The sequence below is a fragment of the Rhodococcus sp. UYP9 genome (genome assembly GCF_040547235.1).
In the GTDB taxonomy this organism is placed as follows: Bacteria; Actinomycetota; Actinomycetes; order Mycobacteriales; family Mycobacteriaceae; genus Rhodococcoides.
In genome coordinates, this window is the sequence record NZ_JBEPPH010000002.1 from 57,281 (window position 1) to 169,552 (window position 112,272).

Sequence of the window (112,272 nt, forward strand, 5' to 3'; positions counted from 1 at the left end):
AGAGGGTCGCTAGCCGTCCATACCGGCGTCTAGGACACGCGCTAGATGTGCCGATACTTTGCTATGGCGGTTGTTATCTTGACCCCATGGACCCCGTGCGTAATCCCTACGCTCCGGGCGCAGGCCAGCGCCCACCCGAACTTGCAGGCCGCGAGAAGCAACTCGACGCGTTCGACGTCGTGCTCGAGCGGATCACTCGCGGTAAACCGGAGCGAAGTGTGGTCCTGACGGGGTTGCGCGGCGTGGGCAAGACCGTTCTGCTCAATCATCTTCGCTCGGCCGCGGTCGCACGCGGTTGGGGAACCGGCAAGATCGAGGCAAGGCCGGATCAAGAATTGCGTCGACCGCTCTCGTCTGCGCTGCACATGGCTGTTCGCGGCATTGCTGCCGCGCATCGCGATCCGGAGAGGGTCGACGAATTCCTCGGTGTACTCAAAGCCTTCGCCTTGCGTGCCTCCGCCGACAAGGGGATGCGTGAACGTTGGCAGCCCGGTATCGATGTTCCCGCGCTCAGCGGCCGGGCGGATTCCGGGGACATCGAGATCGATTTGGTGGAACTGCTGCTCGACGCGTCGGTGCTGGCCGGTGACGTCGGCGTCGGCATCTCGATATTCATCGACGAAATGCAGGATCTGGGGCCGGCCGACATCTCGGCGCTGTGCGCGGCCTGCCATGAGCTCAGTCAAGATGCGGCGCCGCTCATCATCGTCGGAGCAGGTCTTCCGCACCTCCCCGCTGTGTTGTCGGCGTCGAAGAGCTACTCCGAAAGACTGTTCAGCTACCACCGGATCGGGCGGCTCGAGCGGAAGGCTGCTGATCTCGCGTTGATCGCTCCTGCTGATCGCGAGGACGTGGAATTCACGACCGAGGCACTCGACGCGCTCTACGAGGCGGCGGATGGATACCCGTACTTCGTTCAGGCCTACGGCAAGGCGACATGGGATCTGGCGCCCGAGAGTCCGATCACGGCAGAGGACGTGCGGGTTGCAGCCCCGACGGCCGAGGAGGAACTTGCCGTCGGATTCTTCGGGTCTCGCTACGAGCGCGCCACCCCTGCCGAGCGTGAGTACATGCGAGCTATGGCCGATCTGTCCAGCGACGACACCTCGGTACCGACGTCTGCGGTGGCGACGGAGTTGAAGCGCAAGCCGGCATCGTTGTCGCCTGCTCGTGACGGACTGATCAAGAAGGGTCTGATCTACTCCGCCGAGCGCGGGACCATCGCGTTCACCGTCCCGCACTTCGGGCGGTATCTGCGGGCTCAGACCGACGAGTAGCGGGTCAGCTGTTGATCCGGGACATGTCCCCGTCGTAGAAGTCGATCAATCTCTGATCCATCACTTTTCGCCACAGTGGCGGGATCAATGCGCAGAAGATCATCACCGCGTAACCGGCTGGGAGCTGGGGGGATTCGTCGACGGTCCGAAGGGATTGGTAGCGGCGGGTCGGGTGAGCGTGGTGATCGCTGTGCCGCTGGAGGTGGTACAGAAAAAGATTGCTCCAGAGATGGTCGCTGTTCCAGCTGTGCCGGTGATCGGTTCGTTCGTACTTGCCGTTGCTCTTCTTCTGCCGCAGCAAGCCGTAGTGCTCGAGGTAGTTGGCGGCCTCGAACAGAACGATGGCGATTACTGCCTGTATCAGGAGGTACGGCGCAACCTGCCAGCCGAAGACCCCGATGAGGACCGCGAACAACACGAGTGAGATCGCGGCGGCATTGAACAGGTCGTTGTGGGCGGACCATTTCGCGGAACCGACCCGGTGCAGACGACGTTGCTCGAGGCTCCAGGCCGAGGTGAGGCCGCCGACTATGCTGCGAGGCAGAAATTTCCAGAAACTTTCTCCGTAACGCGCCGACGCAGGGTCTTCGGGGGTGGCGACGCGAACATGGTGGCCGTGATTGTGCTCGACGTAGAAGTGTCCGTAAAACGCCTGTGCGAGTGTGACCTTGGACAACCACCGTTCGACGTTTTCGCGCTTGTGTCCGAGTTCGTGAGCAGCGTTGATGCCCACACCGCCAACGATCCCGATGGTGACGGCGAGTGCCAACCGCTCGGGAACTCCGAGTGGCCCGTAGGCCCAGAGATAGCATGCGGCAACCAAACCCGCGTATTGAAGCGGTATCAGTAGGTACAGGCACCAGCGGTAGTACTTGTCGTTCTCGAGGGCTCGCGCAGCCTCGAGTGGTGGGTTGGTCCGGTCGACCCCGGCGAAGACGTCGATCAGTGGGATGACGATTCCCATGATCAACAGGCCGAGGAGCCAAAAGGCGCCTGGGCCCAGCACTGTGACCAGTCCCCAGGCCAGAAACGGGCTCAACGGAATGACCAGACCGAGCGGCCAGAGGTAGCGCTTGGGGTCTCGCCACCGCGCACCGGGCAGCGCCTCGGAAGGAGCATTCATAGAGAGTGGAGCACGCCCTTTCGCTACATCAACCAAAACTTCCGAGCAACCTACGATAAAACGGTAACAGCAAATTGTCAGCAAACCTCACGTCAGCCGATCCCCTGCAATTCGGCACCACCTCGTGATCGGATGGGGACGCCGTCTTTCTCCGAGAAGAAGACCGCCTTTCAGATCGCTGAAGTTCAGCGTCGTAGACAAGGAGAGATACACGTGAAACGCACCGAGGCATCGTTCAGTGGCGTGCATGGAACCAAGATCGTGTACGACGTCTGGACGCCCGAAGATCTCCAGCCGTCGGCGATCCTGGTGCTCTCACATGGGCTCGGTGAACACGCGGGCCGCTACCACCACGTCATCGAACGTCTCGGTACGCTCGGTCTCGTCGTCTATGCGCCCGATCATCGTGGGCACGGAAGATCCGGTGGCAAGCGGCTCGAACTGAAGAAGTGGTCGGACTTCGTCGACGACCTGCACGAGGTCTTTCGAATCGCCGGTGCGGCTTACCCCGGTACTCGGAGTTTTCTGCTCGGTCACAGCATGGGTGGTGCGATCGCCCTGTCGTACGCCCTCGAGTACCAAGACGAGCTCGATGCGCTGATGCTGTCCGCCCCCGCGGTCGTCCTCGGTGACAGCACTCCGAAAATTCTGATTCCAATCGGCAAGATACTGGGCAAGATCGCGCCGAGCTTGCCGGTTCAGGAACTCGACTCGGCGGCGGTGTCGCGTGATCCGGCCGTCGTGGCCGCGTACAACGCCGACCCTCTCGTCTACCACGGCAAAATTCCAGCCGGGCTGGCCAGCGGATTGGTCGGCGCCATGGAGAGTTATCCCGCGCGGCTGCATACCCTCACGCTCCCGGTTCTTCTGCAGCACGGCAGCGCGGACAAACTTGCCGACATATCGGGCAGTCGCTCGATCGCCGAATCCGCCGGATCGACCGACCTGACCCTCGAGGTGTACGACGGGCTCTACCACGAGATCTTCAACGAACCCGAGCACGATCGGGTCCTCGACGACCTGATCGCCTGGCTGTCGCCGAGAGTCGCGTGAGCCGGTAGGTTCTACCCAGGCTACGAAAGACGAGGGTTGCACGTTGCGTACAGCATTGGTTCTCGGCGGTGGAGGGGTTGCCGGCATCGCCTGGCAGACCGGTTTGTTGCACGGTATGGCCTGCGAGGGTGTCGACGTGACGGCCCCGGGGTGGTCCGACATGGTCCTCGGCACGTCAGCTGGATCGACCGTGGCAGCTCAGGTGACCAGCGGTACTTCGCTCGGCGATCTCTACGCGCGGCAGATCGATCCGGCCCTGCAGGTAGACGAGCTGAGGGCGGACGGTTCCTTGACGGACGTCCTCGACCTGTTCGCTCGGGCAACCGAGCGGGCAGGGGGGAACGAGCAGGAGTTCGCGCGGCTGGTCGGTGCCGCTGCGATCGCTGCTCGAACCGTTCCAGAGGCCGAACGACGCGCCGTCATCGCGCAACGGCTCCCCTCACACCGATGGCCCGACCGCGATCTTCGTGTGGTTGCTGTCGACGCCGTGACCGGACGCCATCGAGTGTTGGATCGAGGCTCGGGAGTTCAACTGGTCGACGCCGTGGCCGCGAGTTGCGCGATCCCCGGGATGTGGCCGCCGGTCACCATCGGTGATCACCGCTATGTCGACGGCGGGGTCCGATCCGATGAAAATGTGGATCTGGCAGTCGGTTTCGCACGTGTACTGGTGCTGAAGGTCGGTCTCGTCGAACCCTCGGGCGGAAAGTTCGAGCGTGAGCGTGCACTTCTGATCGCGCGCGGATCCGCTGTGGAACTCGTGCAACCCGACGAAAACGCTATCGCGGCAATCGGCCCCGACCCGACGGATCCGGCCAGGCGAGCCGACACCGCCGAAGCGGGGTTTGCCCAGGGTGGCCGGATAGCCGATGCGATAAGCGCATTCGAAATGAGCTGAGCCTTTCCCTACAGGAACAGGCTCGCTCCGTTTCGGTAGCACACGTCCGAGACCCACTCGTCTCCCAGATCGAGGCGAGCCACCGCGGTCAGTGCGTCCAGATACGGATACGGGATGTTGGGGAAGTCGCTCCCGAACAGTATGCGGCCCTGAAGATCTATCAGTTTCGGTCGTCCGGATTTCGGGAACGGCCAAGACGCTTCCGAGAAATCGGTGAACGCCATGGTCGTATCGAGTCGCACGTTCGGATACTGCAACGCCATCTCGAGAAACTGAAGATACTCGGGCATTCCCATGTGCGCGATGATCAGCGGAAGTCGTGGAAAGCGTTGCAGTAGCGTGGCAATCGATTCCGGACCGGTGTGTGGTCCGGAAGCCGGCCCCGAACCGCAATGGATCACGACGGGGATCGCCGCGTCCTCGATGATCCCCCACACGCCGTCGAGCAGTGGATCGTTCGGCGGGTAGTTCCCGACCTGTATGTGTGACTTGAAAATTCGGGTGCCGGACGCCACCGCAGATTCGACGTACTGCGTGGCACCTTCCTCGGGGTAGAACGTGGCGGTGTGCACGCAATCGGGCACCCGCTGCGCGAACTGTGTGCCCCACGAGTTCAGCCACTCCGCCATGCCTGGCTTGTGCGGGTAGATCATCGAGGTGAACCCCCGTACACCGAACTCGCGCATCATCTCGATACGCGTGTCCTCGTCCTCCCGGTAGGTGATCGGCCAGGCCATTCCGGTGAGGGGGCCCGCGGAGTCGAAGTACGTCCAGACCTTGTCCATGACGTTCTTCGGCATGAAGTGGGTGTGGACATCGAAAAGTCCGGGCAATCCGAGGTCCGCCCAGAAGGACCGGATCTGCTCGGTTTCAGTGGGCGACATGGCCGTCGAACCATTCGAGTGTCTTCGTCCAGGCGTCGGCTGCGGCCTCGGGATTGTAGACCGCGGGACGGTCGTTGCAGTTGAATCCATGCTCGCCCTGGGCGTATCGGGTGATGCCGATCGACACTGGTGACGTCGCTACCGCGGTGCGCAATTGTTCGACCTCGTCGATGGGAATTCCCTTGTCCAGGTCGCCGAAGAACCCGTGCCAGGGCGTCTGCAACGCATCGGCGACCGACAACATTGCCGGATATCCGAAGCGTCCCTTCGAGATTCCGCCACCATAGAACGTCGCGGCGGCGCCGACAGAGCGTCGTACAGCGGTCTGGAAGGTGACCGATCCGCCCATGCAGAATCCGACGATCGCAGTCTGCTGTGGCTCGAATCCGAGTTCGGCCAAAGCCGAGAATCCGGCGTCGACATCGGAATCGACCTCGCTTGCCTTCAGTGCGCCGATGGCTGCCATGGCCGGGTCCATATCGTCGTACGCGATGATCTGGGTTTGTTGTCGATGGAACAGATGGGGCGCGGTGGCGACCCAGCCGGCGTCGGCGAATCGTTGGCAGATATCGACGATGTGGTCGGTGACGCCGAAGGCCTCCTGAACTACGACGACACCGCCGCGAGGGGTTCCGGAAGGCGTAACAGTGGTGAGGGGGGTGGACATACCTCGATTGGACCACCTCGGCCGATCCATCTCCGCCCCGGCCTCCCCCGGCCGGGTCCGCGCTCCTCACGCCGGTTTTGTACCGTGGGTCACACGGCGCTTCGCGCCCTGATCGAAAAGGGATCTTTTCCCAACGAGAGGACAGTTCATGCGTGCGGTGCACATCACGAAGCTGGATGGACCGGATTCGGTCGAGATCGTCGACGTCGACGAACCGGCCGACGACGGGAAGTCCGTGCTGATCGACGTACACGCCGCCGGGGTCGCCTTCCCGGACGCTCTGCTGACTCGCGGGCTCTACCAGTACAAGCCCTCGTTGCCGTTCGTGCCGGGCAGTGAGATAGCGGGCGTCGTTCGGTCGGCACCCGAGGGATCCGGGTTCACCGCAGGTGATCGCGTCGCCGCCTTGACCGGACTGTCCGACGGTATGGCCTCGGTCGCCGCCGTGGCCCCGGAGACCGTCTTCGCGCTCCCGGACGCCGTCTCGTTGACGGCAGGCGCCGGACTGTTGTTCAACGATCTGACGGTGCATTTCGCGCTACGTGAGCGCGGACGTCTCACCGAGGGCGAAACGGTTCTCGTGCACGGCGCCGCGGGAGGCATCGGTACCTCCGCGCTGCGGATGGCTCCGGTTCTGGGCGCTGCACGGGTTATTGCCGTCGTCAGCTCGGAAGCGAAGGCCGAGATCGCGCGGGCCGCGGGCGCCACCGACGTCGTGCTCGTGGACGGATGGAAGGACGCGGTGAAGGCACTCACCGGAGGCAAAGGCGTCGACATCGTCGTCGATCCCGTCGGCGGTGACCGGTTCACCGACAGCATTCGCAGTCTTGCGCCGTCGGGTCGGATCCTGGTGATCGGGTTCACCGGCGGTGAGATCCCGACGGTCAAGGTCAACCGACTGCTGCTCAACAACGTCGACGTCGTGGGAGTGGGCTGGGGCGCATGGTGGATGACGCGTCCGGGCTACCTGAAGCAGCAGTGGGCCGAGGTCGAACCATTGCTCGCCTCGGGCAAGCTGACTGCACCCGAGCCGTCGGTGTTCCCGCTCGAGAAGGCGGGTGAGGCAATTGCTTCTCTCGAAAATCGAACCGCCGCAGGCAAAGTCGTCCTGACGCTCAGCTAGTCCGGCCGATCGACCTCGCGGGTGTGCGCCGACGCGGCCACCTCCGCGGGGAAGACGTTCTCGAAGACGGACGGATCGGTTCCCAGCCCTGAGGAGTACGACATTCCACGTAGGAAAGCACGCGCTGCAGGCCTGCTCTTCGCCTTCGCCTCGCTGCAATATCTGCTGCTCGAGGCGTTGACCGCCTCACGATCCGAGGGCTACCGGTACGCCTATGACACCGTCAGCGATCTCGGCGTGCCGACAACATCGGACACCTCGTGGCTGATGAACGTCGCATTCTGCGTGTCCGCGATCTCGGTGCTGGCTGCGGGCATCTGTTCGGCATCGCTGCTCGGACGTCGGCGATGGGTGTATCTCGGAGCAATAGCCGCCTACTCCCTCGGCAGCGTGCTCGTTGCCGTCGTACATGCCGGTGACGGAAATACACACATTATCGGTGCGGTTCTGGCGATCGGCGCCGGAAACATCATTGCCCTGCTCGTCGGCACGGGTGTTCCAACCTGCCCGCGTTGGTACTCGAGGGGCAGTGTCGGATTGGGGGTGCTCGGTTTCGTTGCTTCCGGTCTGCTGATCGCCGGTGTCGGCCCAGTGGGTGTGATGGAGCGCGCGTCGATCTACACGTTCACCGGCTGGGAGCTGCTCACCGCGGCAGCGCTCGGGTTGGTTGTTGCGCGCACGAGGCATTAGCGGTTCGTTTTACACCGTTCCCCGAGCGAACCACGCGCGGGCTTCCACCGTGAAGGGCTGCTCCGGGCGGTCGAAGGTGTTCAGGCAGGCCAATCGAAGGGCTTCGCGGCCACTGTCGTCGAGTGTCTCGAGGTAGGCACCGTGCGGGCCGATACCGAGGGTGAACGGCTCCCACCAGTCGTCGAAGTCAGCGTACGAGCCGCGGGCCGTGAGCGCGCCGTCCTCGACATCGGTGAGGCCGGCCTCGCGGAACACCGCAGCAATCTCCCCTGCGGTGTCGCCGGTCAGCTTCATCCTGTCGTTGACAGTGGGGTCTGCGGCGACCATGAACTGGCCGAGGATCCGCATAGCGGGCATCCCGGCGCGGTCCCATTGACACGCTGCCACCGTCCCGCCAGGCCTGGTGACGCGGGCCATTTCGCGCACACCGGCCACCGGGTCGCGCATGAACCCTATGACGAGACTCGCCAGCGCAGCATCGAACGAGTCCGTGTCGAAGGGCAGGCGCTCGGCGAAGCCCCCGCGGACATCGACGCCCGGATTGCGGGCTCGACAAGCCTCGACGAAAGGTGCAGAAGGATCGATCGCCGAGACCCCTGACGCGCCGACCCGCGACACCAGCTCACGCGTCAAACCGCCAGGGCCACAGCCGATGTCGACGACGTGCATGCCCGTCGTGACGGGGACTGCATCGGCGAATGTCGGTGCCAAGGTACGCAGATAGCGTCCGATCAACCGGTCGTAGCCCGCTGCCGGCGCTGCGAACATCCGAGAAGTCTCATCGTTCATGGCTCTCATCCTCCGCCCGAGCGCGTCGTAAGGGCAATCATATCGGCTGCTGAGTCGGTGGTTGACCTGGTGATTGGGCGATCCGCTCCGAGGCATGTAGTGTTGGTTTCACACCGACGCGGGGTGGAGCAGCTCGGTAGCTCGCTGGGCTCATAACCCAGAGGTCGCAGGTTCAAATCCTGTCCCCGCTACCAATGTCAGAAAAGAACCAGTACCTTCGGGTACTGGTTCTTTTTTTGTGTCTGTTTGCGCCGTTCAGCTCAATCTGAACTTGACGATATCGGTGACGTTGTCGACAGAGTCGACGAGTACCCGTAGCCGTTCGGACGGGCCGGGTGCCTCCAGGACGTCCTGACGGTCGGCCTGCCCCATCGGTACCTGCGCGGCAAGGGTGAATAAGCGTTCACCTGCCTCGGCAGGAAGAGCGGAGAAACTCGGATCAGGCGGTGGCGCAGCACCTTCGGCCCGTGCCAGGTTGCCGATCAATGCGTACAGCTGAGAAATCTTATCCTGCAGTGACTCGAACTCGGATTCGAGCGGCGGAGCGTCCGCGTTCTCGTCGGCCCACACACGAAGATCAGCGCGCGGGTAGGGGTCGTCCTCCAGCCACGCGTCGATTCGAAGTCTTTCGTTCCCTACACATTCCACGTAATGCCTGCCGTCACCGACCTCTTCGTGGGCGACGATGTGAGCAGCCGTTGCAATATGGTGGCGCACATCTCCGCCCCCGGACTCTTTCCCTCGCGCAATCAGCACCACCCCGAAACTGGGGTCCTCCATGGTGAGACAAGCGGCCAAGAGTTCCTGGTAACGCGGCTCGAAGATGTGCAGAGGAAGACGCTCCCCTGGCAGCAACACGCTGCCGAGTGGAAACATTGGCCACAGCGACATTGTCAGTCCGACACTGCAGTTGTCGGTGCTGCCTCGACCGGGGAGTTCGCGGTGAGAAATTCGTCGAGAACGCGGAAGAAAAGATCCGGCTCGTCCAGCTGCGGGAAATGTCCTGCGTCGGAGAAGATCTCGACACGGCTATTGGGCACTTCCCGCCTGATGTTGTCGGCATGGGAAGCCGGAATCATGCGGTCCTTGCCACCCCAGATCAGTAGCGATGGGATCGATTCGAATTTCTCGAAGTGCTGCTTGGCGCTGACCGTCTGTCCACGCGGGCCGACGACTGCGCGCGTGGAGGCAAGGAAAGCTTCGCGGGTCTGTCGGTCGGACACCGACTTGAACGAGCGCCACGTTTCCGCCATGCTCGCACCCGGCCGTACCGGAAGCCCCCATTTGTGCAACTGCCCCATGACGCTCTCGGCATTCTTGCGTACCCAGTCGGACGCCAAAACCGGAAGAACGAGCTCACTGCCGGGCAAGGTGGCGGCCTTGAGAAGCAGGCTCACTTCGGTGCCGAGACCGCCGCTGCTGACGAGCACCAACCGCTCGACCAACCCCGGGAACAGGTAGACGGCCTGCATGACGATCCCGCCGCCCAGCGAATGGCCGACCATCGACGCGGACTTGATGTTCAGATGTTCGAGCAGATCGCGGATCGTCGCAGCATGCGAGCTGAGTGAATAGTCTCCGGACGGCTTGTCGGATCGGCCGTGGCCGAACAGATCGGGCGCGATGACACGGTGCCGCGCCGACAGGCGTTCGATTTGCCCTGCCCAGGACTCGTTCGATCCCAGCAGACCATGCACCAGCACGATGGGTGGACCATCGCCGACGTCGACATAGCGAAGTACGTCTTTGTGCAGTTCGACCGAGGCCATTGGGTAACGCGGTGAGTCCATGTTCATGGGTCGAGAGCCTCCCGGCTGCGTTGCTACAGCATCGAAAACCAACGTACGCGTATCGGGGGACCGAGGACAGCTCATCGAGTCCTGCGTCACGTTACAAGGCTGCATCGAGGACTGGTGGCCATCACGATGAGTGGCGATGGACGTCATCAGCGGTCTGCGGCTTCGCCGCCGTTCTATCGAGTCGGTCATCTGTGATCTGTCCGTTCCCGCCGCCTGCGCCTGTGCAGTGCGTCGTCGATGATGTCGGCGACTCTGGCGACGATGGGCTCGCGAACCATGTCGATGTGATTGCCAGGAACTTCTCTGATGACGAGATTGCCCGTCGCCAGCGTTTCCCAGGAGCGTCGATCGGAGGTGTTCTCGCCCGTGACGACAACAGTGACCGGGCCGCTCCATGGCTTCGGTCGATGAGCGTCGAGTGCTCTGTGACCGATGATGCCGAATGCCAGCCAGCGCTCGGTGGTCGGAAACCGGACCAACCCCGCCAGTGCGACGGACACCGCCCGGCGAGCGAGCGCGGGAAGGCAGGGTTTGCGGAGCGGTGCTCTGTCGGGGGCCGCTTCGAGATCGGTGTTGCGCTCCGACAGCTTGTCCAACATCGTTCGGTACAGGCGAGGGTCGAGCAGAATCAGCTCGGCGACTATGTCACCGTCCGATTCGAGGATACGAGCCATCTCGAGGGCAATCCATGCTCCGAGTGAATGGCCGACGAGCAGATACGGTCCCTGTGGCTGGATCCGGCGGATCTCGCGGACATATCGACGCGCGGCTTTGCCGATGCTGCGGTCCGGAAGTGCCTTTTTCCCAAGCCCTTTGGCTTGTATCGCATATACGGGACGGTCGTGGTCCAGGTGATTGGCCAGAGGGATGAGTCCGACTGCTGGTACGCCCGCTCCCGCGATGACGAAGAGGGGAGCCGCGGAACCTTCGCTCCGCAGCGGAACCATGACTCCGTCGTGTGACGACCTTGCGGTGTCCAGATCGGCATCGGCGAGCTTGGCATCGACGGTCCGGGCCAAGCTACGGATGTTCATCGCCTGCGCAAGTTCCTCGGTGGAGATCTCGACGTGGAAGGACTGTCGCACTCCCACCACGATCGTGGTCAAAGCAAGTGAGGTGGCACCCAGCGCAGCAAAATCCGCGTCGCGGGCGATGTCGTCCAGCCCTAGTTCTTGTTGAACTATATTGCCTATCCACCTTTCGGTGGGTCCATCGAAAGCGTTGTCGGACAGCGCCTCCGGCAACGGTTCGGAGTCGAAGAGTTTCGAACGATCGACCTTGCCTCGTTCGTTCCGGTCGATCCTGTCCACCCGGGTGATATGTGCGGGAACCGTCCATTCCGGCAAGTCTCTGCGCAGTGCATCGCGCACTGCGGCGACAGAAGATCGATCGGAGACGAAGTATGCGACGAGTTCCTTGCCCGATTCGACATCGCGTGCAACGACCGTGGCATCGTCCACACCGTCGATAGTACGAAGTGCTGCTTCGACTTCCGTGGGCTCTACCAGGTAGCCGGACACTTTGATCACATCATCGACTCGACCCACGAGGTGCAGAACCCCGAACCGATCGATGCGACCTACATCTCCGGTGAGGTAGCGGTGAGTTGCGTCGTGAGTACTGAAACGCGAGCGCGTCAACTCTTCCAGCCCGAGATATCCATCGGCCGACAAGGGCGCCGAGATTCGAATTTCGCCGATCTCACCCAACTTTCGCGTCCGACCGCCTACTCCGACGATCTCCACGATCTTTCCGTGTGGGCTGTACCCGGCAGGAATGAACCCGTGGGGAAGAGGCTGGTCCGCGCTGTATGAATTGTAGGCGACTACACCGGATTCGGTTGTGGCGTACCAATTGACGAAGGTTGCATCACTACCGAGCACGGATCGAAAAAAGCGTACGTCGGAAGAGTGAAGTGCTTCTCCGTACGTGGTGACGACGCGAAGTGACGGGATTGTGTTCGCAGGTACCGCGCCTACGAGAGAAGGCGGCACGTTCGAGGTGGCTAGCGTCGTGCGAACGCTACTCACCAGCGAAGGTGAGCAATGCAAAGTCGTGATGGAGCACCGCTCGATCCATGCTGCCAACTGATCCAGGTGGACCGCTCGCGGATCGCGGCAATGCACCTGTGCGCCACTGAGAAGACCTGCGAACAGGGTGTTGACGCCGGCACCGAAGCTCACTGGAAGCACATTCCCCACGCGGTCACGTGGCCTGAGCGCCAGGGCCGAGCTGACTTCGTACGCTTTGCTCAGGCACATCCGGTGACTGAGCAGAACCCCCTTGGGGACGCCTGTCGATCCGGAAGTGAACGCGATCATCGCAACTTGATCCCCGGTTACCGTCGGGAGCGGCGCAGCCGAGTCTTCGGCGTCGGAGATGTCGGCAGTGTTCATCCGCAGCGCGGCTGCCTGCTCGACGATGTGCCGGCGTCGAGTCTCGGGCAGGTTCGAGTCGAGAGGTATCAAAGAGTGCCCGGACGCGATGACCGCAAGCATCAACGTGATCGACTCGGTCGTGTTGCGCCCGTCCACCGCGATGGGACTTCGATCGACCTGGGTCAGGTGCGCAATCTTGCGGGCCACTGCATACGTCCGGTGCAGAAGCTGGTCGAAGGTGAGTACGCCGTCGTCCGCGACCAGAGCCGTCGCGTCGGGTAGCGCGTGGGCGACCTCGCACAACCGATCCAGCAGCGTGTCCCGCAGATCGGGTTTGCACATCGGCGCGAGGTCGGAGTGTGGGGACGTGTCGGTCGGATGAAGCGACATGCCCCCCCCTTGCAGTGCCACAGCCCATTCGGGTCTTGACTAGAAACCGTCTTCGAGTCTGTTTACGCGCTACAAGGTAACCCCAGGGTCGTTTTATGTGCAACCCTTACGACATTGTTACATAGCCCAAGAGGGCGGGCCTCCACGATCAGGCGTCGGCAATGGCCTCCAACGGGCGCGTGCGCGCTGCTCTGGCGGCAGGCCAGAGAGCTGCTCCGACTCCGACGATTGCCGACCCGATCAGCATCCCGATGACCTGCCCCCACGGAACCGTCATGACCCCGAGTCCTTCGTCGCGAAGCGTCCGCACGAAACCCCAGCCGAACACTATTCCGAGGACCAGTCCGACGATGGCACCGAACAGCGCTATCAAAAGGGACTCGAGATAGATGGTGCGACGCACCTGGGCACGCTGCATCCCCACGGCCCGCAACATCCCGATCTCTCGACGGCGCTCGACCACGGAGAGAGCGAGTGTGTTGATGATGCCGAGAATTGCGATCACGACTGCCAACGCGAGGAGTCCGTAGAGAACTGCGAGCAGAGTATCGATCTGTTGGCTCTGGCTGCCCTTGAACTGCTCGCGGTCCTGTACTTGTACGACGACGAACGGCTTCGTCGACGCCTCGAGGTCGCTGCGTAGGACATCGAGATCGGTACCTGCGGCCGCACCGACGAGAACCACGATGTCCGAACGCACGATGCTCGGTGTCACCTGCTCGTAGACGCTCTCGGATACGAGCCAGTCACCTACCAAAGGGCTGTCCTCGTAGATACTGGTCACGGTCACCGGGACGCGCACACCGTCGAACGAGTCCAAGTCCACCACGGTCCCCAGCTGCCAGTTCTTCTCGCTGGACGCCGACTGCGAGACAGCGATGCTGTCGCCGGAGAGTTCTGGATCGCCCTCGACAACTTTTCGATCGAACAAGCCGTCGGGACTTCCGTCGAGGGCAACCCCGAAGGTTGATTCACCGGAGATGTTCACCTGTACTGGGTGCAGTATCGCGACCTTGTCCACCCCGGGGGTGTTACGGGCGGCTTGTCCTGCCCCGACGGGAACACCGATGGCCTGAGGTCCGCTCAGGATGTAGTCCGCCTCGATTCCAGTGTCGACGAGAGCGTCCACACTGGCTTTCGCCGACGCACCGAGTACGCCGATCACGGAGACGAGCATCAGACCGAGCATCAGAGCGAAGGCAGTTGCTGCCGTGCGGCGGGGGTTGCGGACCGAGTTGGTCCGTGCGAGAGAACCGATCGCACCGAAGGGCCGAGTGAGCACCGATCCCAAGGCGCCGACGATCGGACGCGAGAGTGACGGCGCGGCCAGCGCGACGGCGATGATGACGGCGACGGCTCCGACTCCGACGGTGCCCGCAGCTGCTCCACCTGTCGATTGCGCGCCCACGAGAAGTGCAACCGCGCCGAGCGCGCCGATCACGATCCCGATGATCGTGCGCATACGAAGACTGTCACCCGCAGAGGCGAACTCTTCTCGCATGGCCGCGATCGGTGGGATCTTGGCGGCACGACGGGCCGGCGCGTAGGCGCTCAGTACCGTCACGACGATCCCGACGAGGAAGGCGACGAAAACGGTTCTCGGTTCGAGAGCGAGTGCGCCCGAGGGCAATCCGACGTCGAAGGCATTGAGCAGAGCACGCAGGCCGTAGGCGAGCCCTACGCCGCCGGCGAACCCCAGCGCGCTACCGATGATTCCGACGATGAGCGCTTCGAACACTACCGAGCGGCTGACCTGGCTGCGGCTTGCGCCGATGGCACGGAGCAATGCGAGTTCGCGGACTCGCTGCGCGACGATCATCGAGAAAGTGTTGTAGATGATGAACGTGCCGACGAGTAGGGCGATGCCGCCGAATGCCAGCAAGAAGTAGTTCACGAAGGACAACGCGGATTCGATCGCGTCCTGGGCTTCGGCGCGTACCTCGTCGGCTGTCTGCACCTTGGCATCCGGTAGCGCGGCGGCGATCTCCTCGCGTAGGTCGGCCTGGGTCATGCCCTTTGCTGCGAGATCATTACCAGCGACGTCGTAGTACTGGACATGCGAGCCGTCCGAGAACAGCTCGTTCGCTTGGCTCTGCAGGAACTGGACTCCGATATAACCGCCGGATTCGGTTGCGGTGTCGTAGATTCCGGTCACCGTGACATCGACCGTGCCCTTGGACGGAATGAGGACCTGCGTCGAGTCCCCGACGGTGAGGCCGGACCGCTCTGCGCCACCCTCGTTGATCGCGACTTCACCGGGGGCAGCGGGCGCAGCGCCGGAGAGGAAGTCTTCTTTTGCGCCGAGTCTCTGTTCATCGGGGATGTAGGCCTCCCCGATGGTGGGCGCACCACCGGACTGAACTGTCGCCCCGGACTTGTCGAGAACGACGATCTGTCCGCCGACGTAGGGCATCACTGCGGCCACGTTCGGTAGGGCCTCTATGGTCGCGGCATCCTGGGTGGGGACTCCGCTCGAGCCGGTTTCCTCCGCGCTGACTCGAACATCCGCACCTGCCGCGGTGTCGGAGAAGATCGAGGAGAACGTGCGCTGCAAGGTATCGGTGAACACGAACGAACCTGCGACGAAGGCTGTTCCGAGTACGACGGACAGGACGGTAAGTGCAAGACGAACTTTGTGTGCAGCAAGATTTCTCAGTGAAACCTTGCGCATGGGATTGGCGGCCATGATCAGACCGTCTCCAGCTGCTTCATGCGGTCGAGGACTGTCTCGGCTGTTGGATTCGCCAGTTGATCGATGACAGCGCCATCGGCCAGGAACACGACGCGGTCGGCGTAGCTTGCCGCGCGCGGATCGTGAGTGACGATCACTACCGTCTGATCGAAGTCGTCGGCCGCGGCGCGCAGAATACTCAACACCTCGCCGGAGGAACGCGAGTCCAAGTTGCCGGTCGGCTCGTCGCCGAAGACGATGTCGGGTCGGCCTGCGAGTGCTCGCGCGCAGGCTACGCGCTGCTGCTGTCCTCCGGACAGTTCGCTCGGGCGGTGATCGAGACGATCGCCGATCCCGAGCTTGCTCACCACGGTGTCCAACCATTCCTTGTCCGGCGTACGGCCGGCGATGTCGAGCGGAAGGGTGATGTTCTCCAGTGCCGTCAGGGTGGGGACGAGGTTGAACGACTGGAACACGAAACCGATGCGGTCTCTGCGCAATCCGGTCATCTGCTTGTCGGTCAGGTCGGTCAGTTCGGTGTCACCGATCGTCACGGTCCCCGACGTTGCCGAGTCCAGGCCCGCGAGGCAGTGCATCAGAGTGGATTTCCCCGAACCGGAGGGGCCCATGATTGCCGTGAACTCGCCGCGCGCGAACTCCACGCTCACCTCGCGCAGAGCGTGGACTTGGGTATCCCCGGAGCCGTAGGTTTTGGTCAGGGCGATCGCGCTGGCGGCGATATCAGTCATAGTGTTCAGTCTTTCAGTGTTCGGGAGTCTTCACTATCGGGGGACACCCTGAGGTGCGCCCACCTATCATGGATACATGCGTATCGGGGCACACGTCCGCGACTCCGCCGACCCCATCGGTTCCGCGGAGAGTTTCGGCGTCGATCTGGTTCAGCTTTTTCTGACCGATCCGCAGAAGTGGAACAAGCTCGAGCCCCACCCCCAGGGCGAGGACTTGAAAGCCGGCAACATCGACGTCGTGGTGCATTCGTCGTATGTCCTGAACGTGGCGAGTCTGAACAATCGGATCAGGATTCCTTCGCGTAAGGCTGTGATCGAGCAGTCCGCGGCCGCTGCCGGGATCGGCGCGATCGGTCTGGTCGTGCACGGCGGTCACGTGCGTGATGGCGAGGACACCACGAAGGGCGTCGAGAACTGGCGCAAGTTGTTCGAGCGCCAGGAGGATGTGGGGGGCTTCGGCGTGCCGATCTTCATCGAGAACACAGCGGGCGGAGATTTCGCCATGGCTCGCCACTTCGACGACATTGCGCGGCTGTGGGACGCCGTCGGCGAATTCGGTGCCGGTTTCTGTCTCGACACGTGCCACGCTTGGGCGGGAGGCGAAGAGCTCGTCGGCGTCGTGGATCGAATCAAAGCCATCACGGGTCGAATAGACCTGGTGCACCTCAATAATTCGCGCGACGAGTTCGGCTCTGCGCGCGACCGGCATGCCAACCTCGCCGACGGAACGATCGATGCCGACGTTTTGGTCGCGGTCGCCGAGGCAGCAGACGCTCCGGTGATCCTCGAAACGCCCGCCGACGGGCTGGCCGAGGACGTTCGATTTCTGAAGAGCCTCTAGAGGAACATCGAGATCGTCTTCTCCCAGAAGCGTTCGAAGTCGTCGACGTCCGCGCAGGTGAAGACTCGGCTGTTCCAGCGGAACTCGGTGTCCACCACGGTGACGCCTTCGATCTCGACGACGTCGCAGGTGACGGACAGGTTGTGGGTCAGCGGGGCACTGTCGTCGGGGACAGCACTACCGGTGCCGTACTCGAACGAAATCTGAGCGCCGGATCTTCGTGCCAGCACTGGAGGGCTCGAGACGTGCTTGGCGGTACCGAAGTCCAAGCCTTCGTTGGGGGCCGCGGCGACGCGGCGACGGACTTCGGAGGTGAGTACGTCGACTTGGCCGGTGGACGGAAGACGAACCGGGAAGAAACCACGATCCTCGGACGCTGCGTCGGGATTGCCGAATCGGCCGGCTTCGATGTCGACGAGCACTCCGGAGGTGCAATTGCGACAGCGATCGCTCTGCCACGAACCGACGGTGGCGGCGAGGACGGCAAGCAGGGTGGTGGCCGGTGGATGATACGCACCCGCCCATTGGGTACGCGAGGAAGTGACGACCGAGGAATCGATCGTGTCTATCCGGGGATCGGCGCGACGGCTTCCGAACGGCCGTTCTTCGGGAGTGAGAACTGCAACCCAGTAGGGAACCTGTGCCGCTGCGGACTGTGCTGTCACCGACTGCCTTCCGCTCAGTGTCGCCTAACCTAACAATTCTCACTGTAGCCAGATCGGGAACGATTGGCGAGAGGGGGTCAGCCCAGAAGACGAGGAGCCGAAGGCGACGGCGGAAGATCCCCGTCGTTGAGGCGGTCCAGAAGCTCTTGCGACCACACCAGAAGCCCGGCCACATCGAGTCCGTACGGCGGATCGACTTCGTAACCGCGGATGCGATCGTGGCCTTGTTCGAGCAGTGATCGAGCCCCCACGGCGTTACCACGTAGGAGGTGCGTCAGGCCTACGGCGAGCTGAGCGAGACCCTGCCAGAGCATCTGCTCCGGTTCCGGTGAGTCCTTCCACGTTCCTTCGAGAATTTCGTGAGCATGGAAGGGCATATCGGCATCGAGTAATTGTTGTGCTTTCGCGATGGACTCGTGCGGCGGAAGCCTGAGGTCCTCCGGTATCCGTTCGACACCGATTGCATCGCGCGCGAGCGGCCGTCCCAAACCGTCACGGGGGCGTGCATTCAGCGGTTTACCGTTGGCATCGCGTTCTCGTTCCGGCATGTGCGCTCACACCTTGCTGGTCGTCGTCACCGTGTGGGTCGTCGCGGTGTGGGTCGTCGAGGTCGGAGACTTCACAGTTACTGCAATCAACGCGAGAAGTGCAAACGCGGAGACACCGACCATCGTGACCGATACTGCCACGGCATCGTTGCCGAGAACACCGACTACCGGCGCGACTATGGCGCCGGAGCCGAACTGTGCAGCGCCGAGCAGCGCCGCAGCAGTTCCCGCGGCTTCACCGTGCCGAGACAGCGCCAGGGCAGGTGCGTTCGGCATGACGAATCCGACAGCTCCGAGGACGAACCACAGCGGGATCAGGAAGCCGAATATTCCGCCGATATCGCCGACGGCGAGGACGGTCATCACTGCGGCAGCGAGCACGCCCGCCGACAATGCGCTGATCACGATGCGTACCGGTGTGAAGTGGGCGAGGAGAACGACGTTGAGCTGTGAGGCACCGATCAGGGCGATCGCACCGAGCGCGAATACGACAGCGAACTGCTGTTCGTCGAGTTCGAATTGCTCTTGGAGGACGAACGACGAACCTGCGACGTAGGCGAAGAGGGCGGACATCGCGAGAGCGGCAACCAGCACGAGTACGACGAACTGTCCGTCGCGCAGGAGGCTGCCGTAGGTACGGACAACCGGCATGATGCCGCGACTACGACGCCGCTCCGGCGGCAGGGATTCACGAAGCGAGAACACAGCGAGGACCAGCAAAGCCACACCGAGCACGGCAAGGACACCGAACACCCAGCGCCACGAGCCGGCAAGAAGAACTGCCCCACCCAGCGACGGCGCCAGGACCGGTGCAACACCCATGACCAGCATCAGGCGGGACAGTACCGTTGCGGCGGCCCGACCGGTGAACAGATCGCGTACGACGGCCATTGCGACGACCGCAGCTGCCGCTGCGCCGAGGCCTTGTAGCCCACGAAAGAGACCGAGGACGGCGACATTGGGAGCGATGACGCACAGCAGTGATGCGGCGACGTGGACTGCTGTGCCGGCGATGAGTGGCAGTCGACGGCCGATGATGTCGGACAGTGGACCGATGACGAGCTGGCCGAGTGCCAATCCGATCAGTGTTCCGGTCAGCGTGAGCTGCACTGCGGCCGAGGACGAGTTCAGATCGTCGACGATTGCAGGCAGCGCGGGTAGATACATGTCGATGGTCAGCGGGCCCAGCGCGATGAGTGCACCGAGAACGAGAATGACCCTCAGTCGCTCGGACGATGTCGGCTCGACGACGGCCACTACGGGTGGGTCGACGGTGGCAGTTCGTTCCGGGGCTCGAGACACCCAAAGGTCAGCAATGAAGATGACCGATATGTTCCCGAGCGGGAAGCGTTGGGGCTAGAGTCCGCAATCGTGACCACGCCAGAGGACAGTCCGCGGCAGGCTATCGCCCGGGCGTACATCGACTCCTTGCTCTCCCACGATCCGAGCGCAGTGAAGTTCGCGCCCCACGCACGCCGCGTAGAAAACGGGTTGACCACAGGATTCTCGGGCCCTGGGTTGATCAAGGCCCTCGGCAACGCGTTCTACTACCGCGCGATCATTGCGATCCGGAACATCGCACTCACCGAATCCGGAGACACGGTGCACTCGGCCTTCCTTATCGATGCGGGATTGCGTGGCAGGCGGATGGTGACCGTCGCGGTCGAGGAAAGCTTCCTGATCCCCGACGGCACCATCCACCACATTCGCGCGAAACTTCGGATCCCCCTCAGGCGCGCACCCGCAACTGTCTGAAACTCAGGTGTCGAGCCCGCCTACGCGGAGACAGCAGCCGACGTCGCGTCGAGCCGTGCAAGCTCGGCGGGCGACAAGGTCAGCGTCGGGGCGGCCATCAGTGCAGGCAGCTGAGAGATCGTGCTCGCGCTCGCGATCGGCGCAGTGACAGTCGGCTGATGCAGCAGCCACGCGAGCGCGACGGTGGCGATTTCTTCCTCGTGAGCCTCAGCGATCTCGCTCAGCGCATCGACGACGTCGAGTCCATTGTCGGTGAAGTAACCCGTCGCCAGTAGTTTCCGAGTCTGGCCACCTTCGAGGTCCTTGCGCACGCGGTATTTGCCGGTCAGGAACCCTGACGCCAAAGAGAAGTACGGAAAGACCCCGAGGTTGTTATCGGCGGCGAGTGGGGCAAGGTCGGATTCGTACGCATGTCGAGTGACAAGGTTGTAGTGCGGCTGCAGAGCGATCGGTGCCGCGAAATTATTCTCGCGTGCGACCTTCAACCACTCCTCGACGCGATCGGCCGAGAAATTGGAGATCGCGACGTACCGAACCTTGCCGTCTTCGATCAGCGAATCGAACGCTGCGAGCGTGTCGACGAGTGGGGCATCGCCGGAGTCGGTATGGGCGAAGTAGATGTCGATGTGATCGCTCTGCAACCGCTTCAACGACGCCTCGGCCGCGGCCGCGATGTTCTTCGGTGTCAGACCCTTGAACTCGGGATGCTGGCTGACCTTGGTTGCGATGACGACGTCGTCACGGTTGCCGCGGGCAGCAGTCCAGCTTCCGATGATGGTTTCGGATTCGCCACCGGAGTTGCCGTCGACGAACGCGGAGTACGAGTCGGCCGTGTCGATGAAATTTCCGCCACCGGCGGTGAATGCGTCGAGAATCTCGAAGGAGGCGCTTGCATCACTGGTCCAGCCGAAAGTATTGCCACCGAGAGCCAGCGGAAAGATGTCGAGGTTCGAATGTCCGATTGCTACCACCGAGTACTCCTTCAGTCGTCCAGAACTAACCGTGACGGGCAACACCGTCTCGGTAACGGTTATTCCGCTTCGAGGGGGCCAGTGCGGGATCGGGTTGGGATCCGCTCGGGCAATTTACTCTCCGTGTTGGGATTCGAACCTCCTGCAGGGGGTTCGAATCCCAACAAGCGGAGCATTTGCGGTAGAGATGGGTTTCCAACGGCAAACGCGCCTACGGCTGCCTTCAGTGGCCGGTGTGATCCACCAGCGGCGTGCGGGGACCGAACTTCGGCTTGATGGCCTTGCCGCTCACTGCAAGAAGCCGAACTGCCCGAAATCTATGCGGCGCAAGAGGTTCGAGATACTCGACCATGGCCGCGTCGTCGAGAGGCCGTCCCAGCAGTGACCAGCCCACGACGGCAGCCAAGTGATAATCACCCACGGACAACGCGTCGGGATCTCCGAACGCACGTTGTGCGACTTCGGCGGCAGTCCAGACGCCGACCCCCGGGATCGCTCGCAGTCGACGCGTCGCATCCGCCGTAGACATCGTCGCAGTCTCTTCGAGCCTGCCGGCCGACTGCGCGCAGCGAACGATGGTCTTCGACCTGGCGGGATCGACATTCGCCAGATGAAACTCCCACGACGGGATCATCCGCCACACGTCCGCCGCGGGTGGCACGAACATCGGCTTGGGCGTCGGCCCGGGAGCGCGCTCACCGAACTTGGTGACGAGTCGGCGCCACGAAGCGAACGCGGAGACTCCATGCACACGCTGTTCCAGAATGGCAGGAACCAACGCCTCCATGACAAGGCCGGTACGGCCGAGCCGGAGGTGCGGAAACTCCCGATGGGCTTGAATCAGCGTCGGATGCTCGGGCGCGAAATCCGACGCATCGTCGGCGTTTCCCAGGAGCGCGGGCAGCATGCCCGTGAATTCAGCGGCGCCTGCTCCCCATGCCTCGCTTCGAACGCGGAACCGAGAAATCTGCGTCAATCGATACGTGAGAACGCCCGAAGGCAAACGTGAGGTTCGCCACACCGAGCCCGCTGAATCGCGCTCGAAAGTGGGGTCGCCCTTGCCTCGACGAAGCGGGGAGAGCGTCATCGCCACGTCCATCGGGTGCTCCGAAACGAACTCGGTCACGACCGAGTTCGAGGAGGCGTGGAGATCGGACGACAACATGTCCTTTCGAGCCTAGCGCTCAGAACCGACCGGCGACCGAAACGACGGTTCGACCGGTGATCCGACCTTCTCGGATCTTGTCGAGAGCGAGCTGGACGCCGGTAACGGGAATCTCCGTGGTGAGCGCAGCGAGGTGTCGCGGACGCATATCGGTCTCGAGTTGCTGCCAGATTGCCCGCCTATGCTCGATCGGCAACTGCACCGAGTCGATGCCGAGCAGTGCGATCCCTCGCAGGATGAACGGAAGCACAGTCGTCGGGAGTCGAGTTCCTCCGGTCAAACCGCTCGCAGCCACAGCGCCGCCGTAACACGTGGTGCTCAGGAGGTGGGCGAGCGTCGCGCCACCGACGCAGTCCACCCCTGCGGCCCACTCTGCACGCCCCAGCGGCCGCGGCTGCGCGTCCGGATCTTCCGGAATTCTCCCCATGACCGTGGACGCGCCGAGGCTGGTCAGCAATGCGGCCGCGTCTTTCTTTCCAGTCGATGCATGAACTTCGAATCCGGCTCCCGCCAACAGATCCACACTGACAGTCCCCACGCCGCCGCTTGCGCCGGTGACCAGAACCGGGCCGTCCGACGGCATGATGCCTCGATCGAGCAGGGCGCAGACGGACAAAGCTGCCGTGAATCCAGCTGTTCCGATCGCGGCCGCCTCACGGGTGGACAATGCGGTCAGGGGTACGACCCAATCTGCCGGTACGCGAGCGAATTCGGAGTAACCACCGTGTTGCGCGGTACCGATGTCGTAACCGTGAGCGACCACCGATTGCCCGACAGTGAAGTCGCTGCTCGTGGAATCGGCGACAGTTCCCGCGATATCGATTCCGGGGATGATCGGATATTCGCGTACGACGCCACCTTTCGGAGTGATCGCCAAAGCGTCCTTGAAGTTGACGGACGAATACTCCACAGCGATGGTGACAACACCCGATCGGTCGGCGTGCGTCGGTAGAAACGACTCGTTTACCTGTTCCGGAGCGAGAACTATCCCGTCGGATTCCCGGGCGACAAGAGCTTTGAACGACGAGGGCACGGAGCTGCTCACAAGAGATGATCCTTCCGGTTTCGGTTGCGTACCGACCATATCCAATCCAGCGCGGCGCCTGTTGTTTGTCGGAGGACCGAAGTAGGGTCCTGCTTCGTGATCATTGTGAGTACGGACGGCTCGTGTCTGCGTAATCCGGGAGGCGCAATCGGGTGGGCTTGGGTCGATCACACCGGTCCCAGCAACTCCGGCGGCGAGCCGTCGGGAACCAATCAGATCGCCGAGTTACGGGCTCTGCTCGAAGCAATTCTCGCCCATCCCGGCGACGAGCCGTTGTCCATCGAGTCGGACTCCCAGTACGCCATCAAGTGCGCATCCGAATGGCTTCCCGGGTGGAAGCGCAAAGGGTGGATAACCTCTTCCGGTTCCCCGGTCAGCAACATCGAACTGATCAAGAGCATCGATGCCGCGATCACCGAGCGCACCGGGCCGGTCCGGTTCCGTTGGGTACGCGGACACGTCGGGAATCATTTCAACGAAGCCGCCGACGCACTGGCCGGTGAAGCTGCGCGCGCCGTCGCCGCTTCCGGAGCAGTTGCGACGCCCGCGAAAGCTGTACCTGCGAAGGTCGCACCGAGTAAACCGGTTAGGAGTAGGCAAGCCAAGGCCGCACAGCCTGCTGACGAGGTCGCGACACTCTTCTAGTTCACTCGCGCTTCTGGTTCACTCCCGCTTCTGGTTCACATCACGGATGTCGACCTGCGCGAGTCTGAGTTTGGTGCACAGTCTTTCGAGAAGGGTCAGTTCTTCGTCGTCGAGTGCCTCGCCGACGTACCGCCGTATTCGGGCAGCGTGTTTGAGGCCGATAGAGCGTTGTACCGCACGCCCCTCGTCGGTGAGTGCGACGACAGTTCCGCGCTTGTCGTCCAGATCCTGCTGTTACCGGTAACCCTGCATATCAAGACTGGTCGTATTGCTGCCAGTCCGGAGCCAGTAACTGGACTACACACTCCACGGTCTTCAAATGTTTGCACTTAGAGTTGATCCTGTGACTGGAACCCGCAGACCTCAGTACGCGACCACCATTGGAGTACTGAATTAGCCGCCATGGACGAGACGTTGGCCTGTCACGCAAACAATCTGGATGGAGGACGGAGTGGAGACAGAATCTGTTCGTGGTTTGGCCGTAGCGCTGGCAGCGACCCTGTCGGCGCTGTCGATAACCGTCTACGTGACGGCATTCGTGACCAAGGGCCATCAGGAGCCGAATTGGGCTATCGGCATCAAGACTCGTGCGACGAAGTCGAGCAAAGAGGCTTGGGTAGCGGGGCACCGTGCGGCGTATCCATTCATGATGGCGGGCGCGACGCACTGCGCCGTATCCGCGGTATTGATAGCGGCGCTCCTGCTGATCGATCCATCACCTGGTACCGCGGTTCTGGTTCTCTCCGGCGCGCTTGCACTCGGGGCGGCCGTCATTCTTACGGTGAGTGGCATCAAGGCCGATCGAGAGGCCAGGAAACACGCACCAACCACCTAGCTTGAATCCCACTTCGGGTTCGTGATGTTGATGTTTCCGACGCGGATGCGAGTGTCCGATAACAGGACTGGTCGAGCGCATGCCCGGCGCTCGACGACACGTGACGGACGAAAAGTACTGCAACAGGGCAATATACAGACGTTCATTGGTAGCTCCGAATATGAGGAGTTGCCGTGCTCCCCGATTCTTGGCGGCCACCCGCACTAGTGCTGCGTCTCCGGCAGGGCCGCGCATTGACGCACCGCTACTTGCTTCCGCACCTGATGTCGGGTTGCGGTTTTCGGCTGTCCACGCGGCTGCGTCGGACTCTTGCTTAACACGCTAGCGGCAGCTACCTTGTTGAGCATGAGTGCTGTCGAGAGGCGAAGCCTGGTGCTTCGAGGGGTGTTGGACTTGTGCCTATTGGCGCTACTGAGGGAGCGGCCCGTCTATGGCTATGAACTGACCCAACGACTTGCCGAGCAGGACCTGCTCGTCGCAGGAGGGTCGGCGTACCCATTGCTTGCTCGCCTGGAAAAGACCGGGCTTGTCGTCTCCGAAAAAGCGCCGTCCCCATCTGGCCCGCCTCGAAAGTATTACTCGCTTAGCGCACTCGGAGCAGATGCGTTGGAGAGCGGTACGACCGAATGGATCGCCGTCTCCACGAGCGTCACCACTCTTCTTCGATCACCCGACTCAGCCAACAACAGAACGGTCGTGACATGAACTCCTCCATTACAGATGTCGAGAACGACACAACCCAAGATGTCCTGCGGGAGGCGAATCGTCTATGGAGACGTCGCAGTGTGCGAGGCGTCGACCGCGCCGAACTACTCGGCGAGTTGGAAGCCGAACTCGCGGGCGCGCACCGTGATGGACACGGACCGACTGTGGTCCTGGGCGACGACAAATCTGAGACGCTTCGGCAATGGGCGGACGAGCGACGAGTGTCCGGTCGCGCACTGCGGCTCGGTCTGGTTGTTCCAGCCGCTCTGGTCGGCATCGCTGTGGGCTTGGCGGTCGTCCTGCTTGCCCTCTTCGCAGGTTTCTCGAACCGCTGGTCATTCGATCCGGGCCCCTTCGTGCTTCCGCTTTATACTTCGGCAGGACTGCTGGCCTACCTGTGTGCACTCCTCTGCGTGTGGTTCACCCTTCGCCACGATCCGCATGCTCCGTCGACCGTCTGGTGGCTCGCTGCGCTTCTACCGATGGGTGCCGTTCTCGGCACGGGAGCAGGCGTCGCTGTTGCGTGGTGGAGAAACTTCAACACCAGTTCAACTATCTTTACCGTAGTTATTGGAGTGGTCGTAGTAGTGATCGGTGCGACGGTCGGACTGGCCCGGTATCAGGCAGTTCGATCGTCATCTGCGCGCTAGCTTCGCCACCGTGTCAGCAGCCGTGGTCTTCCATGCCGAGAGCACCCAACCAGGACATCAGTAGCTCAGAAAACTGTCGGGGACGACTGGTCATAACGCCGTCACGGCGTCTGCACGTGCGTGCAGTTAGCGTTGATCCGCTCCCGGCATCTTGGGTTGTGGTCATGACAACGCACGTATCAAGTTCTCCGGTGCCTGCAGCGGCAGGTAGCCGTCGGCGATGACGCGTCGGCACCCGTCCAGCTCCACCAGTACCTGCCTCTGATCCGTCGCCGCGCCCTCGACGTACACCGTGGAGGCGATTCGCGACGCCGTGTCAACACAGTCCGGTGCCAGGGTGAGCGAGGCGGTATCGAAACCGGATTCGACGTAGTCGGTCCCAACGAAGTTCGTACCTTCCGGTGTGATGTCGAAACGGCAGTAAATGTTGCCGACGGTGAGCACACCCGGGACGGTGGACCCTCCGCGCGGGGGTGCAAGGATCGGCGCGCAACTCGATAGTCTCAGACGGAGATTCAGCTCGTCCTGTGTGATGCGATATTCGATAGACGATGCCACCGTCATGTTGCCGATAGCCGAGAGCGCGGCGATGTTCGGCAAGCCGCATTCGTGGGAAGGAAAGGTCGGAGCTATTGCGCGGCCCTGTGCGTCGAGTAGCCACAAATCGGGCGTCGGCACAACACTGTAGCTCGGACATTTTCCGGCGAGAGGTGACCGGCGCGCCGTTGGTTCGTTCAGGAGCCGAACTACCTCCTTGAAATCGCCCTCATACCGCGTTTCGTCGTATCCGCGGCCGTTGTCCAGTTCGAGGGCTCCAGAAAAGTCGGTCGAACAGACCACCGCCGCGACCGGTACGAAGCCGACGGGAACTGTTCCCGATGTCGGACGGCTGGGTGGTGGCGGCCGGCCCGGCGGCAGGGTGTCGTCGCATCGAAACGACTCCGCTGACCCGATCTGCGCGACGACACGGGTTGGAGCGTTCGCTACCCAGACCGCGTAGCCGCCCCCGATTAGCAGTGCGAGCCCAGCGACCGCGAGCAGGGAGATCCACCGCCGCGTCATGCCGTCACAGTAGCCGCTGGAACAGTGTCGAGGCACTTACGTCAGCGTGAGCATCGGAACACATTCAACCGGTAGCTGCAGCCAGTTTGACTCATCCGATGCAACATGCAGTACTTCGGGCTACATAACCCATCTTTTCGAGCCGCTCGCACATCCGGCTCAGCGAGGGTTGGCTGAGCAGAATTTCGTGATTAAGATCGTGCAGTCGAAGACCCTATTCGGGGTACTTGCTCAACGTGAACAGGACGTCGTACTCGCGCAGGCTGATCGGATCCCAGATGTCGTCGGCGGTGAACCGACGCATCAGAGATGCCTGGGCGCGAAACAAGGCCTCCCAGGCATCGACTGCCCGCTCGGTACTAGACGGAGACACTGACGGCGTTCTTTTCCGCAAGCATCGCCGAGTGTGTCGGCGGGTTCTCCGGGATCCCTTCGGGGCGACGTGCAGCGAATTCCCTGCGCAGTGTCGGAACCACTTCCTCGCCGAGAAGGTCGAGCTGCTCGAGTACGGTCTTCATCGGCAGCCCAGCATGGTCCATCAGGAACAGCTGGCGTTGGTAGTCACCAAAGAAGTCGGCGAACTTCAACGTCTTCTCGATCACCTGCTGGGGCGAACCGACCGTCAGCGGTGTCTGCTCGGTGAACTCCTCCATGGTCGGACCGTGTCCGTAGTCCTCGTAGCGTTCGCGGTAGAGGTCGATGAGCGCAATATAGTGCTCCTTCGGCCAGAAAATGTTGTTCGCGAAGAATCTGTCTCCGTGGTACGCGGCGATCTCGGCGATCTCTGGGCTTCGAATCGAACCGTGCCAGACGAACGGCGGGATGTCGTCGAATGGCACCGAGTTGTCGAAACGAAAGTTCATGCGTTTGCATTGACTTCTAGTTCATCGACGTGCCAGGGAGAACTATTCCGCCGAAGCTTCTAGCTGTTCGTCAAAGACGCAGTTCCCGAAAGCGAACGAACGTCGTACGACTCCAGCGGGCCGTGGACATAGCGATCACCGGCCACGTTGCCGCGCGAGGTGAACAGCACCGCGAACGACGAAAACGCGACCGGCTCGTTCTCGATATTCACCCGAGGCACCACGACCAGTAGATGAGTGGAGTTGCCATCATGAACCTGCTCGACGATCGCCCGAATCTCCCACCCGAGATCCGACCTCGTCACAGCCGTCGATTCCAAAGTCACGCCGCTGAGAACGATCTGCGCGACGAGTACTCCCGCGACCGCCCCCGAATCGAGTGTCCCGGAGATGTCGTCGCCGTCGAAGGTGAAGTGATTCGCTGCTGTGAAAGGCATGCACCCAGGCTAGGGGCAGAGAAAAAGAAATTTCTGCCTTTGACCCATCCACCTTCCCACCTGCGGCGAATGAACAATGAGACACCCGCTGCTGCTGTCGCCCCCGACCGCCGTCAGCAGTGGGTGTCTCTCTTACTTTCTGCGGCCAGCTCGCTCAGTCTGCTCGAGGTCCGCGCTATATCGAGGCTGCTACATCCAGCTGTGAAGCTTGCCAGCGGGACCGTGGCATGAAATTGCGTCGGGACATCGGCGTCGTAGAGCACGTCGATCAGATTGCAGAAGCGCTGGACTGCATTGTCGTCTGCATCTTTCAGCGCCGGTATGTCGCGGACTGTCAGGGAGTCGAGTCCTTCGATCATCGCCAGATAGTCGCCCGTCGATCTGGGTTCGACACAGAGTTCGGTGAACGACCACCCGGACGACGCATCCACCATCGACCATGTGCCCTTGGAGAATCTGGTCGAGGAGATTCCTTCGGCTCGGTAATCGAGCGGTCCATCGACTGCGATTACCTGCATCCGAGATTCCAGCAGCGCGATCGTGGGCGCAAACGCCTCGTGGAACAGTGGATTGGGCAACAGGCCTGCGGGTGGGTAGTTCGACGTCGCCACCAACGTGACCCCGCGGGCGAACAGTTCGTCGAGCATGCGGGCGAGGAGCCTCGCGTCGCCGATATCGTGCACGTGCAATTCGTCGAAGCACAACACGGCGATGTCTCCGAGCAGTTCGTCCAGGGCGCGCGTCAGTGAGAATCCATGCCGAAAGTACGACGCGTGAAGGTCGCGAAAGAAGCTGTGGAAGTGCACTCGCTTCGTGGTGACACCGGTAACGGATTCGACATAGTGGTCGAGGAGCCAGGTCTTGCCGCGCCCGGCGGGTCCCCAGAGGTAGACGCCTCGCGAGTCGGAAGCCGCGAGCGCATCGGCGGCAGCAGCTTGGGCCTTGTCGAGTGTGAACGACGAGTCGAAGCCGGAACGGGGAACTCCAGGTCTCATGAACCGAGACTCTACATATGTAGAGTCTCGGTTATGGACCGTCGAACTGTGATTGCGGACGCAGCGATCTCGCTGATCGCACACTCTGGCGTGCGTGCGCTGACGCACCGAGCGATCGACTCGGCACTCGAATTGTCTCCCGGCTCGACCTCGTATTACTTCCGCACCAAGCAGGACCTGATCGATGCGGTGGTCGACCGAATCACGGAGTCGTCACGTGCAGCGTTCGAACAAGCGACCTCCGGCGATCCCGTGGAGGTGACGGTCGCCTATCTGGAAGATCTCCTGACCGAACGTGCGGATCAGCTGAGAGCACGGCACGCGCTGACCATCGATCCGACTGTCGAACCCGCGGCGCGCGAGCGCCTGGCTCGATGTCTGTTCTCAGCCGAGGGTGCCACTGAACTGCTCGGTGATGCGGGGCAAGGAAAGGGATTTCTTGCCCTGTGCGAAGGGCTCATCGCGGTTGCGTTGATGCGTGGGCACGACAATGCACTTGGTTACGAAGCTGCGTCACTACGTACCCCGGTTGCCAGGTATCTCAACGGCCCCGGGGCGTAGCGAGGACAGAAACTATTTGGTGAACGCCAACGATTGGACGATCTGCAGGCCGAGCGACTCGTCGCCGAGATACTCGATCCGGTCGAGCGCAGCGGAAGCGTCGATCCGGCCCCCACACAGGCGGGTGAAATCTCCGGTCGGAAGCGCGATCGTGACCGTCGCGGGGCCGGCCAGTTCTTCGACGACCTGTGCTCGCCCGGTGACGTCGACGTGCGCGCGGCGAGGCCGGCTACCGGTCAGGTCGAAGGTGATCGACGAGCCGTCGGGGGCGTTGCCTAGTTTGCCGACGATGTATCCGAGTCCTTGGACGATTTCGTCGACCGAGTAGTCGGCAGAGACACTGTCCATTCCTCCGGTCACCCCGATGGCGTCGCGGATGTCCTGCTCGTGCATCCAGCAGTCGAACACCCGGATACGCATGAATCGTCCGTACGTCGCTTTTCCTGCAGGGGTCCACGACGGCGCGGCGAAGTCCTCGTCCGACATCGCTTCGAGCGTCCGAGCACGATCGCCCGTTACCGTCCGGAACCGTTCGATCAACTCGGCAGGACTCAGTTGGCTGAACGCCTGTATCCACTTTTCGTTGAGCACGCCAATGTCGTTGTGTACGTGCGCGAGTGCGCTGACGTCGATGTCGGATTCCGGAGGCGTTTGCCCGGCGAGCGAGAGTTCGGTGCCGACGATATGCGCGATCACATTGTGGACGCTCCAGCCCGGGCAGGGCGTGGAAGCGGCCCACTGGTCTTCGTCCAGTTCGCGCACCAGCGCGTCGATGGATGCCCACTCCTCGATGAGTGCCTTTACGATGCTTTGCTTGTCGATCACTGTGTGCTCCCGTTCGTTCGAGATTGTCCGGTCGGCCGGCTGTCACGGTAGAAGTAATTGCTGCACAAGAGCGTTCAGCTACTTCCCGAAGTCGTACGTGATCCCGGTGAGTCTTTCACTTGCGTGCCAGAGCTTTTCGGCAAGCTCTGCGTCCTGAGCTTTGGACGACATTTTGGCCGGACCGGGGACGCCCCTGGCTTCGAACAACGAGGTAGGTCCGCTGTACGAGCCAGGCCCGCCGCTCTCGAGGGCGTACAGCGTAGGAAGAGCACCTGCGCGTGCGGACTGAGATATGAACTTGAGCCCTATCGAAGCAGCGAGGGAGGCGATCTTCGAACTCCCCAAACCGTCCGGGCTGGTGTAGAGCGCAGTCTCGGAAATACCTGGGTGCGCTGCATTGCTGGTGATCGGAATTCCCGCCCTGTCCAGCCTGCGTTGCAGTTCGAGAGCGAACAGTAGATTCGCGAGCTTCGAATTGGCATACATCCGCTGCGGTTGATAACCGTTGGCGGCTTGCAGGTCGTCGAAGTCCAACTTCGGTCCTTGCTTGTGCGCAACCGAGGAGACGGTCACGACCGTTGCGTGATCTGCTGCACGCAGATTCGGCAGCAGGTGGCCGGTCAATGCGAAGTGTCCCAGGTGGTTCGTTCCGAATTGGAGCTCGAAACCATCCTTGGTTTCCGCTCTCCTCGCCGGCATCATCACGCCCGCATTGTTGATCAGAACGTCGAGGGTCTTCGGGGCGGACTCGGCGAACTCGCGGACCGAACCGAGGTCGGCGAGGTCGAGGTGTGCGGTGTCGACAGTACCTTCGGGTGCCTCCGCGGCGATTTTCTCTGCTGCCCTGTTCGCCTTGTCCAAGTTCCGGCAGGCCAACGTGACGTGGTCGCCCTGCTTGACCAGTTCGAGTGCTGTGAAGTAACCGATACCGGTATTTCCGCCGGTGAGAATGACATTTCGCTGCTTGTTGTCTGGCACGGGCAAAGGTTACCTTCGGCGATTCGGATCTGCCTATGACCGAAATAGGCGCAGGGTCGACATACAGCCGGTCGATCTACCGCCCGCTAGTTCCAGAGCACCGCGACAATCACATTCACGATCGCCAGTCCACCGGCAGCATGGACCAAGTTCACTACTGGCTCGGAGCGCTTCTGCCGGGCGCGGGCGATCTCGGCACAGGCGACGACGGCCAATCCGACGACCAACTTCACGCCGATCTTCCCCATGTTGTAGTCCTTGCCCAGAGAATCCACGCTCTCGCCCAATCCGACGAGGACGATGCCGGCCAAGAACGCGATCCGCGCGCCCCACACCATCACCTCGGTGATCCGCGGCGCCTTGATTACTGTCAGATACCCGCCCACGATGGCGGCCATTGCGACAAGGTGCACCAGCACCACGACGTTGTATACGAATTCCATACCGCCACCCTATCGGTGGAGACCAGCAATAATGAGCAGTCGAGGTGAAGTCGGACCACGTGTTCCAATCCTGATGATCGGGCGTAAGAGCGAACTTGCCGGACGGTAACGGAGCCTGCGGCGGGCGAAACGTCGCTAGGCAGTGCGAAATTCATCTCGAGCGAAAGGCCGTGGCACCGTGGGGCAGACGACAACGAGCGTGCTGACAGCCTTGGTGGTCACGGTTCTGTCGGTCGCGCTGATAACGACGGTCGCTCGTCGCCTCGTAGGTCTCCGCGCAGGGCTGATGCGGTCGGTAGTGGCCGCAGTGCTGGCGCTGGGTGCCGAGGTGGGTTTCGAGTCTCAGGTGGTGTGGCAGCAAACCTCGAATCGGCTGGCTTTCATCCCGTTGCAAATCGGGATCGTCGTCCTGGTCGCGTTGCTGTCTTTGGTCCTCATGGAGCTACTCGTCCCACAGGGCAGCCTTGCCCGCCCGGATCAGATGGCGCGGGCATTCCGCAGACAGATTTCTATGACCCGGCGCGGCTTACAACTCGTCGTGGTGGCGTTCAGGCACGGCCTGCCCCGGATGGCGCGCGTACGAGGGGGGCCGTTCGGTGGAACACCTGAGCAGCGGCGATCGCGGGCAAAGGAACTGCGCTCTGCCATGGAAGAAGCAGGGGTGGGATTCGTAAAGTTCGGTCAGATGCTCTCTACCCGGGCGGATCTGTTGCCTCGCGAGTACCTCGACGAACTGTCCCGACTGCAGCAGCAGGCTTCCCCCGTCGAGTGGCAGGACATCGCCCAGATCTTGCGCGACGAGTTGGGGTGCGCTCCAGAACTCGCCTTCGCGCGGATCGATCGCGAGCCGATCGCTGCTGCGTCGATCGCGCAGGTGCACCGCGCACGTCTGCACACTGGCGTAGAGGTGGCGGTGAAAGTGCAAAGGCCTGGCATCGGACCGTTGGTCGAGCGTGACCTCCAGATCGCTACCAGAACTGGACGCAAACTCGAGGATTCGACATCGTGGGGGCGCTCCATCGGGGTTGCGGCGCTGACGGAGGGGTTTGCCGACGCGCTGCGTGAAGAACTGGACTTCCGGTTCGAGGCTCGAAACCTCGCCGCATTGCGTGCGGTTGTCAGTAATCACGAGTCGATACCAGAAATTGTTGTGCCCGAACCATTCTTGGACTTCTCCACCGGCCGGGTCTTGGTCATGGAGTTCACTTCGGGTACGACGCTTGCCGCGAAGGGAGCCCTCGATGCCCTCTCTCCTGCCGAGCGCGAACGTTTGGCCCACACCTTGTTCGACTCGCTGTTACGCCAGGTAGTCGTCGATGGTGTATTCCATGCGGACCCGCACCCAGGAAACATTGTGCTGATGGACGCCGGCCGGGCCGCGTTCATCGACTGTGGCTCGGTCGGACGCATCGACTCGTACCTGCGCGCAGGTCTCGGGCAGTTCATGCTCGCACTCGAGCAGAACAACCCTGAACAGGTAAGTGATGCACTGTTAGGGTTGGTGGTTCGTCCTGAATACGTCGACGAGGACGCGCTGCGCCGGAGCATCGGGCGGTTCATGGCGCTGCATATGTCCGTGGGCACTGACCCGAGTGCGGAGATGTTCACAGATCTGGTCCGCCTGGTCTCCGACTATGCGCTCGTGATCCCCAACGAGGTGGTCGAGGCCTTCCGTGCAATCGGGACACTCGAAGGCACGGTGGCTGCGATCGCACCCGGCCTCAGTATGGTCGCCGAAGCCCGCGCCTTCGCTTCGCGGCAACTCACCGAGCGGCTCTCCCCATCGTCGCTGCAGGAGACTGCGAAAGACGAATTGATCACCGTGCTCCCGATCCTGCGCCGAATGCCACGGCACCTCGACCGCGTCGCCTCATCACTCGAAGCAGGACGGTTGAAGGTGAACCTCGGCTTGTTCTCCGACTCGCGCGACCGGAAGCTGATCGTGGGACTGGTCAATCAGGTCGTACTGGCGTTCCTGGGTGGGGTCGCCGGGATCATGGCCGTGGTGCTGCTGGCTAATCCGGGCGGGCCGCAGGTCGCCGAGTCGATCACCCTCTACGAGATATTCGGCTTCAACCTGATCCTTATCAGTGCGATCTTGTTCTTGCGTGTGCTCTATGTGGTGTTCGCGGGGAAACGTAACTAGCGCAGCGCGGTTCGCCGTTGTCAGGGCAACACCCCGGCTGTAATCGACTTGGTCGGTCAGGGGACGGGGATGGAAGTCCTCTTTCATGCCGCCTAGGGTGGGGTCATGTTCGTCAACTCAGCCGACACGTTCGTTGCCGACGCACTCCGCGGCCTGGTGGCTACCACCGGCGACATTACCTGGCAACCCGATCCAGGATTTCTTTCCCGACGCGACCGAATCCCGCAGGGCCAGGTCGCGTTGCTGTCAGGTGGCGGATCAGGCCACGAACCGATGCACGCAGGCTTCATCGGCGAGGGGATGCTCACCGCAGTGTGCCCTGGACTGGTGTTCACCTCGCCGAATGCACTACAGGTGCATGAAGCATCCAAGGCGATCAGCGCAGGCGGCGGCGTGTTGCACATCGTGAAGAACTACACCGGTGATGTGATGAACTTCCACATCGCGCGGGAGTTGTTGCGCGAGGACGGTATCGAGACGGATTTCGTTCTGGTCGACGACGACGTCGCGACCGAACGCTCCGATGGGGACGGCCCCGGCCGCCGCGGGACTGCAGCGACGGTGGTCGTCGAAAAGGTATGTGGTGCAGCGGCGCAACGGGGTGACTCGCTCGATGCGGTTGCGGCGCTCGGTCGGCGGGTGGCATCGAACTCGCGCAGCATGGCGGTGGCCCTGGGTTCGTGCACTCTTCCCGGTTCGGCTTCACCGTCGTTCGACCTGCCCGAAGACGAGATCGAATTGGGCATCGGTATCCACGGCGAGCGCGGAACGTCTCGTGTTCCGACGATGTCGGCGCGAGACATCGTCGCCGAGTTGGCGGGCGCCGTGGTGGCTTCGCTCGCGCTCGAACGCGGTGACACCGTGCTCGCCTTCGTCAACGGTCTGGGCGGCACCCATCCGCTGGAGCTGCATCTCCTGTTCGGCGAGCTAGCAGAGTACCTGTCGGACAAGGACATAACCATAGCCCGCACCCTCGTCGGGAGCTTCGTGACGGCGCTGAACATGGCAGGCGCTTCGATCACGCTCGTCCGTGTCGACGAGGAGATCCTCCAACTGTGGGATGCGCCGACATCCGCGCCTGGGTGGCCCAATGCTGCGCAATCGGAGTACCGAGGTGTCGGCGAGCGAGGCAGCTTCGGTCCGAGCTTCACCCCTAGCGTAACCAGCAGTGACACAAGCGCATTCGTGGGTGAATGGGTATCGAGTTGGGTGCGGCGAGTGCTCGACGAAGAGCCGGCATTGACAGATTTGGACCGGAAAGCCGGGGACGGGGACTTCGGAACCAACATGGTGGCCGCGCTCCATCGGCTCGATCTCGACAGCATGCGCGAAGAACTACCGGCTGCAACGGTATTCGAGGCAGTGTCCGAGGCGTACCTGGGTCACGCGGGCGGAACGTCCGGTGCGCTGTTCGGGCTATGGTTTCGGCAGTTCTACCGTGAACTCGGTGAGGCCGTTGACCTCGACGCCATCGTGCGCGCCGCACGGAACGGACTGGACAGCATCACCGAACTCGGAGGCGCGCAGGTCGGCGACAAGACGATGGTCGACGCCCTTGCTCCTGCCGTGGCAGCGTTGGAAGAAGCAGCATTGGAAGAGGCGGCGTCACTGGTGGCCGGACTCCATGCGGCCGCCGCGGCTGCCACGGAAGGTGCCGCATCCACCAGTGAATTGACGGCGAACCGCGGCCGCGCGTCGTACGTCGGCGAGGCGGCCCGCGGTGTCACCGACCCGGGCGCGCTGGTGATGGCGTGGTACTTCGAGGCAGCGTCGGACGCTGCAGAGTCAGTGCTCGCCCAGTGAGGAGAGAAACACTCGCGCCAGTGCTTCGAGGCCGGCTTGATCGTCGGCGTCGAATCGATTCGGTCTCGGGCTGTCGAGGTCGAAGACTCCGATCAACTTGCCATCGCGGCTGAGTGGAACCACCAACTCCGATCGCGTAGCAGCATCACAGGCGATATGTCCGGGGAAGGCATGGACGTCCTCGACACGCTGTGTCTCGAGGGTTGTCGCTGCGGCCCCGCACACTCCTTTGTCGAGTGCGATCCGCACACACGCAGGCTGCCCCTGAAACGGTCCGACGACCAGCTCGACGCCGTCGTACAGGTAGAAACCGACCCAGTTGACCTCGGGGAGCGCCTGATAGACCAGGGCCGAAATGTTGGCGGCATTGGCGATCCGATCCGACTCCCCGGACACCAGTGCTCGAGCCTGCTGCAGCAATTGGGCGTACCGCTCGGTCTTGGTACCGGCAAGTGAGGTGGCGGTGAACGACATGGGCCCGAGTCTATTTCTTCGGAACCTTGCGCCCGGCACTGAGGCGACCTGCCGCGAACCCGACAGCGAACAGCACCAGCAGGATCAGCCACAGTGGTGAGGTGACGTTCAGCCAGAACAGCTCGATGGTGGTGCTGTACCGGTTCTGGGCGATGAATACCGCCGCGAGAATCACCAGGACGATGGATATCAAATGAGTTCGGACGATGCCCAGTGCTCGATCTTTTCCCGACATACACCGGAAAGCTACCTTCTCAGAGCGACTCTCGGTGGCAAACCGCACACAACTTTCATGTTCACCGAGCCCCATCGCGGCCTACGCTTACGCCGAGGACGATGAGATACAGCGACATTCCCCCGACTTGAATCCGCTGCGCGATACCGAGGCCGTACTCACCGGGCAGGTTGTCGGCGATCATCAACCACGCCGTCGCGACCGAGGTGACGATCAGAACCGCTGTGCCAGCAGTGCGCAAGAGCGGCATCGACCGGTACCGAAACGACGCTATCGTGAACGCGAGCATGGCGGTGAACACGGCAAACACTGCGATCGTGCTGGTGAGCGCATGAATGTGGTGCAACTGTGGAAAGAGACCGCTCGGCTCGACAGGGCAGCCGGGGTCGTTCTCGGCCACACACTCGATCGGCAATTGGGAATCTGCGATCGTGGCAATCCCGAAAATGCCGAGAGCGATCCAGCCGACTGTCGTGAGGCGATGTCGTCGAATCCACCACAACCCCAGGACCGCGGCGAGGACGAGGAGCAGCCCGGTGATCAGATCGGCCGTGCCGAAGAACTCCTTGTAAGGCTGATCCGCGGCATCGAGCTCACTGAGAAACGAGTGCGCCGGATCCAATCCTGTGTCGAGGAAGAACTCCGCCACCCATGCCGAGTACAACAGCCCGGCGACTATCGAAATCACCATCAGTGTGGTGGCTCTCCGTCGCGTCACTCCCGCCACTCTAGTTCTCCGGCGGCGCCGAGCCGTCTTCGTCGAGCGCCCGAGTGACCTTGTCGGCTGCGTCTCGGGCCACCTCGTGCTCCCATACGCGTACGACGGTCCACCCCGCAGCATCCAATCGGGCATCGGTATCGCGGTCGCGGACCACATTGGCGGCAAGTTTGTCGGTCCACCACTGCGCGTTGTTGCGGGGTGAGGTGGCGTGAAGAGGGCAGCTGTGCCAGAAACAACCGTCGACGTACACGGCTACTCTGCGTCGTGGGAACACGACGTCGGCGCGCCGACGTAAACCTTTCAGCGGAGCCCGATCGACGAAGTACCGCAGGCCACGGCGATGGAGTTCACGACGCAGCGCCAGCTCTGGGCCTGTATCGCGCCGACGTTGCTTGCCCAGACGCGCGCTGGTTGCGGCATCGGTGCGCGGACGATCGGCCACCTGAACTAGCTGTCTTCGCTGTCTTCGGGTTCGGACCAGGTGGGCGCAAATCGGTTTCTGCGCTCGACCTCGCCGTGCACAAGAGCAACGAACTCATCGAACGACAATGTCTGGGCGTCGGAAGGACGTCCGTTCCGCGGTGGGGACTCGTCGACGTCGAAGAAACGAACCTCACCGCGATCGGGGCCGTCCGTCTCGTAGAGGCCGATGAACACCTTCTCGAACAGGTCGTAACGAGTGTCCTCGGCGCCCAGATCGACCCACATTTTCCCGGTCCCGCCGACGACCGGACGCTTTCCGCGGCCGGATCGTTTGGACAGCGTCGTCACATGATGTGCGAACGAGGACTTGCCGATGTCGCTCGCCTTCGCCGGATCCCCGTCATCACACGTCGACAGCGGCTCGAACATGACCGCGATCAGGACGCTGTACGGCTGGCGCTGATGCAACACCATCGCCTCACCGCGCAGTTCGTGGTCGTTTCGGACGATGTTCTTGGTCCAACGCCCCAACTTGCCGGTCCTCGGGCTGTAGTCCTGGAAGCTGTAGGTCTTGATCGACACACAGAGAATCAGGCCCAGCGTCGGGTCGAGCGCCTTGACGTCGAGTCTTTTACGACCCTTCGCGACGTCGACCTGCGCTTCCTGGCCCATCCCCATCGCGTCGGGAGTGATTCCCGGATAGTGGGGCCGCAAAGCGTCGGCCACCGTCTGCGCGAGATGGTTCGACAAGCGTTGGGCGTAGTTCTTCTTGTCGCTGCGGTCTGCGCTCGGAGATGGCTTGTCTCCGGCCAACGTCAATGGCCGCGCCAGCGCAGGGGGGTCCGGAAACAAGTGATCGCTCATGCGGCGCGAGGTGTGGGGTGCCCGCCCATGCGGTCGAGGTGGCTCTCCACGTCGTCGAGGAAACCCGGAACGAATCGAAGGTTGCCCATCTTCGCGCGCTTGAGGAAGCCCGCGGTGGCCCGAGCGGACAACAGCCGAGAGTCGTCGAGGAAGTCGCTGAGGTCCTCGTACGGCTCGTGCACGGGCCAGGTGGATCGGTGGACTCGGAACGAAGAGCCGTTGCGTCCCCAGGCGGCCGTCGGCCAGGCCTGCCCAGGTAGAAGCGGGGTGTCCTCGGAGTCGTCGTGTGGCTGTGGCTGATCCAGCTGCGAGGCGACCCACGACGCCATCCGCACACTGACCGCATTGCCGACGAGCTTCCACCGATGGCCGGCCCGTACCCCGGGCAGCGACAGCGCGGGCGCCGTCCAATCCGGGTCGAAGCCCTGCAGGCGTTCGGCGCCGATGATGCCCGGCGTCACGATCTCCCCGGACGGCAACCGGATAGCAGGTGGACTGGCGATGCCGATCGACGATCCGCCCTTGAGCGTCGGGACGGCATTGATGGCCCAACCGAGCCCACGGGTGCCCTCGGTCCAGTAGAAACCACACGGCTGCTCACTCGGGTCGCCCTCGGGCACGGGACCCGCGTCCTGCCCGAACAGCACCTCTCGCGGATCCTCGGTGCGCGAGGCCAGCATCAAAACCCGCTGGCGCCGCTGCGGAAGCCCGAACGACCGAGCGTCGACGACGCGGTAAGCCCACGTGTAGCCGAGATCGGACAACGCGTCGGTGATGTGACGCATCGCCGCGCCCCGGCTCAGTTGCAGCATGAAGGGGACATTCTCGATCAGTAGCCAACGCGGTCCCTTACGTCGCTTGACGAGGCGAAATACTTCGTCGACGAGCCCGGAACGAGATCCGGTGATACCCGCAGTGAGGCCGGCCTGAGACAGATCCTGGCAAGGGAACCCCGCCGCGACCAACTCGGTGCCCGAAGGCAACGATCGCAACTTCGTCACGTCACCGTGCACGGGAGTATCGGGGAATCGAGCGCCGAGAACGGCCTGTGCTCCCGGGTCGATCTCGCACAGCAGTTCGGTGGACCACCCTTGCTCCGAAAGCCCCAACTCGAGCCCGCCGATCCCGGCGAACAGCCCGACCATCGATCGTGAACTCACGGGCACCCTTCTGTGATTCTTGAAACTGATCGGACTCTTGAAACTGATCGGACTCTTGAAACTGATCGGACTCTTGAAACTGATCGGACTCTTGAAACTGATCGGACTCTGTAACTGATCGACACCCAAATTCATGGAGAACGTTACTCGAGACCTCCGACAGGTTAGGCGAGGCGCACGGTGAGGCGCACGAGCTCTCATGCCGTGGAATGTGGCGGCCCGAAAATCGGTTGGTCGAAGAACTGCGGAGTGAAACCATTCCTCTGACAGTGCGAAGGAGTTTCAAGTGTCGACGAGTGTGCTCGAGCCCGAGGTAGGGACGGTCGATTCGTCGTCCTCGAATCCTGAGGAACGCAGTTCGTTGGCACGCTTTCTGCCGTTCATTGCACCGTATCGGTGGTATTTTTTCGTCTCGATCGCCGTGTCGTTGGTGGCGACTCTCACTGGGCTGGCGATTCCACTCGTGATCCAGGGCGTCATCGACGGCCCCATCACCGAGGGCAACGTTGCGGGCGTGTGGTGGCCTGCGGCATTGATTTTGCTGCTGGGCACCATCGATGCCGTGGGTATCTGGATTCGACGCTATCTGGTGTCCGGGCCGTCGAGTCAGTTCGAGATTTCGGCACGTGCAACGGTCTTCGAGAAGTTGCAGCGACTGTCGGTGTCCGCGCACGAAGGCTGGGAATCCGGCCAGTTGCTCTCACGCGCGATAGCGGACCTGTCGGCGCTACGACGTTTCGTCGCCTTCATCGGTCCCTTTTTGATCATCAACACGGTAACGCTGGTCGTCGGGCTGGGCGTTCTGTTCGTCCAATCCTGGCAGCTCGGTCTCATCATGGCTGTGACGACTGTTCCGCTCGTGATCATCTGCGCGCGTTTCGAGTCGCTCTATCGCGTTCTCGCGCGGGATGCGCAGGATCAGGCGGGCGATGTCACGACCACTGTCGAGGAATCCATTCAGGGAATCCGGGTGCTCAAGGCGTTCGGCCGGAGCGCGCATCTGGGCCGAAGATTCCTTTCCGAAGCAGCGACGCTGCGTGGCACCGAACTGCGAAAGGTTCGATATCTCGCGATCCTGTGGTCGCTGATCGTCGGCATCCCGCCGATCGGAATCGGGCTGATGCTCGCCTTCGGGACCTACTCGATCGTGGCGGGCACGATGACAGCAGGAATGTTGGTCGCGTCGATGGCCATCGTGTCTTTCCTGCTGTGGCCCATCGAATCGTTCGGATTCCTGCTCGCCGAGCTGAACAATGCACGCACGGCCGCGGATCGTTACTGGGAAATCATGGACACACCCGAGACGATCAGTGAACCTGTTGCGCCGGTGCCGCTTCCGAAAGACGTGCATGGAACGTTGGCGTTCCATGGCGTCGGCTTCACGTTTCCCGACGCGTCGGCACCTCTGTTGACCGATGTCGACTTCCGGATCGAACCGGGTGAGACGGTCGCGCTCGTCGGGGTGACGGGTAGTGGGAAGACTGCGCTGACCAATCTGGTGCCGCGACTCTACGACGTCACGGCGGGTGCGATCACGATCGACGGTATCGACATCAGGACGTTGGCGCTCGAGGACCTGCGTTCGGTGGTGTCGGTTGCGTTCGAGGATCCGGTCCTGTTCTCGGCGAGCGTGCGCGAGAACATCGCACTCGGTCGGCCGGGTGCATCGGATGTCGACGTAGAGGAAGCGTTGCAGATCGCTCATGCCGTCGAGTTCGTGGATCAGCTGCCCTGGGGGCTGGACACTCGAATCGGGGAACAGGGTATGAGCCTGTCCGGTGGGCAGCGTCAGCGATTGGCGCTGGCGCGGGCGGTGCTCGGGAAGCCGCGAATTCTGGTGCTCGACGACCCGCTCTCGGCCCTGGACGTCAACACCGAGGCTTTGGTTCAACACGATCTACGACGCGTCCTGACTCTTTCGACGACGTTGCTGGTCGCGCACCGGCCGTCGACTGCTGCGCTCGCGGATCGGGTGCTGTATCTGGAGAACGGAAGAATTGTGGAGCAGGGGACGCATGAGCGCCTTCTGGCGTCGTCGCCGAGGTACCGCCACGTAATGGGTTCGATCGAAGCGGGATCTGTCGATGGCTGAGCAGCAGAGAGTCGGTGATTGGCGAGGCGTCGGCAACGAGGATTCCGATGTCGATTCGACGGGCAACCTGGTCCTGGCGGCGAGGTCTCGTCGACTCTTGGCGTCGTTGGTTCGGCCGTACAAGAAACAGGCGTTGCTGGCGCTGGTGGTCATCATCGTGGACAACCTGGCGTTCGTCGCCGGTCCACTGTTCATCGCATACGCGCTCGACAACGGGATCTCCGCTGCACAGGACGGCCGCTGGATGCCGCTGGTATGGACGGTACTGGGCTACATAGGATTCGGCGTTCTCGGTGCGATCACCACGTACACTTTTCTGATCGTGTCCGGGCGGCTCAGCCAATCGATCCTGTTCGATCTGCGTAAACGCGTATTCGTGCACGCGCAGCAGTTGAGCTTGTCGTTCCACGAGAAGTACACCTCGGGCCGGCTCATCTCGCGATTGACCAGCGATGTGGAATCGCTGCAGACGTTGCTCGAAAGTGCCTTGAACGACGCCTTGTCCGCGGTTCTGTCGATCGTCACCATCGCGGTCATTCTGGTGTATCTCGATGTGCCGCTCGCACTTGTGGTGCTGGCAGGCTTCGTTCCGCTGGTTCTGGTGACGCGGTGGTCGCAGCGCAAGCAGCGCACCGGATATCGACGCACACGGGTGGCCATTGCAAAGGTCGTCGTCCATTTCGTCGAGTCGATGGGTGGCATTCGCGCGGTACAGGTTTTCCGCCGGGAGCAGCGCAACGATGCGATCCTCGAGGTAGAGGACAGTGAATACCGAGACGCGACGACGTCTGCGTTGCGCGGAATGGCGAGCTACACCGGCATCGTTCGGTGGATCGGCAATCTCACGCTCGTGATCATCGTGGTGTTCGGTAGTTACCGGGTGATCAACGGCCACATGGATATCGGTGTGCTCGCAGCGTATGTGCTGTATTTGCGCCGGTTCTACGGACCGTTGGACGAGTTGGCGCAGGTGTTCAACTCGTATCAGTCCGCAGCGGCCGCACTCGAGAAGATCTCCGGAGTGCTCGAGGAGGTGCCGTCGGTGCAGACGCCCAAAGATCCGGTGTTGCTCCGCTCTGCACAGGGAGACATCGACTTCGACCATGTTCGGTTCGCGTACAACACGGACCGCGTGGTGCTGCCGGAATTCTCGTTGCACGTACCGGCCGGACAGGTCGTGGCGATGGTCGGCGCGACCGGTGCAGGAAAGTCCACTCTCGCAAAGCTTCTCGCACGCTTCTACGATCCGACAGAGGGCACGGTCAGCCTCGACGGAGTGGACCTCCGCAGACTCGACGACGAGAACATGCGCGAGCACATCGTCATGGTGACCCAGGAATCGTTCCTGTTCTCCGGCTCGGTCGCCGACAACATCAGACTCGGCAGGCCCACCGCCACCGACGAGGACGTGCGGGCAGCAGCAGATGCCGTCGGGCTCACGGAGTTCATCGCCACACTTCCCGACGGAATCGACACCGACGTCCGAAAACGAGGCGGCAGGCTCAGCTCAGGCCAGCGGCAACTCGTCGCGTTCGCCCGAGTGTTCCTCGCCGCGCCAGCGGTGATCGTCCTCGACGAGGCGACCTCGAGCCTCGACATCCCGAGCGAGCGATTGGTGCAGCGCGCCCTCGAAACGATTCTGCGGGGGCGGACCGCGTTGATCATCGCGCACCGCTTGTCGACAGTTGCGATCGCCGATCGCGTCCTGGTGATGGATAACGGCAACATCGTCGAGGATGGGACTCCGGATCAACTCATCGCCCGGCACGGCAGGTTCGCCGAACTGCACGACGCGTGGGAAACCAGCCTCGTCCAGTGAGTGCGCTTCCTCGGGCAGTGATGATGGGTGAGATAGCTTGGCTGTGTGCAATTCAGTGCGTTCGAGGCCTATGCCGCCGAGGTGGGGCTGGCCGCAGCGGTGACTCCCGAGATGCACAACAGTGACTACGAGTCGGGCATTGCCCAGATCTGCGACGAGGCGTGGCATATCCGGACTGCGCGAAACACCCCGACCAAGCCGGGCGCTTTCGTCAGCTACTGGCAGCGAGACACGGATGGAACGACGATGCCGTTCGGTGAAGACGATCTGGCCGCGGGCCTGCTTGTCTTCGTGGAAAAACGGGGCCGACGCGGCGTGTTTCGGTTCACCCGCGCGCATCTTGCCGAACTCGCCATCACCTCAGGGAAGCGGCCGGGCAAGCGTGGGTTCCGGGTGTATCCGAGTTGGTGCACCGGGCTGAATGCTCAGGCCACTGCCACGCAACGTGCTCAGGCGTCCGCGTTCGAGGAGTATTGAGCTCCGGCCCGCCCTAGGTCCATGGCGTGATGGGCGGTTTCACCCACATGATCTTCTCGTCGGCATGCTTCGGCTTGGCCGCGGGATGGTTCGGGTTCGCGAGCGCCCACGCGCACTTGCTGTCCACCAACTCGGCGGCAATGGTCCACGTCTCCATCGTGCTCGGCGGCGAAATGTCGGCTGCACGGGCGAGCTTGCGTCGAGTGGCGTCGGTCAGCTCGAGAAGCTCCTCCGAGTCGATGCCGCGTTCCCAGACGAAGCGTGCGAGGGCTGTCGCCTTGTCTCGTCTACTTTTCGCCGCCTGCTCGGAGTGCGCGAAATCGAAGTCACCTGCAGTCACGACGACAACCCTAGTGAAGGTGAGGAGTTTCGAACATCGGGTTCGATGTAATCGACACCACCGCAAATCTGCCCGAAATGTCGGATTACGACTCCTGTAACCGTGAGAGGCAGGACTCCGTCAGCCGTACCCGGAGGATAAAAATCGCTACCGCTTGTTCTACAGGGGTCCGTGTCGCTTACCGTAGTCGGGTGACCACTCCAGCCCCGGGTGAACAACGCGTTTCCCCCCCAGTAAAACCAGGTCTTTCCGCAGGCTCCGCGCCAGAACCCCTGGGTTCGTCGGCGCCGGCCTTTCCTGCCATCTTGACGTGGCGGGCACACGACGCTCCCCGGATGGAGTCGGTACGCGTCCAACTGAGCGGCAATCGCATCAAGGCAGCCGGACGGATCATCGGCGGTGCCTGCGCGGAGCATCCGGCATTCAGCGCGTCGTACGACCTGGTGACGGACGAAAACGGCATCACTCGCAGGCTCTCGCTGCGAACATTCGTCGCGGGCGGCGAGAAGCAGGCTTCGGTGAGTCGCGACAACGAGGGCTACTGGATGATCGAGAACTCGTCCAACCATCAGCGGTCCACCTACAATGGGGCGCTCGATGTCGACGTCGTGTTCAGCCCATTCTTCAATACGCTGCCGATTCGTCGGCTCGAGTTGCACACCGATGCCTCCGACGTGCAGGTTCCCGTGATCTACGTCAACTTGCTCGACTTGTCCATCCAGCAAGCCGAACTCACCTACAGCAGTGGCGCCGACGGCATCCACGTTCTTTCACCGGTCTCGACATCCACACTGAAGGTCGATTCCGACGGATTCGTACTCGACTACCCGGGGCTCGCCGAGCGAATCTGACGTATCACTCCGCCTTTTCTTCCCGCGGAGCCGAATTTTTCGCGCCACTGATCATCACCCGGTTCGATGCCGGTGATATCGAATCGCTGGTGCTCCTCGTAGAGGGTGCGCGCGCGATGCCCGGCTGTCACGAGCGTGCGCGTCGACCCGTCCGTTGCCAGTTCCTCGCGGGCCCGGGTCAGCACGTCGAGCGCTTCGTCGAGCGCGTCGGTGAGGGCGGCGGAGTTTGCCTCGCACATCGCACTGACCAGAGCCGGTGCCGTCGACGCGACGCGCGTTCCGTCACGAAACGAACCTGCTGCCAGACCCAACGCCAGCGGGCTGCCGGAGGCCCCGACGAGGGCGAGCGTCTCAGCCAGGAGATGCGGAAGATGTGAGATCCGGGCGACAGCGCGGTCGTGCTCACCGCCTTCGACGGGTACGACGACCGAACCGCAGTCGAGTGCAAGCGATGCCACCTCACGCCACACCTGCGGGTCGACGCCGTCGTCGACGCCGACAGCCCAGACTGCGTCGCGAAACAGTTCCGGATCGGCGGCGGACCAACCCGACTGGTCGGTGCCGGCCATGGGATGCCCGCCTACGTACCGCTCCGACAAACCCCGTCGTGACACTGCCGCCGCTACCTCGGCTTTGACGCTGACGACGTCGGTGAGCGCATTGTTCGGTGCATGCTCTGCGATGGCGGCGAGGATTGCGTCGACTGCGGGCATCGGGACCGCGATGACGATCAGCGCACCGGACTCGGCGGCACGGGTGAGCACCGCGGTCAGATCGGTACCGGTGTCGTAGCCGGCTTCGACGGAACCGGCGATCGCGTCCGCGGACCGGTTGTATCCCCATGCGATCCGGCCACCTCGAACGGCAGCTTGCAGAACCGATCCACCGATCAGGCCGAGTCCGAGAACGCACACAGGGGCAGTAGTCACCCGAACAGATTGACACACCGTTCGAAACGGCGTCTTGACGGCGGACTTCAGTTTCGGTGGTCCTCACGACTACCGTTGCGCGCATGGCTGCACAGCGCGGGAGCAACAACTCCGCCAAGGCGAAGAACGACGACGGTCCGGATGACAACAGTTACGACGACCTGGACGGCTTCGGCGTTGCCGTCGTCCGGGAAGACGGCAAGTGGAGAGTGACACCGCTACCGATGTCGGCACTGACGTCGTTGTCGGCGGCGGAAACCGAACTACGGGAGATGCGCAGCTCGGGCGCGGTATTCGGGCTACTCGACATCGACGACGAGTTCTTCGTCATCCTCCGGCCCGCGCCGTCGGGCACACATTTGCTGATCTCCGATGCCACCGCAGCGATCGAATACGACATCGCTGCCGAGGTACTCGACGCACTCAACGTAGATATCCCCGATATCGACCCGGATGACCTCGATGACATCGAGCCCTATGAAGAAGGCAATCTTGCGTTGCTGGCCGATCTAGGCCTGCCTGAAGCGGTCCTGGGCATCATCGTGGCCGAAACCGATCTCTATCCGGACGAGCAGCTCGGTTCGATCGCAGAGCGACTCGGCTTCCCCGACGAACTCGCGGCCGTTCTGGACAAGTTTCCTCGGTAGTCCGGCGTGGTCGACGAGGATCTGATCCGAGCGGCACTCGCCGCTGCGGGGGATGCGTCCGATCGTGACGTTCCGGTCGGCGCAGTAATCTTCGACGCCGACGGACGCGAACTGGCCCGTGCCGCGAATGCGCGCGAGTCCACCGGGGACCCGACGGCTCACGCCGAGATTCTGGCGCTGCGGGCGGCCGCCGCTGTGCACGGCGACGGGTGGCGGCTCGAAGGGTGCACGCTGGCCGTGACCCTGGAACCCTGCACGATGTGCGCCGGCGCACTGGTCCTGGCTCGTGTCGAAAGGGTGGTCTTCGGGGCGTGGGAACCGAAGACAGGCGCCGTCGGATCGCTGTGGGATGTCGTTCGAGACCGTCGACTCACTCACCGACCGCACGTCCGTGGTGGGATTCTCGAAGCGGAGTGCGCTGCCACCCTGCGTGAATTCTTCGCCCGCGAACGCTTATGAACTTCTCATGTTTGACGGCTGCACCCACGGGATAAGCCCCTAGAGCAAGGGGCGCGGTACCCGCGCTCGGTAACTCCATTGCCTAGGAGGCACTAATGGGACTCGACGACAAGATCTCGAACAAGACCGAGGATCTGGGCGGCAAGGCAAAGGAAGCTGCCGGTTCGGCCACCGGAAACAAGGACCTCGAGAACGAGGGCAAGGGCGATCAGGTCTCTTCCGCAGTCAAGGATGGCGCGGAGAAGGTCAAGGACGCAGCCTCCACCATCAAGGACAAGCTCACCGGACACTGATCCACCAACGCTGAGCTGGCGATTTAGTGTCGCGCCGTCACTGCGGTACAGTTTTCCGCGGTGGCGTGTCCGAGCGGCCTAAGGAGCGCGCCTCGAAAGCGCGTGACGGGTAACCCCCGTCCGAGGGTTCAAATCCCTCCGCCACCGCCAAGAGCGCCCCACCTGCATCACGCAGGTGGGGCGCTTTTTTGTGCCTTCTTCGCATGTCCTCCACAACTACTGCTCCCGAAATCGTGGCGCAAAGCGTGGAATTGCTCTACTCTGCCTAGAGTGGCTAGCTAAAAAACTAAGACAGCAAGTTCGAATGGAGTCCGATGGCACGCGCAGGGGTGACGCTTTCTCGCTTGACCGAGGTGGCGGCGGACATGGCCGACGAGATCGGTTTCCAGAACGTGACAATGCTCGCTGTGGCCCGCTCGTTCGGCGTCAAGGACGCGAGCCTGTACTCGCACATAAAGAACCTGCGAGATTTACGCCAGCGGGTATCCGTCGCGTCGTTGTCCGAGCTCGCAGACCGTGTCTCCGACGCCTTGGCAGGCAGGGCGGGCAAGGACGCACTCGTCGCATTCGCGAACGCCTACCGCGACTACGCCAGGGAGCATCCGGGACGCTACGCATCGACGCAATTCGACCTCGACCCGGACGTGGCAGCGGCCAGTGATGCCCGACGGCATTCGGCCATGTCGCGTGCTGTCTTGCGTGCCTACGCTCTCGCCGAACCGGACGAGACCGATGCGGTCCGGCTGCTGGGCAGTACGTTTCACGGTTTCATCGCGCTCGAGGCTGCGGGTGGCTTCGCGTACACCCCGCGTGAATCCGAGGACTCGTGGAAAAGGGTGCTCGACGTGCTTCACCACGCACTCGAACATTGGCCGACACTTACCAAGGAGTGATATCACCATGGACCCTGTCACCGAACAGGACATACGCGCGTCATTCGTCAACTGCTCCAAGGGGGACACGAAGCGGATGAGCGTTCCACGTGACCTCGACGAAAAGCGTTGGGAAGAACTGGATTTCCTCGGATGGACCGATAGCTCGTACGCGGGCCGCGGCTACCTCGTCGTTCCGCGTCCAGCAGGTGTCATCGGCATTGCGTTGCGTTACGAGACAACAGGATCCGATCGAGCACAGATGTGCACGATCTGCACGACCACGCATTCGCGGGGGAACGTGTCGCTGATGACGGCGAAGAAGGTCGGCGAATCAGGTCGACGTGGAAACACTGTCGGCACGTACATGTGCACCGATCTCGCATGCTCGCTGTACGCGAGAGGTAAAAAGACCCCGGCGCTGGGCAATCGATACCGCGAGAACCTCACTCCCGAGGAGCGTGCTGGGCGAGTGAGGGAAAATATCGAACTGTTCGTCCATCGACTCTATATCTGAGTACGGGTGAGCCCAGCAGTCGAAACGCTCGGAAACGGCAGCTGCGTTCAGCAACTTCCGTTTCCAGCAGCACTGAGTCCGCGCACAATTTCCTGCTGATCCTCTACCGACACTGTCGACCAACTCGGATTGGATTCCATTTTTCCTCTCATCCCCACGACGGACTGTTCCCGGCTAGCTGCCCCTGTCGATTCCAACGCGTCGATCGCGGGAAGGAAGCGCTGACAGATGTCGAGGTACAACGCTTCGCCATGCGGCATATCCGTTCCTTCCGGCGGTAGAGCCACGTTCGCCTCCGGTGCCGGCATCGGCTCGGGGGATCCGAGCGGCGTCGCGACCGGGGGTAAATCTGCTCCCACATCCTCGGGCAGCGGCTCGGGTGATCGCGGTGGCGTCGCAAGCGGGGGAGCCTCGGCTGCGGTCGAGGGCCCGGCGGGAGCCGAGGATGCAGGCGCAGTTGCGGAAGATGTCGCCGAGGTGGCCGGAGCCGAAGCCTCGCTCGACGAGTTGGGCGCCTCCGAACTGCAACCGGTGAGCGCAAGAATCGAGAGCACGCCGACCCACATCATCCGCATCATGAGCAAAGTATGTATCAGGGGAGTGGCTCGATCAGTTCAGCGATACAGCGTGTTCGGCAATGGTATCGATCGACGTCGACCACGCCACCGACGTGGGATCGACGAAGTCACTATGACCCAGGCCGGGCAGAATCTCGAGCTCGGCAGAGTCTCCCACCGACCGAGCGGCCTCGACGTACACCTTGCTTTGGTTCACCGACACGGTCGCGTCGCTGTCACCGTGAATTGCTGTGACCGCGACGTCGGTCGGAAGATGGTTGATCGGCGATGCGATGCGATAGTTGTCGGGAACCTGGTCGGGCATGCCACCGAGGAATGCAGGGACAAACCTGTCGTTGCCGATGTTCGCTGCCCGCGCCATGTCGAAGACCCCGGCCATGATTGTCGCGCTGGCTGGACGGATGCGTGGTTGCGCCCCCGGCGCGGACGCGTCGAGTGTGTGTCGGCCGGCGATCCACGCCGCGAGTTGCCCGCCCGCGGAGTGCCCCGCAACCTGTACGCGGTCCAGATCCAATCGACCACCGGCGGCTTCCTGAACGGTGTTCGCAAGTGCTTCCGTTGCGTTGTCGACGTCGGCGAGGGTGTCCCGCCAGTCGACACCGCGGCGGTACTCGATGTTCCACACGGCGATTCCGCGATCGGCAATCGCCTGCGAAATGGGAGCGAAGTACGTCATGTCGTACTTCGCTTGCCAACCGCCGCCGTGGACCATGACCACAACGGGGAGTCCGTCGACGCCGTTGTCGGGGAGATAGAGATCTCCGATGTTGTCTTTGCTCGCACCGTACGCAAGTCGGATCGGTGGATCGGACTGTGCGGGGACCAGCGCAGGCGACGGCGTCGGAAGCGCCTGCGGCACTTGGGTCTGCTGGGTAGAGGTGCATCCGGAGAGAAGGGCGAGAGTTGTAAGGCAAGTGAGGGTTCGGCTTGATCTCACCGACTACCACCGGTCCAAGCGAGGAGTTCCTCGAGTGCCCAAGTGTTGATGATGCGTTCGGCCGGAACGCCCTGTTGTTCGGCTCGAATGCATCCGTAGCCCTGCCAATCCAATTGGCCCGGCGCGTGCGCGTCGGTGTCGATGGAGAACAGGCAGTCGCGTTCGAGCACGATGTCGATGAGCCGCTCGGGTGGGTCCTGGCGTTCCGGTCGAGCGTTGATCTCGACCGCAGTGCCGAACTGTTTACAGCCTTCGAACACCACCTCGGCGTCGAACTTCGATTCCGGCCGAGTGCCGCGACCGCCCTCGACGAGCCTGCCGGTGCAGTGACCGAGCACATCGACGTGGGGGTTGGCGATTGCGTTGACCATCCGCCGCGTCATGGTGTCCGAGTCGGCACGAAGGTTCGAATGCACGCTTGCCACAACGATATCCAGCTCGGCGAGCAGCCCTCCGTCTTGGTCGAGGCTCCCGTCGTCGAGGATGTCCACCTCGATTCCGGTAAGGATGCGGAACGGCGCCAGTTGCTCGTTGAGTTCGGCGACGACGTCGAGTTGACGGCGTAAACGCTCGGCCGTCAGTCCGTGGGCGACAGTGAGTCTCGGCGAATGGTCGGTAAGCGCGCAGTACTCGTGGCCGAGCCGGCGGGCCGTTCGCATCATCTCCTCGATCGGGCTTCCGCCGTCGGACCAGTTCGAGTGGGTGTGCAGATCACCGCGCAGCGCGGCACGTAGATCGTTCTCGCCGATCGGCTGTGCCTCGGCGCGCTTCTCCTCGAGATATTCGGGGACCTCTCCTGCGACGGCCTGCCGGATGATGAGGGAAGTCTTAGCGCCGATCCCCGGCAGAGCGGACCACGAGTCAGTTCTGTTGCGCTCCGAACGCGCAGCTTCGTCCAACGATTCCACGACGTCGGCTGCCCGTCGATATGCCTTGACACGGTGCGTGTCTGCGCGTGAGCGTTCGAGCCAATAGGCGATCTCGCGGAGTGCTTCGATCGGGTCCATGTCCCTATTGTCCAGTAGTCGCGTGCGGGTCGACCAACGCGGCGTTCGGCTGCCAGTCGTACACCACCGAGGTGCGCAGCACGATGTCCTGCAACGATCGCCTGCGCCCGTCGACAGCCGCCCACAACAGACCGAAAGCGAACACGACACAGAGCACGGCCCGTAATGCCGCCAACGGCCACCGCAGCACTCCGTGACGGGGGGAGACCAGTCGGACACCCATCAGAATTGCGCCGACCGTACGACCGGTCGTCGCCCAGCACAGCGTCAGATAGCCGATCGACAACGCAAGAAAGACCGAAATCGACAGGAATACCGCAGGAGAAGGAAAGCTGAAGGACTGCGGACTGAACAGCAACTGCATGAAGAGGGAGCCGACGTACACCGACCCCATCAGCGCCCCGACCACGGCGAGATCGATGAACGCTGCAACTCCGCGCGTGACGATCCCGGCCGGCCGCATGTCCTCGAATGAAGGTTGTGGATGGCTCATGGGGTCGCCGGACCTTGATCGCGTCCGAACAGCCGTCCGACGAAATGCGTCACCGCATCGTCGGCCTGCATTCCCTGGCTGCGGACTCCTCGCACAGCCTCGGCCGACAGCGACCCCGTCGACTCGCGAATGATGTCCGGCAGGTCGACGCCCTCGATCACGAAGTTCGCGAGAGCGATCAGGTCCACCTTGGCGATCGCGGAATCGAGGTTCACCCGCGCAACGGCGCGATCGAGGTCGACGGTCTCGATGATGGCATCGAGATCGACTCGACCGATGACGGCGGCAATGTCGACCCGCGACACGGCCTTGTCGAGGTCCACTCGGGCGACCACGCTGTCGAGATCTACCCTCGCGACAGCTCTGTCCAGGTCGACGCCCTCGACGATGGAATCGATATCGACGTTCTCTCGGATGAGCCGCGTCAGATCGATCTCGTCCAGGGCAGCAGCTACCACCTTGGTGATCGTGAGACGAATCAGAGCGTCCACGACTACAGCGGCTGCAGCTACCGCCCGCTCGCCGCGTACGGACAGAGCTTCGGCAGGTCCGGACAGCCCGGGGAGGCGGGTGAGCATGCGCAAGGATCCGCGTGCGGCACCTGCTGCCGTCACCGCCATGCCGGCAGCGAGGTTGATCAGTCGTACTTCGTCCGGCATACGCGCCACCACCTTGATCGTCGAATACCAGCATTCCAGTTCGGGAGGAGTTTTGGTACGGCTATCCAGTCCGAGCCCTGCCGGCGAAGACGGACGAATATCTCAGTAACTTGCCAGGCGCTAGGTCACCCATCGAGTTGAAGGTGCAACTAGCATCGGGTTGCATGACCAAGAAACGGTGGAGTGCGCTCGGGATAGTGGTCGTAGTGGCCCTCGTAATTCTCGTCGGACCCTGGATCTACGGCAAAATTTTCGCCGAGGACGACGCCCCTGCAGCTACCGTGTCCACGTCCGGAGCGCAGGCCGCGTCGACCGACGGCATCGACGGACGGTGGACGGTGGTCGCGGGAGACGCGGCCAACACGACGGCCGCGGGATACACCGTCAAGGAGGTCCTCAACGGGGCCGACGTCACGGTCGTGGGTTCGACCACCGAAGTGAGCGGCAGCGTCACCATCGCCGATAATTCGCTCACCGCGGGCGAGGTTGTGGTGCAGACGAATTCGATCAGTACCGACAATGGGCGGCGCGACAGCCAGTTCCGCGGAAACATCTTCGACACGGCCACCTACCCGACGGCAATGTTCACCATCGATTCGCCTGTCGATCTGTCGGCACTCCCGAAGGACGGAACTACCGAAACTGTCACAGCAGAAGGCACTCTGACACTCAAAGACCAGTCGCGGAAGGTCTCGGTTCAGATGGAGGTACTGCAATCCGGTGATTCGCTGATCGCGTCGGGAAGTATCCCGACGACGTGGAGCGACTACGGAATCGAACCGCCATCACTAGGATTCGTGACAGTCGAAGCAACCGGATCCGTGGACTTTCTGATCAACTCGAGCACTTAGAACACCGATTCGAGGAACGTCGATCCATGTGCCCCAGCCTCGTGGCAGGATTTGGGAAAGAAGATCACCTCGCGGAGGAGATGCACATGAAGATCACCGATATCATCGCCGACATTGCGGTACCCGATATGGGCGAGGCACGAAGCTTCTACACCGACTACCTCGGCCTGAGCGTCGAAGAGTTCAACCTGGGATGGGTCGCCCGGTACACGTCGCCGAGCACAGGAGCCCACATCCAAATTCTTACGCACGACGCGTCTGCCTCCGCCAACCCCGTCGTCTCGATCAAAGTCGACGACATCGACGCGGCCCTCGCCGAGGCGCAGGAGAATGGGTACGACATCGTGCATCCGCTGACCACCGAAACCTGGGGAGTGACTCGATTCTTCGTCCGGGCTCCGGATGGGAACGTCTTCAATATCGTCCAACAGCACTGAGAGAACGCCGTTTTGCCCGTGCCGTCGGGTGTTTGGACTCCTACTTTGGCCCGTCGATACTCGACGCGTTCTCCCCGTCGGTTGCGGCGGTGCTGACGATGAACTTGCGGAATACAGTTTGCATGGATTCGACTACGAGAATGTGGCTGTCCAAGACATCGACGAGGTTGTTGTCACCGCCCACTGCTTTCAGCGAAAACTTCCGCGCCAGCGCCCGGCCGGATTCGAAGTCACCCATGCCTTTGATATTTCCAAGCCCGCTTGCGTCAACTTTCAACACGTTCAGTGTCGCCAGGTACTCATCGCACGCTCTGTCACAGAGTCTTGCGGCATCCTCTTCGAGAATCAGGTCCCCCATATCTGCAGCGAGTGCTAGATCTTGCCAGTGACTGAGCAGATCAATCCCAATCGGTGGTGGGCTCATGGAGTCTCCTCGGTTACGTTCACTGCTCAGGACGGTGGTAGGAACTGCTCGATATCTTCGGTGTGGCGAAGAACTATTTCGCATAGATCGCCATTTTTTGTATCGGTCACACTGTGGCTGAGGGCGAAGATCTGCGCCAACCCCTCGTTGGTGTCGAATGCGACATTGCATATGCCGAGCGCATCTGTAGCTTGCAATCGGTACTGCAGAGCGGTCCGCGTGCCGACAGTGATGTCACTGAAGTCCGTGTTGTCGGCTTTGTTTCGAACATCCTGGAGCGTGAACTTTTGCGAAAACTGGATCTGATACGAGTACCAAGTGTTGCCATTCGGACCGTTCCACCCGCACATTTTCCATTCCCTTGTCGACGTGCCCGGGCCCAGCCCTTCCCTCTCCGATTGCGGATCGAGTCCGGTGCGCGCGATGGCGTCGTCGGGGATGGTGCAGGGGTCGAACTGGTCGGCCAGTGAGGGTTCGCCGGCGACCGCGTTGCCTTCGACGGGTTGGCCGCAGCTGGTGAGGAGGGTCAGGGCAGCGGCTGTTGCCAGCACTCCACGTCGCATCGCCCCTCCTTGATTGTTCCGTCGACAGATTAGACGCAGTCGAGACAGAAACGGTTCCCTTCCGCCGGCGCCTGAGCCAAACCGGTGAATTCGCTCGACCGCCCGGGTCTGCTTACTGGACCAACCAGATTCGAGGAGGATGCATCACATGCGTCGACTGCTCTATTTCCATGGTGCCGGCGGATACGTCGACGATCGCCCGATAGCGGAAGGGCTTGCGCACAGACTCGGGTGTGCCATGGAGATGCCGCACATCCCGGACCAAGATATGTCGTTCGAGGCATGGGCCACGATTGTCCGTACGTATCTGGACGCGATGAAGTCCGGGGATATCGTCGTCGGGCATTCTTTCGGCGCATCGATCCTGATACGTGTGCTTGCGGAGAAACGTCGAGCCATTCCGTCGAACGCAGTGCTGCTGGCGATGCCGGACTGGACTCCGAAAGGCTGGGACGTCGAAGACTATGCGTTCACCGGACCTCAACCCGAGATGGCGCTGGCCTTGCATCATTGCCGCGACGACGACGTCGTCCCGTTTACCCACCTGAAGTTGCACGCGGCCCGCCTGCCCTCGGCGTCGGTGCACGAGCACAGATCGGGTGGGCACCAGTTCGTTGGCGTTCTCGACACGATCGCAGCCTGCTGGACGGTATAAGCGCGCACCGTTTTTACCAAGCAAGCCCCCGTATTCGCGTGTGAGAAGAGGTGCGGGCTTACCAAAAAGGGTGTCCGCTCCAAAAGGGTGTCCGTACCAAAAGGGTGTCCGCTCAACCAACGAGGAACTGGCTCATTTCCTATTCCAATGATAGGAATTGGGGACATCCTACGAAGGGACCGACGGTGCACATTACCGCCAAGGCGGATTATGCCGTGCGGACGCTACTCGAGCTCGCGGCGGCCGGCGGAGCTCCGGGGAAGGCGGAGGCGCTGGCGACGGCGCAGAACATCCCGCACAAGTTCTTGGAGTCCGTTCTCGCCGATCTCCGGCGAGCCGATTTGGTGCGCAGTAGGCGTGGTCCGGATGGCGGTTACTGGTTGGCCCGTCCGCCCGCGGAAATTTCCGTCGCCGATGTCATTCGAGCGGTCGAGGGTCCGTTGGCGTCGGTGCGGGGTCAGCGCCCGGAGGATGTCGACTATCCCGGTCCTGCCGAACCCCTTCGGTTGGTGTGGCTTGCTGTGCGATCGAATATGCGCGCTGTTCTGGAGGCTGTCTCGTTGGCGGAGATCGCCGACGACGACCTGCCGTCGCTCATCTTCGACTTGACCAGCGATCCGGCGGCGTGGGCACGACGCTGAAGCAGCCCTTAGTGATGTGTCCTAGTTCATAAGCAATAAGCGTTGTGACGCATTCGACATATTTGCAGTCGAGTGCAACATTGCAGAACTCTGCAAAGTCCGTAGTTTGGATGAAGTGACAGCTCCCAGCACCGGCCTTCGTGATCTGAAGAAGGCAGCAACCCGCGATGCTCTCGGTCTCGCGGCCGTCCGTCTCGGCACGGCTCGGGGACTGGACGCGGTCACCGCCGACGCCATTGCTGCCGAGGCCGGCGTCTCCACACGGACATTTCACAACTACTTCGCCAACAAAGAAGAAGCTGTCCTCCATCACATCGAGACATCTGCGCTCGAGTGGTTCGGGATGCTCCGCGCGCGGCCGGTGGAGGAACCGATCTGGGAATCGCTGCGCTACATCGCGGTATCGATCGTGACCGATCCCGAGCGTGATCTCGGCGAGACGTTCGCGGCGGCACAGCTCATCGAGTCCAATCCTGCAGTGATGGCCCGCAAGCTCGAAGTTCACCAGTCGCTCACCCGCGTGCTGGGCGAAGCGATCGCGCAGCGAACCGGCACCGACATCGAGACCGATCTCTATCCGAACCTGCTGCAGATGGCCGTCGGCGCCGCTGTCGTTGCAGCGCTGACCCTCTGGACCAACGACACCTCGGGGCTCCTCTCACCCAAAGAGCTCGTCGAGGATGCATTCGATCAACTGCAAGCAGGCCTTCCGGCCCCGAATACAACGAACACGAACTGAGGAACCAACCAGTGGCCACCTATCTATACCGAATCGGCAAGTTCGCTTACCGACGAAAAGGCATAGTCATTGCCCTGTGGCTCGCGACTCTGGTGCTGGCGGGCATCGGCGCGTCGACCCTCTCGGGTCCGACTGCCAACTCGTTCAATATTCCGGGCACACCCGCGCAGTCCGCACTCGACCTGCAGTCCGAGCGATTCGGTAACGCCGAAGACCCGCTGACGGCTGTCTCGGCGAACTACGTTTTCGCAGCTCCTGATGGTCAAAGCCTCGATACGTCCGCGTACACCGCAGCGATCGATGCCACCATCGGCGAGATCGACAAGATCGACGACGTCGAGGCCTCGGCCAAGCCAGGCGGGCAGAAGCCGCTGGTCGGCCCGGTTGCAGCCAACAAGGCAATCGTCGAGCAGTACAACGAGCTCGCAGCCAAGGACGGCACTGCTCCCGATGTCGCGGCCGCCAATGCTGCAGCGCTGTCGCCGTTGAGCCCGGAGGGCAACATCGGCACGCTCGATGTCCCGATTGCCGCCGAACTCGCCGACGTCACCGACGATCTGCGTACTGCACTCGACGATGCTGCTCAGCCGGCACGCGATGCGGGCCTCACCGTCGAACTCGGTGGCAGTGTCGCCCAGGATGCGTCCCCACCGGGCGGGACGTCCGAAATTGTCGGCCTGGCCGTCGCCGCCATCGTGCTGCTCATCATGTTCGGGTCGGCCGCCGCGGCCAGCCTTCCGCTGATCACTGCCATCGTCGGCATCGGTATCAGCAGCCTCGCCATCACCACCGCGTCCGGCTTCGCCGATCTGTCCTCGTTCACCCCGATTCTCGCGGTGATGATCGGCCTCGCGGTCGCCATCGACTACTCGCTGTTCATTCTCGCTCGATATAGGCATGAGCTGACGCTCACCGATGATCGGGAGGAAGCCGTCGGACGCTCCGTCGGAACCGCTGGATCGGCCGTCGTATTCGCCGGCGCAACTGTATTGATTGCCCTTGTCGCGCTACGCGTCGTCGGAATTCCGTTCCTTTCGCAGATGGGTCTTGCCGCGGCCTTCGCCGTGTTCACCGCAGTGCTGATTGCGCTGACCTTCCTGCCCGCAATGCTCGGCCTCTACAAGGGCAAGGCTTTCGCAGGCAAGATCAAGTTCGTCAACACCACCGACCCTGAGGATCCGAACGCGACGCCCACCAACGGCCTTCGTTGGGCACGCTTCCTGGTCAAGCGCCCAGCTCTGGGTCTCATCGGCGGCATCGTGCTCCTCGGCGTCATCGCAGGCCCGACGACCGGACTCTCGCTCGCACTGCCGAGCATCGCCACGGCCGACCCGGCGACATCCGTGCGCAAGGCCTACGACCTCGAAGGTGAAGGATTCGGACCGGGCAAGAGTGGACCGCTTCTGACCATCGCCGACGCCACCGATGTAGCCGACGCCGATCGCACCGCGGCTTTCCAGAAGGTCGTCGACGCGATCTACGAACAATCAGATGTGTCCAACGCTCAGGTCATCGCGGTGAACGAGGCCGGCGATACCGCTCAGATCATCGTGACACCGTCCAGTGGGCCGAACAGTCAGGAAACCAAGGACCTCGTCGAGAACCTGAGGGCTGCGGAATCCGGAGTGAAGGAGAGCACCGGCGTCTCCTACGGCGTGACGGGTCAAACCGCACTCGAGATCGACGTCTCCGAGCGCTTGCAGGACGCGTTGGTGCCGTACCTGGCAGTGGTGGTCGGACTGGCGTTCGTGCTGCTGATGCTGGTGTTCCGCTCCATTCTGGTGCCGTTGACGGCCACGATCGGCTTCTTGCTCAGCGTTCTCGCCACGTTCGGCGCCACGGTGTTCATCTTCCAAGAAGGTGGCCTGGGGTTGATCAGTAACCCTCAACCGATCGTGAGCTTCATGCCGATCTTCCTCATCGGTGTGGTGTTCGGCCTCGCGATGGACTACCAGGTGTTCCTGGTGTCTCGAATGCGCGAGGAGTACGTGCACGGCGCAACTGCGAAGGACGCCGTCGTGAACGGGTTCAAGTACGGCGCACGCGTCGTCACCTCCGCTGCCGTCATCATGATCTCCGTGTTCGCGGCGTTCATGGCCGAACCGGACTCGTTCATCAAGTCGATCGGCTTTGCCTTGGCTGCCGCAGTCTTCTTCGATGCCTTCGTCGTCCGCATGGTCATCATCCCTTCGGTGATGGCGCTTCTCGGCGACAAAGCGTGGTGGTTGCCCAAGTGGCTCGACAAGATTCTTCCCGACGTCGACATCGAAGGCGCCAAGTTGAACGCAGCCAGGCCGACGGCCAAGGAGGAGCAACCAGTCACGGCTTGAGTCGAGATCGGCCGAAGGTTGCCTCGTACACCCCGAAAAGTGTGGAGACTGTTCTATATGTGCACGAGTAACCGTCGGCCGTCATGCTGATTCCACTGCTGAAGACCTATCTGGCCCCGTACAAGCGTTCAATTGTGGCACTGGTGGTGCTGCAGTTCGTGGCCACGGCCGCCTCGCTCTACCTACCGCGACTCAACGCGGACATCATCGACAACGGCGTCACTCGCGGGGACACGGACTACATCGTGTCCACCGGCATGTGGATGCTGGGTGTCTCGCTTGTTCAGATCGTCTGCTCGGTCGCGGCCGTGCTCATCGGTGCGAAAGCTGCCATGGGTGCCGGCCGCGATCTGCGGAAGTCCATTCTGCATCGCGTCGGGACGTTCTCGGCACGTGAAGTCGGGCAGTTCGGCGCGCCGTCGCTCATCACCCGCAACACCAATGACGTGCAACAGGTCCAGCTACTGATCGTCATGGGCTTCACCATCGTGGTGATGGCGCCGATCATGTGTATCGGTGGGGTGGTTATGGCGCTTCGGGAAGACATCGGTCTGGCCTGGATCCTGCTGATCGCGGTCCCCGGACTGGCAATCTCGATGGGACTCATCGTGGTTCGCATGGTGCCGGGGTTCCGGTCCATGCAGATCCGTATCGACGCGGTCAACCGCGTACTCCGTGAGCAGATCACCGGTATCCGCGTCGTCAGGGCTTTCGTGCGTGAGCGATTCGAGATCGATCGATTCGCCGTCGCCAACGACTCTTTGACCGATGCCGCGCTTCGTGTCGGTCGGTTGATGGCCTTGATGTTTCCGACAGTGATGCTGATCAGCAACGTGACCAGCGTCGCGGTGATCTGGTTCGGCGGCCATGCCATCAACGACGGAACCATGGAAATCGGTTCGTTGACAGCGCTTCTCAGCTACATCATGTTGATCCTGATGTCGGTCATGATGGCGTCGTTCATCGCGATGATGGTGCCGCGGGCGTCGGTCTGTGCCGACCGCATCAGCGAGGTGCTTGCCACCGAATCTTCGGTCGTACTGCCTGCCGCGCCCCGGGCATTCGTGACGACGCCCGGCCGTGTCGAGCTGCGGAACGCCGAATTCTCCTTTCCTGGAGCGCAATTCCCCGTACTGAGCGGTGTCGACCTCGTAGCCGAACCAGGCAAGGTCACCGCCATCATCGGCGGTACCGGATCGGGTAAGACCACACTGATCAACCTGATCCCCAGACTCATCGACGTCACGGCCGGGCAGGTCCTGGTCGGCGGCGTCGATATTCGCGAACTCGACATCGACATCCTGAGATCGGAGATCGGCCTCATTCCACAGAAGCCGTACCTGTTCTCCGGAACAATCGCCACAAACCTTCGATACGGCAAGTCCGACGCCACCGAAGAGGAACTGTGGGAGGCGCTCGAGATCGCGCAAGGTGCGGATTTCGTCCGAAAGATGCCCGACGGCCTCGAGACCGCCGTCGCGCAGGGGGGAACAACCGTATCCGGTGGTCAGCGTCAGCGGCTCGCGATCGCACGGGCGCTCGTGCGACGCCCGAGCATCTACCTGTTCGACGACTCGTTCTCCGCGCTCGACCTCACCACCGATGCCAACCTCCGAGGCGCGCTGAAACCCGTCATGAAGGATGCCTGCATGATCGTTGTTGCACAACGCGTTTCGACTATCGTCGACGCGGATCAGATCCTTGTGCTCGACGACGGCAGACCGGTCGGGCTGGGTACGCACGAAGACCTGGTCATCACGTGCCCCACCTACGCCGAGATCGTCGACTCGCAGCACGCGGTGGCAGCATCGTGACGAAGCCTGCTACACAGCCTGTACTGACGAAATCCCCATCGGCGGGGCCGGCAGCAGGACGTCCTGGCGCGCCTGTAGCGCCCGGAACGAAGGCGCTGAACTTCAAGTCCTCACTCAAACGACTACTCGGACTTCTGAAGCCGGAGAAGACGTTGCTGTCGCTGATGCTGGCGTTCGCCGTCGTCAGCGTTGTTCTCACCGTTGCTGGTCCGAACATCCTCGGGCATGCCACCAACTTGATCTTCAACGGTGTGGTCGGGAATCAGCTCCCGGCCGGCCAGACCAAGCAGGAAGCGATCGACGGACTTCGTGCGCAAGGGCAGGGAACCTTCGCAGACCTGGTGTCCGGAATGGACGTCACCCCTGGCGTCGGGATCGACTTTTCGGCCGTCGGGAATGTTCTGCTGTTCGTACTCGCGCTGTATCTGGCGTCGGCGGTGCTCGCCTGGGCCCAGGGATACATCCTCAACATCGCGCTCCAGCGGACCGTGCGCAATCTGCGTGACAGTGTGGAGCGCAAAATCCACCGACTTCCCTTGAAGTACTTCGACTCTCGAACCCGGGGCGAGCTACTCAGTCGCGTCACCAACGACATCGACAACGTCTCCACCAGCCTGCAGCAGACCTTGAGTCAGTTGATCACCTCGGTGCTGACAGTGTTGGGCATCTTGGGGATGATGATCTGGATCTCGCCATTGCTCGCCTTCGTTGCGGTGCTGACGGTTCCTGCGTCGTTCGTGGTCACAGCCGTCATCGCCAAGAGATCGCAGCCGCACTTCGTCGCCCAGTGGAAGCACACGGGGCGGCTCAACGGTCAGATCGAGGAGACCTACACCGGTCATGAACTGGTCAAGGCATTCGGCAGGCAGGCGGAGGTCGAGCAGGAGTTCGGCGACCGCAACGACAAACTGTTCGAGTCGAGCTTCCGGGCACAGTTCATCTCCGGAATGATCATGCCCGCCATCATGTTTCTCGGAAACATCAACTACGTGATCATCGCCGTCGTGGGTGGGCTGCGAGTTGCATCGGGCACGCTGAGCCTCGGTGAAGTACAGGCGTTCATCCAGTATTCGCGTCAGTTCACCCAGCCACTGACGCAGGTCGGATCGATGGTGAACTTAGTCCAGTCCGGCGTCGCTTCGGCCGAGCGGATCTTCGACCTGCTCGACGCCGACGACGAGGACGCAGATCCAGTCGAACCTGTCGTCCCCGTGTCGAATCTCGGCCGCGTCGCCTTCGAGAACGTCTCGTTCCGCTACAACGAGAGTCAGCCACTGATCGAGGACCTTTCGCTGGTTGCCGAGCCCGGGCATCTCGTCGCAATCGTCGGCCCCACGGGAGCCGGCAAGACGACATTGGTGAACCTCATCATGCGGTTCTACGAACTCGACTCGGGCCGAATCACCATCGATGGCGTCGACGCCCGCGAGATGAGCCGCGACGAGTTACGTGGACGGACCGGAATGGTGTTGCAGGACACCTGGCTCTTCGGCGGAACGATTCGCGACAATATCGCCTACGGAGATCCGAATGCGTCGGAGGAAGAGATTCTCGAGGCGGCGCGAGTGAGCTACGTCGACAAGTTCGTGCACTCTCTGCCCAACGGCTACGACACGATCATCGACGAGGAAGGAAACAATGTCAGTGCCGGTGAGAAGCAGCTCATCACCATCGCTCGCGCGTTCCTCGCCAAGCCGCTGATCCTGATTCTCGACGAGGCGACGAGTTCGGTCGACACGCGCACCGAGTTGCTGGTGCAGAAGGCAACAGCAGCCCTGCGTAGCGACCGCACCAGCTTCGTCATCGCGCACCGACTCTCGACCATCCGCGACGCCGATCTGATCGTCGTCATGGAGGACGGCCGGATCGTCGAGCAAGGCAATCACGACTCGCTCGTCGAGTCGGGCGGGGCGTACAACAGGCTGTATGCGTCGCAGTTCGCCTAAGGTTGGTCGAGTGAGCGCTCCAAACGACCCCTTCTTCGACATCGACAGCCGCCTCGACGGTCAGCTCGGTCGAACCGGTACCATCCACACCCCGCACGGCGACATCGCTACCCCGGCGTTCATTGCCGTCGGCACCAAGGCAACCGTCAAAGCGGTTCTGCCAGAAGCGATGAAGGAGCTCGGCGCCCAGGCCGTACTCGCCAACGCATATCACCTGTACCTGCAGCCGGGCTCGGACATCATCGACGAAGCAGGTGGCCTCGGTAAGTTCATGAACTGGGACGGGCCGACCTTCACCGACAGTGGGGGCTTTCAAGTGATGTCGCTCGGCGTCGGTTTCAAGAAGGTCATCTCCATGGACGCGAGCCGTGTGGAGTCCGACGACGTCATCGCCGAAGGCAAGGAACGCCTCGCCCACGTCGACGACGACGGCGTCACCTTCAAATCACATCTCGACGGTTCGAAGCATCGATTCACGCCCGAGGTGTCGATGCAAATCCAACACCGCCTCGGCGCCGACATCATGTTCGCCTTCGACGAGCTCACCACCCTGATGAACACCCGTGGCTACCAGGAACTATCGGTCGACCGAACCCAGGCATGGGCCGTCCGCTGCGTCGAGGAACACGAAAGACTGACCGCAGAACGCGTCGGGAAGCCGTATCAGGCGTTGTTCGGTGTGGTGCAGGGCGCGCAATACGAAGATCTACGACGCAAGGCCGCACACGATCTGGAGACGATCACCGGTGAGACCGGGCGAGGTTTCGACGGCTACGGCATCGGCGGCGCTCTCGAGAAGCAGAATCTCGGGACGATCGTGCGGTGGGTGAACGAGGAACTGCCCGAACACAAGCCGCGCCACATGCTTGGTATCAGTGAGCCCGACGACTTCTTCACCGCCATCGAGAACGGCGCCGATACCTTCGACTGCGTCAACCCTTCTCGTGTCGCACGTAACGCAGCAATCTATGTCCCAACAGGACGTTTCAACATAAATACGGCAAAGAATCGTCGTGATTTCACACCGATCGACGAACACTGCGACTGCTACACATGTGCTCACTACACGCGGGCCTACATCCACCACCTGTTCAAGGCGAAGGAAATGTTGGCCTCGACGCTGTGCACCATCCACAACGAGCGATTCACCGTGAAGTTGGTCGACGATATCCGAGCGTCGATAAACGAGGGACGGTTCGAGGAGTTCAAGACCGAATATCTCGGTCGTTTCTACGGAAGTGCTAACCGGTAGTCCGTTTCTGGTGGGCGAGTTGCTCTTCCAGATCTTCGATCCGGTGGAGCAGCTCTGCTTCACGTTCGGCCGCCTTGCGTTGGTACACCTTGGACAACTCGGTGAGGTACGCCTGGTCGTATCGCGGAATGATGCTACGCGAGCAGTTCCAGTCGAACGCCTCGACGTCGATGACGATGCTGCGCGCGGACTTCGCGGCAACTGTTCGAGTTCCCAGATCCTCGAGCCTTGCCTGCAGTTCGGGGTCGGCGTCCGCTTCGATCACGCGTGCTCTGCCGTAGAGCTTGAGGCGCTGGCGCAGTGGATAATTCACCAAAAATAGTGCAACGCGGCCGTCGTGATCGATATTCGACGCGGTCACATATTGGTTGTTGCCGGCGAAGTCAGCGAAACCTAGCGTCGAATCGTCGAGTACCTGAAGGAAACCCTTTGGGCCACTGCGATACTGAATGTAGGGCCAGCCGGATTCGGCGACGGAGGCGATGTGAAACTGATCGGCCTCGCGGATGATGAGTTTCTCTCGGGTATCCAGCGGCATGGGGCCGTCGTCGGGGCGTTCGGTCTGTGACCCGTACGCGGTGTAGCTCCCCGTCGCTTTCTGCCGCTCGATTGCGGAGGGCCCGAACATCAGATGGTGATAGTGATTGTTGGGCATGGCTCAGGCCTGGTCCTCAGCTTGTGGTTCCATAGCTTGCGCAAGTTCGTCGATCCGATACTCCACCGAAGATCCTTTCGCCTACCCGACTGCTTCGTACACCGTAGCGCGGCTGATTTCTGCGGAGATCGATGCCTGTGATGAGTAGTCGACGGTGGTACTGACCTCACATCACCCGGATGGTGTGAGGTGGACATCCATCGCAATTCGTACTGTCGAACGAGGTCCTGTTTCACTCTTCGGTCCCGACCGCACAGGTATGCCATCACCACGGTCGAGGTCCTACGGAAGCAGGAGACGGTCGGACCGAAAGGAAGCCATGTCCACTGATACCGGCGCTACACCGACGGTGCGAGCCGTGCACGAAGACGCATTGCGCACCCTGCCCTTCTCCGACGAGCAGGACTTCGCGGATGCAGATCGGGGGTTTGTCGCTGCGCTACAGCCCGGCGCCATCACCGATGCTGCCGGGTCTGTTGTCTGGGACTGCGATTCTTTCGCGTTCCTGAAGGACTCGTGTCCACCGACAGTGCATCCCAGCTTGTGGCGTCAATCGCAGCTGTGCGCCAAACAGGGTTTGTTCGAAGTGTGCGATCGGGTGTACCAAATCCGTGGCCTCGATGTTTCGAATCTGACGTTGATCGAGGGTGATCGCGGGGTCATCGTCATCGATCCGCTGATCTCGGCGGAGACAGCAGCGGCAGGACTCGCTCTCTACCGGGCCCATCGCGGCGAACGACCTGTCACCGGTGTCATCATCAGTCACAGCCACATCGACCATTTCGGCGGTATCAAGGGTGTCACCACCGTGGAGGACGTCGAGGCCGGCCGGTGCCCGGTATTGGCGCCTGCCGGATTCGTCGAGCACGCTGTGGAGGAAAACGTCTATGCGGGAACAGCAATGGCTCGCCGTGCCGCCTATATGTATGGAGCTGCGCTACCGCGTAATCCTCTGGGGGCGGTGGGGGCAGGTCTTGGTTTGACCACGTCGACAGGTACGCCGACGCTGATTTCGCCGACAGTCTCCATCGACCGGTCAGGCCATATGGAGACAGTCGACGGTGTGCGGATCGAATTCCAGCTCACGCCGGGAACCGAGGCTCCGGCGGAGATGAATTTCTACTTCCCGGACCTGCGCGCCTTGTGCATGGCCGAGAATGCAACCCATACCCTGCACAACCTATTGACCCTGCGTGGCGCGCTCGTACGCGATCCGCATGTGTGGTCCGTATATCTCACCGAGTCGATCAACCGGTATGCATCCAAGTCCGATGTGCTGTTCGCTTCGCACCATTGGCCCACCTGGGGGACCGAGCGGCTGACCGAATTTCTGGCACTCCAACGCGATCTGTACGGATATCTTCACGACCAGACGGTGCGGCGGATAAATCAGGGTTTGACCGGTACCGAGATCGCCGAGGAAATCGCATTGCCTCCGGCCATAGACAATGCGTGGCACACCAAGGGTTACTACGGATCGGTCAGCCACAATGTCAAAGCCATCTACCAGCGGTACATGGGATGGTTCGAGGGCAATCCAGCCCTGCTGTGGCCGCACACACCGGTGGATTCCGCGAAAAGACACGTCGACTTCATGGGTGGTTCCGCGGAAGTACTCCGGAAGGCGCGAGAGACGTTCGATCGAGGCGACTTTCGCTGGGCCGCACAAGTTCTCAACTATGTGCTTTTCGCGGAGCCGGACAATTCCGAAGCCCGTACTCTTCAGGCCGATACCTTCGAACAGCTCGGATTCGGCTGTGAGAACGGCACTTGGCGTAATTTCTACCTGATGGGCGCATACGAATTGAGGCTCGGCAACGTCGGCACACCGATCGTCGCTGCTGCTCCCGACATCCTCGGCGCGCTCACGGTCGGGCAGATTTTCGACGCCATCGCGCTGCGTGTCGACGGGCCACGGGCGTGGTCGGCCGACATCGTGCTGGACTGGGACATCACGGACGAAGAGTTGGTGCACCGAACGGCGCTGCGTAACGGCCTTTTGGTTCACTTCGACCTTGATCACGATGCAACTCGCGGAGACACCGTTTTCCACCTGACCCGGCCTGACCTGATCGGTATATTGCTCGGCGGGATGGATCTCGGTGCATTGATCTCGGACGGAAAGGTACGCGTCGACGGCGATCCGAGCCGGCTGGCGGAATTGGCAAGTTACCTCGACGCGCCCGATCCGGACTTTGCGATAGTGACCCCGTGATGGGCACTTCGTCGCCGCTATCGGGAAGTTATGCGAGACCGAAGGTAGCAGAAAGAATTTTCACTGCTCAGCCGTCGAGCTTCGCAAAAATACGGTCCGACAGCGCCTGATCGTCGACGCCGAGGATCTGGTTCCAGAAGTAGACCGCTTCCGGGCCGTAGGCGTGGCCGTGGCCGTAAGGAACCTCGGCAGCGAACACCATGTCCAGGGTGACCTGCCAGAAAGACACAAACGGGACCCAGTTCATCCCCTTGTCGATGTCTTCGCCGCGTGGCTCGTCGAGCCAGTCGGGTTTGTTGAGGAGCAGACTCGGTGACCACCACACGATGGGATCGCTTGCATGCTGCCAATACACGATGCGCGGCGAATCCCACTCGCCGAGGCCAGGTGCGTCGAGGTCGGCCGGAGTCGAGGCGAAACGCACATTTTCGCCACCGTAGATAATGGGCAGGATTTCACGACTGCCGGGATCTCGGGAATCGGTGATCCGCCGCCACTGCTCGGTGAAGTTCGGGGTGCCCACGAACAGAGCACCGTCAGTTCGGGCGATGATGTCCTGAGCGCCGGAGAATGCGTCTTGCGCGCCATACGAACCCAGGGACTCTCCGAAGACCAATAGTTTGGGTCGCTGCTCGGGAGGTTGCTCACTCCACCGGGCGTACACCGCCTCGAACAACGCGCGTCCGGCAAGCTTGGGCGTCTTGCGGTCGGCAAGAAATGCCAAGGGGCTCGGCAGGAAGGAATACTGCATCGACGCAATCGCAGAATTGCCGCCGGACAGGTATTCGAGCGAGGCGGCCACATCCTGATTCACCCAACCACGCCCGGTGGTGGTGGCCACGGCAATGTACTCGCGATCGAACGCGCGGGTCCGATCGAGCTCGGCGACAACATTGTCCGCAAGCGCGTCGACGACGTTTTCGCCGTCCTCGAAACCGTCTGCATCTACTGAAATTCGACCCGAATATACCCGGATCGGTTCCTGCGCAGGTGCTCCCGTCATCTCGGTGATCTGTGCGGCATCCGGTCCGCCTGCCACGAATGTCCGGCCTTCACGCCCGAGCGAATCCCAGCTTTCGAGCGACTCCGGAGACCCTGAGCGTTCTGGCGAAGTAGGCTGAACCACTCCGTCGGCTGTGCCCTTGTCTGCTACGGCGGCAGAACCATTGGCGATACGCGTGATTCCCGTCGAGAGAATGCCTTCGATCATGAGCACCACGATCACAGTTACGACGAGCGCACTGACGCCCAGCGCAATGGGTGCGGGTAGGAATCGATCGACGAATCGGTCGAGTAGGTGCACGAGCAGCCGAAGGCCGCGTCCGATGAGTAAGCAGAGCAGGAAGACCACGGCGCCGACGGCAAATACTCCAAGGTAGTCCCAGTTGCTGCCGGGCTCGACACCAACAAGTTCTCGGGAGATGTCCTGCCACCACGATCCGAGTACGAGGAAGGTGGGGATCACGACCAGAGCCACGATTCCGATCGTGATCCAACCGGCCCGCTGCCATCGCGGTGACCACTGTCGGGTCAGCCCACATTTGTGGAGGAGCCAAAGAACCAGGGCTCCTACTCCGTAGCCGATCGCCGCACTCACGCCGCTGGCCACAGCCTGGAGATGCCAGGGGCGCGGTAGCAGTGACGGGGACATGGACCAGCAGTAGAACGCTAGGGCGAATATCAGACCTATCGGATTGAACCTGGCCAGCCAGTGTCGAACTCGTCCGAAGCGGACCTTGTTCGGTGGTGGGTTGCTTTCATCGAGGGGCGAGTGCTCGAGGTTCGGAGCTTCTTCTGTGGAGGCGGGCATCATGTGGCTCCCTGATCGTTCTCGCGTAGGACATCGTGCTGGTTCCGAAGTGACGCCATCACGAGAATGAGAAAGAACGTCGTCGGCCGGACTTTACCCCCCGATTTCAGCTGGTGTTTCGGCTATCTCAGGGGAAAGCGAAAAATTTGGTTGAACGCATTTATCCGATTACACAGACTTTCCCTCTACTGAGCAGTGTTTTTGGTTAGCTTCTGATGTCTGCACAGACAGAGCTCTGCCACGAGCGGAAGAAGGACGTCATGACCAAACACCACACAAATGCACGACAAACCACCAACCTCGGTGACGTGCTCTCTTTGAACACGGTGTTCGTCAGGCCGGGTGAGGCCACCGAGCTACCGAAATTCAGGATTCCAGACGACATGAGTCTGCCGGAGACGGCGTATCAGATCGTGCACGACGAGGCGATGCTCGACGGCAACGCGCGGCTGAATCTCGCCACCTTCGTCAGTACCTGGATGGACGACGAGGCCAAGAAGCTCTACAGCGAGACCTTCGACAAGAACATGATCGACAAGGACGAGTACCCACAAACAGCTGCAATCGAGGAGCGCTGCTGGAAGATATTGGGCAACCTGTGGAACAGTCCCGACGTCGACAACGCTATCGGTACCTCGACGATCGGTTCCTCGGAGGCGTGCATGCTCGGAGGACTCTCACTCAAGCGTCGTTGGCAAGGCCGTCGTAAAGCGGAGGGGAAGTCGACCGAGACCCCGAACATCGTTCTGTCCACCGCCGTTCAGGTGTGCTGGGAGAAGTTCTGCAACTACTTCGAGGTGGAACCGCGGTGGGTGCCGATCAGCAAAGACCACATGGTTCTCGACGGGTACGAACTCGAGAAGTATGTAGACGAGAACACTATCGGTGTGGTTGCCATCATGGGGCAGACCTATACCGGCATGTACGAGCCCGTCGCCGAGATCGCCAAGAAGCTCGACGAGATTCAAGCCGATACCGGGCTTGACGTTCAGATCCACGTCGACGGAGCCTCGGGAGCCATGATTGCTCCATTCTGTCAGCCCGATCTCGAGTGGGACTTCCGAGTCGCGCGGGTGGCGTCGATCAATACCTCCGGCCACAAGTTCGGTCTGGTGTACCCCGGCGTCGGCTGGATCGTCTGGCGCGATGAAGAAGCCTTGCCCGCGAGCATGGTCTTCCACTGCAGCTACCTCGGCGGAGACATGCCCACCTTGGCGCTGAACTTCTCGCGTCCAGGAGCTCAGGTATTGCTGCAGTACTACATGTTCCTTCGATTGGGGTTCAGGGGCTTTCGTCAGGTGCAGCAGGGTTCACTCGATGTGGCACATCATCTTTCGTCGAAGATTGCGCGACTGGATGCTTTCGAACTGGTCAGCAAGGGAGACACGATCCCCGTCTTCGCTTGGCGACTGAAAGAGGGGTACACCGACAAGTGGAATCTGTACGACCTCTCCGATCGGTTGAGGATGAAGGGATGGCTCGTTCCTGCCTATCCGATGGCCGACAATCTGGGTGAGATGACAGTTCAGCGCATCGTGGTACGTGCCGGGTTGAGCGAGGATCTAGCAGACGCACTGTTCAGAGACCTCGAAGGCGAGGTTACTTTTCTCGACAGCCTTTCTGCGCCTATGCCGCGAGTGGGCGAAGGATCCCACTTCCATCATTGAATAGACCGGAGGCGGTTGCATGAGTATTGCTGCGGAAACACCGCGTTGGCACGCTGTGCTCCTGACGCCCACTTTGTACAAGCAGTGTGTGAGCTTCATGATCGGCTCTTCACTGTTCGCCTTGGGTTCTGCCCCAGGGTTCGGTACCTGGGCCGGTGCCTCGGCGTCCAATATCTGTTATTTCATCGGCGCATGGTTCTTCACCGCGGCTGGATTCATTCAGCTGGTCAGAAGTGGCGCGGTCACGACAGAGGTCTCGTACGGATCCGGCTTCATGGTGCGGGCCGAGTGGTTGGCCGCCGCAACGCAATTCGTCGGTACGTTGTTGTTCAACGTCAGCACCACCGCTGCGTTGCAATCACGATCGGTCACCCAAGAGAAACGCCTCGTCTGGAGTCCGGATGCGGGAGGCTCGGTCGCTTTCCTCATCAGCGGGGTACTGGTGATCATCGCGTATACCCACGCCCGAAAGTTCTGGGATCCGAGCGCGGCCGACTGGTGGTCCGGGCAGATCAACTTGATCGGGTGCGTCGCATTCGGCGTGTCCGCGGTGGCTGCCTTCGTCACCCCGGACGGTGTCACGGTCGACTCGACGCTCGCCAACACTGGCACCTTCGTCGGTGCGCTGTGCTTTTTCTTCGCGTCGTTCCTGGTTCTACCGCGGTGGAGTCGAGGTCGAGATCTCGACTCCACCCGGTAGTCGACCGTCGTGCGGTACCCGGATATCGGCTCAGGGGTTGAGCGATTCCTGGTAGCTGGGCTCGCGTTTCTTGATGTACGCGATGACCCGGTAGGTGATCGGCATGACGATGATCTCGGCAATCGTCTTCCACAGGAATCCGACGATGACATAGTTGATGAAGTCCGCCCAGGTGCTGATCCCGATGACCCCGGCCGCGATAGAGCAGAAGATGAGGGTGTCGAAGAATTCACCGACGATGGTCGAACCGATGAGGCGCGCCCAGAGGTGCTTCTCTTTGGTGCGCTCCTTGATGGCCACGAGCACGAGTGAATTGAGCATCTGGCCTACGAAATAGCCGGCCAACCCGGCCACGACCAACCGCGGAACCACACCGACGACGGTTTCCAACGATTCCTGATTTTCGTAGAAGCTGGCGGCAGGAAGTTCGATGGTGAGCCAGAAACAGACTGCGGCCAGAACTATCGACCCGAAGCCGAGATAGATTGCACGCCTCGTCGCCTTGAACCCGTACACCTCGCTGAGCACGTCGCCGAGGATGTAAGCCAAGGGGAACAGGAAGAAAGCCCCGTCGGTATTGATCGGGAGAATCTGGAAGGGGCCGAGGAAGACGTCGCTGTCACCGAAGAATGCGACGCCCTTGCTGGCGGACACATTCGAGATGATCAGGGTCGCCACGAACAAGGCCACGATCGTTGGATAGTAACCACGGCTCACGTGCGCGAACTGCGCTACGGTATCGGGTTCGTCTGGGGTCTGCGGAGCTGTCACGTGCCTTATCCAAACACGCGTAATCCCCAGGTCCGAATCGCTGTCGAGGGAATATCCGTTATGTCTCGAATATCCACGGCGTGCGCGGGAGCGACTTCGGATTCCAACGCGCCAGCAGTTCGGTCATCGTCACCGGTTCGTTGGGGCCTGCCAACTCCAGCGATTGCGCCAGAACTGCCAGTACATCCTGTGGGCCGAGGCCGAGTGCAGCTTGATCCTCCAATGTCACCGCACCGTCGCGTTTGGCGAGCCTGCGCCCCTGAGCATTGAGTGCGAGCGGCACATGCACGTAAGTGGTAGTAGGTAATTGGAGCAGTGAAGCAAGGTAGGCCTGGCGCGGCGAGGACGTCAACAAGTCATCACCACGTACAACCTGGTCGATGCCCTGCTCGCCATCGTCGACGACGACAGCAAGGTTGTACGCCGCAACACCGTCCGCTCGGCGGAGCACGAAATCGTCGACGAGCCCGTGAAATCGGCCGAGTAACGCGTCGTCGACAGAGAAGTTGGTCACCTCGGAGCGCAATCTCAGCGCGGGAGTGCGCGAGATCGACGCTTTCTCGATCGAGGTGAGGTTTCGGCACGTCCCCGGGTATGCGCCGTCCGGGGCGTGGGGTGCCGATGCCGCCTCGAGGATCTCTCTGCGGGTGCAGAAGCACTCGTAGGTCCGCCCCGACTCCTGCAGCCGAGTGATCGCGTCCTCATACAACGCGGTGCGTTGAGACTGGCGGACGACAGTGCCGTCCCAGTCCAGGCCTATCGCGTGCAGATCGGCGAGTTGGCGCTCCTCGGCGCCGGAGCGGACGCGATCGAGATCCTCCATCCGCATCAGAAACTTCCGACCGGTCGATCGGGCAAACAACCAGGCCAGAAGTGCAGTGCGCAGATTTCCCAGGTGTAGATCTCCCGACGGACTGGGAGCGAAACGTCCTGCACCCGTGCTCATGAGACCACTCTAGTTTCGGTGCATCGATCGACGAAGCCCGGTCGAGTCGGGGATCGATCAGGAAGTAGCTTCGGCAGCCAATCGACCGAGGGTGTCCGTCAACTGCTCCTTGGTGACGAGCGGGAATTTGACCTGCTCGAGCAATTTTTTATCGGTCACTTTCGACCAGTCGTAGGTGTGGCGCACCAAGGTCTCGTTCGGCCCCTGCGATTCCAGTTCCCACAGCCACTCCCATCCGGGAGGCTCGGTGCCCGCGGGCGCGGTCTTCCAGGCCAGCAACTTGTCTTTCGCGTATCCCGAAACATGATTGTCGGTTTGGTAATCGCCGCCCATGTGATCGCCCGCCATGTTCATCGTGAACACCTCGCCGACCTTCTGGATCCGGTCGGCATGGTCCACGCCGCGAATGAAACCGGAGCCGTCGAGCGCTTGATGTCGCTCGGGATTGGACAGGACATCGAATACCGCGTCGACGGGAGCCTCGATGGTGCGTTCGACAGTGATCTTTGCGTTGTCGGTCATACCTCCACCATGCCGAAGGTTCATTGACTCGGCAACCTCGGCCGCCGTCGGATGTCGCCGTGACCATCTCATGTTCGCGCACACTGGAAGGATGAGCAGTGCGCACCGGGTTGCATGACCGTGAAGACATCGAGGCCGAGAATGTGGAAGAGGGCCCGGGCGTACGCGCGTCGGATCGAGCTTCGCTACCGGCCGGTCGACCCGAGAACCCGTTCTGCATTGGACGCGAGATGGGCGGCCCTACCCGAGGCGGCACGAACACCGGCACAGACGCTCGGTCGGCATGCCGTCGGATGCGAGGGCACTCACGGAGTGTTTCCGAAGTGCAATCTCACATGTAGCCCGTGCTACCACAGCGTCGATGCGAACAAAGTTCGCGTCGACGGCGAGCACACCCTCCGTGAGGTAAGGGCGCAACTGAAATTCCTGGCATCGCGCCGAGGCCCGCGGGCACACGCACAGTTGATCGGCGGGGAGGTCAGCTTGCTGGCTCCCGATGACCATGCTGCAGCGTTGCAGATCATGCGGGACTACGGACGCGAGCCGATGTCGTTCACACACGGTGACTTCGACTACGAGTATCTGCGGGCGGTCGTCTTGGATCCCGACGGTAACGCCAGGTTCGGGCGAGTTTCCTTCGCTGCACATTTCGACAAGCTGATGCGTGGACGAAGCGGAATCCCTCGCCCACGAACGGAAGCCGAGCTCACGCCCTATCGTCGCCGATTCGCGGAGATGTTCACTCGGTTGAAAAGCGAACACGGCATTGCGTCTTACCTCGCGCACAACATGACCGTCACCCCCGACAACATCGACGAGGTTGCAGCTGTCGTGGGCGAAGTGGTGGACATGGGCGGTTATTCGATGGTCTCTTTTCAGCCTGCGGCGTTCGTCGGCGACGAACGCCGGTGGCACGGTGACTACCGCGAGATCGACATCGACACGGTCTGGGAGCAGATCGAACTCGGCATGGGGCAACCTATTTCGTACTCGGCGATCCAGTTCGGTGATCCGCGGTGTAACCGAACAGCTTTGGGGTTCATGGTCGGTCGTCGGTGGCATCCGTTTCTCGAGGTGACGTCGAAGGTCGAGGAGCGTGCCCGCGAAGAATTCTTCACCCATCTCGGAGGTGTGAACTTCGGCGGCTCCGGTCCGCTTACCTTGGTCCTGAAATTACTCCGGGTGCTGGTGGGTCATCCGCACGGTGTTGTCGTGGCGGTGAAGTGGGCTGCGAGCGTACTGCGGCGATGCGGCGGCCGAACGGTGGTTGTGGCTTTGCTCCGCAAGGAAGTACGCCCGATGACGTTCGTCGTACACCGCTTCATGGATGCCGAAAATGTCGCCCCCGCATGGAAATTGATGCAGGATGGTCAGGTTTCTTCCGATCCTGTACTGCGCGAAACACAGGATAGGTTGGCGGCATGCACCTATTCGATGGCACATCCCGAGACCGGTGAACTGGTGCCGGCGTGTGTACAACATTCGGTGCTCGATCCGGGGGAGAACCAGGAACTACGCCGACTGCTTCCCTTGACGGTGGCACATTCCCCCGGATGCTGTGGCTGAGGATCAGCGAAAGACCACAGCCCTTGCCTCGGGCGGAATCTCCAATGAAATTTCCTCGCCCACCCGCGTCGTCGCTCCCGCGGGTAGCTCGACCTTGACGCTGCCCCCGCCGATTCTCACGTCGGCGATGTTCCGGAAGCCGGTTGGACGCAGTGCCGCCACAACACCGCGAACCTCGGAAGTATCCACCACACGGATCATTTCGTGACGCAGTAAAAGCACCGCAGACCCGTCACCGAAGGCAGCATCGACCTCGAAATCTCCGATAGCGGAACGATGAACGCCGCCGGCGAGGTGTCCGTCGATCTCGTTGAGTCCGCCCATGAGACGGTTGACGGCCAGCGTGCTGGGTCGGGTGTAGGCGGATGCGACATCGGAATGGTGTTGTAATTCGCCGTCGATGAGTACGGCTACCGAATCGGCCAGTGCCGCAGCTTCCTGCTGATCGTGAGTGACCAGTACGAGCGTTTGGTCGAGTTCGGTGCGAATCTCCCGAACGAGGTCGTGCATCTCCGTGCGCAGTAGGGGATCGAGCGCACTGAAAGGCTCGTCGAGTAGCAGCACCCGCGGTGAACCGGCGAGGGATCTGGCCAACGCCACTCGTTGTGCTTGACCACCCGAGATGTCGGATACCGATCGATCGCCGATGTCACCGAGATGGACCAACTCGAGGTACCTGTGCGCCTGTTCGCGGGCATGGCTCCGCTTGTGGCCTGCGGCGCGGTAGGCGAAGCCGATGTTGTCGACGACGGACATGTGCGGAAAGAGCATCGGGCGCTGGAACACCATCCCGACGCCTCTTTCCTCTGCTGGGACTCCGGTGACGTCGACGCCATCGATGCAGATGGTTCCCGTCGTCGGTGCATCGAGGCCGGCAATCAACCGTAGTACGGTGCTCTTGCCAGAACCGGACGGGCCGAGTATCACCGTGCACGAACCTGGTCGAACAGTCAGATTCAACGAAGTCAATGCTGAACTCGTCTGGCCTGAATGAACTTTGGTGAGTCCGTGAACCGATAGTTCGACGCTCATCGGGCCGTCCCCCTTCCGAGACGCGAGAGCAGCGTAATCAGTACGAGAGGGGGCACTATGGCTGCGATCGACAATGCGGCTACTACGGCGTCGTTTCCGGTCCCTGCAGCGAACGAGGCTACCAATATCGGTACCGTCACCAGCCTGCCACCGCCGACCAACAATGTGATCACGTAGTCGCTCCATCCCACGAGAAAAGCGAGCAAAGCGGATCCGGACAGCGCCGGTGCCAGCAACGGAATTCTGATCTGCCACAGGATCATCGACTTCGAAGCACCCAGCATTCGCGCTTCCTCCTCGTACCGTGAGTCGTATGCACCGAAGGCCACCCGCATCAGATATGTGGTGTACGGAATCGCGGCCACGGAGAGCAGCACGATCACCGCGAGCGTGCTCGGAATTCGTGCACGCAGAATCACTACATTCAAACCTAGCGCTACCGCGAAGGGTGGCAGTGCCAGCGGAGCGAACAGTATTGCCGCGACGACGCCAGGGAAATGCACATCGCCACGCGCGAGGGCCCGGGCCGCACATGCTCCCAACGGCGTTGCGATCGCGGCGACAGTCAGGGCGAGACCCGTAGATCTCATGAAGGCTTCTGTTCCGCCGGCCGCGACGGCGCTACGAACTCCGTCCACTCCCCATTCCTGCGGCAGTACATCGGGAAACGACCACTGATTGCTCACCGCCCACAGAGCTATCGGGATGAGGGGCAGCACGAACCACACCACCAGAAGTAACCGCCCCGCGGGCCGCGTCGCCGTCATTTCCAGACCGCCGATCTGCGGAGATAGTTGAGCGCGACTGCGGACACGACAATCGCCAGTGCGGCGGCAACCATCGCAGCGGCCGCAGCTTGGGGACGGGCAGCGAGGTCGATCGAGGTGAACAATCGAATTGCCATGACGGACAATGGTTCCGGATAGGGCCGACCGAGAATCCGGGCCACTTCGTAGGACCCGACGGTGTAGGTGAAGGTTATCGCAGCCGACGCTGCCAGGGCCGGCCGCAGCAGCGGCAGCGTGACCAAGCGGAAGCGTGCCCATCGTCCCGCACCGAGAGTGGCCGCTGTCTCGTCGAATCCTGCCACCCGCGTTGCCAGGGTGCCCGCCACGACGATGGCGACGAAAGCCGATTCCTTCCACGCATATTCGAGTGCGACGGCAATCCACCAGCGTCCACCGACAAGCTCCGGCCATCCGCCGTCGGTGAGCCCGAAGATGCGCGGGAGTAATCCTGAGTCGGCGAGCAGCAAACCCATGGCGGCCGCACCGATCAGATGGGGTACGGCCAACGTCAGCGCCGCGGCGATCAACACCGTTCGGTTACCGGACAGCACCGTCGATGCTGCTGCAAGACCGATCAATGTAGCCAGCACAGTCGAGACTGTCGCAACGGCAAGAGTGAGCGCGAGAGAACTCCAGAGATCTCCACCGAGGGCAGAATAGGCATCGAGGGTGAGTGCGGGCCGTCCCACCAGAGGCATCAGACCGAGACTTTGCAGCAGGGCAGCTCCGAGGCCACCGCCGACCACCAGTAAAACCGGAATCACCGCTGGAAGCACCCAGAGGGTGCTGCGTACCTTTCGCTGGCTCACTGCCCCGCGAGAACGGATCGCCGCCACCCCTCGTCCAGCGGCGTGACCCACTCCGCGGCCAGTTCGGGATGAGCGTTGGCCGAGAGTTCCTCGTATGGCGGGAGGACAGGGGAGGCCGGGAGCGCCTCGAACTGCGCCCTGACTTCCGGTGTCAGGCGGGAAGTGTCCAGCACTGTGAACTGGCCCCATACATCTGGTTCGGATTTGGCGAGCTGCTGCTCCGGTGACAGTGCGATGTTGGCGACGACCTGCGCTGCCGCGGACTGCCCCGACGTCGACGGGATCGCCAGGAAGCTCGCGTTGCCGACGGTGCCCTCATCGAGAGCCAGGACGCGCGTCTCGGGGGGATAGGTGCCGTCGGCGACAAGTTGTGGCAGCGTCGCGGGCCCATAGGTCATGGTCATGTCCACCTGCCCGCCGGCGTACAGGTCGTCGAGTTCGCTCGATGATTGCGGATACGTGGTGCCCCCGCGCCAGAGCGACGGTGCAAGGGCGTTCAGCCGATCGAACACGGCCGGCGAGAGAGAATCGTAGGTGTCCTGATCGAACTGGGCGGGCACCTTCTCGACGCCACCGGACTGGTTCACCAGTGCCTCGCGGACGAATACCGAACCGGTGAAATCCGGGGGCGCAGGATAGGTGAAGCGGCCGGGGTTGGCCTCGGCCCAGTCGAATACTTCGTCCAAAGTGCGGGGCGGGTCCGCTATTGCCGCCGAGTTGTAGACGAGCGTGAACTGCGCCTTGTGCCAGGGTGCTTCGCAGTTGTTCACCGGCGTACCGAAATCGCTGCTCAGCAGCGGGTCCTCGGGGTCCGTGTACTCCATGTTCGGTAGATTCTGTGTCCAATTGCAGAGCCACGCGCCTGCCTGCTGACCGGTCCCGAAATTTGCACCGTTGACCCACACCAGGTCGACCTCTCCATCGGTGACACCTGCTTGCCGCTCGGAGAGAATCCGGTTGACGGCGTCGGTGGTGGATTCGACGGGCACACGACGCAGCGTGACCCCTGCGGCTGCGGCGGCGGGGGTGAGGACGTTGTCGACGTACGTATTGCCCTGTTCGTCACCGCCGTACATCCACAGTGAGACTGTTTTCCCCTGCGCTTGCTGTTCGATCTCGCTCCAGGACAGTTCCTCGGCGACCGGCGCGTCGGACGACGGGGCTGCGCACGAGGACAGGACCAACCCCACGCTCGCGGCAACCACCAGGGCCGCGAACGCGTACTTTCTCGGTCGACGGGTATGAGATCGAGAAAACAACGTGGGCCTCCTGGTCCGAGGATGCAGACAGAGTCGACGCTGCCTGATCCACGGTAATCGGTCGAATCCGGTGATAGGGGAACACACTGGGGTAGTCGAGGACTTCCCGTCGTAGAAGAACTGTTTTGTGTGTCGAGCACGAGAGGTAGCAATTGTGAATCAGGACCCCCGACCGGCACGTAGCCGCTCCACCGCGATCAAGCTGGCAGCTGCTGCCGCCGTGATCATGGTGGTCGTCATCGTGGCCGCGACTGTGGACCTTCCGGATCCGGAGTCGATCCGAACCCTGGTCGCGGACGCAGGTGCGTGGGGGATCGTTGCGTTCGTAATTCTGTATGTCGTGCTGTCGGCGACGCCGTTCCCAGCGAGCGCCCTCACCATCGCTTCCGGATTGCTGTTCGGGTTGGCGGTCGGTGCAACGGTGGTGGTCGTGGCTGCAACGGGAGGCGCCTATGTGGGTTATTGGGCGGCGCGTGCGCTCGGCCGTGGATCGGTTGCACGCTCGGAGTGGGGCAAGCTCCGCAGGCTGGACGCCATGCTCGGGCGACGCGGTTTGATGTCGGTGTTCATCGTCCGCTTGATCCCAGTGTTCCCATTTTCGGTCGTCAACTACGCGGCGGGTATCAGCGCCGTGGGCCAGCGTGATTACCTGCTCGGCACGGCGGTCGGCATCATCCCGGCCACTGTCGGTTTCACCGCCCTCGGCGCGTACGGAACCTCTCCGCTGTCCTGGCCGTTCGCCGCTGCGCTGGTGGCCGTCCTCGTGATCGGCGTCGGGTCGTCGTTGGCTGCCAAACGTCTCGCCCTGAAGAGTGATCCGGAACCCAACGGCCCACATCTCGACGGCATCGCGGCCCCATGATCGATAGCTATCTGCGTCGCAAGCTCGAGGGGCCGCTGGATCGGTGTGCACGAATCCTCGACATCAGCCAGGTCACTCCGGACCGAATCACCGCGGTCGGTCTGCTGCTGGGACTGGGCAGCGCAGTGGCCGCTGGGCTGCAGTTCTGGCTACTCGCGTTGGCACTGTGGATCCTCTCGCGCCTTGCCGACGGACTCGACGGACCACTGGCCCGTAGACGACTCCGCGGTGGCGGACCAACCTCCGGTGCGGGCGGGTTCTTCGACATCACAGCGGATTTCACCGTCTACGGGACCACGGTCGTGGGCGTCGCGGTCGGTGCGTCGGCCGGTTACGACGCCCCGTGGTGGCCGTTTCTACTGGTGTTGCTGGCGTACTACATCAACGGCACGGCCTTTCTCGCGTTCTCCTCCATCGCTGAAAAAACGGGCAGAACACTCGACGACGGCCGCTCGCTGTCATTTCTGGGCGGGTTGGCCGAAGGAGCGGAAACGATTGCCGTGCACAGTCTCTGGCTGCTGTTCCCAGCAGTGTCCTGGCAGATCGCAACGGTATGGGCGGCGGTGGTAGCGGTCAGTTCGGGTCAACGCATCATTGCCGGCTACCGCGCTCTCTCCTGACGATCCACCTACCTCGGGCCTTCGCGAGGGTGTTCAGTGCGCGAGATACAACTGGAGTGCTCAACTGCGAACGGACGTCGCCGACCGCAGCGTTCCACGGCCCGTCGTTGTACGTCGGATACGGGTGAGTGGCACCGGCGAGATCGCGAGTGCGCAGGCCCTGCCTGACGGCGAGAATCAGTTCGCCGATGGTTTCGCCCGCCCGTGGCCCCACCACGCTGGCACCGACGATGCGGCGCTTGCCGTCGAGCACCAGCGTCGTGAAGCCGGTGGTTTTGCCCTCGGTGACCGCGCGGTCGACGTCTTCGTGCCCGAGTGTCTGCAATCGCAACCCGGGGATACGCTTCGCTGTGCGCACATCGATTCCAGCAGAGGCGATTTCGGGATCGGTGAAGGTGACGCGCGGAGTGCCGGTCTTGTCGATCTTTCGGAGCACACCGAGTACGGCGTTGCTCGCCGCGAGGCTGCCGTGCATCCCTGCCACATGAGTGAACTGTGGGTGACCGGTCAGATCTCCGGCGGCCCAGATGCGGGGATTAGTGGTGCGGAGATGATCGTCGACCACGACGTAACCGTGCTCTTTCAATGACACCCCGGCGGCGTCGAGGCCCAACCCCGTGGTCCGAGGAGTACGTCCGGTGGCGACGAGGACTTCGTCGAACGTGCATGCGAGACCGGAATCGGTGACGGCCTTCCCGTCGTCGATTCGGGTGACCGTCGTAGAGGTCAGAATGTGCACTCCCTCATCGGTGAGCGCTGCGGACAGTACTGCCGATGCCGAGGCGTCCTCCCTCGGAAGAATGGTCTCGGCCCGACCGACGAGGGTGACAGCCGAGCCGAGACGGGCAAAGGCCTGAGCCATTTCGCAGCCGACGGTGCCGGCCCCGATGATGAGTAGTCGTTCCGGCAGAGATGTCAGGGACCACAGTGTCTCGCTGGTGAGGTAGGCCGTCGAGTGCAATCCTGAGATCGGCGGTATCGATGGACTGGCACCGGTGGTGATGATGGCTTGACCGAAACGCAAGGACCCCGATCCGACGGCCACGGTGCCGGGTCCGGTGAACACGGCATCACCGGCGACGACGGTCACCCCCGCTTCGGTGAGCGCTTCCGGAGAATCGATCGGGGCAATCTCGGCGATGGCGCGGGAAACGTGCGCCATGACACGGGGGAAGTCCACGCGCGGCTGACCGACGTCGATCCCGAAGCTGCGCGCGTCCCGGATCGTGGCAGCTGTCGACGCCGCCGCGAGTAATGCCTTGGACGGCACGCACCCGGTCCACAGGCAATCACCGCCGGGCCGCTCCCGCTCGATCAGTACGACGCGCACGCCGAAGCCAGCAGCAGTCTTGGCTGCGACGATGCCTGCTGTTCCGCCGCCCACTACGACGACGTCGGCTTCGGTCGGCATCGAACTCATGTCATATCACCTCGGGTAAGTCGATCCACGAATTTTCGAGCATGCTCGACGCTCTTCTCATCGGGGACCGTCCGTACCGTCCACCTGGACAACGCCGTATCGATCTGACGGAACTCGCCCTCGGCGGCCCGGCATCTGGCGCACACAGCAAGGTGTGCCTCGATTCTGCGCACCTCGGCGGGATCGAGCCGGCCCGACGGGTCGGCGTCGAGATAACGCTGCAATCGTCGAGCCGACCAATGGCAGGTGAGCATCATCCGCGCGGTCTTCATCATGGCTTTCCCTTTCCGGTGGCAGAGGCGAATGTGGGACGTAGCCGGCGTCGAACCCGATCACGGGCTCGGCTCAATCGGGACATCACCGTTCCGACCGGGACGTCCAGAACGTTCGCGGCCTCGGCGTAGGTGAGTTGATCGACGTCGATCAGCAACAGAACCGTCCGGAATTTCGGGTCCAGCGACCCGACTGCCCGCTCGAGATCGTCGGACAAGATCGATGTCATGACTCTCTCCTCGGTTCCGAGTTCCTCGACGCCGAACGCGGGCCGGGTGGACAGGTATTCGCCGAGCTCGGCGAATGTGTCTGGCCGCTGCCGTCGGTGCATGTTCATGTTGGTGTTGCGCAGAATGGTCAGCAACCAGGCCCGAGGGTGGCGCCCGTCGAAGCTGTCGACGCTGCGCCACGCACGTATGAGCGTCTCCTGCACGAGGTCCTCGGCTTGCGAGGGCCCAGTCAAGGTGGCGGCAACGCGCAAGAGCACCTCGATCTCCGGTTCGACGTAGAGGCGAAAATTACGTGCCTGAGCGTCGTTGACGGCGTCGGATTCGATTTCGGGCACAGCTATGGAACCCTTCGAGTGTCCTGCGGTGTTCCCATAGCGACAGAGTGTGCCCTGCAGGCCTCGATGAAATGGACCGACCGATGAAGAAGCCGATGCCGTACACGATTTCGGCGCGCATGTACGACGTGATTTCTTTCGAGTGGCCGATCTATCGCGCTGGTCGTACGGCAGCGATCGATCTGATGGCTCTTCCAGCGGGCAGTCATGTCCTCGACGTCGCCTGCGGGACAGGCCTCAATTTTGCTTTGCTGCAGCGCCGGATCGGGCCTACAGGTTCGATCACCGGTGTCGATTCGAGCCCGCAGATGCTCGAGCAGGCCAGACGCCGCGCTACCTCCGCTGGGTGGGAGAACGTCACCCTGATGTCAGCGGACGCCACCGCACTCGATTCGGTGGACCTGGGAGATCACGTTCCCTTCGACGCGGCTATCAGTACCTACGCGTTGTCGCTGATGGCTCGGTGGGAGGTTGCACTCGACGCGATGATCTCCGCAACGCGGGCAGGGGGAGTCGTGGCCGTCGTAGACATGCAGAAACCCGTCGGACGCGCAGAATTATGGACACCGCTGGCGCGCCTGGCGTGCCGACTGGGTGGATCCGACATCGACGCTCACCCGTGGACTGCAATGCCTGCTCGACTCGACACGGTGCAGTCAGCATCGGTGCGTGGCGGTCACATCCAGGTTCGCGTCGGGTCGGTCCCCTCTGTGTGACCGCCGGTTGCACCGCCCGAGGTAGTCATTTCTTCTGACGTCGACTACCGGCGTGCCAGTCTTGCTGCGTGCCGACTTCGTCCTCCGCTACACCCAGAGCCTTCAGTTGTGGAAGCTCACGCATGCTGCGCTTCATTTCGGCGAATCCTGGGAAGCGTGCGAGTCCGATCACGTTGTCCCACAGAGGTACTGCATCTTCGTCACTGGGTAGTCTGCTGATCACCGGTCCGAAGAATGCAACTCCGTCCGGAGGCTCGAAGGCAATGATCGGTGTGCCGACGTCCTTGCCGGTCAGCGAGAGAGCGTGGTCGGTTTCGGCACGAATTTCCTCGTCGAACGAGGAATCATCCAGGGCGCCGGTGTGACGAGTCGGCAAGCCCAGTTGTTCGAGGATCGGTGCCAGGAATGCCGCGGTGCCGCGATAGCCGTGGCTCGTAGCGTCGTCGGGCACTACATCGGTATCGAAAATTCGCGTACCGAGGGCGGCATACAGTGGCCCGATCGCAGCAGGCCCGTGCTCGCGCCGAATGTCTGCGGCGGCCCTCAGCAGTCGTAGACCTGCGGTGTGGCCGGCCTCGTACTCGGGTGGAAAGTGGGACGTGTAGTCGATGTGAGAATTGAGCAGGCGCAGGGAGATGAATCGCCAGTCGACCGTGTAATCACGCTGCGCCTGCACCTTACGAACCCATTTGCTGGTCATCCATGCGAAAGGGCACACCGGATCGAAATAGAAGTCGATATCGGACATCGAGGGACGCTCCTTGCCAGTCGGAATTTCCGTGTGCACGACGGTATACGCAGGGGCGCACTTCGTACCTCCGCACAGACGGTCAATTCTCCCCCAACAATTCCGCTCGCTGCTCGATTACCACCGCGCGGATCGCGTCGACTACTGCAGATACCTCGGGCCGCCGCAGCGATTCTTGCCGGGTGACGAGCCAGTAGGACAGTCGTGTGGCGACGGTGTCGTCCAGAATTCTGACGAGGTCTCCGTGCCGATCTGCCATGAAGCACGGCAGCAGGCCGATGCCCGCCGATGCCCGGGTGGCTTCGACGTGCACGAAGACGTTGGTCGAGGAGACCGATTCACGCATGGTCGGGGTGAAGTTGGGTGCGAGATCGAGGTCGTCGACCTGGAGCATCGAGTCGATGAAATACACCAGTGGATGGTCGGCGAGGTCGTCGACGGTACCCGGTGTTCCGTGGTCCGCAAGGTAGTCCTTCGACGCGTAGAGACCGAGACGGTAGTCCCCGAGCCTGATGGCCTGCGCGCGATGCAACTGCGGTTCACCGACGACGATCTCGATATCCAAACCGGACCGCTGCTGGGATGCGCGACGAGTGACCGCGACGATTTCTACCGCCACTTTCGGGTGCTGGCGCTGCACGCGAGCGGCTGCTGGAGCTGCGATGTATGCGCTGAATCCGTCGGTCGCCGAGAGTCGGACGACGCCTTCGATTTGTCCAGGTTCATCCCCGCTTTCGAGTGATCTCATCGCCGCTTCGACAGTCTCGGCCGCGCGGAGGGCGCCGCGTCCCAGCTCGGTGAGTTCCCACCCGCCTCCTGCCCGGATGAGCACGCGGCCGCCGAGGCCGGCTTCGAGCGTGGCGATTCTCCTCGAGATGGTGGTGTGGTTGACGCCCAGTTCTTTGGCTGCGGAGCTGAACCTCCCGCTGCGCTCCACAGCGAGTAGTACCAAGAGGTCGTCTGCGCTCGGACCGGGCTGATCGCGTGCCATATCTGCATTTTTGCAGACTGGGCCTGCAGTCTTGGCCATTGTCCGCATACCGATCTGCATCGATACTCAGGAGCAGCGGTTCACTGTGTACCCCGTCACACTTTTAGGCACGACGGCTTTCGACCACACAAGGAGATGAAAATGAGCGTTGACGATCGGACACAATCCGGCGGTCCGAACCCGGACGCAGCCCCGACCGGGCTCAAGAAGGTCGTCGCGGCGTCGATGGCAGGCACCATCGTCGAGTGGTACGAGTTCTTCCTCTACGGCACCGCAGCGACGCTGGTGTTCTCGAAGATCTTCTTCGCAGCCGGCACCAGCGAACTCGATGCCATTCTCGCTGCATTCGTCACCTACGCCGTCGGGTTCGTGGCTCGCCCGCTCGGCGGTATCGTCTTCGGTCACTACGGGGACAAGTACGGTCGAAAGAAGTTGCTGCAGTTCAGCCTGGTGCTCGTCGGCGGAGCAACGTTCCTCATGGGATGCCTCCCCACCTTCAACCAGATCGGCTACTGGGCTCCCGCACTTCTCGTGCTGCTTCGATTCATCCAGGGCTTCGCAGTCGGTGGCGAATGGGGTGGCGCGGTTCTTCTTGTGGCAGAACACAGTCCGAACAAGAGTCGCGGATTTTGGGCCAGCTGGCCGCAGGCCGGGGTGCCCGCCGGAAACCTTCTCGCTACCGTCGTCCTTCTCGTCCTGACCACAACGCTGTCCGACGCAGCCTTCCTCAGCTGGGGATGGCGTGTCGCATTCTGGCTCTCTGCCGTCATCGTTTTCGTCGGCTACTACATTCGCACCAAGGTCACCGATGCCCCGATCTTCCTAGAGGCACAGAAGCAGGCCGAGGTCATCAAGGCCGCGTCGTACGGCGTCTTCGAGGTCGTAAAGCGTTACCCGCGTGGCGTTCTCACTGCGATGGGTCTTCGGTTCGGCGAAAACGTCATGTACTACCTCGTCGTCACGTTCACCATCACCTACCTCAAAGTCGAGGTCGGCACCGACACCCAGACGATCCTGTGGTGGATGCTCGCAGCTCATGCCGTCCACTTCGCCGTCATTCCGCTGGTAGGACGTCTAGCCGACCGAATTGGTCGACGGCCGGTCTACCTGTTCGGTGCACTGACCGCCGGCACGTGGGGCTTCTTCGCATTCCCGATGTTCAACAGCGGGCACAACGCCGTCATCATGCTCGCCATCATCATCGGCCTGGTCTTCCACGCCTTCATGTACGCCACCCAGCCGGCGATCATGGCCGAAATGTTCCCGACGCGTATGCGTTACTCCGGCGTCTCCCTGGGCTATCAGGTCACCTCGATCGTCGCCGGCTCACTGGCGCCGATCATCGCAGTGTTCTTGCTGAACAGGTACGGATCCTCGGTCCCGATTGCGTGGTACCTGGCCGGTGCGTGCACCATCACGCTGGTTGCGGTCATCGCTGCCCGTGAGACAAAGGGTCTTGCGCTGGAGTCCATCGATATCGCAGATGCCAAAAACCTTGCAACCGAGGCAGAACTGGCCAAAGCAGGACTGAAGTGACGGACCTGACCGGGAGGTCCGCACTCGTCACCGGTGGGGCAGGCGGCATCGGTGCAGCGTGTGCCCGGATGCTCGCGGATCGGGGCGCGAGAGTCACCATCGCCGACGTCGACGAAGTCGCGGCGAAGGAGTTGGCATCGGAACTGCACGGGGAGTCGTGGGCGGTGGACCTATCGGACGTCGCGGCTCTGGAGAACCTCACTCTCGACACCGACATTCTGATCAACAACGCCGGCATACAGACCGTCTCGGCGATAGTCGATTTCGATCCAACGGCATTTCGTCGGATTCAGACGCTGATGGTCGAAGCGCCCTTCCTTCTCGTCCGAGCCACGTTGCCGCACATGTACTCTCGTGGATTCGGCCGAATCGTGAACATTTCCTCTGTGCACGGCCTACGTGCCTCGGCATTCAAAGTTGCCTACGTCACGGCCAAACACGGGCTCGAAGGACTGTCGAAAGTCACCGCGCTCGAAGGTGGCCCGCACGGAGTGACGAGCAACTGCGTCAATCCGGGCTACGTCCGAACCCCGCTGGTCGAGAAACAGATCACCGATCAGGCTGCCGCACATGACATTCCGGAACAAGAGGTGCTCCAGCAGGTCATGCTGGCCGAGAGCGCGATCAAACGGCTCGTCGAACCGTCGGAAGTTGCCTCGTTGGTCGGATGGCTGACGTCCGCGGACGCGGGCATGGTCACCGGTGCGTCCTACACCATGGACGGTGGGTGGTCGGCGAAGTAGTTCGCCACCACCACCACCGGCTTGTGTCCGCCCCACCAGTTGGTGTTCACCACCACCGCCACCACCACCACCGGCTTGAATGGACCCCTCCAGCTATTTGATCGTATGAATGGTTCATTCAAGCGATGGGTGAGGCGCTTTCAGACCTCCCGACCCAACTGGGCGAGCACCTTTCTCTGGCGATCGGCCGACTCCGGCACCTCGACGGCCGGACCGCACACTCCCTCCATTCGAATGTTGTCGCCAATCTGCTCGATGAACGCTTCGACGAAGTCGAGGTCCTGGTCGGCGATGGTTGCGTCGACGCCCGCCGGGTGCGCGATGTCCCACGCGTGAACGATCAAGTCCAGGCTGTAGAACGACCCGATCGACGACGCTAGATCGGTTTTCCCGAAATGTCCGTCGTACTCGAGGTTCGCGCGGGCCGGGTCGTCGAGAATGTCCTGCATGCCGTCGCGGGTGTGGGCCCAGGCGGTGGCTGGATTGTCGTCCGCCGATGGGCCGTCGGGAATGGAGAGGCCGACGGGTTCGAGTGCGCCCTTCTCGGTGTCGACGAGGTGTTTCACAACGTCACGGATGCTCCAGCCCGCACAGGTAGAGGCGATATCCCACTTGTCGGACGGCACTGCCTCGATGCGGCGAGTAAGTACGCCTGCGAGGCGGCGATAGCGGTCGGCGGTCGATTCCGGCGTTGTCATGCGGCCGATTCTCCCAACATTCACCCTCGCCGGGGATCGAATATCGGAATGCGTAGGAGACGGGGCGCGCGGACCTGCACCGATATGAAGAAAGCCCCTGCAACCAAACGGTTGCAGGGGCTTCTCTGCGGAGGATAGGGGATTTGAACCCCTGAGGGCGTTAACCCAACCCGCGTTCCAGGCGAGCGCCATAGGCCACTAGGCGAATCCTCCGTGTGGAAGCGTACCGGATAACCCCCTCCAGATCCCAAACGGGCTCCGGTGAGGGCCACCGAAACGGCACGGCCGCCAGTGTGGTTAGACTCTTCAATGGATCCCGCGCGGCGCGCATCCTGTGAACTCCCCCAGGGCCGGAAGGCAGCAAGGGTCAATGGGCTCTGCCGGGTGCGCGGGGTCCCCTTTACTTTCAAGGGACCAGATTTCGAGCCCCGACACCGAGAGGGAAGCTCCACATGCCAGCGCAAACCCAAATGGGGTTGATGAGCCATGAGGAGCTCGTCTCCGAGCACGAGCGTCAGTCTGCCAAGTACGAGCAGCTCGAGAACGAGAACCTTGCACTCGACCTCACCAGAGGGAAGCCGTCGCCCGAGCAGCTCGATCTTGCTGCCGGCCTGCTGACGCTTCCCGGCGAGGACTACCGCGACGGCAATGGAACCGACTGCCGCAACTACGGAGGCCTCGCAGGTCTTCCCGAGTTACGAGCAATCTTCGGTGAAATCCTCGGCATTCCGGTGAAGAATCTCCTGGCCGGTAACAATGCGAGCCTCGAAATCATGCACGACCTGGTTGTGTGGGCCCTGCTGCACGGTCTTACCGATTCGCCGCGGCCTTGGTCGGCCGAGCCGAATATCCGCTTCCTGTGCCCGGCGCCCGGATACGACCGGCACTTCGCGATCGCCGAGAGCTTCGGCATCGACATGATCGCAGTCCCGATGCTTCCCGACGGTCCCGACATCAACGAGATCACCCGTCTCGTCTCGTCGGATCCGCAGATCAAGGGCATGTGGGCGGTTCCGAACTACTCGAACCCCACGGGGGCCGTGTACTCCGAGGAAGTAGTGCGAGCGTTGGCATCCATGCCGACTGCCGCCCCAGACTTCCGCCTGTTCTGGGACAACGCTTACGCCGTGCATCCGCTGGTGGAAGAATTCGCCCCGTCCCACGACATTCTCGGGTGGGCGGCCGAAGCCGGATACCCGAATCGTCCGTTCGTACTGGCGTCGACGTCGAAGATCACGTTCGCCGGTGCGGGTGTCAGCTTCTTCGGCAGCTCGGACGAGAATCTCGCGTGGTACCAAAAGCATTTGGGTAAGAAGAGCATCGGTCCGGATAAGCTGAATCAGCTTCGGCACCTGCGGTTCTTCGGCGACGCCGACGGTGTCCGTGCCCACATGGCCAAGCATCGGGACATCCTTGCACCGAAGTTCGCGCTCGTCGGTCAGATCCTCGAAGACCGGCTCGGTGCGTCGAAGATCGCGTCGTGGACGGAGCCGAAGGGTGGCTACTTCATCTCCCTCGACGTGCTCGAGGGCACCGCGGCTCGCTCGATCGCATTGGCGAAGAACGCCGGTATCGCGTTGACGGGAGCGGGTTCGGCATTCCCGTACGGAAACGATCCCGAGGACCGAAACATCCGGCTCGCTCCGAGCTTCCCGTCCTTGGACGATCTGCAGAAGTCGATGGACGGGGTCGCGACGTGCGTTTTGCTCGCCGCGACCGAAAAGCTCCTCGACAGGTAAATGGAATACGCCCGAGAGGGCGTATTCCATTCAGGCTGCAACGAAGTCGCTCAGTGACCGATCACTACCGCGCCTTCTGGTGCTTCGGCGAGTAGGCCCGGTCGCAACAGGAACCCGGTGATGACCGCGCCCAGCACGAAGATCCCACTCGCCCACCAGAACGTCGTTGTGTAGCTGGCGAGTTCGGCGTTGGCCTGCAGTGCCGCCGCACTCGATGCGCTAGCCACATTGTCTGTGACGTACGTGGCTGCTGCGCTCGCTGCGATGGTACTGAGCAATGCCGTACCGATCGAGCCGCCGATCTGCTGCATGGTGTTGACCGTGGCGGAGGCGACGCCCGAGTCGTCGAGATTCACCCCGGAGATCGCACTCTGAAAGGCCGGAGCCATGGAGGCGCCGAGTCCGAGGCCCATGATGATCAACCCGGGCAGAATGTGCATCGGGTAGGTGCTGTCCAGTGAAACCTGAGTCAGGAGACTCATTCCGACCCCGGCAACCAGCAGGCCCGTCGGTATCAGGACCCGGGGTCCGAATCGCGGCAGGATCACTCCCGTCGACACCGTTGCGGTGAGGATCAACGCGCCGATCATCGGCATGAAAGCGAATCCGGTAGTGATCGGTGTGTAGCCGAGTGTGCTCTGCATGTAATAGGTGAGGAAGAGGAACACTGCGAACATGCCTGCCCCGGTGACGAACACTGCGAGGAACGATCCAGCGCGTGTCCGGTCGAGGATGATGCGCAGTGGCAGCAGAGGATGCGCGACGCGTCGCTGCAGGACGACGAACACGCCGAGCAATGCTGTACCGATGATCAGGAACGCGAGGGTGACCGTGTTACCCCAGCCGTCGGATTCTGCGTGTGCGAAACCGTAGACGATGGCGAACAGCGCGGCCGAGACTGTGACTGTTCCCGGAATGTCGAGCTTGGGCCTGGTGGTGACCGCATGCTTGGCCAGCAGGATGAATCCGGCGACGAACGCCACCCCGGCGAAGATCAGGTTGACGTAGAGACTCCAACGCCAGGTCGCCCACTCGGTCAGTATGCCGCCGAGCAACAGGCCCAACGCGCCACCGCCACCGGCGATTGCACCGAAGATGCCGAATGCTTTCGCACGCTCCTTCGGGTCCGTGAACGTGGTTGCCAGCAGCGACAGTGCCGCCGGTGCGAGAAGTGCACCGAATACGCCCTGGCCTGCGCGAGCTGCGACGAGCATTCCGAAGTTCACCGATGCGCCCCCGACCGCGGACATGAGGGCGAAGCCGACGAGCCCGACGAGGAAGGTGTTGCGACGACCGAACAGATCGCTGAGTCGGCCGCCGAGGAGCAGGAGACTGCCGAAGGCCAGCGCGTAGGCGGTGATGATCCAGGAACGGTTGCTGTTGTCGAAGCCGAGATCGAGCTGGGCCGCCGGCAACGCGATGTTCACGATGGTCGCGTCCAGCACGACCATGAGCTGAGCCAGGCCGAGGGTGGCGAGAACCAGCCAGCGAACGCGATGTGATTTTGCGTCAGCAGTTTCTTCCGAGGCCGGTGACGTCGATGTCTCGACGCTATCCGAAGACAATGCGGTCATATTCGTCCTTCTGTCGGCTATGCGGAGGTGTACTCTCCGGTTATCGACCAAAGGTAGCAGCTAAGCGGAGGTCAATCCTCCGCTTACCGGGTGAAACGGACATTCAGATGAGTGTGAGAGCTGACACAGCGGCAAAGAAGCCGCTTCGGGCCGACGCGGAACGAAACCGCAAACGCATCGTCGAGGCAGCTCGCGAGCTGTTCGCATTGCGCGGAATCGACATCACTCTCGACGACGTCGCCGATCATGCGAAGGTCGGCGTCGGAACCGTCTATCGGCGCTTCTCGTGCAAAGAAGAGCTCATCGATGGTGTCTTCGAACAGCGGCTCGAGGAGATGACCGTGTTCGCTGAGGAGGCGTTGACCACCGCCGACCCGTGGCAAGGCCTCGTGGTGTTCCTCGATAGATTGTGCGAGGGGATGTCCGCAGACCGGGGTCTCGGTGAGGTCGTACTCGGCACGGACGAGGGCTGCGCGGGGATCGCGCAGGTGCGCGAACGGCTCGAGCCCTTCGTCGAGAAGATCGTACTCCGAGCGAAGGCGTCGGGTCAGCTCCGCGGCGACGTCGAGGTCAACGACATCATTCCGCTGATCAGCATGGTCTCCACAGGCGCCGAATTCACCTCCGCGGTGGACGCCGGCAATTGGCGACGCTACTTCACCGTGGTTCTCGACGGGCTCCGATCCGAACCCGGTGCGGCGACCGCTCTGCCGGGGCGTGCACTCACCGGAGTCGAGCTCGACTCGGCGAAAGCTGCAATGCATCGCCGTCGCCGCTGATCTGTTTTTTGTGATTGTTCACAAGGTTCACGCCGGTGCGCGGTGGGTTGAACCATCAGTCTTTCGCCTGTGCTGTACATCACGTATGGTCCGTCACGAGTGTTGCTACTGCCTAGTAATAACGGCGGCGACAGTGGACCTATGGGGGTAATGCATGCGAGCGTCACGGGTAGTCGGACCGGCCGTCGGAGCCGTTCTGCTGGCAGCAACAGCGATGACGCCCTTGGCGTCGGCTCAGCCGCCATCGGGTTCATCGACCGGATCGACGGTGGAGTCCGACTTCTACCTACCTCCGAGCCCACTGCCCGACGGCGATGCAGGGGACGTCATCCGCTCCGAGCCCTCGCATTTGGCGATCTCGGTGCCCACCATCGGTGGGGCACTCCCCGGCGAGGCTACTCGAATCATGTACCGCAGCAAGGATTCCAACGGTGATCCGATCGCAGTGACTGGCACCTACATCGATCCGGCGGCAGACTGGACCGGCCCAGGTCCGCGACCGCTCGTGAGTCTCGCACCCGGTACGCAGGGGCAGGGCGACCAGTGTGCGCCATCGAAGATGTTGAACAACCTCATCACCTACACGCCGCCGTTCGATGCCATGGTGGAGTACGAGGTGCTCGCCGCATACGCGTTGCTGTCTCAGGGATATGGCGTCGTCATCACCGACTACGAGGGACTCGGCACCCCGGGTGCCCACACTTACGTCAACCGCGCTGCCGAAGGGCATGCTGTTCTCGATGCGGCTCGGGCAGCGCAGAGTCTCTCCGGCACAGAGATTTCCACCGATGGACCCGTCGGACTGTACGGCTACTCACAGGGTGGAGGCGCGGCGGCGTCCGGTGCAGAACTGGCATCCGAGTACGCGCCGGAACTGAACATCGTCGGTACGTACGCAGGGGCCCCGCCGGCTGATCTGAAGTCGACACTCGAACAGGTGGACGGCACCATCCTCACCGGCGTGATCGGTTACACGCTCAACGGCTTGCTCGAATCCGACCCGGATCTTCGGCCGATCATCGACGAGAACATCAACGGTGCAGGCAAGGCGATGTTGAGAGAGGTCGCTGATCAATGTGTCGGCGCCACGATTCTGACGGTCGGGTTGCATCGCACGCAGGAGTACACCAACACAGGCGAACCGATGTCGGTTGTTCTCGACAGGCTACCCAGGGCTCAGGAGATATTGGCGGCCAACAAGATCGGCGAACGCACACCGAACGCGCCCGTGCTGATTCAGTCCGGCACGTCCGACGACGTCGTCCCACACGGTCAAGCCGTGCAGCTGGCCGCTGACTGGTGCAGTCAAGGTGCAACCGTTCAGCTCAGCAGTGCTCAGGTACCGGCCATAGTGCCGGGATCGGGTGCAGGACACATCATTCCGGATCTACTCGGACTCGGTGAAGCGCAGAGCTGGATGAAGGATCGTTTCGACGGAGTCCCAGCGCCGTCGAATTGCTGAGGTGATCTCGTACGGTCCGGGCACAGTCAGCGCGGGCCGTACATGATCACGGCGACGCCGAGAAGGCAGAGTGCTGCTCCTGTCACGTCCCACCTGTCCGGCTCGAAGCCGTCGGCGATCATTCCCCAGGCGAGAGACCCCGCGACGAAGACACCGCCGTACGCGGCGAGGATGCGGCCGAAATTGGCGTCCGGCTGCAGCGTCGCGACGAATCCGTAGGCACCGAGCGCAACGACACCTGCGCCGACCCAGATCCATCCGCGGTGTTCTCTGACTCCCTGCCATACCAGCCACGCCCCGCCGATCTCCAGCACTGCAGCGACGCCGAACAACAGGATGGATTTGAGTACCGTCACGTGTGCACGATTCCATATGTTCACCGAAGTGCCATAGGTTTCCCAAGTGTAGGAGGATCAACACTCGGGTAACAGGGTGAAGGTATGTACACAGCGAGGGGCGGCGGCAGATGATCGTGACCGATCGAGGTCAATCGAGTAAGCCCAACGGAGGTAGGTAGCTCATGCGTGAGCAGTACAACGTCACCTTGGATTCCCTCGCAGCCGATCTTGCATCGATGTGCGGACTTGCGGAATCTGCGATGGAATCGGCTACCAGGGCCTTGCTGACCGCGGATCTCGCAGTCGCGGAACACACCATCTCCGGCAGGGAAACGATCGACAGAGCTGCAGCCGACTGGGAGCACCAAGCCTTCGGTGTCCTCGCGTTGCAGTCGCCCGTCGCACTGGACCTGCGAATCATGGTCAGCGGACTTCACATTGTTGCCGATCTCCAACGCATGGGTGGACTTGCCATCCATATCGCCGAGCTCGCTCGACGCAGGCACCCTGCACACGTACTGCCGGTCGAGGTGGAGAGTGTGTTCGCCGAGATGGGGCGCGTCGCCGTCGAACAGGCAGATTCGACGCGCAAGGTTCTGCTCTCCCGTGACGCCGAACTGGCCACCGAGCTGCAGACCAAGGACGAGGCGATGGACGAACTCCACCGGAGCTTGTTCACTCTGACGTCCGCACCGGGCTGGCCGCACGGCATTCCTGCTGCCGTCGACATCACGTTGCTCGGCCGATTCTACGAACGGTTCTCCGATCACACTGTCGAGGTTGCCAAGCGGGTCATCTTCCTCGTCACCGGTGAATTTCGGTCCGACGAGACATAGTCGAGCCACACCGTTCGGCCACGACATCGCAGCTGGAACCCGATAACGGAATTTTCTCCCGCGTGGGAGGATCGGAGTTATGTCTCCTACTCTGCACCTGGTCGGCGACCCAGAAGCCGATGCGCTGCTCACCGAGGACCCTTTCGCGTTGCTGATCGGAATGCTTCTCGATCAGCAGGTTCCGATGGAATCGGCATTCGCCGGTCCGAAGAAACTCGTCGACCGTCTTGGCGATCTGAACGTCGAGACCATTGCGACAGCCGACCCGGAGGAGTTCGCGGCCGTGTGTGCCACAACGCCTGCGGTACATCGCTTTCCGGCTTCGATGGCCAAACGTATTCAAGGACTTGCGGAATACCTCGTCGAGAACTACGACGGTAAGCCGGATCAGATCTGGCGCCGTGACAGTCCTGACGGACCCGAAGTACTGAAGCGGCTGAAGGCTTTGCCGGGGTACGGAGATCAGAAGGCCCGCATCTTTCTCGCGTTGCTGGGCAAGCAGATGGAAGTGACGCCCGACGGGTGGCGCAAGGCCGCAGGCGCGTACGGGGACGAGGGATCGCGGCGGTCGATCGCCGATGTCGTCGACGAGAAGTCGCTCCTCGAAGTCCGCGAATTCAAGAAGGCAGCCAAGGCAGCAGCCAAGAAAAAGTGACGTACGAGCACTGGCTCGAGAGTATCGACGAGGCGTCGCTGGCCCGTCTTCTCGGCAAGCGTCCCGACGTGGCGCTCGATCCGCCACCGCGCACGTATGCCGCGCTTGCCCACCTTCTGCGGCGCGAACGATCGTTGGATGCTGCCATACGTGAACTCGACGTGGGTGCCCTGTCGCTGCTCGTGATTCTCGCTGGAAGCGAATCGATCTCGCGTTCGGACCTTGGTATCGCGGTCGCGGAGGGGACCGATTGCACGACGGCCGAGGTAGATCGCGCGGTGGGATCGCTGATCGATCTCGGGCTCTGCTCGCCGGTCGGTGAGGGTTACAGCTCCATTGTCGATGACCTCGAACGTCTGAATCTGCACGCGCTCATCGACGTGTCGCGGCCCGTCATGGTCGAGCGAGGTACAGCGAATACGCAATCGCAGGAACTTGCGGTGGCCGGGTTCTGCGACCTCGTCGAAGCAGTGCTCGTGGAAGTCGATGCAGGCTCTGTGAAAGCGGTCAGGGCAGGGGGAGTGGGGAGCCGCGAGGTTCGGGCACTTGCCAAGGGTGTCGGCGCTGATGTGGACGACGTCGAACTTGTTCTCGGTCTCGCAGGCGAACTGCGTCTCGTCGAAGCTCGCGCCCCGCTACTGCGGTGCACGACAGAGTACGGCGAATGGCAATCGATGGACCGGGCAACGAAATACGCGAAAATGGTGGAAGCGTGGTGGTGGTCGGAGGGCGCCGCGACGAATTCCTTGCAAGCGAACGGCAAGCGTGCCCAGATACTCGGTCCGATCGCCCCGAACCCGTCGACGGCTGTGCTTCGTCGACGCATGATCGACTCGATCCCGGACGGTGGTTTTCTCGACGTCGACTCGGCAGTGGACTACACAGTGTGGAAGCTGCCCCGGTTCGCGGCCGAGGCGAATCCCGGTGACGTCGCGGCCGTGTGGCGCGAGGCATCAGCAGTCGGGATCGTCGTCGACGGTGCTCCGACGGACCTGTCACGACTGCTCGGCAGCATGGGAACTACCGCCGATGCGACGGTAGTTGCACCCGCTGTGCACCAGCTCGTCCACCGAGCCGAATCAGTAGTGCGGTTGTTGCCCGATCTCACTGCCGTGGTGTCCGGCCCTGTGAGTGAACGTGTTTCGCGGCTTCTCACGGGATCGGCGACCCGCGAATCGCGCGGCGCTGCGTCGGCCTGGCGGTTCAGCGACCGGTCGATCCGCAGTTGGCTCGATCGAGGTGGCTCCGGCGAAGAACTGCTCCAGTCCCTGGCTGAAATTGCATCGACCGAAGTGCCACAGTCACTCGAATACCTGATCCGTGATGTCTTGCGACGGCACGGGGCAATCACTGTCGACGGGGTGTCCGGGCGCATCGAGTCTCGAGATGCCGCGCTCATCGCGGAGATTCACGCGCGCGCACTTTTCGACGCCGAAAGGTGCGCGGACACAGCTCTGGCCCCGTCGATACCGGCGCTCGGTGTGCTCGACTCGTTGCGATCCGCGGGCTACGCCCCAGTGCTCACCGGCGACCTCGCGCCGACAGAGGTGGCCAGGGTCGCACCTCGACCGCTACAGTCGCGCATCGTTCCGATGCCGCGCCAACGCACCGATGTCGGTGAGTTGGCGCGCGCCCTCGTGACAGGTGTTCCAGTAGAGGTCGATGTGGCCCGATTGGCCGCGCGTTTGAAGACCGTTCATCACCTCCCGGCCCGAGATGCCGATGCCCTCGCTGGAGCCATCGCGGTCGGCACTGTGGTGACGGTCGATGTACTTACCGCGGGCACGGGCATCGTCAAGGACACGATCGGTGACATCATTCTCGATTCCGGTACGTTGTATGCCTGGTCGGATCGGTTGCAGACCAGGCGGAGTATCGAGATCTCGAGTGTCCGGATGGTTCTTGCACCGCTGTTGTGAACTCGAGGCTGGGCCATCGACGCCGATGTCGGCGCTCGCCGGTACCCTTTCGGCGTGGCTCTCTACCGGAAGTACCGTCCTGCGACGTTCGCTGAGGTTGTCGGGCAGGAGCACGTCACCGAGCCCTTGAGTGTGGCGCTCAACTCCAACCGAATCAACCACGCCTACCTCTTCTCCGGCCCACGTGGCTGCGGCAAGACGTCGTCGGCCCGCATCCTCGCGCGGTCGCTGAACTGCGCCGAGGGCCCTACCTCCACACCCTGTGGGGTGTGCAATTCCTGTGTCGCGCTCGCACCCGGTGGCCCAGGCAACTTCGACGTCGTAGAGATGGACGCAGCGAGTCACGGTGGCGTCGACGATGCCCGTGATCTTCGGGACAAAGCGGTGTATGCACCCGCCGAGTCGCGTTACGTCATCTTCATCATCGACGAGGCGCACATGGTGACCACGGCGGGCTTCAACGCGCTGCTCAAGGTGGTCGAGGAGCCGCCGGAGCATCTGGTCTTCATCTTCGCCACCACCGAACCGGAAAAGGTGTTGCCGACCATTCGGTCACGCACGCACCATTACCCGTTCCGGTTGCTGCCCCCGTCGACCATGCGCGGACTGCTCGAGAAGATCTGTGCGCAAGAGAACGCGATCGTCGCGGATCCCGTGTTTCCGCTTGTCATCCGTGCAGGAGGTGGATCGCCGCGTGATTCGCTGAGCGTGTTGGATCAGCTCCTCGCGGGCGCAGGTCCGGAGGGCGTGACGTACCCCCGGGCGCTGTCTTTGCTCGGAGTCACCGATGTCGCACTGATCGACGAGGCAGCCGACGCTCTCGCAGCAGGCGACGGCGGCTCCCTGTTCGGCACCATCGACAAAGTCGTAGATGCCGGTCACGACCCCCGCAGGTTCGCCACCGACCTCCTCGAGCGGATGCGCGACCTCATCCTGATGCGTGCCGTACCCGACGCCGGGGAACGCGGTTTGGTCGACGTGCCCGGTGACGTGCTCGAACGACTCCGCGAAGAGTCCACGCGCATCGGCTCGGCAACCTTGGCGCGGTACGCGGAAATCGTGCACTCCGGATTGGGGGAGATGCGTGGGGCCACTGCACCGCGACTTCTCCTCGAGGTGATGTGTGCACGCATGCTTCTGCCCTCCGCTTCCGATGCCGAATCTGCTGTGCTGCAACGTCTCGAGCGCCTGGAACGGCGTCTCGACGTGACCCTTCCCGCCGGTGAGCAGCCCGCGGTCGATCGGGCTGCGGTCGATCGGGCCACGGTCACCGAAGATGCAGCCCCGAGGCGGGTCGAGGCGCCGGCACCAGCGTCACCAGCGGAGGGCACCCCGTCGAAGTTCGTCCGCCCCTCGCAACGGCCGGTGGCAGAGGCGCCTGCGCCAGCCGTGCCTGCACCTGAGCCCGCCGCGGCTCCTGCCCCGCCCCCGCCCCAGCCCCAGCCTGCGCCCCAGCCTGCGGTGACCGTGCCTGCGCCGGCGCCCATCGTGACGCCGGAACCGGATCCAGTGCCGAAACCAGCGCCCGAGCCGGAACCGGTCCACGTGCCGGAGCCAGTGCCGAATGCGGAACCCGAGCCGGTCCACGTGCCGGAGCCAGTGCCGAGTGCAGAGCCTGAGCCGGTCCACGTGCCGGAGCCAGTGCCGAGTGCAGAGCCTGAGCCGGCTCTTGTATCGCCGCCGGAGCAAGAGCACGAGGCCGAATCGCAGCCCGAGCTTTCGGCTGTCAGTGAGCCGGTTGCCAGTGAGCCGGTTGCCAGTGACCCGGTTGTCAGCGAGCCGGTCGTCAGCGAGCCGGAGCCCGCGCCGGCTCCTGTCTCAGAGTCGAATCAACCCGACGCGGCGGCGGTACGTGCGGTGTGGTCCGAGGTCAGGACCAAGGTTCGCGAGCGCAGCCGTACGGTCGAGGTCATGCTGTCCGGGGCGTCGGTGCGCGCCGTCGAAGTCGATTCGATCACCCTCGGCCACGATTCGGCCCCGCTGGCCAAGAGACTCGGAGAGCCGCGAAACGCCGATGTCATTCGAGACGCACTGCGTGATGTTTTCGGGGTCGACTGGGCCGTGACCTGCGTCGTAGGTGCGACGGCACCGGCTGAAGAGGTCTCGGCATCGAAGGGTGGTCCCGAGGCTCCGAAGGCCCCGTCGACAAAATTCTCACGACCGAGCCAGAGCAACAAGACGGCGCGAACGACCGAAGACGCATTCGGGTCGGCGGGGGATGGATCGGGCTACGACGACATTCCGCCACCTGAAGCGCCGGACTACCCTGACGACCCCGAGCCGGCAGGTCCGCCACCGCCGGAAACCGCTGAGGACGAGGAAGAGCTCATGAAGGCGGCCGCAGAGCCTGCGGATCCATCGATCAGGCGCGACCCGGATACGGTTGCACTGGAGTTGATTCAAAGTCAGCTGGGCGGAACTCCTTTGAAGGAGTAGCGCTGCTCGTAGCGGAGAAATCCGCTCAGGCGAAGTTGTTGTCGAGTGCTGTCCTGTGCACTCGACAACAAGGAGCTAGGCCGGCTCGATATCTTCCGGATCCACGAAGACCAGGCGTCCGTCGTCGAGTGCGACCGCATATCGACGGGCGAGAGCCCAGCCGCGATCTGTCACCGCGGCTTGTTGGTCGCCGAAGTCTTCCTTGACCACGCCGGACTCTTTAGGCCACTGCTCACGCGACAGCTCGGCATCGGAGCTGTAGCGGACCTTCACATGTGCGCCGACAGCAAGGGGCTGCTGGGTGTCCATGGACATCAACTCCTGATCTTCCACAAATATCCCCCCGCTATGTCGATTGTAGGTCTACCCAGCACCTTCGAAACCCAAACTGCCCATTCGGTCACAGACAATGCTCGTTTAGGTCCTGTCCCTTCAGTGGTAACACGTTCTAGTCTGTACACAGCCGAGGTGTAATCCTCGTGTCCTGCAGCGTCCTGACCGGCGCTGCCACCGAAATCAGTACGTGGAAGGAACTGCACGCTGTGACTACAGAGGCGTTCATTTACGAAGCCATCAGAACCCCGCGCGGTAAAGGAAAGAACGGCTCGCTGCACTCCGTCAAGCCGATCTCGCTGGTTACCGGGTTGATCGACGAACTTCGTCGTCGATTCCCGGATCTGGACGAGAACCGCATCTCGGACCTGATCCTGGGCGTCGTGTCGCCGGTAGGCGATCAGGGTATGGATATCGCCCGCACCGCCGTTCTCGCCGCGAAGATGCCGGACACCGTGGGCGGATTCCAGCTCAACCGGTTCTGCGCTTCCGGTCTCGAAGCAATCAACCTCGCCGCACAGAAGGTGCGCTCCGGCTGGGATGAGCTCGTGATCGCAGGCGGCGTCGAATCGATGTCTCGTGTTCCGATGGGTAGCGACGGTGGCGCGTGGGCGCTGGACCCGGCCACCAACTACGACACCTACTTCGCCCCGCAGGGGATCGGCGCCGACCTGATCGCGACGATCGAGGGCTTCACCCGCGAAGACGTCGACGCATATGCAGTGCAGTCGCAGGAGCGCGCGGCGGCAGCATGGTCGGGTGGCTACTTTGCCAAGTCGGTCGTGCCCGTAACCGATCAGAATGGTTTGCTGATCCTCGATCAGGACGAGCACATGCGTCCGGGCAGCACCGTCGAATCGCTCGGCAAGCTGAACTCGGCGTTCGCCGGAGTTGCCGCCATGGGCGGTTTCGACGACGTCGCGCTGCAGAAGTACCACTGGATCGACAAGATCAATCACGTGCACACCGGTGGTAACAGCTCCGGCATCGTCGACGGCGCAGCCCTCGTCCTCGTCGGCAGCGAGCAGGCAGGCAAAGACCTGAACCTGGTTCCGCGGGCGCGTGTCGTAGCAACCGCGACGAGCGGCGCCGACACCACCATCATGCTCACCGGACCGACACCGGCGGCGAAGAAGGTTCTTGCGACAGCAGGCTTGACCGTCGACGACATCGATCTCTTCGAGTTGAACGAAGCGTTCGCATCGGTCGTGCTGCGTTTCCAGAAGGACCTGAACATCCCGAACGAGAAGCTCAACGTCAACGGCGGAGCTATCGCGATGGGTCACCCACTGGGCGCCACCGGAGCCATGATCACCGGAACCGTGCTCGACGAGCTCGAGCGCCGCGGAGGCCGTTACGCACTCATCACCCTGTGCATCGGCGGCGGCATGGGCGTTGCCACCATCATCGAGCGAGTCTGAGGCGAAGATATGACAAACACTGAAGCAAGCAAAGACAACATGATCAAGTGGGAGCAGGACTCCGACGGCATCGTCGTGCTCACGATGGACGACCCCAACCAGGGCGCCAACACGATGAACCAGTTGTACAAGGACTCGATGGCCATCACCATCGACCGTCTCGAAGCCGAGAAGGACTCGATCACGGGCGTCGTCATCACCTCCGCGAAGAAGACCTTCTTCGCCGGTGGCGACCTGAAGAACATGATGAAGATCGGACCCGACGATGCACAGCAGGTGTTCGGCGAGGCCCAGAACCTCAAAGCGCAGCTGCGCCGCGTAGAGAAGCTCGGCAAGCCCGTCGTCGCAGCCATCAACGGTGCTGCACTCGGCGGTGGTTTCGAAATCGCACTCGCAACGCATCACCGTATTGCGGCGAATGTATCCGGAGTCCAGCTCGGCCTCCCCGAGGTCTCCCTCGGACTGCTTCCCGGTGGCGGTGGCGTCACGCGCATCACCCGCCTCCTCGGCATCCAGACCGGCTTCATGACGGTCCTCGCCCAGGGCACCCGATTCCGTCCCGACAAGGCGCTCGAGATCGGTCTCGTCCACGAACTCGTCGACAGCATCGACGCGCTCGTACCGGCCGCCAAGGCGTGGATCAAGGCCAACCCAGAGGGCGGCGTCGCTCCGTGGGACGTCAAGGGCTACAAGATTCCAGGTGGAACACCGTCGAGTCCGGCGCTGGCCGCGGTTCTGCCTGCCTTCCCCTCGAACCTGCGCAAGCAGCTCAAGGGTGCACCGATGCCCGCGCCGCGTGCAATCCTCGCCGCTGCAGTCGAAGGGGCCCAGGTCGACTTCGACAACGCGTCGACGATCGAGTCGCGGTACTTCACCGAGTTGGTCACCGGGCAGATCTCGAAGAACATGATTCAGGCGTTCTTCTTCGACATTCAGGCGATCAACGCAGGCAAGTCGCGTCCGGACGGCATCGAGAAGACGAAGTTCACCAAGGTCGCCGTCCTCGGTGCAGGCATGATGGGCGCCGGAATCGCCTACGTGTGCGCAAAGGCCGGCATCGACGTCGTGCTCAAGGACGTAGCCATCGAGTCTGCGCAGAAGGGCAAGGCGTACTCCGAGGCCATCGAGGCCAAAGCACTCTCGCGTGGGAAGACCACCCAGGAGAAGTCCGACGCACTGCTGGCTCGGATCCACCCGACCGCCGATGCCAAGGACGTCGAAGGCGCCGATCTCGTCATCGAGGCGGTCTTCGAGTCCGAGGAGCTCAAGCAGAAGGTCTTCCAGGAGATCGAGGATCTCGTCGATCCGAAGGCATTGCTCGGCTCGAACACCTCGACGTTGCCGATCACGAGCCTGGCGAAGGGAATCAAGCGCCAGGAAGACTTCATCGGACTCCACTTCTTCAGTCCAGTCGACAAGATGCCGCTGGTGGAGATCATCCGCGGCGAGAAGACGTCGGACGCTGCGTTGGCGAAGGCCTTCGATCTCGTCCAGCTCATCAAGAAGACCCCGATCGTCGTCAACGACAGCCGTGGGTTCTTCACTTCTCGCGTCATCGGCACATTCATCAACGAGGCAATCGCGATGCTCGGCGAGGGTGTCGAGCCGGCGTCCATCGAGCAGGCAGGCCTGCAAGCTGGCTACCCCGCAGCGCCGCTGCAGCTCTCGGACGAGCTGACGCTGACGCTGATGCAGAAAATCCGCAAGGAGACCTACGACGCGGTCGTCGCGGCCGGCGGCACTCCTCCCGTGGATCCGGCAGGCGAGGTCATCAACAAGATGGTCGACGAGTTCGAGCGTCCGAGCAAGCTCAAGGGTGCAGGCTTCTACGAGTACGCCGACGGCAAGCGCACCGGCCTGTGGCCCGGACTGCGTGATGCGTTCAAGTCGGGTACCTCGGAAGCTCCGTTCGAGGATCTCATCGAGCGCATGCTCTTCATCGAGGCACTCGAGACGCAGAAGTGCTTCGACGAAGGCGTGCTGACTTCCACGGCCGACGCCAACATCGGATCGATCTTCGGCATCGGGTACCCAGCCTGGACGGGCGGCGTGCACCAGTACATCGTCGGCTACAAGGGTGGTCAGGCGGGCTTCGTCGCGCGTGCCGACGAGCTCGCGGCAAAGTACGGCGAGCGGTTCACAGCGCCGGACTCGCTCCGCTCCTAGCTAGACATGTGAGTGGGGATACGTCCCACACGACGTATTCCCACTCACATCTCGCGGTATGCGACCAAACGCTCGGCGCCGTCGGTGAATTGCTTGCGCATCGAAGTGCAGGCCGCATCGACGTCGCCGACGTCCAAGGCATCGATCAGCTGTTCATGGTTGCTCACCGCCGCGCGGCCCCATTCGGGGTCCGACGCATAGAGGCGGGTGGGGGTGTAGCGGGTCGCGTTGTTCAGAAACCATGCCAACTTGCTCGCCTCGGCCAGTGCCGAGACCACGTATCCGCGATGCGGTACGAGTTCGACCATTCCCTCGCCCCGAAGTGTCAGTAAACCTCTCGAACCGGCGTGACACGGACACCGAGCTCGGCTGCGGTCTCGTTCAATCGGATGTAGTCACCCGGGCGAACTTCGCCGGACATGACGAGGTGCCGCACATGATTGGCGACGTCCTCGGACAGCTGCGGCCGCCGAGAAAGCGCTGTCGCTGCGGAAGTCGTGCGCGCTCTGCCTGCCATGACGATCAGCCAATCACGGTGTGTAGGTCTGCACTCAACTCCGGGGCCGGATCAAGGACTTCGTAAGGGGCTCGACCACGCGTGCAGCGACCGGTCCGAGTACCGCCATCAACAGCACGTACGCGGTCGCGAGAGCAGCCAGTTCGCCGTCGACAGCGCCTGCGGCAACAGCGAGCCCCGCTATGACGATCGAGAACTCTCCGCGCGCGACCAAAGCTGCGCCCGCGCGCAGCTGTCCAGGCCTACCGATGCCTTGCCGACCAGCGGCCCAGGCGCCCGTCAAGACCTTGGTGACCGTTGTTGCCACGGCCAGGACGACGGCCCAGCCGAGGACGGGCGGAATGGTCGAGGGGTCCGTGTTCAGGCCGAACACGACGAAGAACATGGCGGCGAAGAGATCACGTAACGGTTCGAGGATGCGGGTTGCGTTGTCCGCGGTCGATCCGGAGATGGCGATGCCGAGCAGAAAGGCGCCGACTGCGGCTGATACCTGCAACTCGGAGGCGATGCCGGCTACCACCAACGCTGATCCGAGGACCGTGAGCAGAACTACCTCGCGGTCGGGGCTGTCGACGACGGCTGAAACGAATCGTCCGTATCTGAGCGCGACCACCAGCACCACGGTGATGACGAGCAACGAGATTCCGACCGCGACGAAGCCACCCAGAATGCCCACCCCGGCCAGGACTGTTGTCAGTATCGGCAGGTAGATCGCCATCGCGAGATCCTCGAATACGAGGATCGAGAGGACGACAGGTGTTTCCCGGTTTCCGAGACGGCCCAGATCGGTGAGAACTTTGGCGATGATCCCCGAGGACGAGATGTACGTGACGCCGCCGAGAACAAGTGCGCCGACGCCACCCCAGCCGAGCATGAGCGCGACGACGGCTCCCGGCGCGAAGTTGAGGACGATATCGACGACACCGGCCATCCACGACCTGCGCAGCCCGGTGACGAGCTCGGTGGCGGTGTACTCCAGCCCGAGCAGCAAGAGCAGAAGTATGACGCCGATCTCGCTGGCCAGTTCACTGAATTCGTCGATACCGTCGAGGGTGATGAAGCCGCCGTTGCCGAAGCACAGTCCGCCGAGGAGATAGAAGGGGATCGGGGAGACACCGATGCGTCCGGCGAGCCTGGCGAGGAGGCCGAGTGCGAAGAACACTGCCCCGAGTTCGGTCAGCGCGAGTGCGCTTTCGGCCATAGGGAATCAGCCCTGTTTGTTCTTATGCATTGCCGAGCAGCTTTGTGGCTGCATCCAGTCCCTCTGCCGTACCGACAGCAACGAGCAGATCGCCGGAGACGATCAGGAAATCAGGATTGGGTGACGGTTGGACCTGCCCGGCGCGCATGACCGCGACGATGGATACACCGGTCTTGGTGCGCATCGTGGTGTCGCCGAGAGTTCGGCCGTCGAATCGCGAGCCCTCTTTGATGCGGAGCTGTCGCGTGTGGATACCGGGGAGTTCACGGTGCTCTTCCCCGAGCTGAGCAATGAGTTGCGGCGTGCCGAGCAAATTGCCCAGCGCCGCCGCTTCCTCATTGCTCAGTGTGATGGACGCCTGTGTCGCGTCGGGGTCATCCATGCGCGAAACGATCAGCTCGTTCACGCCGTCCTTGCGTGTGATGACACCGATGCGACGCCCAGATGCGAGGGCGAAATCCTTCCGCACCCCGATCCCGGGCAGCAGGGTCACTTCGACATTCATAGGGGAATGCTAACCCCAGTCGGTATGACCCGTACCGCCTAGAGCCTCTCGGTCAGGACGCGACAGCGGCCAGCAGTGCTTCACGCTGGTTGGCGCCGAGTCCACCGATACGGCGGGTGTCTGCGATGGAAAGCTGCTCGAGCAGCTGTGCGGCGCGCACCGAGCCGACACCCGGAAGTGCCTTGATCAGTGCGGAGACCTTGGTCTTCTTGACGATCTCGTCGCCCTCGGCCTTTGCGAGAACGTCAGCGACGCTCAGCTCGCCGGACTTGACGGCGGCCAGCAGCTTCGACCTGGCGGTACGTGCCTCGGCCGCCTTGGCCAACGCCGCGGTGCGCTGTTCCGGAGTCAATACTGGTAAAGCCATGGCCTTATCTCCTCGATAGTGGTGACCCGTCGCTCAATGACATGGTCGGGACCCTCTTGCATCGTGCCTGGTGGCTCGGACAATCTTTTCGAACGACACGCGTGTCATTCGGAGTGAGCCACCGATCCTTCACCGCCAGGCTACGTCCTTTCGCTTTCGGGGTACGCCCCGACCAGCAGTTGGGCGGATCCGGATCTCGGCAACTGTGTCACTTCGGTTCGTCTGACGCCAGTAGACGGCGGTCTCGGTGGCGCGTGAAGCCGATCGGGCTCATCGTCCGGTCAGTTCGCATCGGCAGGTGAATACGTGCTTCGGAGTGCGACTTTGACGACCTTGCCGCTGGCGTTGCGGGGGAGAGCGTCGACGACCACGAGCTCCTTCGGGTGTTTGTACCGTGCGAGGTGCTCGCCCAGCCACTCCCCGAGTTCCTCCAGAGTCGGATCCGGGGCCCCGGCAGCGTCGGTCAGGGCAACTACGGCAACGGGAACCTCACCCCAGGTCTCGTCGGTGCGCCCGATGACTGCAGCTTCGCGGATTCGCGGATGTGAGAAGAGGACGTTCTCCACTTCGGCGCAGTAGATGTTCTCGCCGCCGGAGATGATCATGTCCTTCTTGCGGTCGACGACGAAGACGAAACCCTCGTCGTCCTGACGGACCAGGTCCCCGGAGTGGAACCAGCCACCGCCGAACGCGTCGGCTGTGGCGTCGGGGTTCTGCCAGTACTCACGCATGAGAGTAGGTCCCCGGTAGACGATCTCACCGATCTCCCCGCGAGTGACGTCTTGCATGTCGTCGTCGACCACACGGGCCGAAACAGTGGCGACGACGCGTCCGACGGAACCGAGCTTGCGCAGTGCGTCCGCTCCGTCGAGAACGCAGGTGATGGGTGACATCTCGGTCTGCCGAATACCGCGACGTTGAGTGCATCGGGGAACGTTGCCGACATGGCCTTCAGGATCGTGTCCGACGCCGGGGCGGCGCCCCAGGATATGACGCGAAGCTTCACCGTGCGTGGAACTCGCGATTGCTCGGCACATATCGCTTGCCACTGCACGGGCACGAGGAACAGCGTGGTGACTCCCTCCGATTCCAAGACGTCCAGCAGCGCTGCGGGATCGAATGCGCCGACTGGGTGGATGACGGTCGGTACCCCCAGCAGCAGACTCGGGGCCAGGCTGCCGAGGGCCGCGATGTGAAACATCGGTGACGCGCAGAAGCCGATTTCGTCCACGCCGTGCATCTGCAGTGCGCGAATGCACGTCAGTGCTTGCGCCTGCATGTTGGCGTGGGTCAGCACAGCACCTTTCGGTCGGCCGGTGGTGCCGGAGGTGTACATGATCAATGCCGGTGCATCATCGGGGACGTCGACGGGTGCGGCGTGTTCGGCGGCGACGAGCAACCCCTCGTACTCCGCACCGACCGTGATCGTTCCTGTCACGGAATCCGATTGCGCTGCAACTACTTCGGCAAGTGGAGACAGTGGCTGGTCGGTGACGAGTAGCGTCGCACCGCTGTTGTCGGCCAGGAACGCGACCTCAGGGGCGGTCATCCTGAAGTTCACGGGTACTGCCAGTGCGCCGAGCGCATTGATTGCCAGGACCGATTCGAGGTATTCGGGACGGTTGAGCATGAGAATCAGAACGCGATCTCCGGCGCCGATCCCTCGTCGGCTCAGGACGTCGGTGAACCTCGCAACCCGGTCGGAAAGCTCGCGCCAGGTGGTGGATTCACCGAGGAATCGCAGCGCGAGCCCGTCCGGATTCATCAGGGCGTGTCGACGAACCTGGTTGTTCCAATTGTTGCGAACCGAACGTTGTGGCTCCTGGCTGGGATCGGATGGGTCCATTGCTGGTTCCTCTTTCGCACGGTGCCGGCTGTCGGGGGTCGAAGCGCACACGGCGGCTACTGAAGATCTTCACCGGTCACAGTGTCGCGGGGTGCTCCGCTCGTGGACCGACACTGTGTTCGGGTGTGTACGGACACGTCGACGGATCGGCGAGCACACCGAGCTGGCTCGGACGGTAGCCGCGCGGGTAGCCGGGGTACGTCTTGTTCTTGGAATCGTCGGTGGTTCTCGAATGCCTACGCTTGGGCATGAATCGTTCCCCGCGCGCTTTGGCGCGCAAACTCGCCACCGCGATGCGACGCAGAGTCGGTGAGCCGGCCGGGAAGCCGAACGCGTGCGCCATCTTGTCGTCCATCAGCGCATAGACACCCTGCCGTACCGCCGGATGCAGTGCCGTCGGAAACCATGAGCAGAACAAGTCGAGGGTGTACTTCCCGACGCGGTGGTTGTCCTCGGTGTACCGGAACGTGCGCTGCTCGTAGTCGAGTTTGAATCGCGCGAATTCGGTGTAGGACTCCGGAATGTTCTTGATACCCATCCGGATTCCGACTTCACGGTAGAAGTAGAACGTGGCCAGGCGTTCCTTCGGGTGCAGCCGACGCCAGCCGTATCGGTCGATCCATTCGATCGGCTCGTAGATGAACGTGGTCAGGACATAGAGCAAATCGTCGTTGTCGATGTCGTACTTGCCGTGCATTCGATTGATCGTCCGCAGTGACTCGCGTCCCCTCTCGGAGTCGTAACCGTGCTCGAGCATCTCCGCCATCAGGAGCGAGGTGTCGTCGTAGCGCTTCTGTGGTCGATTCTCGAATTCGCCTGTCTTTTCCAACAGTTCGGAGATGGTTGGGACACAGTACGTCCGAAACAGGGCGAATTCGAGAGCGCGTTGGTAGTCCCACGGAAACTCGCAGCCTGCGGTGATGAGATGGATCTCGTGGTTGTCCACTTTCGGGTCGAGTTCCTCTATTCGCCGCAACCACCCGTACCGGCCGCGCTTGGGAGTGACATCCATGTCAGCCTCTCCCGTGTCGTAGTTTGAGCATCAGTTTCGAGATCTTCATGTCGCGTGCTTTGCGGTTCATCGTGAGCAGCTTCAGCGGTATCGCGAATTGCTGTACGGCAAGTGATTTGACGGTGCTGAACTCGCGGAGTCCGTCGGCGCCGTGGATCCGACCGAAACCGGAATCGCCGGTACCACCGAACGGCAGAGCAGGAATGCCGGCGAACCCGAGGACGGAATTGACCGTCACGACGCCGCAATCGAGCCTTTCCGCTGCTCGTCGTCCGGCCTCGATGTCCTTGGTGAAGACCGAGGCGCCGAGTCCGTACACCGATGCGTTGGCGCGTTCGATACCTTCGTCGAGATCACGAACCTTGTTCACGACCACCGTCGGACCGAAGGTCTCTTCCGTTATCGCAGTCGAATCTTCGGGAACGTCGGTGAGAATGACGGGGTCGATGTACGGGCCGCGCAGCGACTCGAGGCCGCCGACGACAGCACGCGCGCCTTTGCCCAGAGCATCCTCGATCTGGCCTCGGACGATGTCGCTCTGCTTTCCGAGAGTCATCGGACCGTACGAGGAGGATCCGGCACCGCCGGGCTTCAACGCTGACACGGCCGCAGCAAGTTTGTCGACGAAGTTCTCGTACACCGGAGCCGCGACATAGATCCGCTCGACACCCGCGCAGGTCTGACCCGCATTGCCCATCGCGCCGAATGCTGCAAACTCCACGGCTGCATCGAGATCGGCGTCCGCGTCGACGAGCATGGCGTCCTTGCCGCCACACTCGGCAACGAGCGGGGTCAGCGACTGGGCGCACGTTGCCATGACCTTCTTGGCGGTTGCCGTGGACCCGGTGAAGGCGATTTTGTCGACTCCCGCAGTGCACAACGCAGCGCCGGTCGATCCGTCACCGGTGACGGTCTGGAACACCAGCTGTGTCGGCGCGAGTAATTCCCACTTCTTCGCCAGCCACACACCGACACCCGGGGTGAGCTCGCTCGGTTTGAACACCACGGCGTTGCCGGCCGCGAGTGAATACGCAATGGAACCCATCGGGGTGTACAACGGGTAGTTCCACGGCCCGATGACGCCGACGACACCGTACGGCCGGTAGCCCACATAGGCCTTCTGATTGGCGCTGATCAGCCCCGAGGGCACCCTGCGCTGCTTCAACGTCTTCTCGGCGTTCCGTGCAGCCCAATCTATGTGTTCGACGGCCATCATGACCTCGAGAATCGCATCCTCATCGGGCTTGCCGCTCTCGGCGGCGATGACTGCGGCAAGGCTCTGCGCATCCTTGGCGATCGCGTTCTTGAACTCGAGCAGCCAATTCTTACGTCCGGTGAAACCCTGAAGATCCCACCACCGAGAAGCTGCCCGAGCGCGGTCGACGGCGGCCAGGACTGCAGCGTCGTCGGAGATCGGATAGCTGGCCAGCACGTCGCCTGTCCTCGGATCGAGACTGTCGAACATTCGAACTTTCATCTGCGTGACCTGGTCCGTCATGGGCCGAATCCTCCCGGTCTGTGCAATCGCATCACGTATATTCGATGCGATTTACTGTTGTCTGGCTCACACTATGCGGGGTGTGCAGTGCCGACAACCAACCGGGTCGCGGGTGGTTCGAAGCTCGCGTGATTCCTCTTCGGCGCTGATGCGTCGCCAGTTCGTGGACGGGGCCGAGCGGTTGACAGGGCACCTCGAGGGCGGGGCCTAACTCAGATGATGTGGCTGCGGATGGGACTTGTGGACCTCGTCGGATCTCACGTCGGCCTGGGGACCGCGACCTGCGGTGCTGGCAGTCCCGGCAGGAACGAGCTCGATGACGACAGATTTCGATGTCGGACAGTTGCTTCCCACCGCCGTCGAGTCCAGGGGAACCAACGGATTGGTCTCCGGGTAGTACGCGGCGGCGCATCCGCGTGGAGTGTCGTATTCGACGATCCGGAAGTTCGAGGCACACCGCTCGATGTCGTCGTCGTCCCATTTGGTGACGAGGTCGACGTACTCGCCGTCCCGATAGCCGAGTGCGGCGATGTCCTCGCGGTGGACGAACACGACGCGTCGGCCACCTTCGATTCCTCGGTAGCGATCGCTGAGGCCGTAGATCGTCGTGTTGAACTGATCGTGACTCCGGAGCGTCTGGAGTAGTAGGTGGCCTTCCGGGACATGTAGAACATCGATCGGCAGCGCGGTGAATTCGCCTCGCCCTGAGTCGGTTTCAAAGGTTCGCGAATCCCGCGGTGGATGTGGGAGAACGAAACCGCCTGGCCTGCGTACGTTGACCTCGTATCCTTCGCAACCCGGTACGACGCGAGAGATGTGCGTGCGGAT

112 protein-coding genes, 3 tRNA genes, 1 other RNA gene and 3 pseudogenes (1 of these 119 running past the window's edge) are annotated in these 112,272 nt (G+C 62.3%); 53 read left to right on the top strand and 66 right to left on the bottom strand.

Features of this window, described 5'->3' with window-relative positions; translation table 11 throughout:
- Window positions 1–86: 86 nt before the first annotated feature.
- Complete coding sequence (locus tag ABIB36_RS06515) at window positions 87–1,277, top strand: ATP-binding protein (protein WP_084345769.1); 1,191 nt, start codon at window positions 87–89, stop codon at window positions 1,275–1,277.
- Window positions 1,278–1,281: 4 nt separating this feature from the next.
- Here the strand turns inward: ABIB36_RS06515 and ABIB36_RS06520 are convergent, their stop codons facing one another.
- Window positions 1,282–2,400, bottom strand: a complete 1,119-nt coding sequence (locus ABIB36_RS06520) for an alkane 1-monooxygenase (protein ID WP_354560140.1) — start codon at window positions 2,398–2,400, stop codon at window positions 1,282–1,284.
- A 213-nt stretch (window positions 2,401–2,613) separates the two neighbouring features.
- Between ABIB36_RS06520 and ABIB36_RS06525 the strand changes: the two genes are divergently transcribed.
- Together ABIB36_RS06525 and ABIB36_RS06530 are read left to right on the top strand one after the other, a co-directional pair.
- Window positions 2,614–3,453 (top strand): alpha/beta hydrolase, encoded by an 840-nt coding sequence (locus ABIB36_RS06525; protein WP_084345932.1) that lies wholly within the window; start codon window positions 2,614–2,616, stop codon window positions 3,451–3,453.
- Window positions 3,454–3,496: 43 nt separating this feature from the next.
- Complete coding sequence (locus ABIB36_RS06530; RefSeq protein WP_354560137.1) at window positions 3,497–4,351, top strand: patatin-like phospholipase family protein; 855 nt, start codon at window positions 3,497–3,499, stop codon at window positions 4,349–4,351.
- A gap of 8 nt (window positions 4,352–4,359) precedes the next feature.
- Here the strand turns inward: ABIB36_RS06530 and ABIB36_RS06535 are convergent, their stop codons facing one another.
- Both ABIB36_RS06535 and ABIB36_RS06540 read right to left on the bottom strand, forming a co-directional pair.
- Complete coding sequence (locus ABIB36_RS06535; protein ID WP_354560135.1) at window positions 4,360–5,235, bottom strand: amidohydrolase family protein; 876 nt, start codon at window positions 5,233–5,235, stop codon at window positions 4,360–4,362.
- Entirely contained in the window at window positions 5,222–5,902 is a 681-nt protein-coding gene (locus ABIB36_RS06540) for a dienelactone hydrolase family protein (protein WP_354560133.1), read from the bottom strand. The genes ABIB36_RS06535 and ABIB36_RS06540 overlap by 14 nt, the downstream gene beginning before the upstream one ends.
- A 148-nt stretch (window positions 5,903–6,050) precedes the next feature.
- On the opposite strand from ABIB36_RS06540, the gene ABIB36_RS06545 reads away from it, so the two are divergent.
- A complete protein-coding gene (locus ABIB36_RS06545) occupies window positions 6,051–7,025 on the top strand; it encodes an NADPH:quinone oxidoreductase family protein (protein ID WP_354560131.1) in 975 nt (324 codons plus the stop codon).
- Between the two features lie 21 nt (window positions 7,026–7,046).
- Window positions 7,047–7,715, top strand: a complete 669-nt coding sequence (locus ABIB36_RS06550) for a DUF998 domain-containing protein (protein WP_354560129.1) — start codon at window positions 7,047–7,049, stop codon at window positions 7,713–7,715.
- 9 nt (window positions 7,716–7,724) lie between these two features.
- Here ABIB36_RS06550 and ABIB36_RS06555 read toward each other — a convergent pair whose 3' ends face one another.
- Window positions 7,725–8,504, bottom strand: coding sequence for a class I SAM-dependent methyltransferase (locus ABIB36_RS06555; RefSeq protein WP_354560127.1), 780 nt, complete (start codon window positions 8,502–8,504; stop codon window positions 7,725–7,727).
- 117 nt (window positions 8,505–8,621) lie between these two features.
- On the opposite strand from ABIB36_RS06555, the gene ABIB36_RS06560 reads away from it, so the two are divergent.
- Window positions 8,622–8,698, top strand: a tRNA-Met gene (locus tag ABIB36_RS06560).
- A gap of 61 nt (window positions 8,699–8,759) precedes the next feature.
- On the opposite strand, the gene ABIB36_RS06565 is transcribed toward ABIB36_RS06560, so the two are convergent.
- The 5 genes from ABIB36_RS06565 to ABIB36_RS06585 all read right to left on the bottom strand — a co-directional run bounded on the left by ABIB36_RS06565 (window position 8,760) and on the right by ABIB36_RS06585 (window position 16,491).
- Window positions 8,760–9,395, bottom strand: coding sequence for an LON peptidase substrate-binding domain-containing protein (locus ABIB36_RS06565; RefSeq protein ID WP_354560126.1), 636 nt, complete (start codon window positions 9,393–9,395; stop codon window positions 8,760–8,762).
- 2 nt (window positions 9,396–9,397) lie between these two features.
- Entirely contained in the window at window positions 9,398–10,300 is a 903-nt protein-coding gene (locus ABIB36_RS06570) for an alpha/beta fold hydrolase (protein WP_354560124.1), read from the bottom strand.
- Between the two features lie 188 nt (window positions 10,301–10,488).
- Window positions 10,489–13,071 (bottom strand): alpha/beta fold hydrolase, encoded by a 2,583-nt coding sequence (locus tag ABIB36_RS06575; RefSeq protein ID WP_354560122.1) that lies wholly within the window; start codon window positions 13,069–13,071, stop codon window positions 10,489–10,491.
- Between the two features lie 148 nt (window positions 13,072–13,219).
- On the bottom strand, window positions 13,220–15,757 hold the full coding sequence (locus tag ABIB36_RS06580; RefSeq protein WP_354560120.1) for an ABC transporter permease: 2,538 nt from the start codon (window positions 15,755–15,757) through the stop codon (window positions 13,220–13,222).
- Between the two features lie 2 nt (window positions 15,758–15,759).
- The gene (locus ABIB36_RS06585; RefSeq protein ID WP_084345758.1) at window positions 15,760–16,491 is read right to left on the bottom strand and encodes an ABC transporter ATP-binding protein; all 732 of its coding nucleotides are present in this window, start codon (window positions 16,489–16,491) and stop codon (window positions 15,760–15,762) included.
- A gap of 76 nt (window positions 16,492–16,567) precedes the next feature.
- Here ABIB36_RS06585 and ABIB36_RS06590 point away from each other — a divergent pair, with 76 nt between their 5' ends.
- Entirely contained in the window at window positions 16,568–17,332 is a 765-nt protein-coding gene (locus ABIB36_RS06590; RefSeq protein ID WP_084345757.1) for a deoxyribonuclease IV, read from the top strand.
- On the opposite strand, the gene ABIB36_RS06595 is transcribed toward ABIB36_RS06590, so the two are convergent.
- The 3 genes from ABIB36_RS06595 to ABIB36_RS06605 form a co-directional block, all read right to left on the bottom strand.
- Window positions 17,329–17,997, bottom strand: coding sequence for a hypothetical protein (locus ABIB36_RS06595; RefSeq protein ID WP_354560118.1), 669 nt, complete (start codon window positions 17,995–17,997; stop codon window positions 17,329–17,331). The genes ABIB36_RS06590 and ABIB36_RS06595 overlap by 4 nt on opposite strands.
- A gap of 77 nt (window positions 17,998–18,074) precedes the next feature.
- Window positions 18,075–18,545, bottom strand: a complete 471-nt coding sequence (locus ABIB36_RS06600) for a DUF309 domain-containing protein (protein ID WP_084345755.1) — start codon at window positions 18,543–18,545, stop codon at window positions 18,075–18,077.
- A gap of 6 nt (window positions 18,546–18,551) precedes the next feature.
- Window positions 18,552–19,847 carry a multidrug effflux MFS transporter gene (locus ABIB36_RS06605; protein WP_502950149.1) on the bottom strand — a complete coding sequence of 432 codons (1,296 nt, stop codon included), beginning with the start codon at window positions 19,845–19,847 and terminating at the stop codon, window positions 18,552–18,554.
- A gap of 69 nt (window positions 19,848–19,916) precedes the next feature.
- Here ABIB36_RS06605 and ABIB36_RS06610 point away from each other — a divergent pair, with 69 nt between their 5' ends.
- Window positions 19,917–20,300, top strand: coding sequence for a DUF8021 domain-containing protein (locus ABIB36_RS06610; protein WP_354560116.1), 384 nt, complete (start codon window positions 19,917–19,919; stop codon window positions 20,298–20,300).
- 20 nt (window positions 20,301–20,320) lie between these two features.
- Here ABIB36_RS06610 and ABIB36_RS06615 read toward each other — a convergent pair whose 3' ends face one another.
- The 3 genes from ABIB36_RS06615 to ABIB36_RS06625 form a co-directional block, all read right to left on the bottom strand.
- On the bottom strand, window positions 20,321–21,271 hold the full coding sequence (locus ABIB36_RS06615; protein ID WP_084345930.1) for an aldo/keto reductase: 951 nt from the start codon (window positions 21,269–21,271) through the stop codon (window positions 20,321–20,323).
- A gap of 223 nt (window positions 21,272–21,494) precedes the next feature.
- Window positions 21,495–22,436, bottom strand: a complete 942-nt coding sequence (locus ABIB36_RS06620) for a DNA-3-methyladenine glycosylase family protein (protein ID WP_502944895.1) — start codon at window positions 22,434–22,436, stop codon at window positions 21,495–21,497.
- Window positions 22,437–22,455: 19 nt separating this feature from the next.
- Window positions 22,456–23,520: an acrylyl-CoA reductase family protein gene (locus ABIB36_RS06625; protein ID WP_084345751.1), complete on the bottom strand. Its 1,065-nt coding sequence runs from the start codon at window positions 23,518–23,520 to the stop codon at window positions 22,456–22,458.
- A 57-nt stretch (window positions 23,521–23,577) separates the two neighbouring features.
- Between ABIB36_RS06625 and ABIB36_RS06630 the strand changes: the two genes are divergently transcribed.
- From ABIB36_RS06630 to ABIB36_RS06645, 4 genes are all read left to right on the top strand, one after another.
- Window positions 23,578–24,126, top strand: a complete 549-nt coding sequence (locus tag ABIB36_RS06630) for a ribonuclease H family protein (RefSeq protein ID WP_084345750.1) — start codon at window positions 23,578–23,580, stop codon at window positions 24,124–24,126.
- A gap of 451 nt (window positions 24,127–24,577) precedes the next feature.
- The gene (locus ABIB36_RS06635; RefSeq protein ID WP_354560113.1) at window positions 24,578–24,961 is read left to right on the top strand and encodes an SdpI family protein; all 384 of its coding nucleotides are present in this window, start codon (window positions 24,578–24,580) and stop codon (window positions 24,959–24,961) included.
- A 345-nt stretch (window positions 24,962–25,306) separates the two neighbouring features.
- The gene (locus tag ABIB36_RS06640) at window positions 25,307–25,666 is read left to right on the top strand and encodes a PadR family transcriptional regulator (RefSeq protein WP_354560111.1); all 360 of its coding nucleotides are present in this window, start codon (window positions 25,307–25,309) and stop codon (window positions 25,664–25,666) included.
- Window positions 25,663–26,316 carry a hypothetical protein gene (locus tag ABIB36_RS06645; RefSeq protein ID WP_354560109.1) on the top strand — a complete coding sequence of 218 codons (654 nt, stop codon included), beginning with the start codon at window positions 25,663–25,665 and terminating at the stop codon, window positions 26,314–26,316. The genes ABIB36_RS06640 and ABIB36_RS06645 overlap by 4 nt, the downstream gene beginning before the upstream one ends.
- A gap of 162 nt (window positions 26,317–26,478) precedes the next feature.
- On the opposite strand, the gene ABIB36_RS06650 is transcribed toward ABIB36_RS06645, so the two are convergent.
- From ABIB36_RS06650 to zapE, 6 genes and pseudogenes are all read right to left on the bottom strand, one after another.
- Window positions 26,479–27,378 (bottom strand): hypothetical protein, encoded by a 900-nt coding sequence (locus ABIB36_RS06650; protein ID WP_354560107.1) that lies wholly within the window; start codon window positions 27,376–27,378, stop codon window positions 26,479–26,481.
- Between the two features lie 91 nt (window positions 27,379–27,469).
- The gene (locus ABIB36_RS06655) at window positions 27,470–27,583 is read right to left on the bottom strand and encodes a winged helix DNA-binding protein (protein WP_354560236.1); all 114 of its coding nucleotides are present in this window, start codon (window positions 27,581–27,583) and stop codon (window positions 27,470–27,472) included.
- Window positions 27,584–27,592: 9 nt separating this feature from the next.
- Window positions 27,593–27,751 (bottom strand): hypothetical protein, encoded by a 159-nt coding sequence (locus ABIB36_RS06660; protein WP_354560105.1) that lies wholly within the window; start codon window positions 27,749–27,751, stop codon window positions 27,593–27,595.
- Window positions 27,738–28,214: pseudogene (locus ABIB36_RS06665) on the bottom strand (LLM class flavin-dependent oxidoreductase); the annotation flags it as partial. The pseudogene ABIB36_RS06665 and the gene ABIB36_RS06660, both read right to left, overlap by 14 nt.
- 86 nt (window positions 28,215–28,300) lie before the next feature.
- Window positions 28,301–28,678, bottom strand: coding sequence for a hypothetical protein (locus ABIB36_RS06670; RefSeq protein ID WP_354560103.1), 378 nt, complete (start codon window positions 28,676–28,678; stop codon window positions 28,301–28,303).
- Between the two features lie 113 nt (window positions 28,679–28,791).
- Window positions 28,792–29,673, bottom strand: coding sequence for a cell division protein ZapE (gene zapE, locus ABIB36_RS06675; RefSeq protein WP_084345746.1), 882 nt, complete (start codon window positions 29,671–29,673; stop codon window positions 28,792–28,794).
- Between the two features lie 33 nt (window positions 29,674–29,706).
- Here zapE and ABIB36_RS06680 point away from each other — a divergent pair, with 33 nt between their 5' ends.
- Window positions 29,707–30,234, top strand: a complete 528-nt coding sequence (locus ABIB36_RS06680; RefSeq protein WP_084345745.1) for a TetR/AcrR family transcriptional regulator — start codon at window positions 29,707–29,709, stop codon at window positions 30,232–30,234.
- Window positions 30,235–30,246: 12 nt separating this feature from the next.
- Here the strand turns inward: ABIB36_RS06680 and ABIB36_RS06685 are convergent, their stop codons facing one another.
- From ABIB36_RS06685 to ABIB36_RS06695, 3 genes are all read right to left on the bottom strand, one after another.
- On the bottom strand, window positions 30,247–31,059 hold the full coding sequence (locus ABIB36_RS06685) for a maleylpyruvate isomerase family mycothiol-dependent enzyme (RefSeq protein WP_354560101.1): 813 nt from the start codon (window positions 31,057–31,059) through the stop codon (window positions 30,247–30,249).
- A 78-nt stretch (window positions 31,060–31,137) separates the two neighbouring features.
- Complete coding sequence (locus tag ABIB36_RS06690) at window positions 31,138–32,037, bottom strand: oxidoreductase (protein WP_354560099.1); 900 nt, start codon at window positions 32,035–32,037, stop codon at window positions 31,138–31,140.
- Window positions 32,038–32,123: 86 nt separating this feature from the next.
- A complete protein-coding gene (locus tag ABIB36_RS06695) occupies window positions 32,124–32,480 on the bottom strand; it encodes a hypothetical protein (protein WP_084345742.1) in 357 nt (118 codons plus the stop codon).
- A gap of 178 nt (window positions 32,481–32,658) precedes the next feature.
- On the opposite strand from ABIB36_RS06695, the gene ABIB36_RS06700 reads away from it, so the two are divergent.
- Together ABIB36_RS06700 and ABIB36_RS06705 are read left to right on the top strand one after the other, a co-directional pair.
- Entirely contained in the window at window positions 32,659–34,626 is a 1,968-nt protein-coding gene (locus ABIB36_RS06700) for an ABC1 kinase family protein (RefSeq protein ID WP_084345741.1), read from the top strand.
- A gap of 105 nt (window positions 34,627–34,731) precedes the next feature.
- Window positions 34,732–36,429 (top strand): dihydroxyacetone kinase family protein, encoded by a 1,698-nt coding sequence (locus ABIB36_RS06705; RefSeq protein WP_354560097.1) that lies wholly within the window; start codon window positions 34,732–34,734, stop codon window positions 36,427–36,429.
- Here the strand turns inward: ABIB36_RS06705 and msrC are convergent.
- The 6 genes from msrC to ABIB36_RS06735 all read right to left on the bottom strand — a co-directional run bounded on the left by msrC (window position 36,412) and on the right by ABIB36_RS06735 (window position 40,291).
- Window positions 36,412–36,903 carry a free L-methionine (R)-S-oxide reductase MsrC gene (msrC, locus tag ABIB36_RS06710; protein ID WP_354560095.1) on the bottom strand — a complete coding sequence of 164 codons (492 nt, stop codon included), beginning with the start codon at window positions 36,901–36,903 and terminating at the stop codon, window positions 36,412–36,414. The genes ABIB36_RS06705 and msrC overlap by 18 nt on opposite strands.
- Before the next feature lie 10 nt (window positions 36,904–36,913).
- Entirely contained in the window at window positions 36,914–37,138 is a 225-nt protein-coding gene (locus ABIB36_RS06715; RefSeq protein ID WP_354560093.1) for a LapA family protein, read from the bottom strand.
- Between the two features lie 61 nt (window positions 37,139–37,199).
- Window positions 37,200–37,856, bottom strand: coding sequence for a DUF998 domain-containing protein (locus ABIB36_RS06720; protein ID WP_084345929.1), 657 nt, complete (start codon window positions 37,854–37,856; stop codon window positions 37,200–37,202).
- Window positions 37,857–37,866: 10 nt separating this feature from the next.
- A complete protein-coding gene (locus ABIB36_RS06725) occupies window positions 37,867–38,301 on the bottom strand; it encodes a very short patch repair endonuclease (protein WP_354560090.1) in 435 nt (144 codons plus the stop codon).
- A gap of 5 nt (window positions 38,302–38,306) precedes the next feature.
- On the bottom strand, window positions 38,307–39,146 hold the full coding sequence (locus ABIB36_RS06730) for a hypothetical protein (RefSeq protein ID WP_084345736.1): 840 nt from the start codon (window positions 39,144–39,146) through the stop codon (window positions 38,307–38,309).
- Window positions 39,143–40,291, bottom strand: coding sequence for a DNA cytosine methyltransferase (locus tag ABIB36_RS06735; protein ID WP_354560234.1), 1,149 nt, complete (start codon window positions 40,289–40,291; stop codon window positions 39,143–39,145). Before ABIB36_RS06735 ends, ABIB36_RS06730 begins: the two co-directional genes overlap by 4 nt.
- Before the next feature lie 301 nt (window positions 40,292–40,592).
- On the opposite strand from ABIB36_RS06735, the gene ABIB36_RS06740 reads away from it, so the two are divergent.
- The 3 genes from ABIB36_RS06740 to ABIB36_RS06750 are packed head-to-tail and all read left to right on the top strand — an operon-like array spanning window position 40,593 to window position 44,694.
- On the top strand, window positions 40,593–42,398 hold the full coding sequence (locus ABIB36_RS06740; RefSeq protein ID WP_502944894.1) for an ABC transporter ATP-binding protein: 1,806 nt from the start codon (window positions 40,593–40,595) through the stop codon (window positions 42,396–42,398).
- The gene (locus tag ABIB36_RS06745; protein WP_354560088.1) at window positions 42,391–44,217 is read left to right on the top strand and encodes an ABC transporter ATP-binding protein; all 1,827 of its coding nucleotides are present in this window, start codon (window positions 42,391–42,393) and stop codon (window positions 44,215–44,217) included. Before ABIB36_RS06740 ends, ABIB36_RS06745 begins: the two co-directional genes overlap by 8 nt.
- Before the next feature lie 45 nt (window positions 44,218–44,262).
- Window positions 44,263–44,694, top strand: coding sequence for a MepB family protein (locus ABIB36_RS06750; RefSeq protein WP_084345732.1), 432 nt, complete (start codon window positions 44,263–44,265; stop codon window positions 44,692–44,694).
- 13 nt (window positions 44,695–44,707) lie between these two features.
- Here the strand turns inward: ABIB36_RS06750 and ABIB36_RS06755 are convergent, their stop codons facing one another.
- Entirely contained in the window at window positions 44,708–45,034 is a 327-nt protein-coding gene (locus ABIB36_RS06755) for a hypothetical protein (protein WP_354560086.1), read from the bottom strand.
- Window positions 45,035–45,369: 335 nt separating this feature from the next.
- Between ABIB36_RS06755 and ABIB36_RS06760 the strand changes: the two genes are divergently transcribed.
- Complete coding sequence (locus ABIB36_RS06760) at window positions 45,370–45,885, top strand: putative glycolipid-binding domain-containing protein (RefSeq protein ID WP_143542078.1); 516 nt, start codon at window positions 45,370–45,372, stop codon at window positions 45,883–45,885.
- On the opposite strand, the gene ABIB36_RS06765 is transcribed toward ABIB36_RS06760, so the two are convergent.
- On the bottom strand, window positions 45,858–46,814 hold the full coding sequence (locus tag ABIB36_RS06765) for a prephenate dehydrogenase (protein WP_354560084.1): 957 nt from the start codon (window positions 46,812–46,814) through the stop codon (window positions 45,858–45,860). The genes ABIB36_RS06760 and ABIB36_RS06765 overlap by 28 nt on opposite strands.
- 83 nt (window positions 46,815–46,897) lie before the next feature.
- Here ABIB36_RS06765 and ABIB36_RS06770 point away from each other — a divergent pair, with 83 nt between their 5' ends.
- The 6 genes from ABIB36_RS06770 to ABIB36_RS06795 all read left to right on the top strand — a co-directional run bounded on the left by ABIB36_RS06770 (window position 46,898) and on the right by ABIB36_RS06795 (window position 49,602).
- The gene (locus ABIB36_RS06770) at window positions 46,898–47,461 is read left to right on the top strand and encodes a tRNA adenosine deaminase-associated protein (RefSeq protein ID WP_354560082.1); all 564 of its coding nucleotides are present in this window, start codon (window positions 46,898–46,900) and stop codon (window positions 47,459–47,461) included.
- 6 nt (window positions 47,462–47,467) lie between these two features.
- A complete protein-coding gene (locus ABIB36_RS06775; protein ID WP_354560080.1) occupies window positions 47,468–47,920 on the top strand; it encodes a nucleoside deaminase in 453 nt (150 codons plus the stop codon).
- A 95-nt stretch (window positions 47,921–48,015) separates the two neighbouring features.
- Window positions 48,016–48,213: a CsbD family protein gene (locus tag ABIB36_RS06780; RefSeq protein ID WP_084345727.1), complete on the top strand. Its 198-nt coding sequence runs from the start codon at window positions 48,016–48,018 to the stop codon at window positions 48,211–48,213.
- A 59-nt stretch (window positions 48,214–48,272) separates the two neighbouring features.
- Window positions 48,273–48,363, top strand: a tRNA-Ser gene (locus ABIB36_RS06785).
- A 164-nt stretch (window positions 48,364–48,527) separates the two neighbouring features.
- The gene (locus ABIB36_RS06790; RefSeq protein WP_354560078.1) at window positions 48,528–49,106 is read left to right on the top strand and encodes a TetR/AcrR family transcriptional regulator; all 579 of its coding nucleotides are present in this window, start codon (window positions 48,528–48,530) and stop codon (window positions 49,104–49,106) included.
- 7 nt (window positions 49,107–49,113) lie between these two features.
- Window positions 49,114–49,602, top strand: a complete 489-nt coding sequence (locus ABIB36_RS06795) for an FBP domain-containing protein (protein WP_084345725.1) — start codon at window positions 49,114–49,116, stop codon at window positions 49,600–49,602.
- 47 nt (window positions 49,603–49,649) lie between these two features.
- Here the strand turns inward: ABIB36_RS06795 and ABIB36_RS06800 are convergent, their stop codons facing one another.
- The 5 genes from ABIB36_RS06800 to ABIB36_RS06820 form a co-directional block, all read right to left on the bottom strand.
- Window positions 49,650–50,180 (bottom strand): hypothetical protein, encoded by a 531-nt coding sequence (locus tag ABIB36_RS06800; RefSeq protein ID WP_084345724.1) that lies wholly within the window; start codon window positions 50,178–50,180, stop codon window positions 49,650–49,652.
- Between the two features lie 31 nt (window positions 50,181–50,211).
- Complete coding sequence (locus ABIB36_RS06805) at window positions 50,212–51,039, bottom strand: alpha/beta hydrolase family protein (protein ID WP_354560076.1); 828 nt, start codon at window positions 51,037–51,039, stop codon at window positions 50,212–50,214.
- Window positions 51,040–51,113: 74 nt separating this feature from the next.
- On the bottom strand, window positions 51,114–52,124 hold the full coding sequence (locus ABIB36_RS06810; protein WP_354560074.1) for a PHP domain-containing protein: 1,011 nt from the start codon (window positions 52,122–52,124) through the stop codon (window positions 51,114–51,116).
- Window positions 52,125–52,128: 4 nt separating this feature from the next.
- On the bottom strand, window positions 52,129–52,617 hold the full coding sequence (locus ABIB36_RS06815; RefSeq protein ID WP_084345721.1) for an RDD family protein: 489 nt from the start codon (window positions 52,615–52,617) through the stop codon (window positions 52,129–52,131).
- Window positions 52,614–53,276 carry a hypothetical protein gene (locus tag ABIB36_RS06820; RefSeq protein WP_084345720.1) on the bottom strand — a complete coding sequence of 221 codons (663 nt, stop codon included), beginning with the start codon at window positions 53,274–53,276 and terminating at the stop codon, window positions 52,614–52,616. The genes ABIB36_RS06815 and ABIB36_RS06820 overlap by 4 nt, the downstream gene beginning before the upstream one ends.
- A gap of 164 nt (window positions 53,277–53,440) precedes the next feature.
- Between ABIB36_RS06820 and ABIB36_RS06825 the strand changes: the two genes are divergently transcribed.
- On the top strand, window positions 53,441–54,127 hold the full coding sequence (locus ABIB36_RS06825) for a YceI family protein (protein ID WP_084345719.1): 687 nt from the start codon (window positions 53,441–53,443) through the stop codon (window positions 54,125–54,127).
- A gap of 86 nt (window positions 54,128–54,213) precedes the next feature.
- On the top strand, window positions 54,214–54,564 hold the full coding sequence (locus tag ABIB36_RS06830) for a VOC family protein (RefSeq protein WP_084345927.1): 351 nt from the start codon (window positions 54,214–54,216) through the stop codon (window positions 54,562–54,564).
- 40 nt (window positions 54,565–54,604) lie between these two features.
- On the opposite strand, the gene ABIB36_RS06835 is transcribed toward ABIB36_RS06830, so the two are convergent.
- Both ABIB36_RS06835 and ABIB36_RS06840 read right to left on the bottom strand, forming a co-directional pair.
- Complete coding sequence (locus ABIB36_RS06835) at window positions 54,605–54,988, bottom strand: hypothetical protein (protein ID WP_354560071.1); 384 nt, start codon at window positions 54,986–54,988, stop codon at window positions 54,605–54,607.
- 26 nt (window positions 54,989–55,014) lie between these two features.
- Entirely contained in the window at window positions 55,015–55,551 is a 537-nt protein-coding gene (locus ABIB36_RS06840; protein WP_354560069.1) for a DUF3558 domain-containing protein, read from the bottom strand.
- Window positions 55,552–55,699: 148 nt separating this feature from the next.
- On the opposite strand from ABIB36_RS06840, the gene ABIB36_RS06845 reads away from it, so the two are divergent.
- From ABIB36_RS06845 to tgt, 7 genes are all read left to right on the top strand, one after another.
- On the top strand, window positions 55,700–56,206 hold the full coding sequence (locus tag ABIB36_RS06845; RefSeq protein WP_354560067.1) for an alpha/beta fold hydrolase: 507 nt from the start codon (window positions 55,700–55,702) through the stop codon (window positions 56,204–56,206).
- Window positions 56,207–56,391: 185 nt separating this feature from the next.
- Window positions 56,392–56,847: an RrF2 family transcriptional regulator gene (locus ABIB36_RS06850; protein ID WP_186627276.1), complete on the top strand. Its 456-nt coding sequence runs from the start codon at window positions 56,392–56,394 to the stop codon at window positions 56,845–56,847.
- A gap of 106 nt (window positions 56,848–56,953) precedes the next feature.
- Entirely contained in the window at window positions 56,954–57,586 is a 633-nt protein-coding gene (locus ABIB36_RS06855; protein WP_354560064.1) for a TetR/AcrR family transcriptional regulator, read from the top strand.
- 11 nt (window positions 57,587–57,597) lie between these two features.
- Window positions 57,598–59,916, top strand: coding sequence for an MMPL family transporter (locus tag ABIB36_RS06860; protein WP_354560062.1), 2,319 nt, complete (start codon window positions 57,598–57,600; stop codon window positions 59,914–59,916).
- An 83-nt stretch (window positions 59,917–59,999) separates the two neighbouring features.
- Window positions 60,000–61,730, top strand: a complete 1,731-nt coding sequence (locus ABIB36_RS06865) for an ABC transporter ATP-binding protein (RefSeq protein ID WP_354560060.1) — start codon at window positions 60,000–60,002, stop codon at window positions 61,728–61,730.
- Between the two features lie 23 nt (window positions 61,731–61,753).
- Window positions 61,754–63,676 (top strand): ABC transporter ATP-binding protein, encoded by a 1,923-nt coding sequence (locus tag ABIB36_RS06870; RefSeq protein ID WP_354560229.1) that lies wholly within the window; start codon window positions 61,754–61,756, stop codon window positions 63,674–63,676.
- Window positions 63,657–64,928, top strand: coding sequence for a tRNA guanosine(34) transglycosylase Tgt (tgt, locus tag ABIB36_RS06875; RefSeq protein ID WP_084345712.1), 1,272 nt, complete (start codon window positions 63,657–63,659; stop codon window positions 64,926–64,928). The genes ABIB36_RS06870 and tgt overlap by 20 nt, the downstream gene beginning before the upstream one ends.
- Here tgt and ABIB36_RS06880 read toward each other — a convergent pair.
- Entirely contained in the window at window positions 64,918–65,583 is a 666-nt protein-coding gene (locus tag ABIB36_RS06880) for a pyridoxamine 5'-phosphate oxidase family protein (protein ID WP_084345711.1), read from the bottom strand. The two genes, tgt and ABIB36_RS06880, sit on opposite strands and share 11 nt — an antisense overlap.
- A gap of 319 nt (window positions 65,584–65,902) precedes the next feature.
- Between ABIB36_RS06880 and ABIB36_RS06885 the strand changes: the two genes are divergently transcribed.
- Window positions 65,903–67,798, top strand: coding sequence for an alkyl/aryl-sulfatase (locus ABIB36_RS06885; protein ID WP_354560058.1), 1,896 nt, complete (start codon window positions 65,903–65,905; stop codon window positions 67,796–67,798).
- A 67-nt stretch (window positions 67,799–67,865) separates the two neighbouring features.
- Here the strand turns inward: ABIB36_RS06885 and ABIB36_RS06890 are convergent, their stop codons facing one another.
- The gene (locus ABIB36_RS06890) at window positions 67,866–69,608 is read right to left on the bottom strand and encodes an alpha/beta hydrolase (protein ID WP_179142188.1); all 1,743 of its coding nucleotides are present in this window, start codon (window positions 69,606–69,608) and stop codon (window positions 67,866–67,868) included.
- 260 nt (window positions 69,609–69,868) lie between these two features.
- On the opposite strand from ABIB36_RS06890, the gene gad reads away from it, so the two are divergent.
- Both gad and ABIB36_RS06900 read left to right on the top strand, forming a co-directional pair.
- Complete coding sequence (gene gad / locus ABIB36_RS06895; protein WP_354560227.1) at window positions 69,869–71,275, top strand: glutamate decarboxylase; 1,407 nt, start codon at window positions 69,869–69,871, stop codon at window positions 71,273–71,275.
- Between the two features lie 19 nt (window positions 71,276–71,294).
- Window positions 71,295–71,975, top strand: coding sequence for a hypothetical protein (locus tag ABIB36_RS06900; protein WP_084345709.1), 681 nt, complete (start codon window positions 71,295–71,297; stop codon window positions 71,973–71,975).
- 30 nt (window positions 71,976–72,005) lie between these two features.
- Here ABIB36_RS06900 and ABIB36_RS06905 read toward each other — a convergent pair whose 3' ends face one another.
- The 3 genes from ABIB36_RS06905 to ABIB36_RS06915 are packed head-to-tail and all read right to left on the bottom strand — an operon-like array spanning window position 72,006 to window position 74,214.
- The gene (locus ABIB36_RS06905) at window positions 72,006–72,755 is read right to left on the bottom strand and encodes a queuosine precursor transporter (RefSeq protein WP_397517326.1); all 750 of its coding nucleotides are present in this window, start codon (window positions 72,753–72,755) and stop codon (window positions 72,006–72,008) included.
- Window positions 72,756–72,804: 49 nt separating this feature from the next.
- Window positions 72,805–73,692 (bottom strand): tRNA glutamyl-Q(34) synthetase GluQRS, encoded by an 888-nt coding sequence (gluQRS, locus tag ABIB36_RS06910; RefSeq protein ID WP_354560055.1) that lies wholly within the window; start codon window positions 73,690–73,692, stop codon window positions 72,805–72,807.
- A 57-nt stretch (window positions 73,693–73,749) separates the two neighbouring features.
- On the bottom strand, window positions 73,750–74,214 hold the full coding sequence (locus tag ABIB36_RS06915; protein WP_136170756.1) for an SRPBCC family protein: 465 nt from the start codon (window positions 74,212–74,214) through the stop codon (window positions 73,750–73,752).
- A 114-nt stretch (window positions 74,215–74,328) separates the two neighbouring features.
- On the opposite strand from ABIB36_RS06915, the gene ABIB36_RS06920 reads away from it, so the two are divergent.
- Window positions 74,329–75,780 carry a radical SAM domain-containing protein gene (locus ABIB36_RS06920; RefSeq protein ID WP_354560052.1) on the top strand — a complete coding sequence of 484 codons (1,452 nt, stop codon included), beginning with the start codon at window positions 74,329–74,331 and terminating at the stop codon, window positions 75,778–75,780.
- Between the two features lie 3 nt (window positions 75,781–75,783).
- Here ABIB36_RS06920 and ABIB36_RS06925 read toward each other — a convergent pair whose 3' ends face one another.
- The 4 genes from ABIB36_RS06925 to ABIB36_RS06940 are packed head-to-tail and all read right to left on the bottom strand — an operon-like array spanning window position 75,784 to window position 79,668.
- Entirely contained in the window at window positions 75,784–76,812 is a 1,029-nt protein-coding gene (locus tag ABIB36_RS06925; protein ID WP_354560050.1) for an ABC transporter ATP-binding protein, read from the bottom strand.
- Window positions 76,809–77,579, bottom strand: coding sequence for an ABC transporter permease (locus ABIB36_RS06930; RefSeq protein ID WP_261392748.1), 771 nt, complete (start codon window positions 77,577–77,579; stop codon window positions 76,809–76,811). Before ABIB36_RS06930 ends, ABIB36_RS06925 begins: the two co-directional genes overlap by 4 nt.
- A complete protein-coding gene (locus tag ABIB36_RS06935; RefSeq protein WP_354560048.1) occupies window positions 77,576–78,409 on the bottom strand; it encodes an ABC transporter permease in 834 nt (277 codons plus the stop codon). The genes ABIB36_RS06930 and ABIB36_RS06935 overlap by 4 nt, the downstream gene beginning before the upstream one ends.
- Complete coding sequence (locus ABIB36_RS06940) at window positions 78,406–79,668, bottom strand: ABC transporter substrate-binding protein (RefSeq protein WP_256895497.1); 1,263 nt, start codon at window positions 79,666–79,668, stop codon at window positions 78,406–78,408. The genes ABIB36_RS06935 and ABIB36_RS06940 overlap by 4 nt, the downstream gene beginning before the upstream one ends.
- A 154-nt stretch (window positions 79,669–79,822) precedes the next feature.
- Between ABIB36_RS06940 and ABIB36_RS06945 the strand changes: the two genes are divergently transcribed.
- Both ABIB36_RS06945 and ABIB36_RS06950 read left to right on the top strand, forming a co-directional pair.
- Entirely contained in the window at window positions 79,823–80,530 is a 708-nt protein-coding gene (locus ABIB36_RS06945) for a TVP38/TMEM64 family protein (protein ID WP_354560045.1), read from the top strand.
- On the top strand, window positions 80,527–81,150 hold the full coding sequence (locus ABIB36_RS06950; protein WP_186627263.1) for a CDP-alcohol phosphatidyltransferase family protein: 624 nt from the start codon (window positions 80,527–80,529) through the stop codon (window positions 81,148–81,150). Before ABIB36_RS06945 ends, ABIB36_RS06950 begins: the two co-directional genes overlap by 4 nt.
- Here the strand turns inward: ABIB36_RS06950 and ABIB36_RS06955 are convergent.
- The 3 genes from ABIB36_RS06955 to ABIB36_RS06965 are packed head-to-tail and all read right to left on the bottom strand — an operon-like array spanning window position 81,122 to window position 83,408.
- A complete protein-coding gene (locus ABIB36_RS06955) occupies window positions 81,122–82,570 on the bottom strand; it encodes a dihydrolipoyl dehydrogenase family protein (protein WP_354560043.1) in 1,449 nt (482 codons plus the stop codon). The genes ABIB36_RS06950 and ABIB36_RS06955 overlap by 29 nt on opposite strands.
- The gene (locus ABIB36_RS06960; RefSeq protein WP_186627261.1) at window positions 82,567–82,845 is read right to left on the bottom strand and encodes a zf-HC2 domain-containing protein; all 279 of its coding nucleotides are present in this window, start codon (window positions 82,843–82,845) and stop codon (window positions 82,567–82,569) included. Before ABIB36_RS06960 ends, ABIB36_RS06955 begins: the two co-directional genes overlap by 4 nt.
- Complete coding sequence (locus ABIB36_RS06965; protein WP_354560041.1) at window positions 82,842–83,408, bottom strand: RNA polymerase sigma factor; 567 nt, start codon at window positions 83,406–83,408, stop codon at window positions 82,842–82,844. Before ABIB36_RS06965 ends, ABIB36_RS06960 begins: the two co-directional genes overlap by 4 nt.
- An 83-nt stretch (window positions 83,409–83,491) precedes the next feature.
- Between ABIB36_RS06965 and ABIB36_RS06970 the strand changes: the two genes are divergently transcribed.
- A complete protein-coding gene (locus ABIB36_RS06970) occupies window positions 83,492–84,124 on the top strand; it encodes a class I SAM-dependent methyltransferase (protein WP_354560039.1) in 633 nt (210 codons plus the stop codon).
- Between the two features lie 25 nt (window positions 84,125–84,149).
- Here the strand turns inward: ABIB36_RS06970 and ABIB36_RS06975 are convergent, their stop codons facing one another.
- On the bottom strand, window positions 84,150–84,872 hold the full coding sequence (locus tag ABIB36_RS06975) for a mycothiol-dependent nitroreductase Rv2466c family protein (RefSeq protein WP_354560037.1): 723 nt from the start codon (window positions 84,870–84,872) through the stop codon (window positions 84,150–84,152).
- A gap of 82 nt (window positions 84,873–84,954) precedes the next feature.
- On the bottom strand, window positions 84,955–85,863 hold the full coding sequence (locus tag ABIB36_RS06980) for a LysR family transcriptional regulator (RefSeq protein ID WP_354560035.1): 909 nt from the start codon (window positions 85,861–85,863) through the stop codon (window positions 84,955–84,957).
- 141 nt (window positions 85,864–86,004) lie between these two features.
- Between ABIB36_RS06980 and ABIB36_RS06985 the strand changes: the two genes are divergently transcribed.
- Both ABIB36_RS06985 and ABIB36_RS06990 read left to right on the top strand, forming a co-directional pair.
- The gene (locus tag ABIB36_RS06985; RefSeq protein WP_354560033.1) at window positions 86,005–87,399 is read left to right on the top strand and encodes an MFS transporter; all 1,395 of its coding nucleotides are present in this window, start codon (window positions 86,005–86,007) and stop codon (window positions 87,397–87,399) included.
- Window positions 87,396–88,142: a 3-hydroxybutyrate dehydrogenase gene (locus ABIB36_RS06990; RefSeq protein ID WP_354560031.1), complete on the top strand. Its 747-nt coding sequence runs from the start codon at window positions 87,396–87,398 to the stop codon at window positions 88,140–88,142. The genes ABIB36_RS06985 and ABIB36_RS06990 overlap by 4 nt, the downstream gene beginning before the upstream one ends.
- Before the next feature lie 140 nt (window positions 88,143–88,282).
- Here the strand turns inward: ABIB36_RS06990 and ABIB36_RS06995 are convergent, their stop codons facing one another.
- Together ABIB36_RS06995 and ABIB36_RS07000 are read right to left on the bottom strand one after the other, a co-directional pair.
- Entirely contained in the window at window positions 88,283–88,840 is a 558-nt protein-coding gene (locus ABIB36_RS06995) for a TIGR03086 family metal-binding protein (RefSeq protein WP_084345696.1), read from the bottom strand.
- Window positions 88,841–88,968: 128 nt separating this feature from the next.
- Window positions 88,969–89,053 (bottom strand) — tRNA-Ser (locus ABIB36_RS07000).
- A gap of 95 nt (window positions 89,054–89,148) precedes the next feature.
- Here ABIB36_RS07000 and ffs point away from each other — a divergent pair.
- Window positions 89,149–89,243: signal recognition particle sRNA small type (gene ffs, locus ABIB36_RS07005), an RNA gene on the top strand.
- A gap of 49 nt (window positions 89,244–89,292) precedes the next feature.
- Window positions 89,293–90,579 (top strand): aspartate aminotransferase type Ic, encoded by a 1,287-nt coding sequence (locus ABIB36_RS07010; protein ID WP_354560029.1) that lies wholly within the window; start codon window positions 89,293–89,295, stop codon window positions 90,577–90,579.
- Window positions 90,580–90,629: 50 nt separating this feature from the next.
- On the opposite strand, the gene ABIB36_RS07015 is transcribed toward ABIB36_RS07010, so the two are convergent.
- Window positions 90,630–92,153, bottom strand: coding sequence for an MFS transporter (locus ABIB36_RS07015; protein WP_084345694.1), 1,524 nt, complete (start codon window positions 92,151–92,153; stop codon window positions 90,630–90,632).
- A gap of 107 nt (window positions 92,154–92,260) precedes the next feature.
- Between ABIB36_RS07015 and ABIB36_RS07020 the strand changes: the two genes are divergently transcribed.
- Together ABIB36_RS07020 and ABIB36_RS07025 are read left to right on the top strand one after the other, a co-directional pair.
- Window positions 92,261–92,932: a TetR/AcrR family transcriptional regulator gene (locus ABIB36_RS07020; RefSeq protein ID WP_084345693.1), complete on the top strand. Its 672-nt coding sequence runs from the start codon at window positions 92,261–92,263 to the stop codon at window positions 92,930–92,932.
- Between the two features lie 154 nt (window positions 92,933–93,086).
- The gene (locus tag ABIB36_RS07025; RefSeq protein WP_354560026.1) at window positions 93,087–94,394 is read left to right on the top strand and encodes a lipase family protein; all 1,308 of its coding nucleotides are present in this window, start codon (window positions 93,087–93,089) and stop codon (window positions 94,392–94,394) included.
- 26 nt (window positions 94,395–94,420) lie between these two features.
- Here ABIB36_RS07025 and ABIB36_RS07030 read toward each other — a convergent pair whose 3' ends face one another.
- Complete coding sequence (locus ABIB36_RS07030; protein ID WP_084345691.1) at window positions 94,421–94,750, bottom strand: YnfA family protein; 330 nt, start codon at window positions 94,748–94,750, stop codon at window positions 94,421–94,423.
- 164 nt (window positions 94,751–94,914) lie between these two features.
- On the opposite strand from ABIB36_RS07030, the gene phoU reads away from it, so the two are divergent.
- From phoU to ABIB36_RS07050, 4 genes are all read left to right on the top strand, one after another.
- Window positions 94,915–95,568, top strand: a complete 654-nt coding sequence (phoU, locus tag ABIB36_RS07035; RefSeq protein WP_084345690.1) for a phosphate signaling complex protein PhoU — start codon at window positions 94,915–94,917, stop codon at window positions 95,566–95,568.
- 79 nt (window positions 95,569–95,647) lie between these two features.
- Complete coding sequence (locus tag ABIB36_RS07040) at window positions 95,648–96,223, top strand: HhH-GPD-type base excision DNA repair protein (protein ID WP_354560023.1); 576 nt, start codon at window positions 95,648–95,650, stop codon at window positions 96,221–96,223.
- Window positions 96,220–98,142: a helicase-associated domain-containing protein gene (locus ABIB36_RS07045; protein ID WP_354560021.1), complete on the top strand. Its 1,923-nt coding sequence runs from the start codon at window positions 96,220–96,222 to the stop codon at window positions 98,140–98,142. Before ABIB36_RS07040 ends, ABIB36_RS07045 begins: the two co-directional genes overlap by 4 nt.
- A 54-nt stretch (window positions 98,143–98,196) precedes the next feature.
- A complete protein-coding gene (locus tag ABIB36_RS07050) occupies window positions 98,197–100,578 on the top strand; it encodes a DNA polymerase III subunit gamma and tau (protein ID WP_354560019.1) in 2,382 nt (793 codons plus the stop codon).
- Between the two features lie 75 nt (window positions 100,579–100,653).
- Here the strand turns inward: ABIB36_RS07050 and ABIB36_RS07055 are convergent, their stop codons facing one another.
- On the bottom strand, window positions 100,654–100,887 hold the full coding sequence (locus ABIB36_RS07055) for a hypothetical protein (protein WP_256895495.1): 234 nt from the start codon (window positions 100,885–100,887) through the stop codon (window positions 100,654–100,656).
- A 233-nt stretch (window positions 100,888–101,120) separates the two neighbouring features.
- On the opposite strand from ABIB36_RS07055, the gene ABIB36_RS07060 reads away from it, so the two are divergent.
- Together ABIB36_RS07060 and ABIB36_RS07065 are read left to right on the top strand one after the other, a co-directional pair.
- Window positions 101,121–102,332, top strand: coding sequence for an acetyl-CoA C-acetyltransferase (locus ABIB36_RS07060; RefSeq protein ID WP_084345915.1), 1,212 nt, complete (start codon window positions 101,121–101,123; stop codon window positions 102,330–102,332).
- A gap of 9 nt (window positions 102,333–102,341) precedes the next feature.
- Window positions 102,342–104,498: a 3-hydroxyacyl-CoA dehydrogenase NAD-binding domain-containing protein gene (locus tag ABIB36_RS07065; protein WP_354560016.1), complete on the top strand. Its 2,157-nt coding sequence runs from the start codon at window positions 102,342–102,344 to the stop codon at window positions 104,496–104,498.
- Window positions 104,499–104,542: 44 nt separating this feature from the next.
- Here the strand turns inward: ABIB36_RS07065 and ABIB36_RS07070 are convergent.
- The 8 genes and pseudogenes from ABIB36_RS07070 to ABIB36_RS07105 form a co-directional block, all read right to left on the bottom strand.
- Window positions 104,543–105,015, bottom strand: a pseudogene (locus ABIB36_RS07070) (GntR family transcriptional regulator).
- Between the two features lie 34 nt (window positions 105,016–105,049).
- The gene (locus ABIB36_RS07075; protein ID WP_354560015.1) at window positions 105,050–106,216 is read right to left on the bottom strand and encodes a cation:proton antiporter; all 1,167 of its coding nucleotides are present in this window, start codon (window positions 106,214–106,216) and stop codon (window positions 105,050–105,052) included.
- Window positions 106,217–106,238: 22 nt separating this feature from the next.
- Entirely contained in the window at window positions 106,239–106,721 is a 483-nt protein-coding gene (locus ABIB36_RS07080; protein ID WP_084345685.1) for a cation:proton antiporter regulatory subunit, read from the bottom strand.
- Window positions 106,722–106,773: 52 nt separating this feature from the next.
- Window positions 106,774–107,088, bottom strand: coding sequence for an integration host factor, actinobacterial type (mihF, locus tag ABIB36_RS07085; RefSeq protein ID WP_084345684.1), 315 nt, complete (start codon window positions 107,086–107,088; stop codon window positions 106,774–106,776).
- 281 nt (window positions 107,089–107,369) lie between these two features.
- Window positions 107,370–108,934: pseudogene (fadD5, locus tag ABIB36_RS07090) on the bottom strand (fatty-acid--CoA ligase FadD5).
- Window positions 108,935–109,010: 76 nt separating this feature from the next.
- A complete protein-coding gene (locus ABIB36_RS07095) occupies window positions 109,011–109,946 on the bottom strand; it encodes an oxygenase MpaB family protein (RefSeq protein WP_354560012.1) in 936 nt (311 codons plus the stop codon).
- Window position 109,947: 1 nt separating this feature from the next.
- On the bottom strand, window positions 109,948–111,444 hold the full coding sequence (locus tag ABIB36_RS07100) for an aldehyde dehydrogenase family protein (RefSeq protein ID WP_084345681.1): 1,497 nt from the start codon (window positions 111,442–111,444) through the stop codon (window positions 109,948–109,950).
- A gap of 207 nt (window positions 111,445–111,651) precedes the next feature.
- Window positions 111,652–112,272, bottom strand: partial view of an FdhF/YdeP family oxidoreductase gene (locus tag ABIB36_RS07105; RefSeq protein WP_084345680.1) — the 3' portion only. 1,728 nt of this gene lie beyond the right edge of the window; the window shows 621 of its 2,349 coding nt (coding positions 1,729–2,349); its start codon lies off the right edge, out of view; the stop codon is at window positions 111,652–111,654.

Bases quoted from the DNA above. Each gene is read 5' to 3' on its own strand.
- ABIB36_RS06585 (WP_084345758.1), bottom strand. From the start codon at position 16,491: ATGACTGATATCGCCGCCAGCGCGATCGCCCTGACCAAAACCTACGGC.
- ABIB36_RS06600 (WP_084345755.1), bottom strand. From the start codon at position 18,545: ATGCCGGAACGAGAACGCGATGCCAACGGTAAACCGCTGAATGCACGC.
- tgt (WP_084345712.1), top strand. From the start codon at position 63,657: ATGCGTCGCAGTTCGCCTAAGGTTGGTCGAGTGAGCGCTCCAAACGAC.
- ABIB36_RS06625 (WP_084345751.1), bottom strand. From the start codon at position 23,520: ATGGTCGGTACGCAACCGAAACCGGAAGGATCATCTCTTGTGAGCAGC.
- ABIB36_RS06795 (WP_084345725.1), top strand. From the start codon at position 49,114: ATGGACCCTGTCACCGAACAGGACATACGCGCGTCATTCGTCAACTGC.
- ABIB36_RS06650 (WP_354560107.1), bottom strand. From the start codon at position 27,378: ATGACGCGGCGGTGGATCTCCCTGCTCGCGGTCGCTGGGCTCGCACTG.
- ABIB36_RS06820 (WP_084345720.1), bottom strand. From the start codon at position 53,276: ATGCCGGACGAAGTACGACTGATCAACCTCGCTGCCGGCATGGCGGTG.
- ABIB36_RS07015 (WP_084345694.1), bottom strand. From the start codon at position 92,153: ATGACCGCATTGTCTTCGGATAGCGTCGAGACATCGACGTCACCGGCC.
- ABIB36_RS06810 (WP_354560074.1), bottom strand. From the start codon at position 52,124: ATGGACCCGATCGAAGCACTCCGCGAGATCGCCTATTGGCTCGAACGC.
- ABIB36_RS06890 (WP_179142188.1), bottom strand. From the start codon at position 69,608: ATGCCCGCCTCCACAGAAGAAGCTCCGAACCTCGAGCACTCGCCCCTC.
- ABIB36_RS06790 (WP_354560078.1), top strand. From the start codon at position 48,528: ATGGCACGCGCAGGGGTGACGCTTTCTCGCTTGACCGAGGTGGCGGCG.
- ABIB36_RS06620 (WP_502944895.1), bottom strand. From the start codon at position 22,436: ATGTTGTCGTCCGATCTCCACGCCTCCTCGAACTCGGTCGTGACCGAG.
- ABIB36_RS06835 (WP_354560071.1), bottom strand. From the start codon at position 54,988: ATGAGCCCACCACCGATTGGGATTGATCTGCTCAGTCACTGGCAAGAT.
- ABIB36_RS06920 (WP_354560052.1), top strand. From the start codon at position 74,329: ATGACCGTGAAGACATCGAGGCCGAGAATGTGGAAGAGGGCCCGGGCG.
- ABIB36_RS06565 (WP_354560126.1), bottom strand. From the start codon at position 9,395: ATGTCGCTGTGGCCAATGTTTCCACTCGGCAGCGTGTTGCTGCCAGGG.
- ABIB36_RS07040 (WP_354560023.1), top strand. From the start codon at position 95,648: ATGTCTCCTACTCTGCACCTGGTCGGCGACCCAGAAGCCGATGCGCTG.
- ABIB36_RS06960 (WP_186627261.1), bottom strand. From the start codon at position 82,845: ATGATGAAGACCGCGCGGATGATGCTCACCTGCCATTGGTCGGCTCGA.
- ABIB36_RS06980 (WP_354560035.1), bottom strand. From the start codon at position 85,863: ATGGCACGCGATCAGCCCGGTCCGAGCGCAGACGACCTCTTGGTACTA.
- ABIB36_RS06970 (WP_354560039.1), top strand. From the start codon at position 83,492: ATGAAGAAGCCGATGCCGTACACGATTTCGGCGCGCATGTACGACGTG.
- ABIB36_RS06695 (WP_084345742.1), bottom strand. From the start codon at position 32,480: ATGGAATTCGTATACAACGTCGTGGTGCTGGTGCACCTTGTCGCAATG.
- gluQRS (WP_354560055.1), bottom strand. From the start codon at position 73,692: ATGAGCACGGGTGCAGGACGTTTCGCTCCCAGTCCGTCGGGAGATCTA.
- ABIB36_RS06825 (WP_084345719.1), top strand. From the start codon at position 53,441: ATGACCAAGAAACGGTGGAGTGCGCTCGGGATAGTGGTCGTAGTGGCC.
- ABIB36_RS06545 (WP_354560131.1), top strand. From the start codon at position 6,051: ATGCGTGCGGTGCACATCACGAAGCTGGATGGACCGGATTCGGTCGAG.
- msrC (WP_354560095.1), bottom strand. From the start codon at position 36,903: ATGTCGTTCACCGCCACCTCACTTGCCGGTACCAAGACCGAGCGGTAC.
- ABIB36_RS06730 (WP_084345736.1), bottom strand. From the start codon at position 39,146: ATGAGCGATCACTTGTTTCCGGACCCCCCTGCGCTGGCGCGGCCATTG.
- ABIB36_RS06770 (WP_354560082.1), top strand. From the start codon at position 46,898: ATGGCTGCACAGCGCGGGAGCAACAACTCCGCCAAGGCGAAGAACGAC.
- ABIB36_RS06680 (WP_084345745.1), top strand. From the start codon at position 29,707: ATGGACCGTCGAACTGTGATTGCGGACGCAGCGATCTCGCTGATCGCA.
- ABIB36_RS06515 (WP_084345769.1), top strand. From the start codon at position 87: ATGGACCCCGTGCGTAATCCCTACGCTCCGGGCGCAGGCCAGCGCCCA.
- ABIB36_RS07010 (WP_354560029.1), top strand. From the start codon at position 89,293: ATGCCAGCGCAAACCCAAATGGGGTTGATGAGCCATGAGGAGCTCGTC.
- ABIB36_RS06930 (WP_261392748.1), bottom strand. From the start codon at position 77,579: ATGACGGCGACGCGGCCCGCGGGGCGGTTACTTCTGGTGGTGTGGTTC.
- ABIB36_RS07100 (WP_084345681.1), bottom strand. From the start codon at position 111,444: ATGACGGACCAGGTCACGCAGATGAAAGTTCGAATGTTCGACAGTCTC.
- ABIB36_RS06735 (WP_354560234.1), bottom strand. From the start codon at position 40,291: ATGGTCGGGCTGTTCGCCGGGATCGGCGGGCTCGAGTTGGGGCTTTCG.
- ABIB36_RS06570 (WP_354560124.1), bottom strand. From the start codon at position 10,300: ATGAACATGGACTCACCGCGTTACCCAATGGCCTCGGTCGAACTGCAC.
- ABIB36_RS06925 (WP_354560050.1), bottom strand. From the start codon at position 76,812: ATGAGCGTCGAACTATCGGTTCACGGACTCACCAAAGTTCATTCAGGC.
- ABIB36_RS06830 (WP_084345927.1), top strand. From the start codon at position 54,214: ATGAAGATCACCGATATCATCGCCGACATTGCGGTACCCGATATGGGC.
- mihF (WP_084345684.1), bottom strand. From the start codon at position 107,088: ATGGCTTTACCAGTATTGACTCCGGAACAGCGCACCGCGGCGTTGGCC.
- ABIB36_RS06845 (WP_354560067.1), top strand. From the start codon at position 55,700: ATGCGTCGACTGCTCTATTTCCATGGTGCCGGCGGATACGTCGACGAT.
- ABIB36_RS06900 (WP_084345709.1), top strand. From the start codon at position 71,295: ATGAGTATTGCTGCGGAAACACCGCGTTGGCACGCTGTGCTCCTGACG.
- ABIB36_RS06840 (WP_354560069.1), bottom strand. From the start codon at position 55,551: ATGCGACGTGGAGTGCTGGCAACAGCCGCTGCCCTGACCCTCCTCACC.
- ABIB36_RS06995 (WP_084345696.1), bottom strand. From the start codon at position 88,840: ATGACAACGCCGGAATCGACCGCCGACCGCTATCGCCGCCTCGCAGGC.
- ABIB36_RS06975 (WP_354560037.1), bottom strand. From the start codon at position 84,872: ATGTCCGATATCGACTTCTATTTCGATCCGGTGTGCCCTTTCGCATGG.
- ABIB36_RS07080 (WP_084345685.1), bottom strand. From the start codon at position 106,721: ATGAATGTCGAAGTGACCCTGCTGCCCGGGATCGGGGTGCGGAAGGAT.
- ABIB36_RS06760 (WP_143542078.1), top strand. From the start codon at position 45,370: ATGGAGTCGGTACGCGTCCAACTGAGCGGCAATCGCATCAAGGCAGCC.
- ABIB36_RS06800 (WP_084345724.1), bottom strand. From the start codon at position 50,180: ATGATGCGGATGATGTGGGTCGGCGTGCTCTCGATTCTTGCGCTCACC.
- ABIB36_RS07025 (WP_354560026.1), top strand. From the start codon at position 93,087: ATGCGAGCGTCACGGGTAGTCGGACCGGCCGTCGGAGCCGTTCTGCTG.
- ABIB36_RS06815 (WP_084345721.1), bottom strand. From the start codon at position 52,617: ATGAGCCATCCACAACCTTCATTCGAGGACATGCGGCCGGCCGGGATC.
- ABIB36_RS06745 (WP_354560088.1), top strand. From the start codon at position 42,391: ATGGCTGAGCAGCAGAGAGTCGGTGATTGGCGAGGCGTCGGCAACGAG.
- ABIB36_RS06535 (WP_354560135.1), bottom strand. From the start codon at position 5,235: ATGTCGCCCACTGAAACCGAGCAGATCCGGTCCTTCTGGGCGGACCTC.
- phoU (WP_084345690.1), top strand. From the start codon at position 94,915: ATGCGTGAGCAGTACAACGTCACCTTGGATTCCCTCGCAGCCGATCTT.
- ABIB36_RS07075 (WP_354560015.1), bottom strand. From the start codon at position 106,216: ATGGCCGAAAGCGCACTCGCGCTGACCGAACTCGGGGCAGTGTTCTTC.
- ABIB36_RS07065 (WP_354560016.1), top strand. From the start codon at position 102,342: ATGACAAACACTGAAGCAAGCAAAGACAACATGATCAAGTGGGAGCAG.
- ABIB36_RS06575 (WP_354560122.1), bottom strand. From the start codon at position 13,071: ATGTCGCTTCATCCGACCGACACGTCCCCACACTCCGACCTCGCGCCG.
- ABIB36_RS06540 (WP_354560133.1), bottom strand. From the start codon at position 5,902: ATGTCCACCCCCCTCACCACTGTTACGCCTTCCGGAACCCCTCGCGGC.
- ABIB36_RS06705 (WP_354560097.1), top strand. From the start codon at position 34,732: ATGTTCGTCAACTCAGCCGACACGTTCGTTGCCGACGCACTCCGCGGC.
- ABIB36_RS06885 (WP_354560058.1), top strand. From the start codon at position 65,903: ATGTCCACTGATACCGGCGCTACACCGACGGTGCGAGCCGTGCACGAA.
- ABIB36_RS06985 (WP_354560033.1), top strand. From the start codon at position 86,005: ATGAGCGTTGACGATCGGACACAATCCGGCGGTCCGAACCCGGACGCA.
- ABIB36_RS06640 (WP_354560111.1), top strand. From the start codon at position 25,307: ATGAGTGCTGTCGAGAGGCGAAGCCTGGTGCTTCGAGGGGTGTTGGAC.
- ABIB36_RS06645 (WP_354560109.1), top strand. From the start codon at position 25,663: ATGAACTCCTCCATTACAGATGTCGAGAACGACACAACCCAAGATGTC.
- ABIB36_RS06865 (WP_354560060.1), top strand. From the start codon at position 60,000: ATGCTGATTCCACTGCTGAAGACCTATCTGGCCCCGTACAAGCGTTCA.
- ABIB36_RS06950 (WP_186627263.1), top strand. From the start codon at position 80,527: ATGATCGATAGCTATCTGCGTCGCAAGCTCGAGGGGCCGCTGGATCGG.
- ABIB36_RS06715 (WP_354560093.1), bottom strand. From the start codon at position 37,138: ATGTCGGGAAAAGATCGAGCACTGGGCATCGTCCGAACTCATTTGATA.
- zapE (WP_084345746.1), bottom strand. From the start codon at position 29,673: ATGAGACCTGGAGTTCCCCGTTCCGGCTTCGACTCGTCGTTCACACTC.
- ABIB36_RS06915 (WP_136170756.1), bottom strand. From the start codon at position 74,214: ATGACCGACAACGCAAAGATCACTGTCGAACGCACCATCGAGGCTCCC.
- ABIB36_RS06780 (WP_084345727.1), top strand. From the start codon at position 48,016: ATGGGACTCGACGACAAGATCTCGAACAAGACCGAGGATCTGGGCGGC.
- ABIB36_RS07020 (WP_084345693.1), top strand. From the start codon at position 92,261: ATGAGTGTGAGAGCTGACACAGCGGCAAAGAAGCCGCTTCGGGCCGAC.
- ABIB36_RS06670 (WP_354560103.1), bottom strand. From the start codon at position 28,678: ATGCCTTTCACAGCAGCGAATCACTTCACCTTCGACGGCGACGACATC.
- ABIB36_RS06520 (WP_354560140.1), bottom strand. From the start codon at position 2,400: ATGAATGCTCCTTCCGAGGCGCTGCCCGGTGCGCGGTGGCGAGACCCC.
- ABIB36_RS06880 (WP_084345711.1), bottom strand. From the start codon at position 65,583: ATGCCCAACAATCACTATCACCATCTGATGTTCGGGCCCTCCGCAATC.
- ABIB36_RS06580 (WP_354560120.1), bottom strand. From the start codon at position 15,757: ATGGCCGCCAATCCCATGCGCAAGGTTTCACTGAGAAATCTTGCTGCA.
- gad (WP_354560227.1), top strand. From the start codon at position 69,869: ATGACCAAACACCACACAAATGCACGACAAACCACCAACCTCGGTGAC.
- ABIB36_RS07095 (WP_354560012.1), bottom strand. From the start codon at position 109,946: ATGGATGTCACTCCCAAGCGCGGCCGGTACGGGTGGTTGCGGCGAATA.
- ABIB36_RS06590 (WP_084345757.1), top strand. From the start codon at position 16,568: ATGCGTATCGGGGCACACGTCCGCGACTCCGCCGACCCCATCGGTTCC.
- ABIB36_RS06555 (WP_354560127.1), bottom strand. From the start codon at position 8,504: ATGAACGATGAGACTTCTCGGATGTTCGCAGCGCCGGCAGCGGGCTAC.
- ABIB36_RS07055 (WP_256895495.1), bottom strand. From the start codon at position 100,887: ATGGACACCCAGCAGCCCCTTGCTGTCGGCGCACATGTGAAGGTCCGC.
- ABIB36_RS06955 (WP_354560043.1), bottom strand. From the start codon at position 82,570: ATGAGTTCGATGCCGACCGAAGCCGACGTCGTCGTAGTGGGCGGCGGA.